At 65.8% G+C, this 88,043-nt stretch carries 67 protein-coding genes and 1 tRNA gene; 32 read left to right on the forward strand and 36 right to left on the reverse strand.

Annotated elements, in window-relative coordinates; genetic code table 11:
* The first annotated feature begins 678 nt into the window (after positions 1-678).
* Positions 679-4,002, forward strand: a complete 3,324-nt coding sequence (locus RUU78_RS02880) for a hypothetical protein (protein ID WP_313913476.1) — start codon at positions 679-681, stop codon at positions 4,000-4,002.
* A gap of 109 nt (positions 4,003-4,111) precedes the next feature.
* On the opposite strand, the gene RUU78_RS02885 is transcribed toward RUU78_RS02880, so the two are convergent.
* The 3 genes from RUU78_RS02885 to RUU78_RS02895 form a co-directional block, all read right to left on the reverse strand.
* Positions 4,112-4,732 carry a DUF2238 domain-containing protein gene (locus tag RUU78_RS02885; protein WP_313913478.1) on the reverse strand — a complete coding sequence of 207 codons (621 nt, stop codon included), beginning with the start codon at positions 4,730-4,732 and terminating at the stop codon, positions 4,112-4,114.
* Between the two features lie 211 nt (positions 4,733-4,943).
* Positions 4,944-6,104 carry an acyl-CoA dehydrogenase family protein gene (locus RUU78_RS02890; protein WP_313913480.1) on the reverse strand — a complete coding sequence of 387 codons (1,161 nt, stop codon included), beginning with the start codon at positions 6,102-6,104 and terminating at the stop codon, positions 4,944-4,946.
* Positions 6,105-6,255: 151 nt separating this feature from the next.
* Positions 6,256-7,026, reverse strand: a complete 771-nt coding sequence (locus RUU78_RS02895; RefSeq protein ID WP_313913482.1) for a hypothetical protein — start codon at positions 7,024-7,026, stop codon at positions 6,256-6,258.
* Positions 7,027-7,140: 114 nt separating this feature from the next.
* On the opposite strand from RUU78_RS02895, the gene RUU78_RS02900 reads away from it, so the two are divergent.
* The 3 genes from RUU78_RS02900 to metH all read left to right on the forward strand — a co-directional run bounded on the left by RUU78_RS02900 (position 7,141) and on the right by metH (position 12,000).
* Positions 7,141-8,067 carry a metalloregulator ArsR/SmtB family transcription factor gene (locus RUU78_RS02900; protein ID WP_313913484.1) on the forward strand — a complete coding sequence of 309 codons (927 nt, stop codon included), beginning with the start codon at positions 7,141-7,143 and terminating at the stop codon, positions 8,065-8,067.
* Positions 8,068-8,131: 64 nt separating this feature from the next.
* Positions 8,132-9,223: a homocysteine S-methyltransferase family protein gene (locus tag RUU78_RS02905; RefSeq protein WP_313913486.1), complete on the forward strand. Its 1,092-nt coding sequence runs from the start codon at positions 8,132-8,134 to the stop codon at positions 9,221-9,223.
* A gap of 77 nt (positions 9,224-9,300) precedes the next feature.
* Positions 9,301-12,000: a methionine synthase gene (gene metH, locus RUU78_RS02910; protein ID WP_313913604.1), complete on the forward strand. Its 2,700-nt coding sequence runs from the start codon at positions 9,301-9,303 to the stop codon at positions 11,998-12,000.
* Between the two features lie 176 nt (positions 12,001-12,176).
* On the opposite strand, the gene RUU78_RS02915 is transcribed toward metH, so the two are convergent.
* Positions 12,177-12,485, reverse strand: coding sequence for a lipid-A-disaccharide synthase N-terminal domain-containing protein (locus tag RUU78_RS02915; RefSeq protein WP_313913487.1), 309 nt, complete (start codon positions 12,483-12,485; stop codon positions 12,177-12,179).
* A gap of 573 nt (positions 12,486-13,058) precedes the next feature.
* Here RUU78_RS02915 and RUU78_RS02920 point away from each other — a divergent pair.
* Positions 13,059-15,206, forward strand: coding sequence for a proprotein convertase P-domain-containing protein (locus RUU78_RS02920; RefSeq protein ID WP_313913489.1), 2,148 nt, complete (start codon positions 13,059-13,061; stop codon positions 15,204-15,206).
* Between the two features lie 108 nt (positions 15,207-15,314).
* Here RUU78_RS02920 and RUU78_RS02925 read toward each other — a convergent pair whose 3' ends face one another.
* Positions 15,315-15,779 (reverse strand): hypothetical protein, encoded by a 465-nt coding sequence (locus RUU78_RS02925; RefSeq protein WP_313913490.1) that lies wholly within the window; start codon positions 15,777-15,779, stop codon positions 15,315-15,317.
* A gap of 391 nt (positions 15,780-16,170) precedes the next feature.
* On the opposite strand from RUU78_RS02925, the gene RUU78_RS02930 reads away from it, so the two are divergent.
* From RUU78_RS02930 to RUU78_RS02955, 6 genes are all read left to right on the forward strand, one after another.
* A tRNA-Ala gene (locus RUU78_RS02930) sits at positions 16,171-16,246 on the forward strand.
* Between the two features lie 305 nt (positions 16,247-16,551).
* Complete coding sequence (locus RUU78_RS02935) at positions 16,552-16,788, forward strand: hypothetical protein (protein ID WP_313913492.1); 237 nt, start codon at positions 16,552-16,554, stop codon at positions 16,786-16,788.
* A 3-nt stretch (positions 16,789-16,791) separates the two neighbouring features.
* Complete coding sequence (locus RUU78_RS02940; RefSeq protein WP_313913494.1) at positions 16,792-18,264, forward strand: DUF3375 domain-containing protein; 1,473 nt, start codon at positions 16,792-16,794, stop codon at positions 18,262-18,264.
* 28 nt (positions 18,265-18,292) lie between these two features.
* Positions 18,293-18,994: a DUF4194 domain-containing protein gene (locus RUU78_RS02945; RefSeq protein ID WP_313913496.1), complete on the forward strand. Its 702-nt coding sequence runs from the start codon at positions 18,293-18,295 to the stop codon at positions 18,992-18,994.
* Entirely contained in the window at positions 18,987-22,391 is a 3,405-nt protein-coding gene (locus RUU78_RS02950) for an ATP-binding protein (RefSeq protein ID WP_313913498.1), read from the forward strand. Before RUU78_RS02945 ends, RUU78_RS02950 begins: the two co-directional genes overlap by 8 nt.
* Positions 22,388-23,566: a Wadjet anti-phage system protein JetD domain-containing protein gene (locus RUU78_RS02955; RefSeq protein ID WP_313913500.1), complete on the forward strand. Its 1,179-nt coding sequence runs from the start codon at positions 22,388-22,390 to the stop codon at positions 23,564-23,566. The genes RUU78_RS02950 and RUU78_RS02955 overlap by 4 nt, the downstream gene beginning before the upstream one ends.
* A gap of 378 nt (positions 23,567-23,944) precedes the next feature.
* On the opposite strand, the gene RUU78_RS02960 is transcribed toward RUU78_RS02955, so the two are convergent.
* Both RUU78_RS02960 and RUU78_RS02965 read right to left on the reverse strand, forming a co-directional pair.
* Complete coding sequence (locus RUU78_RS02960) at positions 23,945-24,484, reverse strand: GrpB family protein (protein WP_313913502.1); 540 nt, start codon at positions 24,482-24,484, stop codon at positions 23,945-23,947.
* A gap of 130 nt (positions 24,485-24,614) precedes the next feature.
* Positions 24,615-24,791 (reverse strand): hypothetical protein, encoded by a 177-nt coding sequence (locus tag RUU78_RS02965; RefSeq protein WP_313913504.1) that lies wholly within the window; start codon positions 24,789-24,791, stop codon positions 24,615-24,617.
* 261 nt (positions 24,792-25,052) lie between these two features.
* Between RUU78_RS02965 and RUU78_RS02970 the strand changes: the two genes are divergently transcribed.
* Both RUU78_RS02970 and RUU78_RS02975 read left to right on the forward strand, forming a co-directional pair.
* A complete protein-coding gene (locus RUU78_RS02970) occupies positions 25,053-25,979 on the forward strand; it encodes a site-specific DNA-methyltransferase (protein WP_313913506.1) in 927 nt (308 codons plus the stop codon).
* A 160-nt stretch (positions 25,980-26,139) separates the two neighbouring features.
* The gene (locus tag RUU78_RS02975; protein ID WP_313913508.1) at positions 26,140-27,057 is read left to right on the forward strand and encodes a M14 family metallocarboxypeptidase; all 918 of its coding nucleotides are present in this window, start codon (positions 26,140-26,142) and stop codon (positions 27,055-27,057) included.
* Between the two features lie 164 nt (positions 27,058-27,221).
* Here the strand turns inward: RUU78_RS02975 and RUU78_RS02980 are convergent, their stop codons facing one another.
* Positions 27,222-28,256 (reverse strand): saccharopine dehydrogenase NADP-binding domain-containing protein, encoded by a 1,035-nt coding sequence (locus RUU78_RS02980; protein ID WP_313913510.1) that lies wholly within the window; start codon positions 28,254-28,256, stop codon positions 27,222-27,224.
* Positions 28,257-28,503: 247 nt separating this feature from the next.
* Here RUU78_RS02980 and RUU78_RS02985 point away from each other — a divergent pair, with 247 nt between their 5' ends.
* Positions 28,504-29,064 carry a hypothetical protein gene (locus RUU78_RS02985; protein WP_313913512.1) on the forward strand — a complete coding sequence of 187 codons (561 nt, stop codon included), beginning with the start codon at positions 28,504-28,506 and terminating at the stop codon, positions 29,062-29,064.
* 90 nt (positions 29,065-29,154) lie between these two features.
* Here the strand turns inward: RUU78_RS02985 and RUU78_RS02990 are convergent, their stop codons facing one another.
* The 3 genes from RUU78_RS02990 to RUU78_RS03000 form a co-directional block, all read right to left on the reverse strand.
* On the reverse strand, positions 29,155-30,066 hold the full coding sequence (locus tag RUU78_RS02990; RefSeq protein ID WP_313913514.1) for an NAD(P)/FAD-dependent oxidoreductase: 912 nt from the start codon (positions 30,064-30,066) through the stop codon (positions 29,155-29,157).
* Between the two features lie 185 nt (positions 30,067-30,251).
* A complete protein-coding gene (locus RUU78_RS02995; protein WP_313913516.1) occupies positions 30,252-32,315 on the reverse strand; it encodes an amidohydrolase family protein in 2,064 nt (687 codons plus the stop codon).
* A gap of 155 nt (positions 32,316-32,470) precedes the next feature.
* The gene (locus RUU78_RS03000; RefSeq protein WP_313913519.1) at positions 32,471-32,821 is read right to left on the reverse strand and encodes a hypothetical protein; all 351 of its coding nucleotides are present in this window, start codon (positions 32,819-32,821) and stop codon (positions 32,471-32,473) included.
* A gap of 237 nt (positions 32,822-33,058) precedes the next feature.
* Here RUU78_RS03000 and RUU78_RS03005 point away from each other — a divergent pair, with 237 nt between their 5' ends.
* The 3 genes from RUU78_RS03005 to RUU78_RS03015 are packed head-to-tail and all read left to right on the forward strand — an operon-like array spanning position 33,059 to position 34,370.
* The gene (locus RUU78_RS03005) at positions 33,059-33,511 is read left to right on the forward strand and encodes a hypothetical protein (RefSeq protein ID WP_313913521.1); all 453 of its coding nucleotides are present in this window, start codon (positions 33,059-33,061) and stop codon (positions 33,509-33,511) included.
* 29 nt (positions 33,512-33,540) lie between these two features.
* Positions 33,541-33,894 carry a hypothetical protein gene (locus tag RUU78_RS03010; RefSeq protein ID WP_313913523.1) on the forward strand — a complete coding sequence of 118 codons (354 nt, stop codon included), beginning with the start codon at positions 33,541-33,543 and terminating at the stop codon, positions 33,892-33,894.
* Positions 33,891-34,370, forward strand: coding sequence for a hypothetical protein (locus RUU78_RS03015; RefSeq protein ID WP_313913525.1), 480 nt, complete (start codon positions 33,891-33,893; stop codon positions 34,368-34,370). The genes RUU78_RS03010 and RUU78_RS03015 overlap by 4 nt, the downstream gene beginning before the upstream one ends.
* 96 nt (positions 34,371-34,466) lie before the next feature.
* On the opposite strand, the gene RUU78_RS03020 is transcribed toward RUU78_RS03015, so the two are convergent.
* The 3 genes from RUU78_RS03020 to RUU78_RS03030 all read right to left on the reverse strand — a co-directional run bounded on the left by RUU78_RS03020 (position 34,467) and on the right by RUU78_RS03030 (position 38,937).
* The gene (locus tag RUU78_RS03020; RefSeq protein WP_313913527.1) at positions 34,467-35,252 is read right to left on the reverse strand and encodes an isocitrate lyase/phosphoenolpyruvate mutase family protein; all 786 of its coding nucleotides are present in this window, start codon (positions 35,250-35,252) and stop codon (positions 34,467-34,469) included.
* 176 nt (positions 35,253-35,428) lie between these two features.
* The gene (locus RUU78_RS03025; protein ID WP_313913529.1) at positions 35,429-36,397 is read right to left on the reverse strand and encodes a TIR domain-containing protein; all 969 of its coding nucleotides are present in this window, start codon (positions 36,395-36,397) and stop codon (positions 35,429-35,431) included.
* 143 nt (positions 36,398-36,540) lie between these two features.
* Positions 36,541-38,937 carry an alkyl sulfatase dimerization domain-containing protein gene (locus tag RUU78_RS03030; protein WP_313913531.1) on the reverse strand — a complete coding sequence of 799 codons (2,397 nt, stop codon included), beginning with the start codon at positions 38,935-38,937 and terminating at the stop codon, positions 36,541-36,543.
* Between the two features lie 226 nt (positions 38,938-39,163).
* Between RUU78_RS03030 and RUU78_RS03035 the strand changes: the two genes are divergently transcribed.
* Positions 39,164-39,487, forward strand: coding sequence for a hypothetical protein (locus tag RUU78_RS03035; protein ID WP_313913533.1), 324 nt, complete (start codon positions 39,164-39,166; stop codon positions 39,485-39,487).
* A 183-nt stretch (positions 39,488-39,670) separates the two neighbouring features.
* Here RUU78_RS03035 and RUU78_RS03040 read toward each other — a convergent pair whose 3' ends face one another.
* From RUU78_RS03040 to RUU78_RS03050, 3 genes are all read right to left on the reverse strand, one after another.
* Positions 39,671-40,180, reverse strand: coding sequence for a YbaK/EbsC family protein (locus RUU78_RS03040; protein WP_313913535.1), 510 nt, complete (start codon positions 40,178-40,180; stop codon positions 39,671-39,673).
* Between the two features lie 387 nt (positions 40,181-40,567).
* Entirely contained in the window at positions 40,568-40,885 is a 318-nt protein-coding gene (sugE, locus tag RUU78_RS03045) for a quaternary ammonium compound efflux SMR transporter SugE (RefSeq protein WP_313913536.1), read from the reverse strand.
* 157 nt (positions 40,886-41,042) lie between these two features.
* Positions 41,043-41,549: a DUF1993 domain-containing protein gene (locus tag RUU78_RS03050; RefSeq protein ID WP_313913537.1), complete on the reverse strand. Its 507-nt coding sequence runs from the start codon at positions 41,547-41,549 to the stop codon at positions 41,043-41,045.
* Positions 41,550-41,728: 179 nt separating this feature from the next.
* Between RUU78_RS03050 and RUU78_RS03055 the strand changes: the two genes are divergently transcribed.
* A complete protein-coding gene (locus RUU78_RS03055; RefSeq protein ID WP_313913613.1) occupies positions 41,729-42,943 on the forward strand; it encodes an FAD-dependent oxidoreductase in 1,215 nt (404 codons plus the stop codon).
* Between the two features lie 57 nt (positions 42,944-43,000).
* Positions 43,001-43,465, forward strand: coding sequence for a hemerythrin domain-containing protein (locus tag RUU78_RS03060; RefSeq protein ID WP_313913539.1), 465 nt, complete (start codon positions 43,001-43,003; stop codon positions 43,463-43,465).
* On the opposite strand, the gene RUU78_RS03065 is transcribed toward RUU78_RS03060, so the two are convergent.
* The 3 genes from RUU78_RS03065 to RUU78_RS03075 all read right to left on the reverse strand — a co-directional run bounded on the left by RUU78_RS03065 (position 43,374) and on the right by RUU78_RS03075 (position 48,503).
* Positions 43,374-44,675 (reverse strand): S8/S53 family peptidase, encoded by a 1,302-nt coding sequence (locus tag RUU78_RS03065; protein ID WP_313913541.1) that lies wholly within the window; start codon positions 44,673-44,675, stop codon positions 43,374-43,376. The genes RUU78_RS03060 and RUU78_RS03065 overlap by 92 nt on opposite strands.
* 64 nt (positions 44,676-44,739) lie before the next feature.
* The gene (locus RUU78_RS03070; protein WP_313913543.1) at positions 44,740-45,414 is read right to left on the reverse strand and encodes a hypothetical protein; all 675 of its coding nucleotides are present in this window, start codon (positions 45,412-45,414) and stop codon (positions 44,740-44,742) included.
* A gap of 11 nt (positions 45,415-45,425) precedes the next feature.
* Entirely contained in the window at positions 45,426-48,503 is a 3,078-nt protein-coding gene (locus RUU78_RS03075) for a CHAT domain-containing protein (RefSeq protein WP_313913545.1), read from the reverse strand.
* Positions 48,504-48,710: 207 nt separating this feature from the next.
* On the opposite strand from RUU78_RS03075, the gene RUU78_RS03080 reads away from it, so the two are divergent.
* From RUU78_RS03080 to RUU78_RS03095, 4 genes are all read left to right on the forward strand, one after another.
* Positions 48,711-49,334 (forward strand): sigma-70 family RNA polymerase sigma factor, encoded by a 624-nt coding sequence (locus RUU78_RS03080; protein WP_313913547.1) that lies wholly within the window; start codon positions 48,711-48,713, stop codon positions 49,332-49,334.
* On the forward strand, positions 49,331-50,014 hold the full coding sequence (locus RUU78_RS03085) for a hypothetical protein (protein WP_313913549.1): 684 nt from the start codon (positions 49,331-49,333) through the stop codon (positions 50,012-50,014). The genes RUU78_RS03080 and RUU78_RS03085 overlap by 4 nt, the downstream gene beginning before the upstream one ends.
* 22 nt (positions 50,015-50,036) lie before the next feature.
* Entirely contained in the window at positions 50,037-50,933 is an 897-nt protein-coding gene (locus tag RUU78_RS03090) for a PhzF family phenazine biosynthesis protein (RefSeq protein ID WP_313913550.1), read from the forward strand.
* A gap of 168 nt (positions 50,934-51,101) precedes the next feature.
* Complete coding sequence (locus RUU78_RS03095; RefSeq protein WP_313913552.1) at positions 51,102-51,596, forward strand: pyridoxamine 5'-phosphate oxidase family protein; 495 nt, start codon at positions 51,102-51,104, stop codon at positions 51,594-51,596.
* A 126-nt stretch (positions 51,597-51,722) separates the two neighbouring features.
* Here the strand turns inward: RUU78_RS03095 and RUU78_RS03100 are convergent, their stop codons facing one another.
* From RUU78_RS03100 to RUU78_RS03115, 4 genes are all read right to left on the reverse strand, one after another.
* Positions 51,723-52,799: an ROK family protein gene (locus RUU78_RS03100; RefSeq protein ID WP_313913554.1), complete on the reverse strand. Its 1,077-nt coding sequence runs from the start codon at positions 52,797-52,799 to the stop codon at positions 51,723-51,725.
* Positions 52,800-53,064: 265 nt separating this feature from the next.
* Complete coding sequence (locus RUU78_RS03105) at positions 53,065-54,549, reverse strand: hypothetical protein (RefSeq protein WP_313913555.1); 1,485 nt, start codon at positions 54,547-54,549, stop codon at positions 53,065-53,067.
* Between the two features lie 128 nt (positions 54,550-54,677).
* Complete coding sequence (locus RUU78_RS03110; RefSeq protein WP_313913557.1) at positions 54,678-56,153, reverse strand: hypothetical protein; 1,476 nt, start codon at positions 56,151-56,153, stop codon at positions 54,678-54,680.
* A 183-nt stretch (positions 56,154-56,336) separates the two neighbouring features.
* Positions 56,337-56,765 carry a cupin domain-containing protein gene (locus RUU78_RS03115; protein WP_313913559.1) on the reverse strand — a complete coding sequence of 143 codons (429 nt, stop codon included), beginning with the start codon at positions 56,763-56,765 and terminating at the stop codon, positions 56,337-56,339.
* Positions 56,766-56,899: 134 nt separating this feature from the next.
* On the opposite strand from RUU78_RS03115, the gene RUU78_RS03120 reads away from it, so the two are divergent.
* The gene (locus RUU78_RS03120; RefSeq protein ID WP_313913562.1) at positions 56,900-57,784 is read left to right on the forward strand and encodes a DNA-formamidopyrimidine glycosylase family protein; all 885 of its coding nucleotides are present in this window, start codon (positions 56,900-56,902) and stop codon (positions 57,782-57,784) included.
* 71 nt (positions 57,785-57,855) lie between these two features.
* On the opposite strand, the gene RUU78_RS03125 is transcribed toward RUU78_RS03120, so the two are convergent.
* Entirely contained in the window at positions 57,856-58,911 is a 1,056-nt protein-coding gene (locus RUU78_RS03125) for a catalase (RefSeq protein ID WP_313913564.1), read from the reverse strand.
* 233 nt (positions 58,912-59,144) lie between these two features.
* Here RUU78_RS03125 and cls point away from each other — a divergent pair, with 233 nt between their 5' ends.
* The 4 genes from cls (at position 59,145) to RUU78_RS03145 (ending at position 63,928) form a co-directional block, all read left to right on the forward strand.
* Positions 59,145-60,419: a cardiolipin synthase gene (gene cls, locus RUU78_RS03130; protein ID WP_313913565.1), complete on the forward strand. Its 1,275-nt coding sequence runs from the start codon at positions 59,145-59,147 to the stop codon at positions 60,417-60,419.
* Between the two features lie 174 nt (positions 60,420-60,593).
* Entirely contained in the window at positions 60,594-60,860 is a 267-nt protein-coding gene (locus RUU78_RS03135) for a hypothetical protein (protein ID WP_313913567.1), read from the forward strand.
* 246 nt (positions 60,861-61,106) lie between these two features.
* Positions 61,107-61,502 (forward strand): heavy metal-responsive transcriptional regulator, encoded by a 396-nt coding sequence (locus tag RUU78_RS03140; protein ID WP_313913618.1) that lies wholly within the window; start codon positions 61,107-61,109, stop codon positions 61,500-61,502.
* Positions 61,503-61,687: 185 nt separating this feature from the next.
* Positions 61,688-63,928 (forward strand): copper-translocating P-type ATPase, encoded by a 2,241-nt coding sequence (locus tag RUU78_RS03145; protein ID WP_313913620.1) that lies wholly within the window; start codon positions 61,688-61,690, stop codon positions 63,926-63,928.
* A gap of 203 nt (positions 63,929-64,131) precedes the next feature.
* On the opposite strand, the gene RUU78_RS03150 is transcribed toward RUU78_RS03145, so the two are convergent.
* From RUU78_RS03150 to RUU78_RS03170, 5 genes are all read right to left on the reverse strand, one after another.
* Positions 64,132-65,073 (reverse strand): hypothetical protein, encoded by a 942-nt coding sequence (locus tag RUU78_RS03150; protein ID WP_313913568.1) that lies wholly within the window; start codon positions 65,071-65,073, stop codon positions 64,132-64,134.
* A complete protein-coding gene (locus RUU78_RS03155) occupies positions 65,070-66,647 on the reverse strand; it encodes a hypothetical protein (RefSeq protein ID WP_313913570.1) in 1,578 nt (525 codons plus the stop codon). Before RUU78_RS03155 ends, RUU78_RS03150 begins: the two co-directional genes overlap by 4 nt.
* A 78-nt stretch (positions 66,648-66,725) precedes the next feature.
* Positions 66,726-69,635 (reverse strand): serine/threonine-protein kinase, encoded by a 2,910-nt coding sequence (locus RUU78_RS03160; protein WP_313913572.1) that lies wholly within the window; start codon positions 69,633-69,635, stop codon positions 66,726-66,728.
* A complete protein-coding gene (locus RUU78_RS03165) occupies positions 69,635-70,183 on the reverse strand; it encodes an ECF-type sigma factor (RefSeq protein ID WP_313913575.1) in 549 nt (182 codons plus the stop codon). The genes RUU78_RS03160 and RUU78_RS03165 overlap by 1 nt, the downstream gene beginning before the upstream one ends.
* Positions 70,184-70,363: 180 nt before the next feature.
* Positions 70,364-70,621, reverse strand: a complete 258-nt coding sequence (locus RUU78_RS03170; RefSeq protein ID WP_313913577.1) for a helix-turn-helix transcriptional regulator — start codon at positions 70,619-70,621, stop codon at positions 70,364-70,366.
* A 360-nt stretch (positions 70,622-70,981) separates the two neighbouring features.
* Between RUU78_RS03170 and RUU78_RS03175 the strand changes: the two genes are divergently transcribed.
* Positions 70,982-71,584: a hypothetical protein gene (locus tag RUU78_RS03175; RefSeq protein ID WP_313913579.1), complete on the forward strand. Its 603-nt coding sequence runs from the start codon at positions 70,982-70,984 to the stop codon at positions 71,582-71,584.
* 146 nt (positions 71,585-71,730) lie between these two features.
* On the opposite strand, the gene RUU78_RS03180 is transcribed toward RUU78_RS03175, so the two are convergent.
* A complete protein-coding gene (locus tag RUU78_RS03180) occupies positions 71,731-72,780 on the reverse strand; it encodes a Fic family protein (RefSeq protein WP_313913581.1) in 1,050 nt (349 codons plus the stop codon).
* An 8-nt stretch (positions 72,781-72,788) separates the two neighbouring features.
* Positions 72,789-73,322 (reverse strand): transposase, encoded by a 534-nt coding sequence (locus tag RUU78_RS03185; protein WP_313913583.1) that lies wholly within the window; start codon positions 73,320-73,322, stop codon positions 72,789-72,791.
* Between the two features lie 574 nt (positions 73,323-73,896).
* Between RUU78_RS03185 and RUU78_RS03190 the strand changes: the two genes are divergently transcribed.
* Positions 73,897-74,250, forward strand: coding sequence for a hypothetical protein (locus RUU78_RS03190; RefSeq protein ID WP_313913584.1), 354 nt, complete (start codon positions 73,897-73,899; stop codon positions 74,248-74,250).
* Positions 74,251-74,282: 32 nt separating this feature from the next.
* Positions 74,283-79,853 (forward strand): DUF3320 domain-containing protein, encoded by a 5,571-nt coding sequence (locus tag RUU78_RS03195; protein WP_313913586.1) that lies wholly within the window; start codon positions 74,283-74,285, stop codon positions 79,851-79,853.
* Between the two features lie 90 nt (positions 79,854-79,943).
* Here the strand turns inward: RUU78_RS03195 and RUU78_RS03200 are convergent, their stop codons facing one another.
* From RUU78_RS03200 to RUU78_RS03215, 4 genes are all read right to left on the reverse strand, one after another.
* On the reverse strand, positions 79,944-80,240 hold the full coding sequence (locus RUU78_RS03200) for a hypothetical protein (protein ID WP_313913589.1): 297 nt from the start codon (positions 80,238-80,240) through the stop codon (positions 79,944-79,946).
* A gap of 8 nt (positions 80,241-80,248) precedes the next feature.
* Positions 80,249-81,802 (reverse strand): hypothetical protein, encoded by a 1,554-nt coding sequence (locus RUU78_RS03205; protein WP_313913590.1) that lies wholly within the window; start codon positions 81,800-81,802, stop codon positions 80,249-80,251.
* The gene (locus RUU78_RS03210) at positions 81,799-84,456 is read right to left on the reverse strand and encodes a hypothetical protein (RefSeq protein ID WP_313913592.1); all 2,658 of its coding nucleotides are present in this window, start codon (positions 84,454-84,456) and stop codon (positions 81,799-81,801) included. The genes RUU78_RS03205 and RUU78_RS03210 overlap by 4 nt, the downstream gene beginning before the upstream one ends.
* A gap of 84 nt (positions 84,457-84,540) precedes the next feature.
* Complete coding sequence (locus RUU78_RS03215) at positions 84,541-87,660, reverse strand: hypothetical protein (RefSeq protein WP_313913594.1); 3,120 nt, start codon at positions 87,658-87,660, stop codon at positions 84,541-84,543.
* Between the last annotated feature and the right edge of the window lie 383 nt (positions 87,661-88,043).

Raw genomic sequence — 88,043 nt, forward strand, 5'->3', positions numbered from 1 at the left:
CGTGCATACCGACCTGGGCCCGCGCCGGCGTCCAGGCGATCGCCCCCGTGCTCGCAGGGAATCGAGAATTTCTGTTCGTGTACTGCAGCCATCGCGCACAACAGCACTGCGACGGTCGTCGCGACGCGTCTTCCAACGCTTTGCATGCACGGCCCCCTAAGCAGTGATTCGCCCGAACCTAGGCAGGGTCGAGAGCTTGCACAAGACTTCGACGGTTAAGGGAAGGCCGCTGATAGCCGGCACACCTTTTCGTACCTAGCTGAACCCGGCAAGCGCGTCATCCTTGGTATACAGATATTTAAGTATCTTATTTTCCGTACCGCGACACTGCCGCCGTGTCGACCACATCTCTGTGCGTCCCGGCCGTCGCTCCGCCCGCGGTCCGATCCACTCATGCCCAATGACAGGCATACTTGACGACGCGGCGCCTCATAGCGGTCAGGAGACGAGGTGCCGGCGGGGTCGGGCGCTCGGCGCACGACAGGGGATTGGGGAATCTCGTCTCAGCGTTCCACGCCGCAATGCGGGCGCGGGGCGCCTGTGCGCGACCGTCAGCTACCGGCTCCGTGTCCACCCGCTCGCGGCAGGCAACTGCCGGACAAGGAAGCGCGCGTGCACGCCCAGCGCGGCAGGCGACGTCGTTCGACGCCCATTCCGCTCGCCGAGGAAACCGATCCGATGTACCACCCAGTCCGAACCGCGGCCCTTGCAGGGCTGCTGACGCTATTGCTCGGCATGCCGTCTGCCCAGGCCATACAGCCTGTCGCCGAAGGCGGCCTCAAAGTACAAGGCAGCAAGCAGCCGGCCCGCCTGTTTTCCGAACCCACACTGGATGCGCTGCCCTCGCTCGCGCTCGACGCGCAGCGCGACGTGCTGTTGAGCGGACGTATGGCGCCGTTCCAGCAGCGCTACGGCGGCAGCTGGGAACTGCGCTGGGACGAACGCGGTGATCGCGCCAACGTCGTCCAGGGCAGTGGCATCGCGCTGATTCCGGGGCGCGGCAACGCGCTGTCGCCGCAGCAATTCGGCTTCGCCCACGAAGCGGACATGAATCTCGGCACGGTCGCCGCCAAGGCGCGCGAGTTCATCGACACCGTGCCGCAGCTGCTGCAGGCCGACAGCCTCGAACTGCGGCTCGACGCTGAGCGCAGCGTGCAGGCCGGTGGCGACCGCCCGGTGTGGTTCATCGAGTTCGGCCAGTACCATCAGGGCGTGCGCGTCGATGGGGCGTTCGTCTACGTCCGCGTCGCCCAGGGCAACATCGTCCAGTTCGGCGCCGAGCGCGTCGCCGATGTCGCGATCAGCGCACAGCCCGGGATCGGCCGCGACGAGGCGTTCAAGGGCGCCTGGACCCAGCTCGGCTTCGGCCGCGACGCCAAGGTCGACGAGTTCGTGCAGCAGGGCGAGCTGCGCATCTACCCGAGCCTTCCCGCGGGCGACAACCTCGGCGAGCGCTATTCGGGCGCGCGCGGCTACGGCTACCAGCACGTGCTGGCCTGGCGCTACGTGTTCCGCATCAAGGACGACGGCGCGACCTGGCAAGTGCTGGTCGATGCCCGCGACGGCCATGTGCTCGACGCGCGCGACCTCACCGTCAATGTCAATGCGACCGTCACCGGCGGCATCTATCCCACCACTAACAGTGACACCGAAGTCGTCGTCCCGCTGCCGTTCGTCGCGGTGACCAACAGCACTGCCAAGGTCACTGACACGCTCGGCATCTACGACTATTCCGGCGGCACCGCGACGGCGACGCTCGACGGCAAGTACTTCCGCATGTCCGATACCTGCGGTTCGATCTCGCTGTCCAACGCCACCGACGGCAACCTCGCGTTCGGCAGCAGCAGCGGCACCGACTGCGTCACGCCGGGCGTCGGCGGCGCGGGCAACACGCATGCGTCGCGCTCGGGCTTCTATCACCTGAGCCGCATCAACGAAAAGGCGCGCACGTTCTTCCCGTCGAACACCTGGCTGCAGGGCAAGGTGACGGCGAACATGAACGTCAACAACACCTGCAACGCGTCGTGGAACGGCAGCACGCTGAACTTCTACAAGTCCGGCCCGAGCGCGAGCAATCCGGCCACGATCTGCTCCAATACCGGCGAGATCGCCGCCGTGTTCCTGCATGAGTGGGGCCATGGCATGGACACCAACTCGGGCGGCTCGGCCAGCGAGAACGGGTCCGGCGAGGCGGTCGGCGATACGTTCGCCTTCCTGGAAACGCGTGATTCCTGCATCGGCCAGAATTTCATCCCGACGCAGAACTGTGCCAACTGCGTCGGCTGCACCGGCGTGCGCGATGTCGGTGACTTCGGCGTGTCCGCGCCCGCCGCCAAACGCGCCAGCCCGGCCAACCTCGCCAACGACGCCGGCATCAATTGCGATCGCTACGCCTGTCCGTACACCACGCCGACCGGCCAGGTCTATCGCGGCCCGATGGGCTACGAAGGCCACTGCGAAAGCTATATCGCCAGCGGCGCGAACTGGGATCTGACCCAGGCGCTGATCGCGCGCTTCGGCGCCAGCGGTTGGGGCAAGATGGACCGCATCTGGTACGCGAGCCTGACTCCGTCCAAGAGCGCCTATCGCGTCGCCTCCGGCGGCACCTGCAATGTCAATGCGTCGGTCGATGGCTGCGCCGCGACGAACTGGTACACGGTATTCCTGCCTGCTGACGACGATGACGGCAACCTCGCCAACGGCACGCCGAATGCCTGCCGCATCTGGGACGCGATGAATGCCCATGGCATCGCTTGCGGTACGCGCCCGGTGTGCTCGGGCGATGCACCGGACTTCCGCATGAACGTCACCAACTCGCCGCTCGCGGTCTGCGCGCCGGCGCCTGCGGTGTTCAACCTCGACACCGTCAGCGATCTCGGCTTCACCAATGCCGTCACGCTCAGTGCGAGCGGCAATCCGGCCGGCACCGCGGTCAGCTTCTCGCCGAATCCGGTGACGCCGGGCAGTCCGGCGACCGTCACCGTCGACACCACCGGCGCGGCCGCCAGCAGCACGAGCACGCTGACGATCGACGGCGCCGCCACGGGCAGCTCCGGCCATAGTGCGGCGGCGCAGCTGTCGATCGCCGTCGGCACGCCTACCGGTCCGGCGCTGACCGCACCGGTCGATGGTGCCACCGGCGTCAACGCGCTGAATCCGGTCAACCTGAGCTGGGCCGCGATCGCCGGCGCATCGTCCTATACCGTCGAAGTCGCCACCGATGCCGCGTTCGCGAACATCGTCGCGAGCCAGTCCAACCTGACCCAGACCAACTGGAACGCGAGCGGCCTGCAGTCGCTGACCACGTACCACTGGCGCGCACGTGCGAACAACACCTGCGGCGCAGGCGCCAACTCGGCGGTGTTCACCTTCAAGACGGCCAATGTCCCCGGCGGCTGCGACGAAGACCAGACTGCGAACCTCGTGTTCAACGACACCGTTGAAGGCGATGTCAGCGGCTGGACCACGAGCGCCGGAACCGGCAGCCAGACCTGGGCCGTCAGCACGGCGCGTCCGTCCTCGCCGACCAAGGCATGGCTCGCGACCGACGTCGCGACGACCTCCGACCAGCGCCTCGTATCGCCGGCCATCGTATTGCCGAGCGGCGAAAGCCCGCTGACGCTGAGCTTCCAGAGCGACCTGAATCTCGAGCCGCGCTCCGCCGGCGGCTGCTGGGACGGCGGCCTGCTCGAAGTCTCCACGAACGGCGGCACGAGCTGGACACAGGTCCCCGGCGCCCAACTGCTGACCGATCCGTATACCGGCGCGGCCAACGACGGTCCGGCCAACGGGTTGCAGGTCTGGTGCGGCACGCGCGCCTACAAGAAGTCGATCGTCGACCTCGACAGCTATGCCGGACAGACCGTGCGCTTTCGCTTCCGCGTCTCGACCGACGGCTCGCAGGGCCTGACTCCGCACGGCTGGTACGTGGACGACATCAAGGTGCAGAGCTGCCAGAGCGGTCCCAGCGACATCATCTACGCCGACGGCTTCGAGCCGTAGGGGTAAGTCAAAGCACATCCGGCGCCGCGGCCCCAGGCCAGGCACCGGATCTCACGAAAAACGGCCGCTCTTTGGCGGCCGTTTTTCGTTCAAATCCACAGGCAATTGTTCAGCGCAGGCCGAGCTGCCGGTCATGCACACGCGACAGCAGCAGCTGCGCCAGGATCGCGCCGCAGAGCGCGCAGAACATGTCCCACTGCGTATCCCAGATATCCCCTTGCGTGGCGAGGTAAGCATCCGCCGAGCCGCCCATGATCAGCGCCGCCCACCATTCGATGAACTCGAAGAACGCGCTGAAACTCAAGGCTACCGCGCAGACCAGGTAGAACAGCCAGCCGCCCCGCACGAGCGGCGTGCGGCGCAGCAGTAGCTCGCGCGCGAGGATGGCCGGGATGAAGCCCTGGGCGAAGTGCCCGAGCCGGTCGTAGTTGTTGCGCACGAGGCCGAACCACTCGCGCCACAGATCGCCGAGCGGCGTCAGCGCATAGGTGTACTTGCCGCCATAGATCAGGATCACGCAATGGATCGCGATCAGCCAGTACAGCAAACGCGTCAGCGGAAACCGCGGGCGCGTCGCCAGCAGCAGCGGGATCGCGGCCAGCACCCAGGCGATCTCCATGAACCAGGTCAGCCTGTCGTGCGGCGCCCAGCCCGACCAGAGCAGCACGAGGCCGACCACGGCCAGCAGGAAAGCGCCTTCGCGCGGCGAAACCGAAGTGACGGGAGGCATGTGGGGAGTCGGAAAAATAGGGGAAAGGAGTGAGTAATGAGCGAGCAGGTCCTGCGCGGCAACACTACTCGTTTCTCGCTCCTCTTTCCCTGTTTCCTGCTACTCCATGTGCGGAGCCAGAACAGAAGGGAAAAGGAGTGAGGAATGAGCGAGCAGGTCTTGCGCGGCAACACTACTCGTTTCTCGCTCCCCTTCCCTGTTTCCTGACTTCTCAGCGCAACCCTGTCTCATTGCGCGCAATCACCATGCGCTGGATTTCGCTCGTGCCCTCGTAGATCTCGGTGATCTTGGCGTCGCGGAAATAGCGTTCCAGCGGCATTTCCTTGGAATAACCCATGCCGCCATGGATCTGTACCGCCTGGTGGGTGATCCACATTGCGGCTTCCGACGCGGTGAGCTTGGCCACCGCGGCCTCGGTCGAGAAGCGGCCGCCGTGCTCCTGCGCCTGCTGCTTGGCCCAGGCCGCGCGCAGGGTCAGCAGGTGCGAAGCATCGAGCTTGCACTTCATGTCCGCGATCTTGGCCTGGGTCATCTGGAAGCTGCCGATGGACTGGCCGAAGGCCTTGCGTTCCTGCGAGTAGGTGATCGTCGCCTCGTACGCCGCACGGGACAGGCCGACGGCCTGGGAGGCGATGCCGATGCGGCCGGCGTCGAGCACGCCCATGGCGATCTTGAAGCCCTCGCCTTCCTGGCCGATGACCTCGGAGGCTTCGGCCTTGTAGTCGGCGAACTCGATTTCGCAGGTAGCCGAGGCGCGGATGCCGAGCTTGGGTTCGGTCTTGCCGCGGCCGAAGCCGGCGCGGTCGGTGTCGACGATGAAGGCGGTGATGCCGCGCGCGCCCTTCTCGGGGTCGGACATCGCGAACAGCAAAATATACTTTGCAACAGGGCCGGAGGTGATCCAGCTCTTCTTGCCGTTGATCAGGAAGCCGCCGTCGGCCTGCTTGGTCGCGCGGCAGCGCATGGCGGTCGCGTCGGAGCCCGACTGCGGCTCGGTCAGCGCGAACGCGCCGATGGCCTGGCCCGAGGCGATGGGCGCAACGTAGGCGAGCTTCTGCTCGTGCGTGCCGAACTTCAGCAGGCCGTTGCAATAGAGCGTGTTGTTCACCGACATGATGGTCGAGTGCGCGCAGTCGGCCGCGGCGATCTCGATCATGGCCAGTACGTAGGAGATCGAGTCCATGCCCGCGCCGCCGTATTCGGCCGGCACTTCGATGCCCATGAGGCCGAGCTGGCCCATTTCGCGGATGTTGTCGAGCGGGAATTCGCCCTTGTGATCGAACTCCGCCGCCACGGGAGCGATGCGCTTCTGCGCGAAATCGCGCGCGACGGCCTGGATCGACAACTGGTCTTCGGTGAATCGGAAATCCATGGGAACTCCTGCGGGACCGCGTTGCGGCATGTCCGGGCCGTTGCGGGCCGGGACAGGCGCGGGGTGAAGGGTCGGGCATTTTACCGGTTCAGGCGTGTGAATGGGCCATACGGCCAAATCAGTCTGCCTGCTCGCCCGTCCGGCCGCCCTTTCACTCGAAGCGGCAGCCGGCCCGCGCCTGATGCTGGCTCAGCATCCACGGCAGCAATTCCTTTGCGGCATAGGCGCGCGACCAGATGACGTGCCGCTCGCCCGGATACTCCGTATAGACCGGCTTGCCGCCGAACGCGCGCAGTGCACGAACGACCAGGCGCGAGCCGACCTGGGCGCCGCCGTAACCCCACTCCACGTCGGTGTCGTCGTCCTTCTCGCCGTGAAAAATCCATTGTGGAACTTTACGGATGTGGCGCAGCCCCGAAGGCTCGGTCATGCCCGACATCGGCACCGCCGCGGCAAAGCAGCGCGGATAGCGCTTGAGCGTGTCCCAGACGCCGGTGCCGCCGTCGGAAATGCCGGTCAGCACGATGCGCCCCGGGTCGACCGGCCAGCGCCGGAGCACATCGCGGATCACCGCCGCGACGCGCGGCGGCGGCCAGTAGCCGCCCGTCGTCTGCGGCGCGACATAGACCAGTGGCGTGCCGGCCGCGCGCGCCTGGTCGATCAGTTGCATCGAACCGTTGCCGTAGCCGGCGAGCTGGGATTCGTTGTCGCTGCCGTCCTGCCCATCGCCATGCAGGAACACGATCAGCGGCAGGTGCTGGCCGGCGCGCGCGGCGGCAGTCTGGATGGCGCGGTACGGCACGGGGTCGGCGCCCTCCGACCAGAACTTGCCGAGTTCGGCGTTCTCGACAGCACCTGCCGTCGGCGGCATCAGGCCGGCGACCAGGAGAACCAGATATCTGAGCGGGCTCGAAATAGGCATGGGACCCCGCAGCATAGCCGCCACGCGGCGCAGCCACACCGGGCCGCATTGACCCGCCGCGGCCGCATCGCTACGCTGCGCATCCATCTTTTGATCAAGATGAAAGGATAGATAGTGGATCTCGCCGCCACGTCGGCATTGCTGCGCCTGCTTTCCGATCCGACCCGGGTGCGCCTGCTCGCCTTGCTCGAACGCGAGGAACTGACCGTGGCCGAGCTGTCCTCGGTGCTGCGCCTGGCCCAGCCGCGCGTCTCCACGCACCTGGCCAAGCTCAAGGATGCCGATCTCGTGCGCGACCGCCGCGCCGGCGTCTCGGCCTACTACCGCTTCAATGGCGAACTGCCGGCGCGCGAGGAAGCGCTGCTGCGCGCACTCAAGGAAAGCGTCGACGACGCCGTGCTGCGCAACGACGACGACCGCCTGCCCGGCGTACTCGCTCAGCGCGCCGGCGCCGAAGGCTGGGCCGACAGCGTGGCCGGCGACATGGAGCGCCACTATTCGCCCGGCCGCACCTGGGAGGCACTGGCCCGCGCCATGACCCAGCTCGTGGAAACCGGCGACGTGCTCGATATCGCATCCGGCGACGGCGTGCTGGCCGAACTGCTCGCGCCACGCGCGCGCTCGATCGTCTGTGTCGATGCGAGCGAACGCGTCGTTGGCGCGGCACGCACGCGGCTGAAATCGCTGCCCAACGTCAGCGTGGAACTCGGCGACATGCATGCGCTCGATCTCGGCGAGCGGCGCTTCGACCTGGTCCTGCTGATGCACGCGCTGACCTATACCGAACGTCCCGCCGCCGTGCTCACGGAAGCCGCGCGCCTGCTGCGCCCGGGCGGCCGGCTGCTCGCCGCGACGCTCGGCCGGCACGCCCACAAGACCACGGTGGAACCGTTCGACCACCGCAACCTCGGCTTCAAGCCCGACGAACTGCGCGACTACGCGCGCAAGGCCGGGCTCGAGGTCATCGCCTGCGAGCGCGCGACCAAGGAGCGGCGGCCGCCGCATTTCGAAGTGGTGACGCTGTTGGCGCGCAAGACCTGACGCTGACGGCTTCCATATCCGATATCCGCCATTCCCGTATCCGACCCTCTAGCGGTACACACCCATGAAGCACCTGCCCTGGCACAACCCGACCCGCACCGCCGCGCTGCTAGCCGCGCTGCAGCGACGCATCCTGATCATCGACGGCGCCATGGGCACCATGATCCAGGGCTATCACCTCGATGAGGACGGCTATCGCGGCCAGCGCTTCTCACAGGGCTACGACGGCCGTCATGTGCATGTGCACGACCACAAGCACCATGTCTGCGATCTCAAGGGCAACAACGATCTGCTGATCCTGACCCAGCCCGACATCATCCGCTCGGTGCACACGCAATACCTCGAGGCCGGCGCGGACCTGCTCGAGACCAATACCTTCAACGCGACCTCGATCAGCCAGGCCGACTATCACCTCGAACACATCGTGTACGAGCTGAACAAGGAAGGCGCGCGCCTCGCCCGCGAGTGCTGCGACACGATCGAGGCGAAGACGCCGGACAAGCCGCGCTTCGTCATCGGCGTGCTCGGGCCGACCAGCCGTACCGCGTCGATCAGTCCCGACGTCAACGATCCGGGCTACCGCAACGTCAAGTTCGCCGAACTCGGCGAGGCCTACCGCGAAGCCACGCGCGGCCTCATCGACGGCGGCGCCGACATCATCATGGTCGAGACCATCTTCGACACGCTCAATGCCAAGGCCGCGCTGTTCGCGGTCGACGAAGTGTTCGAGGAACGCGGCGTGCGCCTGCCGGTGATGATCTCGGGCACCATCACCGACCGCTCCGGCCGCACGCTGTCGGGCCAGACCGCCGAAGCCTTCCTCTACGCGATGCGTCACGCGCGGCCGCTGTCGATCGGGCTGAACTGCGCGCTCGGCGCGAAGGATCTGCGGCCGCATGTCGAAACCCTGTCCAGCCTCGCCGACTGCTACGTGAGCACGCACCCGAACGCGGGCCTGCCCAACGCGTTCGGCGACTACGACGAAACCCCTGAGGAAATGGCCACGACGATCCGCGAGTTCGCCGAAGCGGGATTCCTCAATCTCGTCGGTGGCTGCTGCGGCACCTCGCCGGCGCATATCCAGGCGATTGCGGAAGCGGTAGCGGGAATAAAGCCCCGTGTTCCGGTGGTGTATCCGGTGGAGAACGCGGCGTGATGGCGCCGCAATAGAAGTCATCCCGACAAGTCCGGCGCGGCCGCGCCCCGCAATCCAGCATTGGCAACCGCATGACCATGGAAACCGACAACACCCTGCCCCGCTACACCCGCCTGTCCGGCCTCGAGCCGCTGGTGCTGACGCCCGAGCTGCTGTTCGTCAACGTCGGCGAGCGCACCAACGTCACGGGCAGCGCGCAGTTCAAGAAGCTGATCAAGGAAGGCCGCTTCGAGGAAGCCGTCGACGTCGCGCGCCAGCAGGTCGCCAGCGGCGCGCAGATCATCGACGTCAACATGGACGAAGGCCTGATCGATTCCGAGGCCGCCATGGTCCGGTTCCTCAACCTGATCGCGTCGGAGCCCGACATCGCGCGCATCCCGGTCATGGTCGACTCGTCCAAATGGAGCGTGATCGAGGCCGGCCTGCAATGCCTGCAGGGCAAGGGCGTCGTCAATTCGATCTCGATGAAGGAAGGCGAGGATATCTTCCGCGAGCAGGCGCGCAAGGTGCTGCGCTATGGCGCGGCGGTGGTCGTCATGGCCTTCGACGAAGTCGGCCAGGCCGACACCTGCGCACGCAAGGTGGAAATCTGCACGCGCGCCTACCGCATCCTCGTCGACGAAGTCGGGTTCCCGCCCGAAGACATCATCTTCGACCCGAACATCTTCGCGATCGCGACCGGCATCGAGGAACACAACAACTACGCCGTGGACTTCATCGAAGCCACGCGCATCATCCGGCAGACCCTGCCGCACTGCCACATCTCCGGCGGTGTCTCCAACGTCTCGTTCTCGTTCCGCGGCAACGAGCCGGTGCGCCAGGCCATCCACGCGGTGTTCCTGTACCACGCGATCCGCGCCGGCATGGACATGGGCATCGTCAATGCGGGCGGCCTGCCGATCGTCGACGACCTCGACCCCGACCTGCGCGAGCGCGTCGAAGACGTCGTGCTGAACCGCCGCAGCGACAGCACCGAACGACTGCTCGAAATCGCCGAACGCTTCAGGTCGAAGAAAGGCGAAGCCGTCGTCGAAGTGCTGGCCTGGCGCGAAAAGCCCGTGCGCGAACGCCTCAAGCACGCGCTCGTCCACGGCATCGACCAGTTCATCGACGGCGACACCGAGGAAGTGCGCCAGCTCTCCACGCGTCCTCTCGACGTCATCGAAGGTCCGCTGATGGACGGCATGAACGTGGTCGGCGACCTGTTCGGCGCCGGCAAGATGTTCCTGCCGCAGGTCGTCAAGTCGGCGCGCGTGATGAAGAAGGCGGTCGCCTACCTGCTGCCCTACATCGAAGAGGAAAAGCTGCGCAGCGGCGATGTGGGCAAGACCAACGGCAAGATCATCATGGCCACGGTCAAGGGCGACGTGCACGACATCGGCAAGAACATCGTCGGCGTGGTGCTCCGCTGCAACAATTTCGACGTGATCGATCTGGGTGTCATGGTGCCGACGCAGAAGATCCTCGACGCCGCGCGCGAGGAGAAGGCGGACATGATCGGCCTGTCCGGCCTGATCACGCCGTCGCTCGAGGAAATGAGCCACGTCGCCAAGGAAATGCAGCGCCAGGGCCTGCACATTCCGCTGCTGATCGGCGGCGCGACCACCTCGCGCGCGCATACCGCGCTGAAGATCGAGCCGCACTACAAGTCGCCGACCGTGTGGGTCAAGGACGCCTCGCGCGCCGTCGGCGTCGCGCAGTCGCTGATCTCCAGGGAACTCGTCGACGATTTCATGGCGCGCATCCGCCACGAATACGCCGAGATTCGCGAACGCCACAAGGATCGCGGCCCCGGCAAGAAGCTCGTCAGCCTCGCCCACGCGCGCGGCCAGGCCTTCAACGGCGGCTGGAACGACTACGTGCCGCCGGCGCCGGTCACACCCGGCATCACGGTATTCGACGACTATCCGATCGCCGAACTCGTGCCGTTCATCGACTGGACGCCGTTCTTCTCGACCTGGGAACTGGCCGGCCACTACCCCGCCATCCTCGACGACGCCATCGTCGGCGTGCAGGCGCGCGAACTGTTCGCCGATGCGCGCGCGATGCTGGACAAGCTAATTCAGGAAAAATGGATTTCCGCACGCGGCGTCATCGGCCTGTGGCCGGCGGCCAGCGTCAGCGACGACGTCGAAGTGCGGGCGGGCGAGGGCAAGCCCGCGCTGCTGCGCTTCCTGCGCCAGCAGGTCGACAAGCCGGCCGAGCGGCCGGACTTCTGCCTCAGCGACTTCATCGCGCCGAAGTCCTCCGGCGTCAGCGACTGGATCGGCGGCTTCGCGGTCACCGCGGGCATCGGCATCGAGCCCCATCTCGAACGCTTCGAGCGCGATCACGACGACTATTCGTCCATCTTGCTCAAGGCCCTGGCCGACCGCCTCGCCGAAGCCTTCGCCGAATGCATGCACCAGCGCGTGCGCCGCGAATTCTGGGGTTACGCCACCGACGAGGGTCTCGCCAACGAGGACCTGATCGCCGAGAAATACCGCGGCATCCGTCCGGCGCCCGGTTATCCGGCCTGCCCCGAGCACACCGAGAAAGGCACACTGTTCGAGCTGCTCGACGCCGAACGCAACACCGGTATCGAACTGACCGACAGCTTCGCCATGTACCCGACCGCGGCCGTCTCCGGCTGGTATTTCTCGCACCCGCAAAGCCAATACTTCGTCGTCGGCCGCGTCAGCAAGGAACAGGTAGAGGACTACGCCAGGCGCAAAGGCTGGACGATCGAAGTCGCGGAACGCTGGCTCGCGCCGCTGCTGGACTACGATCCGGACTGACCGCAGACGACCTCGACACCGGTGCGCGCGACATCGAACCTCCGCGCATGCGGCGGCGCCGCGACGTCGTTCCTGGATCCACGCAGGCTGCGGCATCCTTGACCGCATTCGCGAGCCCGACAAAAAAGGCGGCCACTGGCCGCCTTTTTTCGTCCCGATCCATTCCTGCAAACCCGCTACGCCGCCCCTTCACGGCTGCGGTGACGCAGCTCGACGAACAGGTTGTAGGTCGCGACGACCGCGGGAAAAGCATTCTGCAGGATGCCGACGGAATCGTTCTTGCCCCAGATGAAGTACGACAAGGTCATCAGACTGCCGACGATCGACAGGTACCAGAACGCCATCGGCAGATGCGCGCGCTTGGCCTTGCGTGTCGCATAGAGCTGGACGAACCAGCGAGCGGTGAACAGGAAGGCGCCGAGGTAGCCGATGAGCTTCCACGGCGTGATGACCACGTGGTCGAAATCGAAAAGGACTTGATCCATGACGTACTGCTGTGGGGAGTGGGGAGGGGCCGGCGCGGCTGGCGCACTCGCCGGGCGCGCATTCTAGCAGCGTCAGCGCGGGGTCCGAATCCGTGACGCGCTTCGTTGACAGCCGGTGGGCGCCGCCGTACTGTCGCGCGTCGGTCGGGACTGGGGAGTACCGTCCGATGCGCTGCCGGGGGGCAGCACTCGAGGCCGCCAGCGGCGCGCCTGCATTTCAGCAGTAATCCATATCTGTACTCGCGCAGCCGGGATGCCGCGCCGTCCGTGCCGTCCGTTCATGCGGTCCGGGCAGCTCGCCGGCGAACGCCGTTCGTTGCGAGCGATCGCGGCTGTCGTCGGAAACGGCGGCGCGCGATAGCCAAAGGGGTCGGCCCCGCCGGGGCGGCGGCACGCAGTACGCGTGCGCCGTCTGGCTGGAACGTCCGGGGAGGGATAGCGGCGGCGCTTCGGGGGAAGCCCGCCGCACAGCACAGGCACCACGCAGCGGCCGACCACTCGCGGCCACAGCGCGGGCTGCCGTGCGCCGCACCGGCGGGTCACCGACGATCATCAACGTCCGGGAGACCGTTAATGTCATCGTCCTGCAGCACCATCAGCACCCGTCTGCTTGCGGCCGTCGCCGCCGTATTCGCCCTCACCGCCGCCGCCGAGAAACCCGTTGTGGGTTACGCGGTACCCAACATCGCCACGCCGCGCAGCGTCGACATCCGTCTCGACAGCCTCGACACCGGCGCGCGCAGCGCGCGCCAGATCGAGGTCGCCGGCGCCGCGTTCATCAAGGTGCATTTCGAACGATTCAATCTGCCGGCCGGCGTGACGCTGGAAGTCAGCAACGCCGACGGCAGCGAGGTCTATCGCTATAGCAGCGCCACGCGCGACGGCTTCACCGTCGACACGAACGCCGGCGACGACGGCGTGTCGCGCTTCTCGGCCATGTCCATCAGCGGCGGCGTCGTGAACCTGCGCCTGGTCGGCTCGGCGCTGACGCGCTGGACGCGCGACCACGGCGTGGTCGTCGGCGGCTATCTGGAAGGCCATCCGGAAGACCTGCTGCCCGCGCTGCAGCAGGACAAGCTGCTCAGCGAACCGACCCCCGAGGCCATCTGCGGCACCAACGACAAGCGCGGCGCGGTCTGCTACCAGACCAGCGACGTCACCGCGTTCGACCGCTCGCGCGCCGTCGCGCGGCTGGTATTGAGCGGCGGCGGCTCCTGCACCGCGTGGCGCGTCGGCGCCGACAACCGCATGTTCACGAACAACCACTGCTTCGCGACCGCGAGCGCCGTGGCCGCCTCGGAAGTGTGGTTCAACTACCAGGCCACGACCTGCGGCGGCACGACCAGCGGCACCACGGTGAAAGTGGCCGGCGACACGCTGCTGCGCACCGACACCACGCTCGACTACAGCCTGTTCACCGTCAAGAATTTTGCAAACATTTCCAGTTTTGGCTATCTCGGCCTGGACGTGCGCCTGCCCACGACGGGCGAGGAAATCTTCATCCCGCAGCATGCCGGCGGCCGCATCAAGGAACTGGCCACGGTCAGCGACCAGAACGGCGGCGCGCGCTGCAAGGTCGACGTGGCCGTCACCAACGGCAGCGGCACCAACACCGACGCGGGCTACAAGTGCGATACCGAAGGCGGCAGCTCCGGCTCGCCCGTCATCGCGCGCAGCAGCAACAAGGTCATCGCCCTGCACCACCTCGGCGGCTGCAACAACACTGGCGCCCACATCAGCAAGATCTGGCCGCAGGTCGCCACGCACTTCAACAACACCATCCCCGGCGGCGACAGCGGCGGCGGCGGCAACCAGCCGCCCGCGGCCAGTTTCAACTTCAACGTCAGCGGCCTGACCGTCGCCTTCACCGACACCTCCACCGACAGCGACGGCAGCATCGCCAGCCGCAGCTGGAACTTCGGCGACAGCACCACGTCCACCGCCACCAGCCCGAGCAAGACCTACGGTGCCGCCGGCACCTACACGGTCACGCTGAACGTCACCGACAACCAGGGCGCGACGAACTCGACCAGCCGGTCGGTCACCGTCGGATCCAGCCCGCTGGTACTGCAGAACAACGTGCCCGTCAGCGACCTGAGCGCCGCGACCAACGCCGAGGTGCAGTACACGATGGTCGTGCCCAACGGCGCCAGCAATCTGGTGTTCCAGAGCTCCGGCGGCACCGGCGACGCAGACATGTACGTCAAGTACGGCGCCGCACCGACCACGACGACCTACGACTGCCGCCCCTACCTCAGTGGCAGCGCAGAGACCTGCACCATCAGCGCACCGCAGGCCGGCACGTGGTTCGTCAAGCTGCGCGCCTACAGCGCCTTCAGCGGCGTCACCCTCAAGGGCAGCTACACCACGGGCAGTGGCGGCACGCTGTTCGAGAACACCGCCGACTACGCCATCAGCGACAACACCACCGTCGACAGCCCGATCACCGTCAGCGGCATCAGCGGCAACGCATCCGCCACGCTGAAAGTCGACGTGACCATCCTGCACACCTACCAGGGCGACCTGAAGGTCGATCTCGTCGCACCCAACGGCACCCTGTTCAACCTGTGGAACCGCACCGGCGCCGGCACCGACAACATCGTGCGCAGCTTCACCGTCAACGCCTCCGCCGTCGCCGCCAACGGCCAGTGGAAGCTGCGCGTGAACGACAACGGGGCCGGGGACACCGGGAAGATCGACCGGTGGAGTTTGCTGTTCTGATGTGAGACGACGGGCTGCCTGCACGGCAGCCGGTCGTCTGCAAGCGAGGTCAGTCGCTGCCGACATGATGATTCGCCGGCCGCGACTTTGCTGCGAAGCAATACCGGCTTACATCACCCGATTACCACTACCCTCGTCCACCAGCTCCGGCGTGTTGTCCGTATTCACCGTGTTGCCCTTGCCGCGGAAATGCACGCGCTTGAACTCGGTACCCAGGAACATGTTGTCGTTGCCGCCGACGACCGTCTCGCCCACCTCGGTCATGTTCAGCGTATTGCCCGAGCCCTCGACCGTGAGCGTCCCGGTCTTCTGATTCAGCACCGTCACCCCGCTGCCGATGATGCGGAATCCCTTCGCCTCATCCACATTCAGCGAGCCATTCGACCCGCGTACCGTCACCACACCACACACCCCATCCAGCACTAGGCTGAAGTCGCTGCGCGTGATGACCACATCCTGCCCATCGGTACACGTGGCGCCATTGGCCGGATCGGTCAGGACACCGGCCTGGACCGGCAGGACGGACAGCGACAGGACTGCGCAAGCACAACGCGCGAGAAAACGGATTTGCATCAGGAGAGAACCGTGTTGTCAGCGGACGGCGAAGATAGCGGCGCGAGGGGTGGACAGTCCGTCGAGGCGGTCGCAGTCGGGCCTGAAGGCAATGGAAGCAGATCTCGTGAAAGACCTCAGAGAGACATGCGCGGCAGCAGCAAGCACCGCGTGGTGACGTCGGTAACGCAGGCCGCGAAGCCACAACGGGACGGTTCACTGTTGCGGCGACACTCGCGTCACGAGGAATTCGAGCGGTCACGAGCGCCCGTCCTTCAGCGCGCGATCCGGGGGCCATATGGTCACCGCCGGAAGCCAGAACCCGGCGGAAACTTGCGGGGCTTGGCACACGCCCCCACCCCACGCTATTCTGCGCGCCCTTGCGCGACCCAACGCGCAATCCGGTCAACGTGGGGCGGTAGCTCAGCTGGGAGAGCGTCGCGTTCGCAATGCGAAGGTCGTGGGTTCGATCCCCATCCGCTCCACCATCACACAAACATGAAGCCCTGGAACCAGACGGTTCCGGGGCTTTTTGTTTGCCTGCTGGCCGCTCTCCAGTCTGGCTATTGTCTTTTGCGGCTAGCCGGTTGCCGCTGCGGGCGTCTCCCCCAATGGAAGTTGCGCGCAGGCGGTAGCCGGGGACAATGCCCCTCGATTGCTAGCACCTCGAAGTAGCGCGCTTTTCGCTTCACAGGCATCGCGAGTTAGCCGATACCCGGTTTTTTCTCGGATTTTCGCCAGATTGCGGCGCCGTGGGCGCGGATGAAGGCGCCGATACCAACAAGCAAAGTAATTGAAGGCCACCACCATCATGGAACTCACTGAACTGGTCCAGCGCGCCCTCGCCGATGGGCACCTGCACATCAGCAGCAGAAAGACCGAGAAGAGCCGCGACGTGGCGGTGAATGTCGCGAAGATGCGACGCAAGCAGCTCGAGCCCTACGCCTTCCAGGTCGAGATCTTCGAAACGCCCAAGCACCTGACCGATAGCTTCGGGATCTTCTGCGGGCGGCGTGGCGCTGGAGCTTGACCGATGGACCACGCCACCCTCGCCAGCCTGCGAGACCGCCACCCCGCCTGGCGGCTGTTGGCTTCGCCGCATGCGCCACTGGTAGCCAGCTTCCTGCACCGGGTTTTCGTGGCGCCGAACGTGCGCTTGATGAGCGAGGCTAATCTCGCCGAGGCGCTGGAGGATGAACTGTTCGCGCTGCGCGAGCAGATCGGTACCAACGCCTATCCCAAGGCGGCGCCCGAATATCTCAACGACTGGGCTGCGCCGGACAAGGGTTGGCTGCGCAAGTTCTATAAGCCGGGTACGGACGAAGCGCAGTTCGACCTGACGCCGGCCACCGAGAAGGCCATCGCGTGGCTGGTGTCGCTGACCGAGCGGCCGTTTGTCGGCACCGAGTCGCGCCTGCTGACGCTGTTCGCGCTGCTGGAGCAGATAAGCGCCGGCACCGAGGCTGACCCGATCAAGCGCGTGGACGACCTGCGCAAGAAGCGTGATGAGCTGGACGCCGAGATCACCCGCGTGTTGGCGGGCGATGTGCCTCTGCTGGACGACACGGCAGTCAAGGACCGCTTCCAGCAGTTCCAGCAACTGGCGCGCGAGCTGTTGGCCGACTTCCGCGAGGTGGAACAAAACTTCCGCCTGCTCGACCGCAAAGTGCGCGAAAAAATCGCGCTATGGGAAGGCGCCAAAGGCGCGCTGCTCGACGAGATCATGGGCGAGCGCGATGCCATTGGCGACTCGGACCAAGGCCGCAGCTTCCGCGCCTTCTGGGACTTCCTGATGTCAAGCCGACGGCAGGAGGAGCTCTCCGCGCGGCTGGATCAGGTGCTCGCGCTGCCCGCCGTCGTTGAGCTGAAGCCCGAACCGCGCACCCGCCGCGTGCACCACGACTGGCTGGAAGCTGGCGAGCATACGCAGCGCACCGTAGCCCAACTGTCGCAGCAGCTGCGCCGCTTCCTGGACGACCGGGCATTTCTGGAAAACCGCCGCATCCTGGACTTGCTGCATGGCATCGAAAGCAAGGCGCTCAGCCTCCGCGCGACTGCGTCCGTCGATGGGACGATGCACATCGACGCGATGGGCGCGAATGTCGAGCTGCCGCTGGAGCGCCCCTTGTTCACGCCGAGCGTGAAACAGCGCCTGGCCGATCTGGCGCTGCTGGCCGGTGAAGACGGCATCGACACCGCGCGCTTGTTCGACCAGATCGTGCTGGACAAGGCACGCCTGCGCTTGGCCGTCCAACGCGCCCTGCGCCGCCAGCCGCAAATCACGCTGCGCGAGTTGCTGGATGCCGAGCCCCTGCAGCAGGGACTAGCCGAGCTGGTGGCTTATCTGGAGCTGGCCCATGCGGGTGATGGCAGCGGCGCGCTCGACGGCATGCGCGCACTCGTCGATGAAGCCGTGGAAGATCCGATCCGCTGGGAAGCCCGCAGCGCAGCGGGCGAAGCGGTAACGCGCGAGGCTCGCCTGCCTCGCGTGATCTTCACGCGATGAAAGCCCGGGTGACCACGGAGAGAACACCATGAACGACACGCTGCACGACAACGATCCGGTCGAGACCTCGCCGAGCACGCTGCCGGCGGTGCCCGAGCTGTCGCAGCTGATGGTACATCTGCTCAAGGGCGTGCTCTATCGCGACGATGACGAGCGGCTGTGGGCCAGCCTGCTGCGCCTGCAGTCCCGGGTGCGGGAACAGGCCGCGGTGCTGCTCCTTGATCTGGTGCTGGACGAGGCCGAGGGCTACGCTTTCCTGAAGAGCCGCCCGGACCCGGACGAATCTGAGGGAGCGTTGCGTCTGCCAAGGCTCGTCGCACGCCGGCCGCTTTCTTACCCGGTGAGTCTGATGCTGGCACTCCTACGCAAGCGCATGGCCGAGTTCGACGCCAGTGGCGGTGACACGCGGCTGGTGCTCTCTCGCGACGACATCGCCGAGCTGATGCGGGTGTTCCTGCCCGATGGCACGAACGAGACCCGGCTGATCGATCAGGTGGATTCGACGACCAGCAAGGTGGTCGATCTGGGCTTTCTGCGGCGGCTCAAGCCTGCCATCGGCGGTGGACAGGACAGAGGTCACTACGAGGTGCGGCGTATCCTGAAAGCCTTTGTCGACGCACAGTGGCTGGCGGACTTCGATGCACGCCTGGAGGTTTACCGCACAGCGCTGTCCCTGGCCACTGCTGAAGCGAACGGCAAGGTGGGAAGCAAGGGGGCCGCCGATGCTTGAGGCGCCCACGTACGCCCTGGACTTCGTGGCCGACGACAGCCGGGTGGGCTTTCGGCTGCAGCGGCTTGAAGTTCTGAACTGGGGCACCTTCGACAAGCGGGTCTGGCGCTACGAGCTCGACGGCCGCAACGGCCTGCTCACAGGCGACATCGGTTCAGGCAAGTCGACACTGGTCGATGCCATCACGACCTTGCTGGTGCCGGCGCATCGCGTCGCCTACAACAAGGCCGCCGGGGCCGATGCCCGCGAGCGGTCGTTACGCTCCTATGTACTGGGCCATTATAAGAGCGAGCGCAACGAGATCACGGGCAGCGCCCGGCCCGTAGCGCTGCGTGATGCGTCGAGCTACTCGGTCATCCTCGGCGTCTTCCGCAACGAGGGCTATGACCAGGCCGTGACGCTGGCCCAGGTCTTCTGGCAGAAAGACCCTCAGGGCGCGCCTGCACGCTTGTTCGTGGCGGCCGAGCGGGCACTGACCATCACCGATGACTTCAGTGGCTTCGGCAGCGACATCACCGCCCTGCGCAAGAAGCTACGCGGCGCAGGCTGCGATCTGTTCGACAGCTTCCCGCCTTATGGGGCCTGGTTCCGCCGTCGCTTCGGCATCGAGCACGAGCAGGCGCTGGAGCTCTTCCACCAGACGGTATCGATGAAGTCGGTGGGCAACCTCACCGACTTCGTGCGCAGTCACATGCTGGAACCCTTCGACGTGGGCGGCCGCATCGAGGCGCTGATCCGTCACTTCGACGACCTGGACCGGGCGCACCAGGCAGTGCTCAAGGCCAAGCGCCAGGTCGAACTGCTGGCGCCGCTGGTCGAGGATGGCCGCCGGCACACCGGGCTGGTTGCGGAGATCCAGGGCTGGCGCGATGGGCGCGATGCGCTGCGGCCGTACTTCGCCCGGCTCAAAGGCGAATTGCTGGACCGCCGCCTTGCCTTGCTGGAAGAGGAAACCACCCGGCTCAACACCCAGATCGAACGCCTGGACGCGCAGCGCGATGCCGAACGCACCGAGATCGCGAAGCTGGAGCGCGACCTGCGTGACAACGGCGGCAACCGCCTGGAGGATCTGGCCGCAGAAAGCCGGCGGCTGGGACAAGAGAAGGCGCAGCGCCAGCAGAAGGCCGATCGCCACTCGGTCTTGCTCGGACGCATCGACGAGGCAGCGCCGGCAGATGAAGCGGCCTTCTTCACTCAGCAGCAGAGCATCGCCACCCGCGCCGAAGGTCTGCGCGATCGCGTTGCCGACCTGATCAACCGCGAGCGCGAGGAGGACTTCGCGTTCCGCAAGATCCGTGAAGAGCACACCGCCTTGTCGGAGGAGATCGACAGCCTCCAGCGGCGCAAAAGCAACATCGACGCCGCCCAAGTCCGCATCCGCGATGCGCTGTGTGCAGTGCTGTCGATCGGTGAGGACGAACTGCCTTTCGCGGGTGAGCTCATCCAGGTGCGTGACGACGAGCGCGAGTGGGAAGGCGCCGCGGAGCGCCTGCTGCGTGGCTTCGGGCTCGCACTGCTGGTCCCGGATGCGCACTACAAGGCCGTTGCGGATTGGGTAGACCAGCAGCATCTGGGTGCGAGACTGGTGTACTTCCATGTACGGCAGAAGAAGGCCGCTCACGGCCCCGCCAGCCTGCAACCACAGTCACTTGTGCGCAAGCTCGTCATCAAACCGGATTCGCCGCACTACGAATGGCTGGAGCAGGAGCTTCGCCATCGCTTCGATGTGGCGTGCTGCGACACGGGTGAGCAGTTTCGTCGCGAGGCCCGCGCCATCACGCGCGCCGGCCAGATCAAAGATCCTTCCGGGCGTCACGAGAAGGACGACCGCAGCCGCATCGACGATCGCAGCCGCTACGTGCTTGGCTGGAGCAATGCCGACAAGCTGCGCGCTTTGCGGGACCAGCGGGAACGTCTTGAGGGGAAGCTGGCCACGCTGGGGCAGCGCATCGGCGGGTTCAGCCAAGCGCGCAAGGAACTGGAAGGTCGACTCGAGACGCTCGCCCGACTGGAGGAGTTCACACGCTTTGCGGACATCGACTGGATGAGCCTGACTCGCGAGATTGCGGAACTCGCCGAGGAACGCGCGCAGCTCGAAGCCGCTTCGAACACCCTGCAAGAGCTGGGGCGCCAGTTGAAGTTGGTGCAAGACCGGCTGGGCGAAACCGAAAGCAGGCGCGGTGAGGCGCTGGGCAACCGTGGCGAGGCCAGAGCCAAGCGAACGGCGGCACAGGAACTGCGGGATCAGGCCCGTACTGTCTGCGATGCGATGCCGCTTGAGGACGCCCAGATGGAACGCCTGGAGGGCTGGCGAGCCGAGGCACTGGGCGAGCATCAGCTGTCGGTCGAGTCCTGCGACAACCGCGAGCAGGACGTGCGCAAATGGCTGCAGGAGCGCATCGACGCCGAGGACAAGCGTCTGGCCCGACTGACCGAGCGCATCGTCAATGCCATGCGCGGCTTCAAGGAAGACTTCAAGGCAGAGACCGTCGAGATGGACGTGAGCCTCGCGGCGCTGCCGGAATACGAGCGGATGCTCGCCGGATTGAAGAGCGACGACCTGCCGCGATTCGAGGCACGCTTCAAGGAACTGCTCAACGTCAACACCATCAACGAGATCGCCAACTTCAACGCCCAGCTCGCCCGTGAGCGGGAGACGATCAAGGAACGCGTCGACTTCATCAACCAGTCGCTCCAGGCCATCGACTACAACCCCGGCCGCTACATCAAGCTGGTGGCGCTGCCCAGCCCGGATGCGGAGATCCGCGACTTCCAGCAGGATCTGCGAGCGTGCACCGAAGGTGCCATGACGGGCTCGTCGGACGAACAGTACTCGGAGACCAAGTTCCTGCAGGTGAAGGCCATCATCGACCGCTTCCGCGGCCGTGAAGGACTGTCGGATGCCGACCGGCGCTGGACCAGTAAGGTCACCGACGTGCGCAATGGGTTCCTGTTCTCGGCCAGCGAGCGCTGGCGTGCCGATGGGGCCGAGCACGAGCACTACTCGGACTCGGGCGGCAAATCGGGCGGCCAGAAGGAGAAGCTCGCCTACACCGTGCTGGCTGCGAGTTTGGCTTACCAGTTCGGGTTGGAATGGGGCGCGGTGCGCTCGCGCTCGTTCCGCTTCGTCGTCATCGACGAGGCCTTCGGGCGTGGATCGGACGAGTCCGCGCAGTACGGACTGCGCCTGTTCCAGCAACTCAATCTGCAGTTGCTGATCGTCACGCCGCTGCAGAAGATCCACATCATCGAGCCATTCGTGGCCAGCGTGGGCTTCGTGCACAACGAAGGTGGCCGGGACTCACGGCTGCGCTGCCTGTCGATCGAGGAGTTCCGGGCGCAGAAGGCAGTAGGGATGGCCGAAACCAAGGCAGCCGGCGGCGGCGCGGCAGCATGAGCTGGACCACGGATTCGGACCTGCGCGCCCAGGTGCAGCGCCTGTGGGATCGCGGGGACCTGCTGCGTGCAGCAGTATCGAATGCCGTCTCCTGGCCCCGGCGTCTGAGCCTGAAGGCTCCCGGCGCCGCGGACCTGTCTGACCGTTTCGAGGCGGTGCGCGACTGGGTACGCGCCGTCGCCAACACCACGCATGTACGGATCGACTGGCGGGAGTGGAATCATCGGGTTCAGGGGACGCAACGGCTGCCCGCGGCCGCCTGGGTCGACTCTCTTCAGGATGCCTTGGCCGTTATCGGCAAGGCGCGCCAGGCCCAGCACTTCGACGTGCTGTGGCGGCAGACCGCGTCCGCGCAGCCGACACTGCTGGAGTGGATGTCCAGGCATCCACTCCGGGCCCTGGATTTGGCCAACCGCTGGGAACGCCTGCTGGCCGTCGTAGCGTGGCTGCAGGCCCACCCACGCCCCGGCGTGTACCTGCGCCAGGTCGATGCGCCGGGCGTGGACAGCAAGTTTATCGAGGCCCACCGTGGCGTGCTGTCCGAGCTGATGGCCTCGGCCTTACCGCCCGAGGCCATCGACACTCGCGCGAACGGAACAGCGCAATTCGCCCGTCGTTTCGGCTTCCTGGATAAGCCGCTACGCATGCGGTTCCGTCTACTGGACCCGGCCTTGCCCAGCCTGCCCGGTTGCGAAGGACTGCCTGACATAACACTGGACGCTGCAAGCTTTGCGTCGCTGGTGTTGCCCGTCGAGCGAGTCTTCATCACCGAGAACGAGACCAACTTCCTCGCTTTCCCGCAGGTGGCGCGAGCCATCGTCGTCTTTGGCGCTGGCTATGGTTGGGAGGCGCTGGCGCGCGCCGCATGGCTGCACAGATGCCATCTGCACTATTGGGGCGACATCGACACGCACGGTTTCGCCATCCTCGATCAGCTGCGCGGCCAATTTCCGCATGCGGCGTCGTTCCTCATGGACAGTGAGACGCTGCTTGCCCATCGCTCGCACTGGGGCGAGGAGCCTGAGCCTGCGCGACACGACTTGTCGCGTCTCACAGCTGAGGAGGCTGCCGTCTATGACGACCTCAGATTCGATCGCCACGAGCCCAGGCTGCGAATGGAGCAGGAGCGCGTGGGATTTGGCTGGCTGAGCGCGCAGCTGCGCAGCAGGCTGTGACGAGACTGATGGGATCCGCGAGCGCGGCCGAGATCCACCGCGAAGTGCCGCCTGCACGGGAAGAAGTGAAATCGATTCAAATGGCGAGCACATGCGAACCCTTGCTTGCGCCTGAATCCCATCAACGCCGGCCTCAGGACCATCACACTCGTGCCGCCCATCTGCAGCGGATTGACCCTGGCGGAGCGTGATCGGCAGCACTCCATCGCCCCCTGGCAGGGACAGCCCCAGCATGACCCGGACCGTTGGGCGTTCAGAGTGATCGGAATCTGTGGTTCTGACCAATCACTCTTCGCGCCCTTGGATCGAGGGGCTCCGGAATCATGGGTAAATAGCGACCGGTGCAGATGTTACCTTGTGTATACAACATCCAAACGATCACAATGACAGAATATTTCCGGTTTCCATCGCCTCAATGAACGGCGTTTTCAGCCGCTGATATTCCTCACGACAGCCCAACGCCTCTGCCGCGCAGCGCGACTTGAACGCTGAGTACCGGGCAGCATCCGCAGGCGAGCCGAGCAGCCGGTCGCGAAATGCGAGGTGACGTCTCCATTCGTCGCTGTCGTGCTCGAGAACGTGGACATGATGCGTGCGCCTAGGCGCGCCCAGGACGAAGTAGTGCCGTCGCGGGATGCCGTTTTCTCCGCGGTACCGGTAGCCGAGTGCTTCGAATCGCGGCACGAGCGCGTGGCCGCTTTCGTAGCTCCGGATGGCAATCGCGATATCGAGAATGGGTTTTGCGCAGATGCCGGGGATTGCCGTACTGCCGATGTGCTGGATGTCGAGCGCGGCGGATCCAAGGGCAGCGGACAATCGGCTGCTTTCGGATGAAAAGCGCTGCGCCCATTCAGGGCCGACAGGGACCAGTTGCAGCTCGTCGGAGCGCAAGCCAAAGTCTGGTGCGTCTGAAGGCATCCGTTTCCTGCTGCTCACTGCCTGAAGGTTGTATGTCAGACGGTGAAAAGTGCTTTTCAGACCATCGCCCTTCTCGTTCGTGAAGAGCGTGGCCGTTACGACGCTGTGTCCGCCCGACGCCGGGGCTTTGCTACAGCCCACGCACCCGGCAGGCGATCAACAGCAACCCGAAGCCGATGATCCACGACCAGGTCGCCGCGGGTTCCGGGATGCGCACTACGCCGAACTGCGCGACGAGCGCGACGATGAACAGCACGAGCGAGATGATCCAGACGATCAGGGTGGGTGCGTTGCCGGCATTGCGCATGCGAATTCCTCGAGGTGACGCGTAGAAACAAACCGTCGCGGCGGCTGTTGCCGCCGACGGGGCGATGCAGTGTGTTGCGCGGCGCCTGCCTGGCTGGCCCCTGGCGTCGGTGCCTGATCGTCTGCCCGCCTACGTGGTCTGTCAACCCGCGGGCGCGCACGAGATCCGCACCGCGCAAGCGGCACCACGAGCGCCGCGGAACATTGCGCCTGGCAGGCCCGATAATGCACGGCTTGCACCTACACCCCGCGGGGCTGCTCCATGGTTGGTCGACTGGATTTGCCGCCAGACGGGTTTGCGCTCGATGACGCCTACGCGGCCGACTCGATGGAGGCCGTGGCAACGTTGCCGCACGAAAGCGTCCATCTGTTCCTCAGCGACATTCCGTACGGCATCGGCGCCGAGGCGTGGGATGTCCTGCATTCCAATACGAACAGCGCGTATCTCGGCAGCAGTCCCGCGCAGAAGAAGGCCGGCGCGCTGTTCAGGCGTCGCGGCAAGCCGATCAATGGCTGGTCGGAAGCGGACAAGTCGATCCCGCGCGAATACTACGACTGGTGCATGACCTGGGCGCCGGCGTGGCTGGCGGCGCTGAAGCCCGGTGGTTCCGCGATCGTGTTCGCCGGCCGCCGCCTGAGTCATCGCTGCATCGCCGCGCTGGAAGATGCGGGATTCAGCTTCAAGGACATGCTGGCCTGGGAACGCCGCCGCGCGCCGCACCGGGCACAGCGCCTGAGCGCGGTGTACGAGCGGCGCAATGATGCCGAATCCGCGTCACGGTGGGAGGGCTGGCGGCTCGGCAATCTGCAGCCGACGTTCGAGCCGGTGCTGTGGTTCCAGAAACCCTACCGGACCGGCGGCACGATTGCCGACAACGTGCTGCAGCACGAGGTCGGTGCGTTCAACCAGACCGGCTTCGAACGCTACAACGGCACGGCGGAAAACATTCTCGTCAAGGCCGACGCGAGCGAATCGCTGGGACTGCATCCGACGCAGAAGCCGACGCGCGTACTGGAATCACTGATCGAATTGACGACGCTGCCGGGCCATCTGGTCGTCGATCCGTTCTGCGGCAGCGGTTCCACGCTCGTGGCGGCGAGGAATCTCCATCGTCGCTACCTGGGTTTCGACAGCGATCCGCAGTACGTGGAAACGACGCGGCAGCGGCTGGCGGATCCTCCGCGATAAGCGATTCCGTGCGTGCGCCGCCGTGCAATGCCTGCGCGATTGCCGCGGCATTTCAGGTGAATCGTGCGTCACACGGCGATCGATCCGCGCGGCGAGGGTGGCATTCCGGAGCGATGCTAAAGTGCGCGGATCTTCCGTCCTGCCGCGAGTGAGCCCCACGATGACTGACCAAGCCCCCTATCCCATCGGCACGCCGGGCCAACCCTGGGGCGACGCGGAAAGAGCCGAGTGGCGCTCACTTCAGACGCGCCAGCGCAGCTACGAGACCGACGTGGTGCGGGTGATCGATTCACTGCGTTCGCGCTTCGATGTCGTGGAATACGGCCGCCTCGACTACGCACCCGACACCTATGCGCTGCTGGCGATCCGGAGCCGCGAGTGGCGCGACGATCTGCCCAGCGTGCTCGTGACCGGCGGCGTGCACGGCTACGAAACCAGCGGCGTGCACGGCGCGCTGCGCTTCGTCGAGCAGCATGCGGACGACTATGCGGGCCGCGTCAACCTGCTGGTCGCGCCCTGTATCAGTCCCTGGGCGTACGAGCGGATTCACCGCTGGAACGCACATGCCGTCGACCCGAACCGCTCGTTCCGTGACGACAGCCCGGCAGAGGAATCGGCGGCGCTGATGCGGCTGGTCGCGCCGCTGCGCGATCGCGTGCGGGTGCATATCGATCTGCACGAGACCACCGATACCGACGAGACTGAGTTCCGCCCGGCGAAGGCCGCGCGCGACGGCGAGGACTCGGTTCCCGGTGAAATTCCCGACGGCTTCTATCTGGTCGGCGACAGCGAGAACCCGCAGCCGGCGTTTCAGCAGGCCGTGATCGCCGCGGTGGCCCGCGTCACGCATATCGCGCCGGCCGATCGCAATGGCCAGATCATCGGTTCGCCGGTCGTTGCGCCGGGCATCATCAACTACCCGGTACGCAAGCTCGGTCTGTGCGCCGGCGTCACCAGCGCGCGCTATACGACGACGACCGAGGTCTATCCCGACAGTCCTCGCGCGAGTAGCGAGCAATGCAACGCTGCGCAGGCGGCGGCCGTCTGCGCGGCGATCGATTTCGCGCTGGGCCAGTGAAGCGGCGGCGTGGCGTGTGGGCCGCGGGAAGTCATACACGCATGGCGGCCTGCCCTGCGTGCCTTGACGGCATCGCGACAGATCGCTGCGGCTGACCGCAACGTCCCGCCGCACTGCGCTGCACCGCATCGCCGCGTGGCGAAACTGGCGCCGATTTTTCAACGCTACGGTGAAGCACCGACGCGCTCCGGCAGACAGACGCGCAGATCGGGCAGCGCCGCGAGGAAATCCCGCGCATCGAACGCCGCGCCCGCAGAGACCACGCCGCGGGCCGTGCTGCGGCCGTCGACGAGGCGCTGCATCGCCTCGACGATCAGCGGCGCGCTGATCGCATAGATGTCGCGTCCGTGCGCCGTGGCGCGGCGCGTATCGCCGTTCCGGCGCAGCGCGATGTCGACCGCAAAGACCTGCGCGGAGCGTCCGTCCGCCGCGACCGGCACCGGTGCCGGCGTCGCCGGATCGCGCAGGTCGCCCAGCGGCGCGAGGTTCATGTACGAATATATTTCGGGACAGCGTACATGCCGCGAGAGCGTGACGATCTCGGACAACGGCAGCGCAACCACGGGCTGTTGGCCGAACGGTGCGGGGAAAGTCCATTCCCGCGTCGGCGCCGGATCGGCCAGCGGCTGCAGGCTGCCGTTGGCGACGACCAGGCGGCGGAAATGATTGCGCGCACCCGTGAGCCGCGTGCCGGCGGTCGGGTGCCAGCTGTCCAGTGCGATGGCGATATCGATGGCGTCCGCGTCAGGCCAGTCGTCCAGCGCGGCGGTTGCGAGCAGGTCGGCCAGCCCGCCGTAGAACGCCATGGCCGGCACCACCGCCACGCCGGCCTGCTTCGCCGTCTCCGCGTGACGCGCGGCGACGTCGAGCACCGCTTGCTGCTCGGCGCAGAGGTCGAGATAGTGGATGCGGGCGCGCAAAGCCGCGTCGATCACCGGCAGCGCCGTATCGAGAAACGGACCGGCGCAATTGATGACGGCAGCCGCGCCGTCGAGTGCGCGGTCCAGCGATTGCGGATCATCGATCGCCGCAGCGCGCGTTTCGAATCCGGGGAACTGCAGGGCGAGCGCGGCCAGTCGCTGCGCATCGCGACCGGACAGGATCGGTGTCCATCCGCGGCGGCAGAGCTCCGCGACGACGAAGCGGCCGGTATGGCCGTAGGCGCCAAAGACGGCGACCGTGTGATTCGTGGCTGGCAAAACGGCACTCCCATGCGAACCGGTCATCCGGATGCGCACAGGGGACCATCGACCACCATTCGGCGCTGTCGGAATCTTTAGCCGTTTGCGCGAGACGTGAGCAGGAAAGTACGAATGTCGCCGTCCTCGGCAGTGGCAATCCTGCGTGAACCTCGCGCCCCCAACGCATCGGCCGGTCGGAAATCCTTCGATAGCTTTCCGTACCGGGCACACTATGCTTGGCCGAAACCCGGCCGGACGTTGCGGAATGCCACCCGAATCGTCGTACCTGCTCTACTGGCTGATCGTCGGTTGCGAGACGGCGTTCTGGCTCGTGCTGCTCGCCGGACTGGCGGCGCGCTATCTGCTGCGGCGCGAGCGCCTGAGCCGCGCGCTGCTGCTGTCGCTGCCGCTCGTGGACATCCTGCTGGTCGCCTTCACCGCGGCCGATCTCAAGTCCGGCACGACGGCCACGGTGGCCCACGGGCTGGCGACGGCCTATGTCGGCTTCACCGTGGCCTTCGGCGCGGTGATGGTGCGCTGGGCCGACCAGCGCTTCGCCCACCGGTTTGCCGGCGGTCCGACGCCAGTCAGGGCGCCCGATCGCGGGTGGCCTGCGGTTCGGTATGAAGTCGGACTCTGGCTGCGCAGCATCGTTGCATGGATCATCGCGCTGATCGTCCTGATCGCCCTGATTGCCTATGTGGACAATGATGCAATCACGCAGCCCCTGCACCAGTGGTTCCGTATCGCCCTCGGCTCGGTGTTCCTCTGGTTTGTCTTCGGACCCGTGTGGAGCGTGGTGTTCTTCCGCCGGGCGGCGAAGTGATCGGTTGAGGATTCGACGCAGCGTCGACGCCGATGTCGCCTCACCCGTAGCGCCGCGTTGCTTATCACCGTTCGAATACTGAAGAGGCGCTCAGCGCGGCGCAAACGGCAGCGCGTTGTGGATGCCCGCGGCCGCGGCGGCCGCCTGGCCGACCGCAACGGAGATCTGATTCAGCCCACTGACGATGTCGCCGATTGCATAGAGGCCCGGCACGCTCGTCATCTGGCGATGGTCGACGTGGATCTCGCCGCTGTCGTCGAGCCGTGCACCGACGGATGCCGCAAGCGCAGCGCACGTGTCCACGCCGAGAAACGGATAGACCGTGTCGAAGGTTTCCTCGGTACCATCCGCCTGCACATAGCTCACTCTTTGACCGTCGAAACGCAGCGTGCCGCCGTGCGCCAGCACATCGATTCCGACGCTGCGCAACTCGCTCAGGTCGACGCCATCGGTCGAGGTGGTCGGCAGCAGCGTGACTCGGGTGGAGTAGCTGCGCAGGAATCGTGCGTGGCCACCGATGGTTTCGGCCGGCCCGTAGACGCCGATGCGCTGGTCACTGGCCTCGAACGCGTCACAGACCGAACACAGGCGCAGCGCGCCGCGGGCAATAGCCTCGGGCACCCAGTCCGGCGCGGGCAAGCGGTCGACCACGCCCGTGGCCAGCACCACACAGCGCACGCGCCAGTGGTGCGGGCCGGCACTGACGACAAAGCCATCGCCGTCGATGCGCACGCCGTCGACACGTCCGTTTTCGAAGCGCGGATCAAACCCTTCGGCCTGCGTGCGCATGCGCTGCAGCAGGTCAGTGCCGTGCACACCGTGCGGAAAGCCGGGACAGTTGTTGCTTTCGGGAATCCAGCGCGCGCGGCTCTGCCCGGCATCGACGACGATGCAGCTGCGATGGAAACGCCGCAGGTACGTTGTCGCCGTCAGTCCCGCAGGCCCGGCACCGACGATGAGCACGTCGCTGTCGAATGCGGAACGGGCCTCGCTGTCGTTCATTGCCTGCTCCTGGGTGTCACGGGTAGAAGACGCCTCGTGCGCGTAGGGGGCGTCGATAGCAGCTACCACGTGAAACACACGACAACGCGTGACGGCAGCAGCATGCCACTGCCATCGCCCATCACGCCATGGACGAACGAGGCCGCGATTGCGGCCGCGTTCGTCTCAGCGCAGCAGCGAGCGCCTCAGTGCATATGGGCGTCGGCCGGCGCCGCCGGCGGCGTATCCACCGCTTTGGCCGGCGTCACCATCAGCGCGTCCACGAACGGCTTGATGCCGAACTTCGGATACACCTCGCTGGGGTAATAGAACACCCCTTCCTTGACCACCATGGCGATGCGTTTGATCGCCTTGAGATCCGTGGTCGGGTCGCCGGGGACGAGGAAGAAGTCGGCGCGCTTGCCCTTCGCTATCGAACCGGCGCGCTGCTCCTCGCCGAGGTAGCGCGCGCTGTCGAAGGTTGCGCGCTTAAGGATTTCGGGCGCGGTCATGCCGGCCTTCTGGTACAGCTCCAGTTCGCGGTGATAGGTGAATGAGCCGCCGGTATCGGTGCCGAACACGATGAATACGCCGCGCTCATGCAGTTTCTTCACGACCGCGATGAGCTTGTCGAACGCGCCGCGGTAGGCCGCGTCGTCGCCGGGCGCGGAGGTATCGACCCAGGCCTTCATCGCGTCGCGGCGCGTGCCGACCGGCAGATGGTCGATGTAGTCGACCGCGCCGGGCGGCACCTGGCCGTCGCGGTTATGGGTCAGCGCCTCGTGGATGCCGAGCGTCGGGTCGATCGCCTTCTTGCCGTTCGCCATGAGATCGATGGTGTGGCGCACCTTCGGACTGTCGAGATCGAGTGCAGGCAGGCGCTTGAGCGCGGTCAGGCGGAACAGCGTGCGCGTGTCTTCGCCGGCACCGATGACCCAGCCGAGCACGAACTGGTTGATGTGGGTGACCTCGTCGTAGCCGGCCTCGATCATCTGGTCGGCCGTGGCGAACGCGGGCACATGGCCGGAGACGCGCATGCCCAGGCGGTGCGCCTCGGCGACCATCGCCGGCACCCAGGCCGGCGTCATGCTGTTGTAGATCTTGATCTGCCAGAAACCACGCGCGCCGTACCAGCGCACGGCCTCGAGCGCCTTTTCCTCGCTGTCGACGACGAAGCCGTTGTTCGCGCTGAACGGACTGCGGCCTTCGATGAAACCGGAACGCACGACGTGCGGGCCGGCGATCTCGCCCGCGTCGATGCGCTGGACCAGCGCGTCGAGCACGGCGTTGTCGTTGCCCATGTCGCGCATGGTCGTGACACCGGCGAGCAGATTGAGCATCGCACCTTCCTGGCCGACGTGGGCGTGCATTTCGTACATGCCGGCGACCAGCGTGCCGCCGGCACCGTCGATCGTGGTCTCACCCGGCGTGGCGGGGCTGTCCAGCGGCTCGATCGCGGCGATCTCGCGGCCGTTGACGAGCACCGTCACCGGCGCGGTCAACGCGCTCGTCGCCGGATCGAACACGCGTACGTTGCGGATGCGCACGGGCGTGCCATAGCGATGCGCGGCCTCGCGCTGGATCGCGACGAAGCGCTCGGTCGACCAGTCGGCGGCGAGCGTGCGCAGTCGCACCTCCTCGCCTTCGTAGCCTTCGCGCACGACGATAGCGGTAGGCGACACCGTCGCGAACAGACTGCCGTCGGCCTCGAGCAGCAGCGTGTCGGGCGTGGTGTCGATGCCGGAGAGCTCATAGCGCGTGACCTCGCGCGCACCGTCCTTGCCCTGCACGGTCAGCGTCGGTCCCTTTTGCAGCTTCAGCGTGCCCGCGGGCAGCGCGGGCATGCTCAGGTCCGGCCGCTTCAGCAGCGCACGCGCATAGATCTGCGCCGACCACGGGCTGCCGCTCTGCGCGACGTAGACGGCCGGTTCCCTGGCCGAGGCCTTGCCCGGACCGGTGGAATCCTTCCAGGTCGCGCGCGCGCCGCTGCGGGCGAAGCGCTCGTCCACCTTGCTGCCGAACGTCGTCGTGCCGGAAATCTTCCAGTCGACCGGCAGGCCGTCGGCGCCGAAGACAATCGTCTCGGCCATGGTCGGGCCACGGCCGTTGTTCTTGACGTCGTAGTCGACCTTCGCACGCTGGCCGTCGATGTCCACGAACACATGACCGACGTTGCGACCGCCGAAGATGGCGGTATAGCGCGCACTCTCGGCGCCGAAGGCGGAAAAGGAAGCACAGCAGGCAAGCGCTAGCGCGGTCAGACGGATCATCGGGAGCCTCGGCAGGAAACACAGTCCGCGAAGACTCGCCCGCGGCACCGCGGCGCGCAAGCGGCGGCGCAGCGAAATCGACGCGGCGCGACAGCGAACTACGTTGTCGTTGTCGCTTTCACCTGTCGCCGCCGGGCTCAGCGCTGGTTTGCCGCTCAGTCGTGTCGCGTAGCGGATTCCGCCGGCGTGGAAAGCGTCGGAGCGGGCCGTGGCGGACGACCCTGCTTGCCGGCTTCATGCTCGCGCTGCCGGCGCAATCCGCTGCGGATCAGGCCGACACCGAGCGCATACATGGCCAGCGTGATGCCCCAGAGGAAAACCAGGCCGGCCATCTCGAGCCAGCCACCATCGCGAACCACATACAGGTGACGTACGAGCACGACGCACGCGGTCATGGCCACCAACACGCCAGGGCCTGCCACATAGGCGCTGAACTTCGGCATCAGCCACGCCAGCACCAGGGCGAACGGCAATATGACGCAGGCGAGGAATTCCAGGAATTTCATGCGTGGAGGCCAGCGGTGATGGATGGTGTGACGGTCGGCCTTACGTCGCACAGTGCCGAAAAGACGCAGGCGACGAGTTGAAAGCATGCCATCGCAAGCGGCGAATGCCACGCGTGCGGGACCGTTCGACGGAGCGGTAGCATGCGCGTTCCCGCTACACGGCGGCGGCGTCGGCCATGCCAGAATCTGCGATCCCAACGTACGCCATCCCCCTCCTCTCTGCCGGAACACCCGCCCATGCCGCGCAACCGTGTGACGAAGACGCCACTGGAATGGCTGCTGTTCGCGTGGACCGCGATCAATGTCGTGATCGGTGCCGCCGTGATCCTGCCCATGCTCGGCAACGCGCAGTTGCGCGCGACCGGCTATCTGTTCGCCGCCGCGCTGCTGCTCGGCGTACTGCTGATTCTCGGCGCGGTACTGGCGTGGAAGCTCATGCACCCGACCTTCGGCGTCCTCGTCGCCGGTGTGATCTTCTGGGGACTGCAGATCTTCAGCCTGCGCCAGCCCGACGCGATGTACCTGCTGCGTCTGGGCCTGTCGATGGATTTCCGCCTGACCAGCGATCCGGAGTTCATCGTCGCGGTCAACGTGCTGGCGGTGATGATCACGCTGATGTTCGCCGTCGCGGCGAAGGATCGGTGGGATCAGCGTGCTGGCGTCGCTGCGCGGCCACCGAAGCCGCTGTGATCTCGCGGCCGTAACGCGAGGAACAGCCCATGTTCTTGAGCATCTACGAAATAGCCTGCTTTGTCGTGCTGCTGATTGCCGTAATGATTGCCGAACGCGCAGCGGCGCGCTCGGCCGACCCGGCCCGCTGGCGTGGCGCGACAATGATCGCGTGTACCTTGGTCTTCGGCATTGTCGCCGGCTACATCATCGGCACGCAGACGGCGTGGGTCGTCGCCAAGCGCGCCGCGCGCGACTACGTTTCCGCCGAGGAAGTCGCCTGGCGGATCCAGTCCGTATTCCTGTCGCCGTGGACGCTGGCACTCGCCGGTTCGCTGTACATCCTCGTCCGCTCGCGGACAAACCGGGACAGGTCGCAGAGAATATCCGGGGATCGTCGATGAACCCTGTGTCGCCAGCGGAGCCTATCTATTGCGCTGCCGATGCCGCTGATGACGCCGGCGACTACGCCACCGCGTTTCGCCTGTTTACCGAAGCTGCTGCGCTCGGCGACGTCGCCGCGATGGCGCGGCTCGCCAGCCTGTTCGAACTCGGCCGCGGCACAACCTTTGATCTGGACATGTCGATTACCTGGGATCTCGAGGCAATCGACAGCGGCCATCTGTCTTCGCTGTTCAATCCTGCAGTGACGTACCGCCGCCATGTCCATATCCGCAAGGCGCGCCACTGGTTCGAACGTTCGCTCGCCTCCGGCGATGCCACGGCGGCGATCGAGCTGGCCAAGCTGTTGAGCGTCAGCGACAGCGAAGAGCCTGCAGCGCGCGACTATCTGCGGCGCGCACTTGCTTCGGACAATCTCACCGAAGCAAATCGCGACGAAGCGCAGTGGCTGCTGCAGACCGATCTGCGCGACTGGTGAGTCGCTCGGCGCGGCGCGAGTATTGAGCAGACCGCTTGTGCCGTTCTGGCTGCGGATGGTGGTGCTGTCTTCTGTGTCCCCGGCCAGCGCCATCACTCAAGCGGTGCGATAGATCGCCGCGGCCGCCGTCTCCACCGCCTTCATCGCCGCAAGATACGGCCCCGGCCCATGACTGATGCGCGCGACACCCGCCGCGGTTAGCCTATCGAACGAGGGGGTTGCCGCACCGACCATGATATTGACCGGCAGCGGCGATGCCGCGACGAGTGCGGCAATCAGTTTCTCATCGGCGAGACCCGGTACGAACAGGCCGTCGGCGCCGGCATCGGCATAAGCCTTTGCGCGCTCCAGTGCCTGCGCGACCACACCGGCATCGTGTGTCCCGGCTGGATGCTGGAAGAACACGTCGGTGCGTGCATTGATGAACAACGCGACGCCGCTGCGCTGTGCTGCGGCACGCGCGTGGGCGAGCCGTGCGGCCTGCCCGGCGATGGGCCGGAGGCTGCCGTCGGCCGGATGGCTGTCCTCGAGATTGCAGCCGACCGCGCCGGCGTCGATCGTTGCCGCCACCGAACGGCCGACGTCGTCGGGGTTCGCGCCATAGCCGCTTTCGAGGTCGAACGTGACCGGCAATGCCGTCGACGCGACGATGCGGCGCAGGTTGGCGAGTGCAAGATCCAGCGGTATCTGCTCGCCGTCGGCATAGCCGTTCGCCGCGGCGACCGACCAGCTGCCGGTGGCCAGCGCAGCAGCGCCCGCGTTCGCCACCGCGTTCGCGCTGCCGGCATCCCAGATGTTGAACAGCACCAGCGGGCTTGCCGCATTGTGCATTTCGCGAAATGCGCGCGCCTTGTCGGACTGGGTGGTGTTCTGCGTGCTCATGTTCTGCCTCGTGTGAGTGGTCTTGCGCCGCCGGTCGGCGATGGCCTGAATCTTCGGTCGGCGCACGCACCGCTGCAATGACGTGCGAGGTCATGGCAACCGGAACGTGCAGGTCATGGCGCGAGTGACTGCGATCGGCAACACGCGCGGTGTGCGCGCACCGGGGCTTCCGCCTCTCACGATTTCCGGCGTACTTCCAGCTCCCGATGGATTTCCGCCGCGATCGCTTCGTAAAGATGTTCCTGGTCTATCTCGCCCAACCCCAGCAGCGGCAACTTCGGGTCGTTGATGGACTGAAAGCTGCAGAGAATTTTGTCACGACTGAAGCCGCACGGCTTCAGAATTACCGGGAGAATTCGAGTCCCATTGGCCTCCGCGTTGATGAGCAGAGGCGGAAGCTCCTGCTCGACAATAAAGTCGGAAGCGAGAAAGTCGGCACTCAATAGCAAGGCCGCTACGGCTGCTGTCTGCATGTTCGATGCAATCTCTGTTTTCCACTTGTCGCCCGGTCTAATTCTTCGATCGGACCAGGAATCTATCCAGCCCTTCTTTTCCAGCGGTTTCAGGTGCACGAGCAACCGGTCAAGGCAACGCTGATCGGAATGGCTGTACGAGATGAAGACGCGCATTCTCGACACCGCTGGCTCCGCACGGGCTTCTGCGACGATCGGGCCGTTCCTTATCTGCTCTATCTTGTCGACAGAGTTCAACGGCGGCGACCTCCAAATACCGTGAGATGCATAGTTAACGATGTCTAGCCGCTGTATGTCGTGCCTGGTAAGCGCCTGCACCGCGAACGAATCCTTCTCACCGAAGCAGGCGACGAGACAGTTTATGGGCTTGACCTCCTTACGGCCGGACGACTGGACATGGTAGACAGCCCGCTGAAGCACTCGCTGAAATCCCATGCCAGCCTCGGTGTCGCGCTCGTCGCCCTCAGGAATTCGCGGCTGTTGCGAGACATTCTCACGCAGCTCTGTTTCCAGGCTCCTTACGTCACCGCCGGCACCAGCAATTGCCACTTGAACTTCGTGGTCTTTCAGCAACGCCAACAGCAGTGCCTCGACCCCCATAGCTTGATGACGGCTTTCACGCGCTTCGCGATAACAGGAACCGATGAGCATCTCCAGCGATTTCGAGAACATTGATCCCCCAGCCAAGGAAAACTCATCGCCCTATTCAGCGAACGACCATTCTGGCGTTGGCACGCGCGATGCGCCAGTCGACCCGGCGCAATCGCGGTGGCGCTCTGGCCGTTGCGCTGACCGGCTGGCGCTTTCCGGGTGTGTCATCGATCCGCCAGCGGCGGCAATCCCGTCGGCTTCGGATCGAAATACAGCGCGAAGTGTTTCGCGAAGTCGTCGATGCACGCGTTGCCGCCGCCGCTGCGCAGGCATTGGATCTGACCGCTGCGTACGAGGTCCGCCCAGACCTTCGCGAACTCATCGGGTCCGCGCGCTTCGGCCAGCAGCAAGGCATCGAGCGCGGGCTTGGTCATGGAGATGCCGTAGTCGGATGCGGCGACGTCACTCTGGCTCAACGGTGCGCCGCGCGGCGTCTGCTCGATGAATTCGGCGATGCCGTGGCGCACCTGCAGCCGGTAGCCCTGCGCGCCGAAGCCCTGGTTGCCTTCGGCCGGGAACCAGAAGCCGAAGGATTTGTTGACCGCTTCGCGCGCCGTGATTTCGGCACGCAGGCGCAGGGTCAGCGAGTTGACCCAGCTGCCCGCGGGCAGTGCGCCGATGACGCCCGGGGCGACGAGGCCGCCCTTGATGTCGCTGGGCAGCGGCAGTCCCTGCAGTTCGTGCGCGGCGGTAATGTAGAAATTGCGCCAATTGGGATTCAGCTCGGGCTCGGCCAGGCCGAGGAACGCGCGCGCCTTGATCAGCCTGGCGGGCTTCAACGCGTGCGGCTCGGCGATCGCGTCGGTCGGCACGAGCTGGGTGTAGGCGCGCACGACCAGGGTCGCGAGTTCCGCCGCCCACTGGTACTGCGCGACGGCGTCGTCCATCTCGCCGGCCTGCTTGTGCCGGTCGGCCTTGGCCAGTGCGTCGGCGGCGGCAATGTTGACCGCTTCGGCACCGCAGATCATCGCGCCGCTGCCGTCGGGCTTGGGCACACAGATCAGCGCCACGGTCGATTCGGCGCGACGCTTGGGCGGCACCGGACGCAGCGCAACCGGATCGGCCTCGTACCAGCCTACCGAGCCGACATAGATTTCCCGCACCGCCTGCACGACGGAACCGTAGAACGGCCGCAGATAGTCGCGCGGGTTGACGCAGTCGCGCGCGGGCGGCACGGCCTGGTGCGGCGGCACTACCGCGGTGCCGCTGTCGGGACAACGATTCGACGGCACGGTTTCGTTCTTGATCGGCCGCACCTGATCGAGTTCGCCCATGAGATGCCCGTGCTGGCCAGCTGTGAGGTACATGTCCTCGATCAACGGCGCCAGCTCGTTCATGGTGTAACCCTTGTTCATCCAGCGCAGCGTCTGGTCGTGGGTGAACTGGATCGCATCGCGGAAATTGCGCAGCAGGCGCTGGATGTTGCCGGCCTCGCACAACGGTGGCCCATGGCTCGGCAACATGCACCAGCTGTCGAACTGACGCAGGCGGTCGACGCTGCGGAACCAGTTCGCCGGATCGCGGTACGCGGTGCCCCGCAGGCTGTACAGATTCGGGAACGACGGCCCCTGGATCACCTCGGCCGACTGCAGCAGCCCCGGCCCGCTCCAGTCGCCGTCGGTCGGCGGCGCGCCGGCGCGGTTGCGCCGGTCGGGCAGGAACACGGCGAGTTCATCGTTGGTCTCGCTGGGCACGTAGACCAGCTGCATCTGCACGCCGGCGGCGATGACCTTGAGTTCATTGTCGAACGTACGCGACGGCATGCGGTAGCTGCCGTTGACCGCGACCTTCTTGCCGTCGACCTCGACGAACGCGATCAGCTCCTGTGGGCCGATGCCGCTGTTGACGTGGTTGCGCGGAATGAAGCTGCCGTACATGTAGGACGAGCGCGCGTCGATGATGGTGCCGGTGCTCAGCGCGGTCGTGGCGACGCCGTCGTTGATCTTGTACTGGCCGATCACGGCGACGCAGTCGCGGTTCTCGACGGCGGTGTCGAGCACCGTGTCGGCGCCGGCGACCTGCGGATCGGCGACCGCGCAGGGCGGCCGGTCGGCAGATCCCAGAAAGCCCCAGACGCCAAAAGTGTGATCGATATGGTTGTGCGTGTAGATGATCGCGCGCAGCGGCAGCTTGCAGGCCTCGGGCACGGGCTGGCCCAGCGCGAAGTCGGGACAGCTCGGCAGGATTCCCTGAGCGCGGAAGGCCTGGAGCGTGCGATGCGCGACCTCGGGGTTGCCGAGCGTGTCGATGACGATGAGTTCCCGATTGCCCTTGGCGTCGCGCGCCGGCCCCTTGATCAGGATGGTGTTGGCAAGGTCGAAGCCGACCGCGCTGTACGCTTCATAGCTGAGGCCCGTCGGATAGCTCGGCAGGGGCCAGTGTTCCTTGGACAGATCGTAGATCTTCGCCGGCGTGAACCAGTTGGAATGTTCGGCCAGCAGCACGTTGGCCGGCACCAGGCCGACATCGGCCAACGGTGCCTTCTCGCTCTGCGCTGCAACTGTCATCGCTGCGCAAAGGACAGCCGCGCCCGCCGCGGCAACCGCGTTTTTCACGAACATGAATTTCCCCGTGTAGTGCCCCATGCACCAATCGCCGGATAATCTAGATTTAGCATTTGCCGGTGTCTACAGTAATCTTTCGAGGCACGATACTCCGGGCCCGCAGTCGGCGCGTGCTCATTGTGAGCAACCGCCCGGCGAGCGCTGTACCCTCGGCCTCAACCTCACCCGCTATTTCTATCGGGGCACGCGCGCACCGGCGTATGTCGGCTACAGCGAAGTGATCATGACGCTGACGCTGGACCAGCGCTGGTGGACGATGCTCGCGTGGTCGGACCACGTGTTCGCGAGCGGACAGCGCGGCGTCTACGTCGAAGCCGGTGCGAAATTTTCGCTCTCCGATACGTTGCGTATCGAAACCATTGCCGGTCACTACGACCTGGACGATGCCTATGCGGCGCGCGATCACCGCGCACTGCTGTCGCCGATCCGTACGATCGGCAAGGTCGACCTGCGCGCGTCCGGCCACTGGACCGGTGGCGACGCCGAACGGATTTTCCCGGGCGTCGCCGGCAGCCGCGTCGAGATCGCGGCGACGCTGAACTTCTGATCGTGCCTGCGCGGTTACGCCAGCGACGTCGTACGCCTCGGCCTACGACCCGCAACCCGTTCCACGGCCGACGAGCACTCCATGGCGCGGCGCGCCTGAAACCGCCACGACGCGAGACACTGCCGAAAGCACGTGCAGCAGCACGGCCGCGACGTGAGCGTTGGCGCAGCACCTCGGCCCTCGTCAGTGCGCGATACGGCCGATCCTGCGCAAATGCTTCGGATGCACCAATTGCTCAAAAAGCGCAAAAGGAATCCGGATCAGTTCGGTGTGCGAGCCGGCGTTGAAGGCGATCTCCTCGTCTTCGGACAGGCTCTCCTCGACGAAGACGTCGAGACCGTAGAGATTGCCGAACGGCGGCATCGCGCCTGTCTCGCAGTCGGGGAACAGCGGCGTGAACTCGCTTTCGGGGGCGAGTTCCACCGTCTCGCACCCGGTGGCCAGACCCAGCGCCGCGAGGTCGAGGCGGCGGTCGGCGCCAAGCACCACCATTGCCATGCGGCCGTCGAGCTTGACCATGACGGTCTTGGCGAGATCGCTGTCGTCGAGCTGCGCGCTATGCGCGGTCGCGTGCGCGGTACCGGCGCGCGCGTGATGGATGGTTTCGAAACCGATGCCCTGCTCATGCAGGAATCGTTGCAGACGCGGTTCTGACATGGGGCTGGCCTCCGCAGCCGGGTCGCCTTGCAGCAACGCGGCCGATTGCGAGCGGGCGCCGGCTGCTCACCCAGGGCCGCCGGCTGGAGTGCGCGGCACCACCGTCAGACGGTGGCCGCGATGCCTGCAGAGCCGGCCGCAGCGGAACAGATAGTTGCGCGTTCCGCACACGGGGTCGAATCTGCGAAATCAGGTTACTCCGCAGGATTGGCTGCCGCCAGCACACGAGACGATTTTTGACAGCGCCCGGAATTCTCACACCCGTTCGTAGCGAGGCCGTCGGGACGCTCGCCCTGGCGCGCGCCGCTGACTCCAGCGATGGCGAAGGCGTAGCCAACACTACGTCGAGCCCACACCAGGGAGCAGCGCGCGTCAGGGCGAGCGTCTCGGCAGCCGCAGTAGCAGGGGCGTGAGAAATCCGGGCTAGTGCGCCGCGAGCTTCAGTCCAAGCAGCCCGATCACGATCAGCGCGATCGACGCAATGCGCAACAGGCTCAGCGTTTCACCGAGAAACAGCATGCCGACGATCGCCGTGCCGACCGCGCCGATGCCGGTCCAGACCGCATAGGCCGTGCCCAGGGGCAACCCACGCAGCGCCAGCGACAGCAACGCGAAGCTGACGGCCATGGCGGCGAGCGTGAGCAGGGAGGGAATCAGGCGGGTCCAGCCATCGCTGTAGCGCAGGCCGACGGCCCAGCCGATCTCGAACAGACCAGCGACGAACAACAGTATCCAGTACATGACAAACCCCGTAGGAAGCGGGGTCGTCCCCAATCGTGGCGCAGGCGGCGGGTCGTCCCACCGCGCCGCGCATTCTGCCTGAAGCGCGTGAATCCCGCGTAACCCCGGACCGGCGCGGGCTAGCCCCGCTCGATGCCGTGGCGACGTGGCTGATTCCTCAGCGCGCGCCGAGGAAATCGCGCTTGCCGAGCTCTACGCCGTTGTGACGCAGGATCATATATACCGCCGTCACATGGAAATAGAGATTCGGCAACGCAAAGGCCAGGAGGTACTCGTCGCCGCGAAACTCCAGGACTTCCGCGCGCGTCGGGATGCGGATCTCGCGTTGCTCGGCGCCGTCGTAGGCAGCCGCGTCGATGGAGTCGACGAAGGCCATCGTGCGCGCGATGCGTTCCTTCAGCTCCGGCAGCGTGGTTTCCACGTCCTCGAACACCGGCAAGGTCTGCCCGGCAAGGCGGCCGGCCATGCCCTTGGCGGTGTCGGAGGCCAGTTGCACCTGACGCGTCAGCGGAAACATGTCGGGCGCGAGGCGCGAGCCGAGCAGCACGCCGACGTCGAAACCCTTGGTCGTGGCGAAGGCCGCAGCCTTGTCGAGCATCATGTCGAGCGTGGCCAGACTGCGGCGGACGGTGGTCTTTACGGTTTGTTGCACGGACAGCGTCATGACGGGCGAATCCTCGCGAGTGAAGGCGGAGACCTTTCCATGATCGTACGCGGGTAGCCAGCGCCGTTTCCGCCAGCAATACGGCGGGATCGCCGTCCGCAGATCCAACACATGCACGCGCGGCGCGGCCCGCGCCCTGCCCTACCGATCCGGAGAAACGAAGCATGAGCAAGGGCGAGATGGATCTCAGCAGCGGTTATCCGTTCTGGGCGGTGAAGAACGGCTTGCTCGCGGCCTTCCCGCCGCTGCAGGCCGACGAACGCTGCGACGTCGCGATTGTCGGCGCCGGCATCAGCGGCGCGCTGATCGCGAACGAGCTGGCCACCCACGGCTACGACGTGCTGCTGCTCGACGAGCGTGACGTGGGCTGGGGCAGCACGTCGGCGAGCACGGCGCTGATCCAGTACGAGATCGATACGCATCTGGTCGATCTCGCGCACGAGCACGGTGAAGCGAACGCCGTGCTCGCCTATCGCGCCTGCGTAGAGGCCATCGCGATGCTGCGCGATGTGGCCAGCTCGCTGCGCGACGTCGGCTGGCGCGAATTCGACAGCCTGTACTACGCCAGCCGGCCGCGCGACGCCAGCCCGATGGCGCAGGAATTCGCGCTGCGCGAGAAACACGGCTTCGACGTCGAATGGCTGGACCGCGCGCGGCTGCGCGAACGCTACGGCGTCGACGCGCGGGCCGGCATACTCAACCGCCCCGCGGCGGGCCTCGATCCCTACCGGCTGACCTATCGATTGCTGCAGCGCCTGCGACGCGGTGGCACGCGCGTATTCGATCGCACCACCGTCGAGCGCATCGAGCCACGCAGTCGCGACGTGCTGCTGACCACGCGCGAGGGCCTGCAGGTGCGTGCATCGCACGTGATCGTCGCCGCGGGCTACAGCAGCCAGCGCTGGCTCGAGCAGCGCGTCGCAAACAATCGCAGCAGCTACGCATTCGTGACCGATCCCATCGATGCCGCCGCGCTTGGACCCTTGCGCGACACGCTGATGTGGGAGTCCGCGCGGCCGTATCTGTATCTGCGCACGACATCGGACGACCGCCTCATCGTCGGCGGCGAGGACGATGCGATCGACCTGGCCGTGCGCCGTGACATGCAGGTCGCGAACAAGACGCGGCGGCTCGTGGCCAAGGTTCGCGAATTGCTTCCAAACCTGCCGCTGCAGCCCGTGTTTTCCTGGGCCGGCACGTTCGCGGAAACCCGCGATGGCCTGCCCTATTTCGGCCCGCATCCGCAGTACGGCAACCGTGTGCATTTCGCGATGGCGTACGGCGGCAACGGCATCACTTACTCCATGCTCGGTGCTGGTCTGCTGCGCGCGCTGATCGAACGGCGACCGCATCCGCTGCGTAAGCTGTTTTCGTTCGACCGTCCTGCGCGCTGACCGCGCCGCCATTCCGTCCGCCGCTTCGATTACCGCCAGCCCTACCAGGAGCCCGCCATGCCCGAGACCATCTACGACGCCCTGCGCGAAAGCCACGAGATCCAGCGCTCGCTCTGCCGCAAGCTGCTGCGCTCCAAGCCCGGCACCGCCGCGCGCGCGGATATCTTCAAGCAGCTGCGCGTCGAACTCGCCGCCCACGAAGCCGCAGAGGAGCGCTACCTCTACGTACCCATGCTGATGGACGACATGGGCCTCAGCGCATCCCGCCACGCCCTGCACGAACACCACGAACTCGACGAACTCGTCGAAGACCTGCAGGTCACCGACAAGTCGGGCAGCGGCTGGATGGCGACCGCGAAGAAGCTGTCCGAGAAAGTGCACCACCACCTGCGCGAGGAGGAGAAGAAGTTCTTCCAGGTGTCGGGGAAGATTATTTCCGAGGTGCAGAAGGTGAAGCTGGCGAAGTCGTATCGGAGGGACTACGAGCGGGTGCTGAAACTAGCCGGACGCAGTGGCGCATAGCGCGCCGTTCCCGCCATAGCAGCCAGGACCGCAGCAGAAACGATCTGGACGCTGCGATCGCTCGGCAGATCGACTTGACGAAACAACTTGGCGGATGCTTTTCCGGAAAGCGGACAGCCGACCACGCGTACTGCGGAAAATCGGGATTGCCGATGAGCTTGGCCTGCTCCTTCATCTCTGTTAGCACCTGGTTCACCGTGGCGCATGGATACGACTCCATGTAAAGCAGCGCCATGCCGGCTGCGAACGCACATGCTGCGGACGTCCCTTCAAAATCGTCGATCGGTTTGCCGCTGCTGTTGACTGCCATGATGCCGACGACTGGCGCCAGGAACAGGTCAGGCAGCGCGCTCCACATTTCAGGGTGCTTGATATTGCAAAAGCAAATCTCGGATCCTGGTACAGGATCCTCGTATCCGGCGACCGCGACGACACCACGCGCGTTCGCCGGATACGAAATTAGGTCAGGATCTTCGCCCACCGAACAGAATATGAGCGCCAGATCCAGTGCCCTCAGCCGTTCGGCGACCATACTCAGCATGTCGTCGCCAGACTGTCGGATCCGCGCGCTGTAGCTGTAACTCAGGACCCGCACTTTCCAGCGGTGGATGGCCCAGGAAATCATCAGGAGGAAATCTGCGAGCGTGGTGCCTTCGCTGTAACCTCTCAATACCACTTGTGCCGCAATGATTTTGGAATCCGGGGCGACAGAACGCCGTGGCTCCCCAGGCTTCACGTGCGCGCCGACAGCGCCAGCACAGCGCGTTCCATGCGTCCCGATCGATCCGGTATCCGCGCCGACGCAAGAACTGCTACAGAAATCCGAATGGTCGGCCTCCCGGGGCAAGAGGTCGCTGCCATAGAGGATTCCACCGTCAAGAATGGCGATTCGCTGGCCGCGTCCCGTTCCTGCGGGCCACCCGCCCAGTTCGTCTAAATACCAGCCCCGCTCAGCCTCCATTGGCCGCTCATCGCTGGCTTTCGCCAGCGACATTCGCAGGTTCGGTGAAAAAAACGCCTTGGTGCCACTCTTGTCCCGAATCCGGGCAACTGACGATTTGTCGACAATCGCATAACCGGTCAGAACGTCGACGAATATGCAAGCGACCGAAATGCGCGACAGATCGAATCCACGATCCCGGCAAAGTGCCTCCGGCGTGACTATCTCGACGCCACCGGTAACAATTGCAGCAATGTCCGTCGCGCGCACGATCCAAAGTCGGCTACGCCTCGGCCACTTCCCATTGGACGCGCGCTTACGCACACCATACCCCTCAGCGGTTGACACCTTCGTCGCCATCGCCGTCGTCCGTCTGGTTCGGTCTCGGGCACCCCTGATCCGTCTTCTTATTTATCATTTTCGGGGGAAAATGTTCGCTGTTGCCGAACCGGAAATATTCAAAGTGAATTCGCCTGCATTTCCTCGAAGAGGCTTTCGGGTTCTGACAGCTAGTTCCTTCCTTTGTCCAGAACATCACATATTTACCGGCGACTCCATCCGAATTCTTCAGCTCTGCAATGGCATACAAATCCTCGAAACCTTGCTCTTTGCCAATTGCAAGTGGCTCGGTAAGGTGATTGATACGTTTGTCATGCCGCTGCCCCGTATGCCTGAGGCGAACATCGGTTCCGTCATAGAAGATTTCCATTTCATCTCCCGGGAATATGTCGGCATCCGATCCCGGTGGATTGCCGTCTGAATCGAATATCAAATAGGAATACTTTCTACCGTCTTCGCCGGTGTTTTTTGAAACGAGGTCCGCCAGCGTCGTTTTTCCCGTCAGCCATGAGACGGGCTGACCATCGGCGGTTCCAAGACGACAATGAGTGAACGTTTCCGGACTGTTGTTCATCCGGACGGCTGCCTTCTTCCGTCCGCCTTCTGCGCATGCCGTGAGCACTGCGCATAACGCCATAGATACCGTCAGCTTCAGCAAAACATGTTTCATGACAACTCCCCTCAGTTTGTGTTGTTGCCCGTTCCGCCCCATACCGCAGACCCCGATTGGAACACTGACACGTACGCCTCAATCCCCGCCCAAAACTTCGGATGCCGAAAATGCGGCGACTCCCGCAACACCCGCCGCGCATAGCGCGCGGACGCGGCGACATCGCCGTGTTTCCAGAGTGAATCGTGAAACGCTCGCGTCCAGATCGGCGCGGCGGTGTCGCTCAGCGCGTTGGATGCAGCAACGACGCGCTTGGCGCCCGCGGCGATGAAAGCTTCGGCGAGGCGCGAAGTCGCACCGAACGCGGATTGCGCAGCGACGTTGGTGCCGCAGGAGCTGAGCACGACGAGTTCTGCCTGCGACGGCGTCGTGGCAATTTCCGGATAGGTCAGCAGGCTCGGCTTGCGCTGTGATTCGAACCACAATCCCTGATAGAGCTGGCCGTAGGCGGCCGGGTTGGCATGGCCGATCACATGCACTACCGGAGATGCCGACAGGATCTGTAGGACGCCTTCCGGTGTCGCATCCGCGCCGATTACGCTGCGCTGCGGAATGCCTTTGGCACCGAGCAGATCTTCCAGTACCGAGAGTTCTTGCGCGGCGAATGGCAGGCTCTCGACATGGGGCATGTTGAGGTCGAGCAAGGTGACCATTCCGGGCCGCTCGAGTGTCTCGTCGCGCCCCTGCGGAAAACCAAAGGTCGTGGTCACGAGCGGTTCGTCGGCAGGATCCGGACCGGCCGCGGCGATCCAGGCCCAGGGCAGGGGTCGCGTGCCGGGAACGGCGACGGTGGTCCAGCGCTGTGCCGCGGTCGGTCCGGCATCGCAGGCTCGCACCATCGCATGCCACTCGGCGGCGGCGCTGTCGAGTTCGGCCAGATGGGCGCTATCGCCATCCAGCGCCTGCTCGAAACGCGCGACAAGCTGCTGGTACTGCTCCGCGGGCCAGCGGCGGCACAGTTTCGCGTTGCCGCCGCGCCAAGCGACCAGCATGAATTCGTAGTCGCCGAGCAGAGGCAGCAGCACCAGCGTGCGCTCGTCCGGTAGCAGCGTCTCTGGTGCTGCTGCCGCGGGCATGACGGAATTGCTCACCAGCGCATCGACCGCTGGGTCGGCAGCCTCCTGCGCCAGCGCGAGGAACAGCTCGCGCTGCTGACCAGCCTTCGCATTCAGCACGGCGTCGGACAATGCCCGGCGTACCGCCTCGGGCAGCACCAGTCCGGAGCGCAGCCGGAACAGCTCCTGCACACTGCCGTCATCGATCGCGCGCCGCACCTTGTCGAAGTCCAGTGGGTCGATCACACCCGAGGACTGGGCCAGCAGCAGACCGAACAGCGTCATCTGCAATTCGGCCAGGCGGTTGCGCGCGCTGATGCGCAGGGCGGCAGACGGCCACGTCTGCGCCTGCCGCAGCTGTTTCGTGTACGCACCATCGACCACGGCCAGCGCGCCGCGGCGGTCGCCGAGCGCAGCGAGGCTGGCCGCTTTGAGGCGGGCCTGGCGTGCCTGAAGGTTCAGGTCGTCGGCGAACGTCGAGGTGTCGGGCAGATTCAGCAGTGCGAACTCAGGTCGGCCGAGCGCCAGCTGCAGCCGGGCCTGCGCCATCGCCGCGTCCACCTGCGTGAGCGCCGCGTCGCTCGTTGCGCTGTCGTTTAGTTGTGCCGCGGCGAGATCGAGCATGCCCAGGTCGATCAGCGCATCCGCTTCGGTGACGCGCGAGCGCTCCGCGCATTCGCGATCGTCGATGCTGCGGCACAGTTCGCGCGCCAGCTGCGCCTGCACGAGCGCGGTGGAAGGATCGCCAAGCTCACGCAGCACGCGGGCGAGCTGCAAGTGGTTGTCCGCCAGCAGCGGCGCCGAATCCTGACGACTCAGGCGCGAGGCCGCGCGCTCCAGCAGGCGCCTGCGTTCGACCCGCGCCCCCGAAAGCGACGCCAGACTCGCGAGCTTGAGATCGATCAGCGCCTGGTCCGCAGGCAGTCCCTGGCCACCCAGCCCGGCGGCGGCGAGCGCAAAGCGCCCGGCCGCCGCAGGGATGTCGCCCGTGTACAGGTAGTAGCTGCCCCAGGTACTGTCCAGACGCGATCGGACGACGGCCGTCATCCGCGGCGCGGCGGCATCGGCGTCGAGCAACAGTTCGCGCGACCGCTCGAAATCGCCGCGACGCATGTACTGGTTGCTCAGCGAAATCTGCCGCGTCGCGGCCTCGATCAGCTCACCCGCGTCGCTCATGCCGCGCACCACACGCTCCTCGCAGGCGATCGATTCGGCGAAACGGCCGCGGCGCGACAGCACGTTGCACGATGCGCCTTCGTTGCGCAGTGCGTAGTAGGCGATGCCGTGACGCGCGAGTTCGGCGCGCGCACGCCGCAGCAGTTCGTCGGCCTCGTCGAAATGCCCCGAGCGTGACGCATTCTCGCCGCGCGCCATCAGCGCGACGGCGGCACGGTCCGGACGTCCGGCAGCGTGCCAGTCGTCGTGCGCCTGCGAGAACGCACGGGCCGAATCGGCCATCTTGCCGGCGCTCAGCAGGACGTTGGCATAGGCGCTCGATATCCAGGCACGCTTGATGCGGTCCCACGGCAGCCACTGCAGCCGCTCGACGAGCGGCACAGCCTCCAACGCTGCGCCCGTACCCGCGCGCATGGACGTCATGTGCAACCCGCTCAGCTGGACGTAGAACAGCACGTCGCCGGAATCGAGGCAGGTACTGAGCCGGACACGACCGCCGCCCTGGCCCGACTTCGCACTCAGGGCCAGGCGCGCGGAACGGGCCGTCAGTACGGCAAACCCCAGACGAGCCGGTGGGGTGTCGACGGCGGCGAATGCTTCCTCGTCACCCCAGCGGTATTCGACATCGACGCCGAGTTCTTCGAGCAGCAGATCCGATCCCGCTACCACATCCACACCCAATAGCGTGCCGGGTAACAGCGGCAGTTCGACCGCCGCGGCGGGTTCACAGGCCGCCGCACAGCGCAGCGCGAATGAGAGTCCGGCGAAGAATGCCGCGGCGGCGCGGCGGCGCACGCCAGCCCGGACAGCACTGATGCGCAGGCCCCGCAATGCGTCCGATCGAACTTTCCGGCCCATGACGCCCCCTGCCCTGGACAAGATCTCTTGCCTCGTAGCATATGCGCAACGTGAAAACCGCTGAATGCTTGGTTATGCTCAAAGCTGTACTGGGGATGTGCGTCCAGCGGGTCGTTCATCGCACCCGCTGCGGATGAATTCGGCGACCGGCTTTTCCGGGTGATGCAGGGCACCGCCGGCAGCGCGGTCTCGACAGGGGAAGATCAGATGGAGGGAATGGCCGACGGCAGGGAGGAGGCGGACGGGCAGCCTGCAGAGATCGCGGAGTCCGACGTCGTTGCGCGCCTGCCGGGTGTACGTGCGCTGATCCTGCGCATGACGCACGACATGCACCTGACCAACGATCTGACCCAGGATGTGCTGATCGCCGTCGTCATGGCCATCCGCGAAGGCCGCATCCGCCAGCCCGAAGCGCTGGCGGCCTATATGCACCAGTCCGCGCGCCATATCGTCTACGCGGCCAACCGCAAGCTCCAGCCCGTCGCGCTGGGCGAACTGCCGGAGCAGGAAACGCTATGGCAGGATCGGCAGAAGACGCCGCTGGAACAGTGCGAAGAAGATGAACTCCGCCGCCTGGCACGCTCGGTGCTGGAGGAGCTGCCGGTCCAGCGTGATCGCGACCTGCTTGTCGGCTATTACGTCGATGGCGTCGGCAAGGGCGAGCTCATGCAGCGCCTGCAGCTCAGCGCCGACCAGTTTGACAAGGTCATTTTCCGCGCGCGCACCCGAATGCGTGACCGGCTTCGCGAAAAAATGCAGGAAACCCGCAACGGGATGGAAGGACTGACGCCATCGGCGCTCCCTTCCAGCGTACGACCGAGGTCCGAATGATTTCTGCACTCGACAATCACCTGCTGCGCGCGTACCTCGACGGCGAAATGGACGAGGCGACGGCCGAGGCCTTCGAGGTGCTCATGATCGAGCGTCCTGAACTGGCCGAGCAAGTCGACGCCGACACCGCGCTGCGGCTGGGACTTCAGGAAGCCGGGGCGCTGCCCGTGGCCGCGGCTTCCGTCGCGCTGCCGACAACCGCGGCGACGGCGGCACGCACGGGCGATGTCGGGCCCACGGCAATCGTCCCACCCGGCCCGGTGCGCCGGCCCCAGCGGCCACGGCGACGGCTGATTCCGCTGCTCGCGGCGGCGAGCCTGCTGCTCGCGGCTGGCGTGGGCCTGGGCCGCCTGTGGCTGCCGCGGCCGGCCGACCTGGTTTCCACGACGCTGCTGTCGGTGGACCGCATGCGCGGCAGCGTGACCGACGTGCCCAAGCTGCGCCTCCCGGCCAGCGGACAGATCGTGCTGAGCGTGCCGGTAGCGGCCCGGCCCGGCTGCACACCGCGGGTGCGCATCGTGCAGCCGGGCGCCACGCTGCAGGCGACGGTGACGCCGGACGAGTACGGCTTCGCGAATCTCAGCCTCGACGCGAAGCGCCTGGCGCTGGGCAAGACCGAGGTCGCGGTGCAGTGCGACGGCACGGATCTGGCGCTCTATAACGTCGAATTCGTCCGCTGAAGTCACCGCCGTTCAGCTCATAATGGATATTTCGATAAATCGCTATTTCCATGTCGACGTTTTTGCACACCGGGCACTGGCCGGCAACGGCCTCGGCGTGTTCCTGCCGTGCGACGGCTGGAGCGAATCGTTCCTGCAACAGTTGACCCGGGAGATGCGCCAGTTCGAATCGATCTTTCTCGGCGCGATCGACGCGCACGGCGCAAGCGCGCGCATCTTCACGATGCAGGAGGAGCTCCCGTTCGCCGGGCATCCGGTACTCGGCGCTGCCGCGGTGCTGCATCGCACCCAGGCGCCTGACGAGGAAGAGCGCCGCTGGATCCTGCGCCTGCCGGCACGCGCGGTGACAGTGACGACACGACGCCTGGCCGGCGCGGTCTTCGCCGAGATGGATCAGGGTCTTGCCGAATTCGGCGCCGCGATCGACGCGGCGCAGGCAACGGATCTGCTGGCTGCGCTGAATCTCGAAATCCGCGATCTCGCTCAAGGCTTGCCGCTGCAGGTGGTCTCGACCGGATTGCCTTATCTGATCGTGCCGGTCACGGCGGAGGCATTGGATCGCAGCGCGGTGCGCGGGCGTGAACTGGAGCGCCTGCTCGCCCGCTTCGGCGCGCGCTTCGTCTACGTGCTGGACCCGGATGCGCCCGAAGGCCGGACCTGGGACAACCTGGGCGACGTCGAAGATGTTGCCACCGGCAGCGCAGCCGGTCCGGCGGCGGCCTATCTGTACCGACATGGCCGCGTCGCCGCCGACCGCAAGATCGTGGTGCGGCAGGGACGCCACGCCCGCCGCGCCAGCGAGCTCGGCGCACGCTGCGTCGACGGCCACATCCGGGTCAGCGGTGAGGTATGGCCGGTACTTTCCGGCGTGCTCGACGCGGATCCCGAACGCGCATTGCCGGGCTCCGCAACGCGGTAGTCGTATCGCGGCGGACGCGGCCGCGATGGTCACGCGCTGAAGTCGGGCGCAGCAGGCCCAGCCGTTGCGCACAAAGGCGATCCTGTACCCGATGGCGCCCGTTTCACAAATGAGCCACGCACGCGTGTTTACGGTGACTCACCCCACCGCACCGCAAGGAGTGCTCACATGACGACCACACCGCAGGAACTCGAACAGAAATTCTGGAAATCGCTGAAGTCCGACATGACGGTCATGCTCGGCCTCGACGGCACCGAAGACGGCCACACGCGCCCGATGACGGCGCAGGTCGAAGAAGAACGCGGCCCGGTGTGGTTCTTCACCTCGGTCGACAACAAGATCGCGCAGCAGCTCGTCGGTGGTACCGGCGAACGCGCGACAGTCGCGTTCAGCGCCAAGGGCCACGACCTGTTCGCCAGCGTGCAGGGCAGCCTGCGCGTGGACAAGGACCGCGCCGTGATCGACCGCCTCTGGAATCCGTTCATCGCCGCGTGGTTCGAAGACGGCAAGGACGATCCAAAGCTGACCCTGCTGCGCCTGGATGCGGAACGCGCCGAGATCTGGCTCAACGGATCCAGCATCGCCGCCGGCGTCAAGATGCTGCTCGGCATCGATCCGAAGGAGTCATACAAGGACAAGGTCGCGCAGGTCGATCTGCGTTGATGCGCTGTTGCCAACGAGTGACGTGACTCGCCTGCGGCAGTTGGCCTGAAGCAATCGGAAGCCGCCGCCTGCACGCAATGCAGGCGGCGCTTCCACCTGCACCACGACAACCCCCGCGGCGAACGGCTACACCACCCGATTCCGGAACTGCGCGTTGCCCAGACCGGTACCAATCGTCAGTACGGCCCAGCGCTCGAATTCCGCCATGTCCGGCATGGCGCTGAGCCCTTGCACGACGGCGTCGTTGTGCAGCATGACGACGGTGTCGTGACCGCCAATCTCAGGCACGCCCTGCAGTAGCAAGGTCGGCAGATGGAAGCGCCTGGCCTGCCAGTTTCCGGGCAGGTTGCCGGTGCCCTGCTCGATGCGCCCGTCCAGGCGCACGCGCCCGGGACAGCCCACGCCGATGAACGGTGCGAGACGCAGAGTGTGACGCGAGGCATAGGCGATGAGCTTACGCAGCATCGCGACGAGTTCCGCGACCAGATTCTCGCGCGTCGGCTCCTCGTCGCCATGTCGCCAGAGCAGCATCTTGGCAACGCGCGGCTCGGTCTTGCTGCCGCTTTTGCCCAGTCTCACGAGACCGGCACGCACGTTGGTGCCGCCGATGTCGATCGCGAGTACCGCATCGAATCCGGCGAACATCCACGATGGCATCAGGTAGGCCGAACCGATCAGGCCTGCCTCGTCGGGATCGTGCCGGATCGGATGCAGCGCGATATCCAGACCACTGTCCTGCAGCAGCAACTGGGCGCGGCCGATCGCAAGTTCACCGACACGCGAAGCGCGAAAGCCGCCACCGATCACGATGTGCGACACGCTGTTCCAGGCCTTGTCGTGGAACACGCGGATGACATCGAACAGTGAGCGCGCAAAATCCTCGATCGCGGACTGGAGTATGCCGGCCGCGGCCGAACTGCCCTCCTTGAGTGCCTTGTCGAGCACTTTCTTCGGCAGCGCCGCACTGGGCACATCGCCAAAGGGATCCTCGCCGGTCTTGCGCTGCGTTGCCCGCCAGCTATCGAGGCGATGGAAGAAAGCGCGCTTGGCCGCCTGGTCGCCGACGTAGCGGCCCTGGCGGCGCAACTCGGTGTTGTAGCCCTCGACGACGACGTGCGGCAGCAGCGCCGAGCCATGGCCCGGCAGCGGCAGGCGCGCGGCCAGTTCGTTCTCGAAGTCCCGCGACGCTGATTCGGCAGTCATCCCTGTCCTCCGCTGGCGGAACCTGGGTTCCGGTACGAGGCCGCCACGGTGACGGGCTCGTGCGGACGATCTCAGGCGTCGGGTGAGTGCGCCGCGAAATCACCGGCGTGGGAATCAGGCGCTTCGATGCAGCGCGGACGATTTAGCCCTCTCCCCCAAGCTCGCTTGGGGGAGAGGGTTGGATGAGGGTGAGAAACATCAGCCAGACACGCTGACTGGAGTTTCGCCACAGCTGACTTGCCTCGGAAGCAAGGCGAAAACCGCTTTACTGCGACGGGCAATCGATCGCGACACCAGCCGCATCGACGCAAGCCACATCGGCCCGCAGCGGCGTAGCCATCGTGTAGTTCGCAAGCAAGCCGGGGCTGACATTGCCGTTGATGTAGCGCACCGCTTCGAAGCCGATCACCGGCAGGCCGCGCAGGGCCGGCCCACGCAATCCCGCGGGCAGGATATTGCGCCCGGCACTGCCGGACCGTACGCCGAGTTGCAGCCGCACGTTCGCCGTCTCCGTCGCCGGTGTAGGATTCCACACTTTGCTGCCCAGGCGCGAGCCCAGCAGCGGCGTCGCGCCGTCGTCTGGAAGATTGGAAAAATGCACAACGTTCGTCGCGTAGCACAGCGCGTGCTGTGGCAGCGCACCAGCCGGACCCGGATCGGTCGCGAAATCCACGGCGCGGCCTTCTCGGTCAAAGCCGCTGACGCGGTAGGACACGCACGATCCGGCCACACCACCCTCGCCGAAGGTCTTTTCGAACGGCGCCCGTGCGCCGGGACCGCCCAGAGCGACACCCAATAGTTGATCGTCGGTATAGAACAGCTTCGTCGGCGACGTCAGTACCCATTCCGTATGGCTGCCCACACCGGCCTCGCGACTCATGGCACCGAACACGCTGTCAGCCATCAGCAACGCGGAAATTGCGTTGGGACCACCGAACGCCGGAAAGTCGGCCGTCGAGTACGTCAGTGTGGTGTAGCCGCCGTCGGAAGGAATGGTCGCGTCGACCTCACCCCCCCGGCTGACGGCGACCGCCAGGGTCGGTGGTGTTCCGAAATCGTTGAACAGGCTCAACAGGCTGAAATCCTCGATAGCCGTTGCGGCACCGCCGAACAGGGTTCCGTCAGCGACGTCCACGATCGCGAAATTGCCCTGCAAGCCGCCACCGGGCGGAAGGAGGTCGGCCGATAAAGATCCCATTTGCTGAAAGGGCATGCAGTTCAGCGGCTGCGGGCCGCTCGCGGCCGCGGCTAGCGCACCGCCAAGTTCGGCCATTTCGATGACTTCGACATACCCTTCGCGCGTGCGCGTAATCGCGGTCGGTCCGCTATCCGTGTTATGCGCGTCATAGGCGAACGGGAAAAAAAGCTGCTGGTAGCCACCGCCCGGGAACGGCGCGGTCCAACTCGGCTTGTCCGGCGAAGTGCAACTGCCGTCGCGCGTCAGGATGGTCGCGCCGTCGGCCTGCTGCAGCGCGAAGACGGTCGCGGTCCAGGTGTCGTTGGGGCCAAGCACCAGGTTCAAGTCGACCACTTGACGCGCGTTGTAGCCCTCGCGGAAGCGGATCCTCGCGATCTTCGCCGTGCTTTTCGTGTTGACGACCGAGATCAGCGTCGACTGGCTGCCGTTCACGCTGTAATACGGAAACAGCAGCACTTGTCCGGTGCCCTGCGGATTGACATAGACGGCCTGGGCCGGCAGCGCAAGCGCGATGATGAGACCGAGGGCCGGCAAGATCGGGTGAAGTTTCATCGTCGACATCCTACCGTCGGGAATCAGTTTCGTGAGTAAGGAACGCGACACGCGCGCGGCACCGGCGGACCGCTCGCGCATCGGCTGCGATCGTCTCGCGACGCCGTACGAGCCGCCCGCCATCACCGTCACGGACACTCGATTTGCGCACCCGCCGCATCGACGCACGCGACATCGGCCCGCAGCGGTGTCGCCATCGTGTAATTCGCGAGTACGCCCGGGCTCACATTGCCGTTAATGTAGCGCACGGCCTCGAAGCCGATCACCGGCAGGCCACGCAGTGCAGGGCCGCGCAAGCCGGCGGGCAGAACGTTGCGCTCGTTGCCGCGCCGAACGCCGAGTTGCAGCCGCACGCTCGCGGTTTCCGTCGCCGGCGTCGGATTCCAGACCTTGCTGCCCAGGCGCGATCCCAGCAGTTGAGTGGCACCGTCAGCCGGCAGACTGGAAAAATGCACAACGTTCGCCGCATAGCACAGCGCGTGCTGCGGCAACGCGCCGCCCGGCGAGGCATCGCGCGCGAACTGCACCGGCCGGCCTTCACGATCGAAACCGCCCGGCGCATAGCCCACGCACGAGGCTGCGACGCCATCCTCGCCAAAGGTCTTCTCGAACGGCGCGATTGCACCGGAATCGCCGAGCGGTACGCCGAGCCGCTGGTTGTCGGTGTAGAAAGACTTGGTCGGCGATGTCAGTACCCACTCCGTGTGGCTGCCGACCCCGGCCTCCCGGCTCATCGAACCGAACACGCTGTCGGCCATGATCAAGGCGGAAACCGCGTTGAAACCGCCGAGCAGCCCGCCGTTAGTCGCATAGGTCAGTGTGGTGTAGCCGCCGTCGACCGGAATCTGCGCGTCCACTTCGCCGGGCCGCGAATTGCCGGCGCCCAGCCATTCGACCACCGAGGCCGTGTCCGCCACCAGCGGAAACTGCGAAAAATCATCGATGGCCATGGCATTGCCACCGAACAGCGTGCCCTCGGCGACATCGACGATCGCGAAATTGCCGTAGACGCCACCGCCGGGCGGACGCAGGTCCGCGGAACCCGGATCGATCGCCTGCAGTGGCACGCAATTCGGCGGATGCCGGTTCGTCACGGCATCGGCCAGCGTACCGGCAAGCTCGGCGAGCTCGACGATCTCGATCAGTCCTTCGCGCGTGCGCGTGATCGAGGTCGGCCCACTGTCCTCGCTGACGCCGGTATAGGCGAACGGCAGGAACGGCTGCTGGTAGCCGCCGCCCGGGAACGGCGCGGCCCAATTGGGCTTGTCTGGCGCGGTGCAGCTCTCGTCGCGCGTCATGATGCTGGCACCATCGCCTGGCTGCAGCGCGAACAGCGTCGAGGTCCAGCTATCGTTCGGGCCGACGAAGAGGTTGAAGTCGAGCACGTCGCGACCGTTGTAACCCTCGCGGAACTTGACCTTGAACATCTTCGCCACGTTCGTCGTGTTGACGAGGGTGATCAGCGTCGACTGGTTGCTGTTCACCGTGTAGTACGGAAACAGCAGTACCTCGCCGGTTCCCTGCGGATTGAGATACATCGCCTGCGAAGGCAACGCGAATGCGGCGACCAGGCCCAGGGCCAGCGAGCTCAAGCGATTCTTCATGATGTGCAACGTCCTGTCGTATTGAAGTGAATGCACGACTGTAGACGCAACGCCGCGTCAGCCCCCCCAAGGCACGCGCATCCGCCAGACGGCTGGCGCACACGCGGCCCAATGGCGCAGCAAACCTCGTCGCCGCCTCGGGATGCCATGAGCTAGCCTGGCCTGCCTGCGCGCTCGCACCGCTCAGGGCTTGGCGTGCGGGTTTTTCACGAGCGTCAGCGGCATCCCGGCGCTGCCGGCGTAGATCACGAGCAGCTTCAGGGGTTTTTTATCCACATTGCGACCATTATGCAAAGTGTCGACCACCTCGGCGAGGGCCTGGCCTGCCTCGATGCGCTTGACCTGGCCATCCTTGAGCTGCACTTCCAGCGTACCTTCCAGCACCATGCCGAACGAAGGCACGGGATGCTGGTGCCAACCGGTCTCACCGCCCGGCGCGATCTCGATCACCAGCGCCGAGACTTCCGCCTGCCCGCCCGGATAGACAATCGGCTTGCCGTCCCAGCTCGTCGTGGTCTTCAGCAACGGCGTTACCTTGAGCGTCGCGCTGGGCTCGAGAGCCATCGCGGGCGCGGCGATCAGGCACAGCAGCAGGACGACGAGTCGGTACATGGTGGCGCTCCGTGGTCGGGAACGGCGATGGTATCGTGATGCGGTCATTGCAGCGTGCGGCGCCGGTGGCGTCGCGTCGGCGGCGCACGCCGGAACGGAACCGGCACGCATGACGTGGAACAGAGGAAGTCACGATGCCCGAGCTGCCCGATATCGTCGTCTATGTCGAACATGTGCAGGCACGTCTGCTCGGGCAGGTTCTGCGCAAGGTCACGCTCGCGAATCCCTTTGTGCTGCGCACCGTCGAGCCGCCTGTCGCCGATGCCACCGGCCGACGCGTCGAGGGCGTGCGCCGTCTCGGCAAGCGCATCGTGCTGGCGCTCGAGGGCGAACGCTTTCTCGTCATACACCTCATGATCGCCGGCCGCCTGCGCTGGCGCGACGCTGGCGCCAAGCCACCGGGCAAGATCGCGCTGGCGAGTTTCGCGTTCGATACGGGGCTGCTGTATCTCACCGAAGCCGGCACGAAGCGGCGCGCGTCACTGCACTACGTCGCCGGTGAAGCGGCACTCGCGGCGCTGGACCCCGGCGGCATCGACGTGTTCGCGATCGACGCGGCACAGTTCGCCGAGCGCGTCGCGCGCGGCAACCACACGGTCAAGCGCGCATTGACCGACCCGCGCCTGTTCAGCGGCATCGGCAACAGCTATTCCGACGAAATCCTGCACCGCGCGAAGCTGTCGCCGTTCGCGCTCGGCGCCAGACTCGCGCCCGCCGACAGCGCGCGCCTGCACGACGCGGCGAAGCAGGTGCTCGCGGAATGGACGCAACGCCTGCGCGAAGAAACCGGCGCGGCATTTCCCGACAAGGTCACGGCGTTCCACGCGCAGATGGCCGTGCATGGCCGTTACGGCAAACCCTGCCCGGTCTGCGCCGCACCGGTGCAGCGCATCGTCTATGCGGACAACGAATCGAACTACTGCGCACGCTGCCAGACCAACGGCAGGCTGCTCGCCGATCGCGCGCTGTCGCGGCTGTTGCATGACAGCTGGCCGAAGGATATCGACCAGCTTCTGTAGAGCGATCTCGCGCCGGCAGCATTGCCGCCTGGCCGGGACGATCCGAGCGTGAGTCGCGCTGCCCGCTGCACTCAGTCGCGCGGTGCAGCCTTGCGACGGCGTGCGGTCGGCCGGCTCGCGCGCCGCGCGTTCGCGACGCGCTCGTAGATCGCCAGCCGCATACGGTTGATCACGCCGAGCGGACGATGCTCCGGCGAGCAATGCCACGGATTGAAGGCCATGGCTTCCGCCCGCGCGTCGCGCGCCGGCGTGTCGAAGCGCTGCCGGGGGATCACGAGCTGTGCGACGGACTCAAACGGCGCGTCGGCCTCATTCCATTCCGTCATCGCATCTTCGATGCTGTGCTGCGCCGCGCGCCGCTGGACTTCGAACTGCAGCACGATCGCGCGCTGAGCCAGCGCGTCACGCAACCCGTCGCGCAGCGCATCGGGACCAGCGCCGACCGCCTCGTCCGCGGCATCGTCCAGCGGCCGCACGGAATACTTCACGGCGTGACGGAATTTTCCCTTGCCCCAGGCATACGGCACGGTCGACCAGAAACGCATGCACTGCAGCGGCACCAGCGGCTTCACCGCCGTGGCCAGCGCGATCGCACTGCCGCGTATGCCGAGCGCCAGCGGGATCAGCGCTTTGTCCACGATGCTGTCGCTGAACGTGCGGCGCAGGAAGGTCAGGTAGTCGGCCGGGTCGTTGATGAAAAACACCGGATGATTGATCAGGATGAAATCCTGCGCGAACGGATGGTCCGCATCGGCCCGGATGCGCTCGCCCTGCGGTCCGAGCACCTTGATCGCCATGCCGCGGCCGTCGCGCGCCTGATCGCTGCGCGGCGCCGGCGCGGAATTGGAGTAGCGCACCCAGGCATCGTGGACCGCGCCCGGCTGGAACACCTCGGTCTGCAGCTCCTTCGGCAGATCGGCATTGACGTGCAGCTTCGCCTTGAGGCAGCCGTGCGCCTTGGGATGCACGTCGCGATGCAGCGGACCACCGGCGTCGCGCCGGCGTACGAAATCCTCGATCAGATCCGCGATCGCCACCGCGATCTCGTTTTCACCAGGATATTCCACCTCGCCCAGCGCCGTGTCGATCGTGGGCACGCCCTGCGCAGACCTGGTCTTCGTTGCCATGGGCTTGTCCCGGTTGCGGATCGGTGCCGATTCTGCCGCGCGGAATGGGAGCGTGGCGTCAAGACACGACCGCATGCAGCGGTTTCGTCCGCCGCTCGGAAGCCGCCCGGGCTATGTCGCATCGTCGCGATCCCGCGCCCGCCCGTGGCGGCCCCTGCCACACACCGCCCTCACGGAATCGGGCCTACGCTTCGCGTCGGTGCGCGCGCATCGCCAGCAAGGGACGGCAGACCATGACATCGCGTTTCTGGACCATTGCCACGACGGCCGCGGCGACCACGCTGGTCGTGCTGGTCGCGATGAACTTTTCCCGTCCGGAAAAGCGCATCGAACACCGCATCGAGCACCTGTTCGGCATCGACGATCCGCAGTTCAGGCGCGAGATGGCGAACCTGCTCGGACCGGGCATCGTCGGCGGCAACCGCATCGACGCGCTGCAGAACGGCGACGAGATCTTCCCGGCGATGCTCGATGCGATCCGCAAGGCGCAGCACACGATCACGTTCGAGACCTATATCTACTGGTCCGGCTCCATCGGCCAGGAGTTCGCCGATGCGCTGGTCGAGCGTGCCCGCGCCGGCGTGAAGGTCCACGTCATGCTGGACTGGGTCGGCAGCGCGAAGATGAAGCCGGAACTCATCGACACCATGCTCGCCGCCGGCGTCGAGGTCGAGCGCTTCCATCCGCTGCACTGGTACACCATTTCCCGGATGAACAACCGCACGCATCGCAAGCTGCTCGTCATCGACGGCAAGGTCGGCTTCGTGGGCGGAGTCGGTATTGCCGATCAATGGTCCGGGCACGCGCAGGATCCCGAGCATTGGCGCGACAGCCATTTCCGCGTCGAGGGACCGGTGGTTGCGCAGATGCAGGCCGGCTTCCTCGACAACTGGATCAAGACCACCGGCAGGGTGCTGCACGGCGACGCCTATTTCCCCGCACTGCAACGCGCCGGCGACCAGGACATGCACCTGTTCACGAGTTCCCCCGCCGGCGGCAGTTCGAGCATGCGCCTGATGTACCTTGCCGCGATCACCGCCGCTCAGCGCACCATCGATATCCAGGCCGCCTACTTCGTCCCCGACGAACTGATGACCAACGAGCTGGTTCGCGCGCGAGAGCGCGGCGTGCGCGTGCGCGTGCTGCTGCCCGACAAGCACCTGGACTCCGACACGGTACGAGTGGCTTCGAAGGGCGGCTGGGGTCCGCTGCTCCGCAGCGGCGTGGAAATCCACGTCTACGAACCGACGATGATGCATTCCAAGATGCTGATCTTCGACGCGCTCGTCGTCTCGGTAGGTTCCACCAATTTCGACATGCGCTCGTTCGAGCTCAACGACGAGGCCAGCCTCAACGTCTACGACGCGGGCTTCGCGCAGGCCATGAGCGAAGTCTTCGAGCGCGACCTGCGGCAATCGAGCCTCTATACCTACGAACGCTGGTCCCAACGGCCCTGGCGGCAGAAACTCGCCGAGAAAGTGTTCGTGCCGATACGGTCGCAACTGTGAGCGATTGACGTGTGCTCACGCCGGCCCGTCCGTGGACCCGGATCGGCTTCAGTGCTCCCTGCCTCGACACCACCTGCCGGGTGAACCCTCTGCCCATCGTGGGGGAAAACCCGAGTACCGCCGACCCGTTGCCCGATGAGAAATTGGCAACACTGCTGGACGACGGGAGCGGCGATGAGCGAGCGCAGTTGCATCGGTGCAGTCGTGGAGATGCTCGAGTCTCCGGAGTTGTGGAGCGCAGCGGCGTCATCGCCAGCGGTGCGCGTTTCGCTGCAGGGCTTTCTCAATCAGGTCCATGACGAGATCACGATGCTGACGCCGATCCTCGACCACGAGGGCGCCTTCGACAAAGTGCACATTGCCGCACTCATTACCGGCCGCCGAGCGATCATCGAGCGACTCCGCACGGTGCTCGTAGCATGTGGCGGAATCTGTCCATAGGACGCTGCCTGAGGTCCCTCCAGACTCAGGACCTGCAGCGTGAAGATCGTACGATCTGCCGAACACGACGGTTGACCGCGACCGGCTGCGGTGTCTTGCGCGTTCACCGAGCCTGCCTCGGCGTGCGGTCTGCGAGCCCCCCGGTGACGCCTGAAACTGAGTCGACCCGACCCCACGAATTCGCTTGACTCTGGACATGAGTCCAGACTGTAGGCTGACCTCCATGGGAGATCAGTCATGACAACGTTGAGCATCGGACAGCTGGCCCGGCAAGCGGGCGTCGGCATCGACACGGTGAGGTATTACGAGCGCGACGGACTGCTTGCACCAGCTGGCCGTCTTGCCTCGGGCTATCGGCGCTACGGCGCAGTCGAGCTGCGCCGATTGCGCTTCATTCGCCGCGCCAAGGCCCTGGGATTCTCGCTGGACGACATCCGCAGCTTGCTGACCCTGAGCGAGCAGCGCAGCGTCGCGCGGATCAGGCAAGCCGCCAAAAGCAAGCTCGACGACATCGACGCGCGCATCGAGGAACTCACCCGCATCCGCGCCGGCCTGCACAGTCTGATCACCGCCTGCCCCGGCCACGGCCGCGCCGAGCAGTGCCCGATTCTCAACGCACTCACGCAAGAGGAATCACCATGAACACCTCGCATCCGGCCGCACGACCGTGCTGCCATGCACAGGATCCGGCGCCAGCAGACCCTGCGGAATCCGCCGCGCCCGCGACAGCATCATCGCCCGGCGCAAAGTCCTGCCATGACCACCCGCCCGTTGCGGGCGCGCACGAAACGCCACGGGACGACAGCTTGCGTGACGTGGTCTGCGGCATGACGGTGGCCGCGGACAGCGCGCATCACGCGCTGCACGCCGGACACGACTACCGGTTCTGTTCGGCCGGGTGCCGCACCAAATTCGTCGCTGACCCGGGCAAATACCTGCAGCCGGCCGCGGCATCGGCGCCCCTGCCTGCAGGCACCCAGTACACCTGCCCGATGCACCCTCAAATCGTGCAGGACCATCCTGGCACCTGTCCGATCTGCGGCATGGCGCTTGAACCGGCCATGCCGGCCCTGGACGACGGCGAAAACCCGGAGCTGACCGACTTCCGGCGACGCTTCTGGTGGACGCTTCCGCTGTCGCTCACGGTGTTCGCTCTTGCGATGTTCGGACACTATTTCGTAGCGCTCGATGCCGGCACGCGCACCTGGATCGAATTCGCGCTGTCCGCGCCCGTGGTGCTGTGGGCGGGCTGGCCGTTCTTCCAGCGGTGGGCGCAGTCGATCGCGCACCGCAGCCCGAACATGTGGACATTGATCGGTACCGGCGTCGGTGCCGCGTTTGGCTACAGCGTGGTCGCCACCCTCGCACCGCAGCTGTTCCCCGATTCGTTCCGCGAGCACGGCCGCATCGGTGTGTATTTCGAGGCCGCCGCGATCATCGTGTCGCTGACCCTGCTGGGGCAGCTGCTGGAGCTGCGCGCCCGGTCCAGCACCTCGGCGGCGATCCGGTCATTGCTGCGGCTGGCGCCGAAGACCGCCCGGCGCGTGCGCGAAGACGGCACCGAAGAAGACATCGAACTGACCCACGTGCATGTGGGCGATCGCCTGCGCGTGCGGCCCGGCGAAACCGTTCCGGTCGACGGCGAGGTGATCGACGGCCGCTCCAGCATCGATGAATCGATGCTCACCGGCGAATCGCTGCCGGTCGAAAAGACCCCCGGCAGCGCGGTGATCGGCGCCACGCTGAATACCTCGGGCAGTCTCGTGATCCGCGCGGGACGCGTCGGTGCCGACACCCTGCTCGCGCAGATCGTGCAGCTGGTGGCGCAGGCGCAGCGGTCCCGCGCGCCGATGCAGCGCATGGCCGACACGGTGAGTTTCTGGTTCGTGCTCGCGGTGCTCAGCGTCGCGCTGGCGACGTTCCTGGCCTGGGGACTGTTCGGCCCCGCGCCGTCGTGGACCTACGCGGTGGTCAACGCGGTGGCGGTACTGATCATCGCCTGTCCGTGTGCGCTGGGCCTCGCCACACCCATGTCGATCATGGTCGCCACCGGCCGCGCCGCGCAGGCCGGCGTACTGTTCCGTGACGCCGAGGCCATCGAACGGCTGCGCACCATCGACACGCTCATCGTCGACAAGACCGGCACGCTGACACGGGGCAAGCCCGCCTTTCGCACGGTGGTGCCGACCGGGGGATTTTCCGCTGCCGACGTGCTGCGGCTGGCTGCGAGCCTCGATCAGGGCAGCGAGCATCCGCTGGCTGCCGCCATCGTCGCCGAGGCGCGCCAGCAGCAACTCGTCCTGCAGGCAGCGACCGACTTCGAATCCGCCAGCGGCATCGGTGTGCGTGGCCATGTCGGCGCGCAGGCACTGGCGCTGGGCAACACCGCACTCATGGGGCAAGTGGGCGCCGATCCGTCGCCGCTGCTCGCCGCAGCCGAACAACAACGCAGCGACGGCGCGAGCGCCATGTTCCTGGCCGTCGACGGACGCCTCGCCGGTATGATCGCGGTGGCCGATCCCATCAAGGAGGGCACAGCGGACGCCATCGCCGCCCTGCGCGCAGCAGGAATACGCATCGTCATGGCCAGCGGCGACGGCGCGACCACGGCCAACGCGGTCGCGCGGGTACTGGGCATCGACGAGGTGCACGGCGAAGTGCGACCGCAGGACAAGGCCGCGCTGGTCGCGCAGCTGAAAGCGCAAGGGCGTCGCGTCGCCATGGCGGGCGACGGCATCAACGACGCACCCGCCCTCGCCGCCGCGGATGTCGGCATCGCCATGGGCACCGGCACCGACGTCGCGATGTCGAGCGCGCAGGTCACGCTGGTCCGCGGCGATCTTCGCGGCATCGTCAGGGCGCGCCAGATCTCTCAGGCCGCAGTGGCCAACATGAAGCAGAACCTTGCCTTTGCGTTCACGTACAACGCTGTCGGTGTGCCGATCGCGGCGGGTGTTCTCTACCCGCTGTTCGGCCTGCTCCTGAGCCCGATGATCGCCGCACTCGCCATGAGCCTGTCGTCAGTCTCGGTCGTGACCAACGCGTTGCGTCTGCGTGCCAAGGACTGACGCGCCAGTGCGCCCCGGCCGCCAGCCGGGGCGCACGCGCAAATGGCAAGTTCACATTATATACAATGACACATTGAGTCACGAATGATCCGCCCGCAGTCGCTGCCAAGTCCGCAGCGACGAAGCAGCCACGTTGTCGGGCCAGGCCGAACGCATTCCAGCGACCACACGTCGAACCCCGGGCTGTTGAGGCCCGGGCACGCTCACGGACTCAACGCAGGCGGCTCGAACGCATCGTCGAAGACGAGATCGCCATCCCATCCCGCACCGCCAGACAAATCGGTAATCGTGCCGAGCACGGCCGAGTGCAGCGTCGTCGCTGTGTCGCCGATACGTCCGCCCGCGGAAAAATCAATCAGCACCACGCGGGCCTCGCCACCACTGCGCGTGCCGATCACATGCCCCTGGCCGGTCGGCTCCAGAACGAGATAATTCTCGCCGGCGACGCTGTCGTCGCGTGTACTCAGGACGGTCGCCGGACTGGACGGCGCCATTTGTCGGGCGCGACCGAGACCCGCCGTGATAAGCGTCTGGCTATAGGGTTCGTACACGACGCCGGTCGCGTAGGCCGATGCCGCCACACGGGTCGTAGAGAATGTCGCAAGGTTTATTCTGCCGAAGTTTCCATTCTCAAACTCTCCGCCCGTCGTGTAGAACGCACCCTGCCCCGGCGCAAACGCCAGCATCGTCGCAACCGTGTCGTCGCCGCCCACGGCATGCGGGGTGCCGTTGGCCAGCGGCGACAGAGGCACTTCGGACAGCGCGGTGTCCTTCCAGCCGACCCAGAGCTTGGCTCCAGACGGATCCAGCGTTGCCGTGTTGGCATTCGTGAGCGAATTGACGAGTGCCACGGTGTGCCTGCGCGGGTCGTAAACCGACACGTAACCCGCACCGACGACGACGACCCGACCGTCTGGCAGCACCCGAACACTGCCGCCGCGCCTCAGGAGCGCGACCGCCGTCGGGCGCGATACCGTGAACACGGCATCACCATCGTAGACATAGCTCGCCCGGTAGAGCGTGCCGCCCAGCGCTGACAGGTATAGCGTGCCGCGCGACGGCGCGCCGGCTCCCAGTGCCGGTTGCGTGAAGCCGAGAACCAGCAGCATGGTGATGCGCACCAGTCCCGCCGACAGCCGGCTCACTGGAATCCGTCCCGGAAGATCGTGTCGGCGGGAATAACCCACGGTGGATCGCCCGCGTTCGCAACGCGCACCTTGGCGACGAACATGTCGAGGTGGTTGTCGACCGACGTTCGGAACTCACCGGCGACATAGACGTCGGTGTCGCCAGTTCCGAACAGGTTTCCCTGGAGCACGCCGGTCCAGGCAATCGCGTGGCTGGCCGCGTTGCCGTCGTAGTCGCGTACCGGGTGGCGCACCCAGCCCTGATTCCCGAATGCGGCCTGCGGTTGGTACGCGTTGAGGACCGTCGCGCCGTTGCTGACACCGACGGCGAAGCTGTCCCAGTTGCCGCCGCAACCGGCGGCGCTGCAGGATTTCGCCGCACCGACCAGCATCAGGTCGCGTGCGCCAGGCAGGCGCCACCCTTCGAGGCCGGCAACCATCGAATCGGCTGCGCCACCGATGGGGAAGAACCACAGCGGCTGCAAGGAATTGGCCTGCGCCGTTGCGATGATCGGCTGGCGGCGGACCACGCCGGCTACCGTACCGTTCTCCGCATCGCCGAACAGCACGAACGTTCCTGGCTGCGTCTCGGTGCGTATCTGCCAGAAATCGCTCTGACGCTGCTGCCAGTAGCTTTCCGGCATGCCGAGATTGTAGGAATCGTCGTAGGTGTAGCCGACGGCGAGATCACGGTAGTTCAGCATGCCCAGTTGCGCCGTCTGCGCGTCGTAAGACGGATCGACGCTGCCGACATACAGCACGTGCGCCCCGACATCGGATACGGCCGCGTGAACGACGGCATCGGCGTTGAAATTGTCTCGCGCGGGTGGATAGCGCGTCGCGTCGAGCCGGCCGCCAGCGCCCGTGCAGGCCAGCGTTGGTCGGGCCGGCGCGTAGGTGCCGCCGTTGAATTCGGCGAAGGCGATGTCGCGCCGGACAAACTGCCCATCGTCGTCGTAGACGGTTATGTCGCCGACCAGAACGATGCCTCCCTCGGCGGTCAGAATCAGGCGTTGCGCGCGGTTGTCCCGGTAATAGTCGCTGCAACGCCCGTTCACGGCCGGGGCGGAACTGCTGAGATCCACACTGCGCTGATTCGGTGCCTCGTCACCACCGACGTTCTTTGGCTGGCCGTTCGGCGTGAAGGCTTCGATGAAGAAATCCCTGCTGTCGCTGTCAGGGCCCGAGTAGTCATCGGCGTAGCCGATCACGATGTCGCCGTTCGGCATGACAACCATGCCGCCGAAGCTCGACACATTGGTACGTGCGGAGAACGCCACGCCGTTTGCACCGAACGCGGGGTCGATCTGTCCGTTCATGAACAGCCGCGTGATGGCGACATAGCGCCCTGCGGATCCCGCGACGAGAATCCATTTCGGGCCGAACGCGCCTCCGCCGAGGTCGCCGCGCAGGATCTGTATCGTCTTGGCACGATCATCGGTCGTCGTGCCGAGCCGATCGTCGAAATACAGTCGAACAAAACCCTGGTCACCGAAACCCGGATCGAGCGATCCCGTCGGAAGCCCGCCCGCATGGGCCGGGGCGAGCACGCAGCAGAGAAAGAGCAGCAATCCTGGCAAGACGTGGTTCATGGCGTTTCCTCCTGGAACCGCCATACACGCAGAACGACGCACGACCCTGCCACGCCCGACCGATGCTGTAGGCAACCGTCAGCGTGGCGTCAGTTGCGCGAGCAGTTGCCGCGCGTAGGGTGAATCATCGCGACGCAGCAGCGGTTGGATCGCCTCCCGGATTTCATCCGCCTCGCGGCGCTGATCCGCCATTTGCAGTGCGGCTACCAGCGCCACCTGCACCTCCAGCACGCGCGGATCGTGGGCGGGATGCGGCGGGTGCCGGACAGCGAGCGCCTCGCGCAGCAGCGGTATCGCCGCATCGGCACGACCGAGCGCTAATTTGGCGCACCCCGCAGCGAACAGCGACAGGCCGAGGCGATAGTTGCCGGGCTCGAACACGCGGCGTGCCAGATCGGTCGCGCGCGTAGCGGTCGCGTCCGCGCTGGCGGCATCTCCGTCCGCGAGCTCGGCGAGGCTCAGCTGCGCAAGCACATTGGCGAGTATCGGGTTGCCGCCGGAGCCGCCGTGACTGAGTGCCTCCGCAGCCGGGCGCAGTTCCGCCAACGCCTCTTCGTATCGGCCTTGCAGGCGCAGCAGGTTGCCCAGGCGACCGCGCGTGTCGCTGAGCCATTGGGACGTGGGCTGCTCATGACGCGAGGCAATCGCATACGCCTCGCGGATGTCGGCTTCCGCTTCGCCGTAGCGTCCCTGCAACTGCAAGGTATAGCCCAGGTGCAGCAGGGTGTCGGCACTGTCGTTGCCGCGCTGCGCACCCGCCGCGCGGTCGGACAATGCGAGGGATTCCCGGAACAGCGCCTCGGCTTCCGCGAAACGGCCCAGTTCGCGATAGTCGGCAGCGAGAAACTTCGCGTGGCTCGCAATTTGTGCAGGATTGGAATCATTCAACGCAGCCCGCTCCAGCCGTAGCAAGGCACTGCGGCTCTCCGCGGCCTGCTCGAAGCGGCCGGCGATTTCCGCCACGCGAATCCGGTTCGAGCGGATGGTCCACGTCTGGATGTTGTCGGCTCCGTACAACCGTGTCGCTGACTCCTCGGCGACTTTCAGCGCCGCGTCGGCGCCAGGCAGATCGTGCTTGTGCAGCAGCATCAGTCCGAGGCGGTTCTGCGCATCGATACGGGCGCTCGCCGCGTGCGGCAGCCCGTGCAGGATGAGCAGCGCCTCGCGGATCGCTGCGATGGCTTCGTCGCCGCGCGCGTTGTTGTCCAGAATCTTGCCCAGCAGCATCCAGTCTTCCGCGACGGCAGCGCTGCGGTCGCCGAACCGCGCGCGGTCGTCCGCCATCAGCGCACGCAGCTCAGGATCGGCACGCTGGTAATTCTCGGCCGCGACCAGCGCAGCGACTCCCAGGCGACGTGCACGCTGTTCTTCATCCGTTGCGCCCACGCGCCGGGCCAGCACCTGCGCGGCCTCGACGTGCGCGGCGGCCGACGAAAAATCGCGCAGTTCCGTATCCACCTGCGCCAGGACAAGCCGGCTGCGCGCACGAACGGCGGGCGGAACAGCATCTGCGGTGCCCAGATCCATCGCTTGCGTCGCCATGGCCCTGGCACGCGCATAGTCGCCGATGTCGAAATACAAGCCGGCAAGCACGTTCGTCAGGTCGGCCTGTACCGCAGGCGTCGCGGCCACCTCAGCGACTTGTCGCGCGCCACGGTCGAGCAACTGGTGGGCGGTAAAGGGCTGCCCGTTGTTCTCGTCCGGACTGGCCTGGGCAAACACGCCCACGACGAAATGGCGCACGGCTTCCGCGTGTTCTGCGCTCTCCCGCGCAAACCGCGCCTGACGCAGGCTGATCACCGCCGCCGCGATCGAGACCACCAGCACTGCCATCACAGCACCGAGCCACAAGCGATGACGCGCGATGAAACGGCCGGCGCGGTAACGACGGCTGCTGCGCCGGACAACGATCGGCCGGCCGTCACGATGCCGCCGTATGTCCTCGGCAAAGGCCTCGACGCTGGCGTACCGCCGTTCTGGCAGAGGCTGCAAGGCACATGACGCGATCACATCGAGATCGCCGCGCAGCGCGCGTGCGCGGTCCGGCTCAACGCGCTGGCTGGGCGCAACGAACGTATCGTCGGCGTGTACACCGTGATCCGCACGAGAATCGGAAGCGCGCGGCGCATGGCCCGTCAACAGCACGTAGAACAGGCCACCCAAACCATACACATCCGTTGCCGTCGTGATCGGTCCGCCGCTCAGCTGCTCGGGTGCTGCGTAGCGCGGTGTCAGCGGCTCGCCTTGCGTACGCGTGAGGTCCGCGCCGGCCGTGTCGTCGAGCAGTTTCGCGATGCCAAAGTCGAGAAGCTTGACTCGCCCTTCTCCACTGACGAGCACGTTGGCCGGCTTGATGTCGCGGTGTACCACCAGCTGCCGGTGTGCGTGGGCGACCGCGTCGCACACGTCGAGAAACAGCAGGAGCCGCTCATCCAGTGCGAGGTTTCTGTGCGCAACGTAGCGATCGATCGGTTCGCCGTCGACGTAGTCCATCACGAGGTAAGGCGCGCCGTCCTCCTGGACACCGGTTTCGAGCAGCCGCGCAATGGCCGGATGATCCAGCTGCGCCAGGACGCGGCATTCGCGCTCGAAGCGTGCCACCGCAACGACGGAGTCGCTGCTTCGATGCAGCAGCTTGAGTGCGCCGCGCTGCCGCAGCTCGCCGGTGCCGCGTTCGACCAGATAGACGACGCCCATGCCTCCACGCCCGGCTTCGCGGACTATCCGCCACGCCGGCGCCGGGCTGGTCGCGGCCACCTCGGCCTGTGCAAGCGCCTCGTCCAGCGCGAAACGATTGCGTTGTTCCTGCGCGGCGGCGTCGAAAACACCCCCCAGCGCATCGGCACGCAGCAGCGCCTCGACGTCGGCGCAAAGCGCCGCGTCGTCGCACAGTTCGTTGAGCCGTAGTGTCTGTTGCGCAGACGGCAGATCGACCAGCGCATCGAACAGTTCGCATACGCGGCGAAAACGTGACGCTGGCGTGCTCACTAGCCGATGCTCGACGCAGCGAGCTGCCCGATCAGGAATGCCCGGGCTGCACGCCAGTTCCGAAAGACCGTGCGTTCGCTGAGCCCCAACTGCGTGGCGATCTGAACGATCGGCATTCCGGCAAACACATGCAGCTCGACGACCTGCGCGAAGCGCGCGTCAAGCGCTTCCAACCGGGTGAGTGCCGCATCGACGGCGACAAGGTCGAACGGTTGCGCCGAGCCGTCTGGTTCCAGGCCATTCAACGTGACCTGCGCAGCGCCGGCGCCGCGTTTTTCCGCCATGCGCCGCCGGGCACGGTCCACGAGGATCTGGCGCATCGCCCGCGCCGCGAGGGCACGCAGATAGCCCGGTTCCTTGCCGGCCGCCAGCTCGTGCGCTCCAATCTTCAGATACGTCTCGTGCACCAGCGCGGTCGTATCCAGTGTTTCGTAGGAACGCCGCTCGCGGCGAGCGTGGTGAGCCAACCGTTTCAACTCATCGTAGGCCAGTGCAAACAGGTCGCCCGATGCCGCTGTCTCAGCCTGGTCCGCCGTTGGCTCGGTCACAATCCGTCCTCGATCACCGTGGCTCCCGGCGCCACTGCGACAGCCCGGAGCCGGGGCATTTTAAGGCTCGCTCAGGCACCACATTGCGCGGTCCGTCCGCAATGCAGCGGAGCAGCTGAGGTTGAACCAGCCTCTTGTCGCGCAGCTTCGGAATGGTGAGAGAACGGAGCTATCGCTCCGTCAGCGCTTACCGGGCTGCTTCAGCCGCACCCCGCGCCCCTGGCCTTGGCTGGGCATGTTTTCGCCGATGAGCTCGATGCCTGCCTGGTCCAGCGCAGCAACGATCTTGGTCAGAGTCTCGACGACGCCACGCACGTTGCCGGCACTGGCCTCCATGCGCTGGATGGTCGGCAGCGATACGCCAGCCTTCTCCGCCAAAGTCCTTTGATCCATGCCTGCGAGCGCGCGAGCCGCCCGAAGTTGGTCAGCAGTGATCATCCGTAAATCCCTTCAAATATTCAGGTCAAGCAACGCTATACGCCAATTCTGATGTATTAGACATCAACATGCATGCATTGAAAATTACAGTTGATGGCATTAGCATGCTCCAGCCCCGCCGTCACGACCCGCCGACATCCGCCCGCACGTTGGCACCAGCAAGGCTTTCGTCAAATGATCAAACCTCGCCTCCGTCCAAGCCCGGCGCGCCCAGTGGCCCCTCGAAATCCGCACCTCGCTCCTGCGCCCCCTGCGCTGGGCAGGGTTGCGTTCGCGGCCAGCGTGCAGGCGCGCGATCAGACCGGGAAACGGGTGCACGTGCAAGCGCTCTGCTGGCCTACCGTGGCGGCGGCCTGGCCGATGCTGACGCAGGCGTGGGAGGCCGTCTCCGCGAGCCGCAGCATCAGCGGTGTCGAACCGGTGACCAACGCGGCGACTTCCTGGCTCAGGGAGTGCGCGCCGCTACTCGCATCTCCCTTCCTGAATACCTCCGCTGAAGAGAGCTCTCTGGCTGCGCTGCTCAGCCGGACGCCGCTGCAGGCCGCCGTCGCCATCGTCGAGGAATCCGAAACCCGAACCGACACGAGCCCCGCCAACGGCCGCCTGCACGCCCTTGGCCTTTGCCTGTCGGCGCACGGCGAGTTCCTGCGATTGCCGGGACGGCACGCCTGCGATGCCCTGGTGATGGCGCGCGCCGACAACGATGCGGAAGCGACGGAAGTGGACGCCATGCTGCGCGCCCGTGCCCGGCAATCCGAACGGGACTGGACCCACGGCCTGCGCTGGCAATTCTGGGACGAGACCCCCGAGCCGCTTCCGCTGGAACTCGCACGCCTGATCGCCGGTTGCGTCCTGCAGCAGCGGATTCACGAGGCAAGCGTCAACCCGGTGTTCAACGCCGTGCTGCCCAAATTGATGCGATCGCCGTTCCCGGTTCCAGCGGGTCGCTATAAGCGGCGGTGATGCCGATAACCGGGAGCACCTCGGTACAGGGCCGAATGCGAACGCGCCTGTCGTCTCGCTTGACGGACGGACGGCAGGCTGCTGGTGGGCGGGGGTTACCAGCGTAGGCGGGCAGATCCGCCACGCGGTCGCTTGCGCAAACGGCGCTACGGCAGCCGGTACCAGGTTGAGCGGCCAGCACCCTGGCGCACCAGCAGGTTTTTCTTCACCAGTGCAGAGAACGTCGCCTTCAGTGTGTTGGGACTTGCACCCAATTCGCGCACCAGATCGCCGGTAGTGACGCGACCATGCTCGCGCGCCCTGTCGAGCATGCGCAGGGCAAGTTCCGAAAGATCGGCCAGCGCGGAGCGCTCGCGTTCAATCTTGATGGCAAGCCGGCGTTTTTGCTGTTGCAGTGCACGCAGGAAGAACAGCAGCCACGCTCCCCAGTTTGGGGAGTCGCTGCGGATAGTTCCCTGCGTTTGGCGCAGGGCAAGGTAGTAGCCTTCCTTGTTGCTTTCGATCACGCTTTCCAGCGACGAATAGGGTACGTATGCGTAGCCGGACTGCAGCAGCATGAGCGTGGTCAGGACGCGGCTCAAGCGACCATTGCCATCCTGAAACGGGTGGATTTCGAGAAACACCACGACGAATATGGCGACGATGAGCAGCGGATGCAGCCGCGCGAGCTCCCGCGCCGAGGCATACCACGCCACGAGTTCTTGCATACGAAACGGCGTATCGAATGGCGTGGCGGTCTCGAACACGACACCGATCATGCGGCCTTGCCCGTCGAACGCGGCGACATCATTGCGAAGGGTTTTGTAGCTGCCGCGATGGCGGTCGTCTTTCTCGCTGTGGGCGAGCAGGTCGCGGTGGATCTGCCGGATGTGGTTCTCGCTCATGGGAATGTCTGCCCATGCGGCGAACACGGTTTCCATCACCTCAGCATATCCAGCGACTTCGGCCTCATCGCGATTAGCGAACCGCTCGACACGCAGGTGAGCAAGGAGGTGCTCCACCTCGCGATCGGAAAGTTTGCTTCCTTCGATACGCGTGGACGAGCCAATACTTTCCACGGTGGCCACATGCCTGAGCGCCTTAAGACGTTCGGGCGCCAGGGTGCCAAGCGCGCGCCAAGCGCCCTTGAACTCGTCAATCTCGGCAATGAGGCTGAGGATTTCCGGGGTGATCTGGAGGCTGTCGGTGCGGATCATACCGGCATTTATACCGGATTATGCCGGACTGTCCATGAAATGGACCGGATTAAATACCCGAATATGCCGGAATAGCCGTAACCCTCCTCGATCAGCGGTGCCAGTAACATCCGAACGTGGCCCCAGCTGGTCCATGTCGAATATTCAATGTCGCCGAACTCCCGGGCCGCTTCGCCCGTTGCGTCGCATCGAACGCGCGCCCGCTTCGGCGCCTCGGCAAGGTGGCTCGCCAGGCGCGCACTACCCACCAGGCCGATCACGTAATTGATCGCATTCGCTTCGCACCATCCCGTCAATCCATCGCGTAAATCCGCTGCCAGCAAGCGCCGTGATCCGCACCTGCGGCCAACGCGCACGAATCTTGTGCAGGACGCGGTCCAACGCTTCCCGGGCACCCGCGCCGCCATCGATAGTGGCGCGCCGTCGCTTCGCCACCAGCAGGCGCTTCCACAGAACATGCACAGCGGCAGATAGCAATAACCGTCGCAATACCCATGAAAGAACCGACCCTCCTGATCATCGTGCAACGCCGTGCTGCCCAAATTGATGCGATCACCGTTCCCGGTTCCAGCGGATCGCTATAAGCGGCGGTGATGCGTCTCATAAATCGTCAGCTGTTGCTGTCGTCACCTGAAATCGCACCAGAAGATGTCGCTTAAAGTACCCACTCTGCTGGCTGAGATTTCCATGGGGAATTGGCGACCTGATACAGCATTGCCAAAGTCGCACTTTCGCGTATCTCCACCCGACACTCGTGTCGCTTCTTGCCCCACGCCGAACAGGCCACCGTAGCTCCGGGAGAGGCGCGTCACGGTGCGACCTCTCTGAGGATGGAAGCTCTTCGCCTCTCGCCAACCTGCTCGACACCGAGCAATGTGACCGGCTAGTCAACGGCAATTCAGCACCCGCAGCGAATACGATCTGGACGCGGAAAGCGGCGCTGGCGGCGGTACGCAGACCGACACGACATGTTCGAACACGACCCGCTGTCTATCGGACGGGGATTGGACGGGAATCCACGTCACGCTCAAGCGCAGTCATGGCGATACCGGCAGCTATTCCGCGGGTCCGCCGCCTGTTCAGCGCATAGCCGCGCAGCGGCCGCGGGTCACGACGATGCGGTTGACGTTCTTGCCCGCAGAAGCGGCACAAGTGGACTTCGGTTCTGACGCGACGATTGCGGACGTGCACATCGGCCAGATGATGAAGTCGTGGATCTTCGTCATGAGGCTCACGTTCTCGCGCCGCCACTACGCAAGATTGGTGCGCGACCAGACGGTGGCGACTTGGCTGACATGCCACCGACGCGCCTTCGAACACGTCGTCGTGCCCGAGCGCACCTTCGACCATCTCAATTCTGCGATCACGCGGGCATCGATCAACGCCGGGTGGGAGGTCCCTCCTGGACGGGACAGCGGTAGACAACCGGTTGCAGCCCATCGTGACTGGTCCACAATCACGCGAAGTTGAGCGTGGCCAGCGGATCTAAGGAGCGAGCCTAAGTGGATAGCGTCGTCCCTTCCCACGAAACGGATTCCGGATATTTTCAGAGCGCCCTGCCGATCGACGCCAAGCTCGAGAAGGCGCGTCTGCGACTGCTGGACCTTTCCGCACGCAACCGGCTTCTGAACATCCCTCGATCGAAATCCCGCAGCGGGAATCTGATCGAGATCGTCGACGAGCGCGCCGGTGAGGTGTTTCGTCTGCTGGTGAAGGAGTCGCGCGCGCTGACGTTCATGCCGGGCCGCACGGCCGGTGGCGACGGTGAGCCCGGCGACGCCGACGAAATCGCCGATCTGGCTCAGCCGGAGGACGACGGCGTGGACGGCCGCGGCGTAGCCAACCGGCACGCCGACACGCGCCTGCAAACCCGGCTCACCTCCAAAGGCCTGCAGAAACGGCTTCTGACGCTGTTCTTCGACGCCCGCACGCTGGAAGAGGAACAGGGCGTCAACGTGCTCTACCTGGCGTTGGGCACGCTGAAGTGGATCGATCCCAACAACGCGGCCAACGTGCGCTACGCGCCGTTGATTCTGGTGCCGGTGTCGCTCGACCGCGCGACGGCGGGCGACCGGTTCAAGCTGCGGTGGCGGCAGGAAGACCCCTCGTCGAACCTGTCTCTGGAAGCCATGGTCGACATCGTCCACCTGCTCAAGTTGCCGGCATTCGAAGCAACAGACGACTTCGACATCGATGCTTACTGCGCCGCCGTGCGCGAGGCGGTGTCGTCGAAGGCGGGATGGGAGGTCGCTACCGACGACATCGTGCTGGGGTTCTTTTCGTTTTCGAAGTTCCTGATGTATCGCGATCTGTCGCCCGAGGCGTGGCCGGCGTCCGGTCCGTTGGCTGATCAGCCCTTGATCCGTTCGTTGCTCCGCGACGGCTTTCCCGCTCCGGAACCGGGCCTTCCGGACGACGCGCCCATCGATCCGGCCTTGCCGCCGGAAGCGCTGCGGCACATCGTCGACAGCGACAGCTCGCAAACGCTCGCGGTCCACGACGTCCGCCAAGGCCGGAACCTGGTCATCCAAGGGCCACCGGGCACCGGCAAGTCGCAAACCATCGCGAACGTCATCGCAGGCGCGGTGGCCGACGGCAAGACGGTGCTGTTCGTAGCCGAGAAGATGGCGGCCCTAGACGTGGTCAAGCGGAGGCTGGACGCGACGGGAGTCGGCGACGCGTGCCTCGAGTTGCACAGCAACAAGACCAACAAACGCCGCGTTCTGGACGAGCTTCGCCGAACGTGGGAGCTGGGGTCGCCCAAGGGCGCCGCGATGTCGTCGTTGCTGCGCCGCCTGACCGCCGCTCGCGACGCCTTGAACACCCACGTGGACCGGCTGCATCGCCCACACGAATGCGCCGAACTCTCGCCCTACGACGTGGTAGGTCAGTTGGTTCGACTGCGGGACGAAGGGGTGTCCCCGAGCGACCTCGCGTTGGCCGAACCCGCTGCGTGGTCAGCGGATGGCTTCAAGGAACGCCGTGCGCTGATCAAGGAGTTGAGCGAGCGCGTGGCGCTGATCGGCCTGCCCGCCGAGCACCCGTGGCGCGGGACGGCCCTGGAAGCGATCCTCCCGAACCAGCTCGGCCGTCTGCTCGACCGGGTCGGAACCCTGAGGGCCGATCTGCAAACCGTGGCGGACCGAATGCAGGACGTGGCACGCCTGCTCGATCGCGAAGCGCCGACCGCAACGGCGGGCTTGGAACCGTTGCGCGCCCTCGCCCATCGCGTCGCTTCGGCACCGCCCCTCGAAGGCACCGCGTTGGGCAATTCGGTTTGGGAGGAGCGTCGAGCCGACATCGACGCGTTGCTGGCTCTGGGTACGGCGCATCGGAAGATTGAGGTCGACCTGGCGGGACACGTTCGCGCCGAGAGCTCCCAAGTGCCGCTCGATGCGGTGCTGCAGACGCTGGGAACATTGCCGGAGACGTTCGGCCCTGACGCGTTCGCGCGCGGTCGATGGCTGGCCGAAGCGTTGCCCCCGTTCGTCATTGAAGCCGGACGGTTGAAAAGCCAGTTGGGGCTTGAGGGTGCCTTGGATACCTTGGCCGCGATCGGCAAAGCGGCGGTCACCGGACAGCGTGTGGCGGCGGCGCCGGACGCGAGCCCGGAAGTTTTCGCGGCCGCCATCTGGGACAACGGGATCGAGGTCGCGGCTCGGCTGGCCGATGCGGTCGCCAAGGTCGAAGACGTCAGGAAAGCGGTCGGCGCGAGAGTGGTCGCCGCGGCCTGGACCACCGACACCGGTCGCGAGCGGCAACTGATTCGTTTGAAGGGCACGAGCTTCTTCCGCTGGCTCAGCGGTGACTGGCGGCGCGCGAACGCCCTGCTGCGCTCCCTGGTGCGCGATCCCAAAGCGCCTGCTCAGGAAGTTCTCGATCTGCTCGACGTGGTTGAGGAGGGACGCGGGGCGCTTGCGGCGGTGAAGGAAGGCCAATCGCTCGGCAGCACCGCGTTCGGCGCGGACTGGCACGGAGAGCACTCGCGCTCCGCCCCGCTGAAGGCTCTGGTCGCATGGATGCGGAGCTTGCGCGGCCTCGGTGCCGCGCCGCGCCTGATCGCCGCTCGCCTGCCGGACCGCACGGAGATTGGCGCTCGCACCACGCGTGTGCACCGCATGCTGAACGACATCCGCCCGCAGCTCGAGGCGTTCTGGAACGACGTGGGCAGCAGCGATTTGCAGGATGCGGACGAGGCCACGTCGGCGGCGGCCACACGTTTGTCTGGCCTGCTCACGAGAGCGACCGCGGTCGCGAAGGCCGACGCCATCGCGCGCCAGGTGCTCACCCAGCCCGAAGGGACCGCGACGGAGCGGCGCGCGGTGCTCGCACGGGTGCACGAAGCGCAGCGGCATGCCGGGTTGATCGACGAGCAGCGCGAGCTCGGAACGTGCGCGTTCGGCAGCCGGTGGCGGGGACCGGAGACCGATTGGTCGGCCTGCGCGGCGGCGGCGGCGTGGATCAGGGATCACGCGGACGTGCGCCAGCTCGCGGCGAGGCTCGAACCCCGCTCCGCGCCCATGGAGATGGCGGATGCCGCCGGCGCGTCGGCGGCCCAATGGCATACCGCATTCGCTGCGCTACTGTCGGACCTGAGGGCCAGCCCAATCAGTCTGTTCGGCACCACTTCGGCCGAGCACACTCCGGTGGCGGAAATCCTCGCGCGGTGCGCGCTGTGGTCGGAGAGCGGCGAACAGCTGTCCAAGTGGACCGCTTTCCGGGAGCGCGCCGAGCGCGCGCGTCACCTGGGGCTGAGCGACGCGGTAGCTCGCCTGGAAGACGGACGTCTTGCCCATCACGAGGCGCCGTCCGCGTTCGAGATGGCGTATTTCGAAGCGCTGCTGGGCGACATGGTCCGCACCGACGGCAAACTGGCCCGGTTCGACGGCGAGCTGCACGGTCGATCGGTGCACGAGTTCGTCGCGCTGGATCGCGAAAGCCTGCAGGCCAGCCGGGTCGATGTCGTTCAGGCGCACCACCGCAAGCTGCCGCCGAAATACGGCGGACTCGGTCCGGTCGGGATTCTCCGCGGAGAGATGGCCAAGAAGATTGGGCTCCTGCCCGTGCGCCAGCTCATGCAGCGCGCGGCTGCCGCGGTGCAAGCCTTGAAGCCGGTCTTCATGATGAGCCCCCTGTCGGTCGCGCAGTTTTTGCCGGCTGGCCAGGTGAAGTTCGACCTGCTGGTGATGGACGAGGCCAGCCAGATCCAGCCCGTGGACGCGCTGGGCGCGGTGGCACGCTGCCGCCAGGTGGTCGTGGTCGGCGACGAGCGGCAGCTACCGCCCACGCGCTTTTTCGCCAAGGCGATCGAGGGCGATGAGGACGACCAAGACGACGATGCGGGTGCGCCCGTCCAGGTGGTCGAGAGCATCCTGGGACTGTTCAGCGCGCGCGGCTTGGCGCAGCGGATGCTGCGCTGGCACTACCGCAGCCGTCATCAGTCGCTGATCGCGGTTTCGAACAGCCAGTTTTACGAGAACCGTCTGATCATCGTGCCGAGCCCCTACACCGCCGAAGCGGGCATGGGATTGTCGTTCCATCACCTGCCCAACGGGGTTTTCGAAACGGGCGCCGGCGCCAACGCGATCGAGGCGAAAGAAGTCGCCCAGGCCATCGTTCGCCACGCGCGTTCACGTCCCGATCAATCGCTGGGCGTGGCGACGTTTTCCGTGCGGCAGCGGCGCGCGATCCTGGACCAGCTTGAAATCCTGCGGCGGGAGCATCCGGACACGGAACCGTTCTTCGACGCGCATCCCAGTGAACCATTTTTCGTCAAGAACCTCGAAAACGTGCAAGGCGACGAGCGCGACGTGATGTTCATTTCCGTCGGCTACGGCAAAAACGCTCAGGGTGTGATGTCGATGCGCTTTGGGCCCTTGGGCGCCCAAGGCGGCGAGCGGCGGCTCAACGTGCTGATCAGCCGCGCCAAGCTGCGCTGCGAAGTGTTTTCCTCGATCACGGACGACGACATCGACCTGGAACGAGCCCGCGGAGTTGGCGTCGTGGCGTTCAAGTTGTTCCTGCGTTTTGCGCGCACGGGCCGCATGGACCTCGCCGGTGCCGAGGCTGCAGGTGTGCCGGATGTGTTCGAGTCGCAAGTTGCCGCCGGCCTGCGCGCGCGAGGCTACGACGTGCACCCCCGCGTCGGCATCGCGGGCCTCTACATCGATCTGGCGGTGTCGGATCCTGAGTTGCCCGGCCGCTACGTGCTCGGCATCGAATGCGATGGCCGGTCGTACGAAGCCGCGCGATCGGCGCGCGATCGCGATCGTTTGCGGCGGGCGGTGCTGGAGGACCACGGTTGGGTGATGCACCGGATCTGGGCGTTCGATTGGCTGCATCGGCCCGTCGAAGAAATCGGTCGGCTGGTGGCGGCCATCGAAGCGGCCAAGGCCGAACTGCGTGAGGCGGCCAGCAGCGCGGCGCGCAGAACGCGAGCCGTGCCCGTCGACGTCGTGACGATCGATCGCGAGGACGTCACCGAGATCGGGCTGGAAACCGCAGGCGCCGAGTCGTCCGACGCGCCTGCGTACCGGGTGGCTCGCCTCCATCCGCTACGCAACTACTCCGATATCCCCTCCGTGCCTGCCGCTTTGCTGGGAGGCATGGTCGAGTCGGTCGTGGGCGAAGAGGGTCCGGTGCATGGGGACGTGGTCCTGACCCGCATTCGCGATGCGTGGGGAATGGGCCGTGCTGGCGGTCGCATTCGTGCGGCCGTGGAGGAAGCCATCGCGCTGGTCGTGCGATCCAAACGCATTCGCCGCAGCGGAGAGTTCCTGTTCGCAGCCGATGCTCCCGTCGTTGCGCGCGACCGATCGAACGCAGGGGATGTCCGCAAACCCGATTGGGTGGCGCCGGAAGAGATCGAGGAAGCCGTTGTGCAGATCGTTCGACGCAATCTGGGCGTGAAACCTTCGGAGGTGGCGTCCGCGGTGACAAAGCTACTGGGCTTCACGTCGACGACTCAGGCGTGGCGCGACGTGACGACGACGCAGGTGACCAAGGCGCAGCGCCGCGGACGCATAGCGATGCAGGACGAAATGCTCGTGGTGCCGCAGCCGACCGATCCATGATGAAGACACGAGTTGGAGTTCAGCATGCGAGATGTGCAGCAGGACGCAGCCCAGCACTCGCTGTATGCCAGGAGCGCCCTGAGTTGAGGGTCATCCGGAGACCTTGACCATGGCCATGAGGTCGTCGCCATCGATGAGCAGATGAGCACCCTGATCCACTACCAAGGCCGGCAGGTCTGTGGATGCAATCAACGTGTGGCCGCCGCGGCCACACGTTGATTCCGTTGCACGTAGGGCTTGGCCGCAGCCAAAGCCCTGACGCAACGTGACAGCGGCTTCCTCAGTAGGCCGATCGGGCAACACGATCACTCGCTGCAATTCGCCGCTGCCGTTCGGCGAGGCCTGCAGCTCGTCAGTCCTGATCGCGCCGTATTGCGGGAGCCACATGCCGCACCTTACTTCGCGACATCGAGCTTGATCTGCTTGAGGCTCAAGCCTTCAACGCCCGATGGCGCGACCGTACGGGAATCGGCGCCCGTCCCGCCTCTGCTCCCTGCGCCCGGCACACCGCCTTCGATGCGATAGACACCGTCGTACCTGATCGTTGCCTTGCCGACTTCGATCACGGCGAATTCGGGCCCACCGTTACCGCCGGCACCGCCTCCGCCGCCTCCGCCTCGACCACCGCTGCCGCCCCGCCCGCCGGTGCCGGCAGTCCGTTTCGGACCGGTGCTGCAACCGTAGACGCTGGAGCCAGCATTACCCAGTGCGTCGTACGCTTCGCCGGGCGAACCTTTCTCTCCGTTCCCGCCCGTGCCGCCCGGGCCGCCTTGGCCGCCGAACACCACAACGTCGTGCGTACGCAGGTCCGCATCGATCACCAGCAGGGCGGATGCGCTACCGCCCGATTCGCCGCCGCCGCCGCCCTCGCCGCCACAACCCCCGTCGTTGCCCAGATGACCAGAACCCCCGAGGGCCACGTAGCTCATCAGGCACCAGTAGACGATGTTCCAGGAGCCGCCTGCTCCACCGCCACCGCCGCTGGCTCCCGCGCTGCCGGACTGCCCTCGGGGCGGAACCGAGCGGCTGAGCCATTGCCATTGGCCTTGCGCGTCGCGCGCGATCCCGCCCTTGTCCGGAGCGGACGTTGCACCGGCAGGCCCTTCGATTCCGGCATCGCCAGGGCCGCCGTCCCCGCCATTGTCGAGATCGCTGTTTTTCGACCATCCCCACATCGAGCAATGGCTTTCGCCCGCGTCGCCCGCGACGCCGCCGTTCGCCGTCCTGCCGTAGGCGGTCACGCCGCGACCGGCGCTGGCCTGATGCACGGAGCACACGATTCCATTGTCATCACTGGGAGTCGCCCAACCGCCCCGAACGCCGTAGGTACAAGAACCCTTGCCCGGCTTCCCCGTGCTTCCGGCCCGGCCCGGCCCGGCTCGCCCCCCCTGCAACACCACCTCGGCAAGACGGGCGTCGGCATGCTGCACGACGAGAGCGAAGGAATTGCTGCCCACCGTCTTGCTCCGGTCCGGCCCGATGACCACGAGCCGTTCCAGCGAGACGCCCGGTTTCGACAGCACCACGGTGCGATCGGTGTCCTTCGCCACCAGGCAGGTGTGCGCCGAGCACAGATCATCCTTGGGGTGCAGTCCGCGTAGCTTGCGCTCGCCGAACGTCTCCTGCTTCGAGAAAGACAGATCCCAGCTGCCGCGGATAGCCGCGTTCAAGGGCGGCTCCAGCCGCGGTTCCTCGAACCGGCCCATGGTCACGTGGATGCTGCTCGGCGCGCCCGCCGCCAGTTGGAATGCACGCGAGAGGGTGCGGACCGCCGCGGCCGGCGTGGTGCCATCGGCGCTGTCGACGCCACGCGTGGAAACATGGATGGTGCGTTCGGCCGCAAGCGACGGCGTCGCGTGCAGCAGCCCCGACGCGGCGATGGCAAGGGCCAGACCGCGTGCACGACCGACCGCGGGCGCACCGCTACGATTCCTGCCTGGGCGGCTCATGTGCCTTCTTGCCCCTTCGCTTTCTCGTCCTTTTGCTCTTTTTTCTTTTTCGCCTCCTGCGACTCTTTTTCGGCCCTTTCCCGAACGTTGTTCGTCACCTCAATTTTCTTTTCCACAATCTCGACAGCCGACTGATCGCCCTTGCTTCTCGCGTCTTTCAGTTCTGCACGGAGGCGATCGATGGTCTTCGTCAGGTCCGCCGTCATCGTTTCCGTCGCCTTGAGGCGAGCTTCCAGTTTCTGGCTGTAGCCCTGCGCTTTTTCCAGTTTTTCGACCGTGTCCGAGAGTCTTTCCAACGTGGTTGAAAAATCCTTCATCTTGTTCTTCGACAGGTCGTCCAGGACCATGCTCGTGTCCGATGTCTTCTTTTTCTTGTCCGAGTTGATATCACGCTTGAACGCCAACACCGCGACGATCATCGAGGCGACCGAGATGAGTGCCGATACCGCCGTCACTATGGCGTTGCTGACCTCCCAGGCGCCGCGGTTCTCAAGATCGGGTTCGGCAATGACGATCTGCGGCGCGGCGTGCGCCGGCTTCATCACGCAACTCTTATCGCTCATCACCCGGATGCGCGGCTGGTACGTGTTGCCGGGGTCTTCGCTGTCGGAGATCGAGCCCGACACGCCGAAGCTGAGCAGCCCGGCTTCGGACAGATCGGTCTGCGCCGCGAGGTTCTGGTCCCACTGCAGACCGGCAGGCAACGTGCCTTCCAGCACCCGCCAGGTGAAGGGCTGCTGCCCGTAGTGGGCCGTGATGCGTCCGGTGTACTTCTTGCCACGCGAAGCCGGGACCCACTGATCCCCGGAAAGCTCCAGGGCGTCGCGGCTGTCCATCTCGATGGGCACGTGCAGCAGCAGCGGGATCAACAGATCGACACTGTCGCCTTGCTTGACGTGGGTGCCATCTTCCATCGCCGTGTAGATGCTGCGTGTCGCCTGGACCCAGCCCGACGTGTTCACCGGCAACACGCTGAAGTAGTAGTCCTTGTGCCCGACATTCTGGGTTTCGCCCGTGGCACCGCGTACCAGCACCGACGCCTTGCTGAAATCGGGCACGGCTTTCTTGACGTCAGCATCGGGGCCAATACCGAGATCGGCGTTTTTCGCCGGCGGCTTCGTGTCCTTGCTCTCGGGCTGCTGAAGGCTCAGCAGCCGCGGCTGGTTGAGATCGTCGATGGCCAGAGCGAAGCGCACCCCGGACGCCAGCGGGCCCCGCAATCCGGTGACGCTCATGCGCACCTCGTAGAAATCGGTCTCCACCAGTGCGGGCAACTCACACGAGGTGTCCAGCAGAATGCCGATCTGCGCATTGAGCGCGCCGGGCATGACGTGCCTCGCCTCGTCCAGCGCCTGGAACCCTTTCGCGCGCGACTTGGCCGGGAACCGGATTTCCGCGGCCGCGCCCGATGCGACCTTCGCCTGGAACAGCACGATGCGGCCGGTGGAATTGCCGGCACTGTCGGTCTCCTCCATGCCGAACCCGGTGACGTTCTGCGTCGCGTCGAGCTTCAACGTGGTTCCGACGAGCAGATCAGCTGGCGCGAGCGCACCGCTGGCCGAGGCCTCAGCGACAAGGTCGCCTGAGGGTACGAGCGCGTCGTAGGCGGTATCGAAGAAATGACCGCTACGGATGTCCTTGGCTGCGGCGACGTCCCGTGCCCGGGCACGCAAAGGTCCGGGTGCGCCAGGCTTGCGCCACAACGTCGCCTTGTCCACAAGGCGTGTGGCATAGCCGGTGAGTGTGCGAGCCTGGCCGGTCGTGTCGAACCAGAGATAGAACTTGCGCGATCCGCCCGACGTGATCGACATCTGCAGCGTGGCTTTCGTCGTCGTGCCCGGCGTGAACTCGAAGCTGCAGCCGATCACCGAGTTGATATAACTCACATCGCTGGCCTTCCTGTCGCCCAAGGTGAGCGAGAGCGCGCCTGCGTCATCGCAGGTGATGCGCAACAGATCGTCGTGGAACTCCCAGTCGTCGGTGTCGGTATAACGCAACTGGTAGCTTCCGTCCCAGAGGAACGCGGGGTCTTCGCCGCGCTCGGCAAACACGCCGGCAGGCGTGCTGACCCCGCGCTTGCCGCGAAGCGTGCGCTCACCCCGGCCATCCGATTTCACGGTCAGGGTGCCGGTGACGAACACCTGGAAGTTGTCCGCCAGCGCCGTCAGGTCGTCCGCCGAAGGGTCTTCGAGATCGTCTGCCGAGGTGCTCAGCTGCAGATCTGCGGTGACCAGACTGTTGGCGACACGGATGCGCCGCTCCGCATAGGCCTCACCCTCGCTAGGAACGTCAAAGGCCTCGTCCACGCAGCCCAGGAGCAGGCGCATGTTGGCGGAATCGATGGTCAGCAGGTGCACGTCCCCGAACGAATCGACCACGGTATAACTGCCGCACCACAAGCCTGCATGTCGGGCGCTCATTGCCTCGTGCATGTCCCGCAAGGTCGCCAGATCGGTGACGTATCCCAGCGACTGGATCGCATGCTGGACCGCGGCGTCCAGCTGGGCATCACTGGGATCCGGGTTGTTGGCGAACACCTGGGCAGTGGCGTCGCGGACGGCATTCATCGTCTCGATGGCATCGAGCGGACTCTTGCTGTGCAAGAGCAGCATGGCGCGTGCAGCGGATTCCTCGGGCGAGAAGGTATGGGTCACGGTGCGTCCTCTGTGTTGACGTCAAGGGTCCGCCGTCGTCCGGCACGGCGAGCGGGGTTGTGTCGGGGTGTCGCAGGTACGCCGTCAGCGGGATGCGGATCGCAATGCAGGGCGTCCGGCAAGGCCCAGCGCCTGCTGGGCGCGAAAAATCACGCGGAAGCAGATGCGCAGGTTCACGTCCTCGATGCGATCCGCGGCCTGAATGCCGGGGCTGGAGATCAGCAGCTGGATCTGGCTGAAGATGCCGCGCTTGTCGACGTTGTCGTCGCTGACTTCGCCGCCGGGGCCGCCGGCCATATCGGCGTTGGTCGGATCCTGCAGTTTCGCTCGCGAGAGGTGGGCGAATTCCGTGGTGACCGCCCGGCCGTTGTAGTCGAACAGGCGCGCCACAGGACTCGTGCTGGCGTCGACGATGTAGGCGTAGGTGCCGAGCTTGATGACGAAGTTGACGTCGTCGCCATCGGTCTTCACGCCCTCCATCCAGGGATTGACGTGCGTGACGCGCATGTCCCATTCCTTGCCGGTGTTCAACTCGTAGGCGGCCACGATTGCGGGGATATGCGGCGGCGCTGCGGGCTCGCCGTTGGCGTCGGTGAAACTCACATGAAGGGCCTTGGGCGGCAGGATCTGCAGCCAGACGGGCTTGCCCGCCAGCAGCCCGGCGATGACGCGCCGGTCCTGTGCCGAACCGCCGCCGTGGATGTCGATGCGAAAGCGGCTCTTCTTGTCACTTGCGGCATCGTCGGGCGCCTTGATCACGATGGTCTGGTTGCCCGCGTTGTAGTCGCTCAGCTGGTAGCGCACGCTGGTGGAGTCGTCGCTGCCGACCACGGCATCGCGGTTGACGTCCCAGTTGCCGTCGGACTGTTCCGCCATGCTCGCCGCGGCCTCCTTGTCGGCCTTCCAGAAGGCGGATACCTCGCCGAGAAAATCGCCCGACGGCAGATCCGCATCAAGGGTGATGTAGGCGAACTTGCGCAACAGCCGCGCACGCAGATCGGCGGCGCGCTCGAGATTGGACAGATAGATCCCGGTGTAGGTCTGCACCGTGTCCATCAGGCTCGCCGTCAGCGTTTGCTGTGTGCTGGTCGCGAGCCCCTGAGCCTTGGCCTGCGCGGCTTGGTAGTCCTCCCACTCCTTCGCGAGCTGGTGCAGGCGGGTGTTGTATTCGATCCACGTCTGGTTCTTCTGGCCGACCTTCTGGCGCAAGGCACCGATGTCGTGGAGCACCTTTTCTCCTTGTCCCTGCAGCAGACTGGTGAACTTCGAGACGAAGGCGTCGACATTGTCGAGCGTGGTCATGATGGCCGTGTCGAGCCTGCCGACCTCGTCATTCCTCACGACGCCCTGCACCACCTTTTCCAGATCGTCCACGCTGCCGGTCACCTGGTGCAGCTGCTTGATCACGGCGTCCTTTGCGACGGAGTTGCCTGCATCGTCGGTAACCTCGTTGACGGCCTTCTCGTAGAGGCCGAAGCCTTCGATCAACGCCAAGCCGGCACAGGCTTCGGGATCACTTGCGACGAAGCACAGGTTCTTCAGCGATTCCAGTACGTCCTTGATGCCGAGGTTGATCTTGTTCTTGACGAGATCTTCCAGCGCCGGCGAACTCAGATCCGCGTGGAGGCGCTCGATGAGCAGGTTGCAGTTGGTATCGGCGGCGTTCAGATCGCCCAGCAAGGAGCGCGAGTCGACGCCTCCCGCAGTGGTGTCGCCATACAGCACCTTGCGCAACTCATCGACGCCGGCCTTGTGCATTTGCATGGCGTACTGGGCAGAATCCCGGATCGCCGCGACGTCGGCGGAGGTCTTGATCGCATCGGCAAGCTCCTTGCGCAGCCGTATGTAGAAGTCGCGTATGCCTTTTTGCTTCACAAAATACTTGTCGACATAGCTGCACAGCGTGTCGAACGGCAGCGGCGAGACCGATGTGAACGGCGTGCCCCAGACCGACTGACCGCTGCGATACCACCCGGCCATCAACATCATTGCGTTCGCCACGGGGCCTTTCGCACCGGCATGCGGGTCGGCCTCGGTGTCGACCAGGAACGCGTCGCGTTGCGAAGTGAGGGCATACGGCAAGGCCAGCATTTCGCCCCACAGCACCAGGTAGCCCAGCGCCACCCAGGAAGCATTGGTAGCCGTCGGCGCCCGCAGGCGCATCGGCTGACGCTGCAGGTAGGACAACTTCATGCGGTGGTACAGCAATGCCCAGTAGTGCGGACTGCAGGTGAGCGACACCATCGAGACGTCCGGCAACAACCGCACACTTTCTTTTTTGCGGTACTCAAATGCGTTGGGCACGGTCACGTCGCTGTCGCCTGAGGCGCCGTGGGTCCCAGGCCCGGCGTACGAACCGTAGTGATGGTTGTCCTGCGCGGGATCGTGGGCAAAGCCCGGCAGCCCCGGATCGCCGGAAGCGCCGCCTTCGCAACTCGTGTGGACCCAGGCGTCGAGACTGACCGGATTTCCCTTCGCATCGACCGCACGGCTGCAGGTGAACTCGATGCTGCCGCTGTCGCCACCCGGGCCGCCGCGACCGGCGTTGCCGCCGATCAGGCCCGCTATCCAGTTCTTGACGTTCTGCCCGCCGATGCCGGCGTTGCCGCGCCCGCCGTCAGCCTTGAGGAACAACGGGCAGTGCAGCGCGAGCGTTTCACAGGCGATACGGATGCTGCCGCCGTCCGCGCCCTTGGTCGCCCAGCCTTCGCCGGGATGGTTCTCGAACCACGCGCCCACCTCCGACGCGCGCTTTGGATCGTTGAGCGCGACCACAATGTCGTCGCCGTTGGCCGCCCGTGCACTCGCGTTGTCCAGCCAGGCCGGCACGTCGGGCTGCAGATGCGTGGCGAAGCGCGGATCAGGGATCGCCGAAACATCAAGGGTGATGCCCTTGGTCGCATCGCCGTAAACGGTAAGCGTGCGGCAGGCGATGCTGATGTTGCGGCTGGTAGAGGAGGACCGGTTGCGGTTCAACAGGTCGGAAGCCAGGGTGATGTCCAACCCCTGGATATCGAGATCGTAGTCGTCGTCCAGCACGGTGGTGTACTGGTCGAGGTGTGAGTTGTCGGAGATCCACAGCTGATCGAGCACCGAGACCAGCGTTACGGTTCCGGCCACGGAGACGAGATGCGTGAGCGGATCCTTGATCGGTTCGACATCGTTGCGGAACACGAAGGGATCGATGGCGTCGGCGATGTTCATGAGGGCGACCTGCTGGGCGGGAAACGGGGCAACATCGCCCCTCTTCCCACTTGAACGACGAAACTCTCACGGGACTGCCATGGCCATCTCCGCGATCGTTGCAGCCGCGAGTTGATGCAGGTTCGTCGGTGGCCCCGGCCGTTCGCGCGGACGAGACTGTCGAAGCGCGTCGAGAATTGCACCGGGTGTCGGACCCGAGCTGCGTGGCTTTCGCGCGCGCGGGTAACCAGGCGCACGCCATGGCGATGTAAGCGAAGGTCCGCGGCTGAGGCGCGGCACGAGTGGTCGATTGGCGAGTTCGCGCGACGAATGTACCTTTCGCGCCATACGCGCCATACGCGCCATACGCGCCATACGCGCCATACGCGCCATACGCGCCATAC

Origin of the sequence: Tahibacter sp., from assembly GCF_032229445.1 — a bacterium.
In the GTDB taxonomy this organism is placed as follows: Bacteria; Pseudomonadota; Gammaproteobacteria; order Xanthomonadales; family Rhodanobacteraceae; genus Tahibacter.

Excerpts from the sequence above, each read along its gene's own strand:
- RUU78_RS02890 (WP_313913480.1), bottom strand. The coding sequence starts at position 6,104 with ATGGATTTCCGATTCACCGAAGACCAGTTGTCGATCCAGGCCGTCGCG.
- RUU78_RS03090 (WP_313913550.1), top strand. The coding sequence starts at position 50,037 with ATGGATATTTCGATAAATCGCTATTTCCATGTCGACGTTTTTGCACAC.
- RUU78_RS02960 (WP_313913502.1), bottom strand. The coding sequence starts at position 24,484 with ATGCCTTCAGACGCACCAGACTTTGGCTTGCGCTCCGACGAGCTGCAA.
- RUU78_RS02950 (WP_313913498.1), top strand. The coding sequence starts at position 18,987 with ATGCTTGAGGCGCCCACGTACGCCCTGGACTTCGTGGCCGACGACAGC.
- RUU78_RS03035 (WP_313913533.1), top strand. The coding sequence starts at position 39,164 with ATGACGCTGACGCTGGACCAGCGCTGGTGGACGATGCTCGCGTGGTCG.
- RUU78_RS03055 (WP_313913613.1), top strand. The coding sequence starts at position 41,729 with ATGGATCTCAGCAGCGGTTATCCGTTCTGGGCGGTGAAGAACGGCTTG.
- RUU78_RS03120 (WP_313913562.1), top strand. The coding sequence starts at position 56,900 with ATGCCCGAGCTGCCCGATATCGTCGTCTATGTCGAACATGTGCAGGCA.
- RUU78_RS02955 (WP_313913500.1), top strand. The coding sequence starts at position 22,388 with ATGAGCTGGACCACGGATTCGGACCTGCGCGCCCAGGTGCAGCGCCTG.
- RUU78_RS02985 (WP_313913512.1), top strand. The coding sequence starts at position 28,504 with ATGCCACCCGAATCGTCGTACCTGCTCTACTGGCTGATCGTCGGTTGC.
- RUU78_RS02895 (WP_313913482.1), bottom strand. The coding sequence starts at position 7,026 with ATGCCTATTTCGAGCCCGCTCAGATATCTGGTTCTCCTGGTCGCCGGC.
- RUU78_RS03175 (WP_313913579.1), top strand. The coding sequence starts at position 70,982 with ATGCTGACGCAGGCGTGGGAGGCCGTCTCCGCGAGCCGCAGCATCAGC.
- RUU78_RS03060 (WP_313913539.1), top strand. The coding sequence starts at position 43,001 with ATGCCCGAGACCATCTACGACGCCCTGCGCGAAAGCCACGAGATCCAG.
- RUU78_RS03145 (WP_313913620.1), top strand. The coding sequence starts at position 61,688 with ATGACGGTGGCCGCGGACAGCGCGCATCACGCGCTGCACGCCGGACAC.
- RUU78_RS03180 (WP_313913581.1), bottom strand. The coding sequence starts at position 72,780 with ATGATCCGCACCGACAGCCTCCAGATCACCCCGGAAATCCTCAGCCTC.
- RUU78_RS02920 (WP_313913489.1), top strand. The coding sequence starts at position 13,059 with ATGTCATCGTCCTGCAGCACCATCAGCACCCGTCTGCTTGCGGCCGTC.
- RUU78_RS03215 (WP_313913594.1), bottom strand. The coding sequence starts at position 87,660 with ATGAACATCGCCGACGCCATCGATCCCTTCGTGTTCCGCAACGATGTC.
- RUU78_RS02940 (WP_313913494.1), top strand. The coding sequence starts at position 16,792 with ATGGACCACGCCACCCTCGCCAGCCTGCGAGACCGCCACCCCGCCTGG.
- RUU78_RS03155 (WP_313913570.1), bottom strand. The coding sequence starts at position 66,647 with ATGAACCACGTCTTGCCAGGATTGCTGCTCTTTCTCTGCTGCGTGCTC.
- RUU78_RS03020 (WP_313913527.1), bottom strand. The coding sequence starts at position 35,252 with ATGAGCACGCAGAACACCACCCAGTCCGACAAGGCGCGCGCATTTCGC.
- RUU78_RS03085 (WP_313913549.1), top strand. The coding sequence starts at position 49,331 with ATGATTTCTGCACTCGACAATCACCTGCTGCGCGCGTACCTCGACGGC.
- RUU78_RS02990 (WP_313913514.1), bottom strand. The coding sequence starts at position 30,066 with ATGAACGACAGCGAGGCCCGTTCCGCATTCGACAGCGACGTGCTCATC.
- RUU78_RS02975 (WP_313913508.1), top strand. The coding sequence starts at position 26,140 with ATGACTGACCAAGCCCCCTATCCCATCGGCACGCCGGGCCAACCCTGG.
- RUU78_RS03115 (WP_313913559.1), bottom strand. The coding sequence starts at position 56,765 with ATGTACCGACTCGTCGTCCTGCTGCTGTGCCTGATCGCCGCGCCCGCG.
- RUU78_RS03135 (WP_313913567.1), top strand. The coding sequence starts at position 60,594 with ATGAGCGAGCGCAGTTGCATCGGTGCAGTCGTGGAGATGCTCGAGTCT.
- RUU78_RS03110 (WP_313913557.1), bottom strand. The coding sequence starts at position 56,153 with ATGAAGAATCGCTTGAGCTCGCTGGCCCTGGGCCTGGTCGCCGCATTC.
- metH (WP_313913604.1), top strand. The coding sequence starts at position 9,301 with ATGGAAACCGACAACACCCTGCCCCGCTACACCCGCCTGTCCGGCCTC.
- RUU78_RS02945 (WP_313913496.1), top strand. The coding sequence starts at position 18,293 with ATGAACGACACGCTGCACGACAACGATCCGGTCGAGACCTCGCCGAGC.
- RUU78_RS03080 (WP_313913547.1), top strand. The coding sequence starts at position 48,711 with ATGGAGGGAATGGCCGACGGCAGGGAGGAGGCGGACGGGCAGCCTGCA.
- sugE (WP_313913536.1), bottom strand. The coding sequence starts at position 40,885 with ATGTACTGGATACTGTTGTTCGTCGCTGGTCTGTTCGAGATCGGCTGG.
- RUU78_RS03050 (WP_313913537.1), bottom strand. The coding sequence starts at position 41,549 with ATGACGCTGTCCGTGCAACAAACCGTAAAGACCACCGTCCGCCGCAGT.
- RUU78_RS03070 (WP_313913543.1), bottom strand. The coding sequence starts at position 45,414 with ATGAAACATGTTTTGCTGAAGCTGACGGTATCTATGGCGTTATGCGCA.
- RUU78_RS03105 (WP_313913555.1), bottom strand. The coding sequence starts at position 54,549 with ATGAAACTTCACCCGATCTTGCCGGCCCTCGGTCTCATCATCGCGCTT.
- cls (WP_313913565.1), top strand. The coding sequence starts at position 59,145 with ATGACATCGCGTTTCTGGACCATTGCCACGACGGCCGCGGCGACCACG.
- RUU78_RS03205 (WP_313913590.1), bottom strand. The coding sequence starts at position 81,802 with ATGAGCCGCCCAGGCAGGAATCGTAGCGGTGCGCCCGCGGTCGGTCGT.
- RUU78_RS03190 (WP_313913584.1), top strand. The coding sequence starts at position 73,897 with ATGCGGTTGACGTTCTTGCCCGCAGAAGCGGCACAAGTGGACTTCGGT.
- RUU78_RS03025 (WP_313913529.1), bottom strand. The coding sequence starts at position 36,397 with ATGTTCTCGAAATCGCTGGAGATGCTCATCGGTTCCTGTTATCGCGAA.
- RUU78_RS03200 (WP_313913589.1), bottom strand. The coding sequence starts at position 80,240 with ATGTGGCTCCCGCAATACGGCGCGATCAGGACTGACGAGCTGCAGGCC.
- RUU78_RS02885 (WP_313913478.1), bottom strand. The coding sequence starts at position 4,732 with ATGCCTCCCGTCACTTCGGTTTCGCCGCGCGAAGGCGCTTTCCTGCTG.
- RUU78_RS03015 (WP_313913525.1), top strand. The coding sequence starts at position 33,891 with ATGAACCCTGTGTCGCCAGCGGAGCCTATCTATTGCGCTGCCGATGCC.
- RUU78_RS02915 (WP_313913487.1), bottom strand. The coding sequence starts at position 12,485 with ATGGATCAAGTCCTTTTCGATTTCGACCACGTGGTCATCACGCCGTGG.
- RUU78_RS02905 (WP_313913486.1), top strand. The coding sequence starts at position 8,132 with ATGAAGCACCTGCCCTGGCACAACCCGACCCGCACCGCCGCGCTGCTA.
- RUU78_RS02925 (WP_313913490.1), bottom strand. The coding sequence starts at position 15,779 with ATGCAAATCCGTTTTCTCGCGCGTTGTGCTTGCGCAGTCCTGTCGCTG.
- RUU78_RS03125 (WP_313913564.1), bottom strand. The coding sequence starts at position 58,911 with ATGGCAACGAAGACCAGGTCTGCGCAGGGCGTGCCCACGATCGACACG.
- RUU78_RS03095 (WP_313913552.1), top strand. The coding sequence starts at position 51,102 with ATGACGACCACACCGCAGGAACTCGAACAGAAATTCTGGAAATCGCTG.
- RUU78_RS03010 (WP_313913523.1), top strand. The coding sequence starts at position 33,541 with ATGTTCTTGAGCATCTACGAAATAGCCTGCTTTGTCGTGCTGCTGATT.
- RUU78_RS03075 (WP_313913545.1), bottom strand. The coding sequence starts at position 48,503 with ATGGGCCGGAAAGTTCGATCGGACGCATTGCGGGGCCTGCGCATCAGT.
- RUU78_RS03005 (WP_313913521.1), top strand. The coding sequence starts at position 33,059 with ATGCCGCGCAACCGTGTGACGAAGACGCCACTGGAATGGCTGCTGTTC.
- RUU78_RS03100 (WP_313913554.1), bottom strand. The coding sequence starts at position 52,799 with ATGACTGCCGAATCAGCGTCGCGGGACTTCGAGAACGAACTGGCCGCG.
- RUU78_RS03170 (WP_313913577.1), bottom strand. The coding sequence starts at position 70,621 with ATGATCACTGCTGACCAACTTCGGGCGGCTCGCGCGCTCGCAGGCATG.
- RUU78_RS03030 (WP_313913531.1), bottom strand. The coding sequence starts at position 38,937 with ATGTTCGTGAAAAACGCGGTTGCCGCGGCGGGCGCGGCTGTCCTTTGC.
- RUU78_RS02965 (WP_313913504.1), bottom strand. The coding sequence starts at position 24,791 with ATGCGCAATGCCGGCAACGCACCCACCCTGATCGTCTGGATCATCTCG.
- RUU78_RS03000 (WP_313913519.1), bottom strand. The coding sequence starts at position 32,821 with ATGAAATTCCTGGAATTCCTCGCCTGCGTCATATTGCCGTTCGCCCTG.
- RUU78_RS02880 (WP_313913476.1), top strand. The coding sequence starts at position 679 with ATGTACCACCCAGTCCGAACCGCGGCCCTTGCAGGGCTGCTGACGCTA.
- RUU78_RS02970 (WP_313913506.1), top strand. The coding sequence starts at position 25,053 with ATGGTTGGTCGACTGGATTTGCCGCCAGACGGGTTTGCGCTCGATGAC.
- RUU78_RS02995 (WP_313913516.1), bottom strand. The coding sequence starts at position 32,315 with ATGATCCGTCTGACCGCGCTAGCGCTTGCCTGCTGTGCTTCCTTTTCC.